Here is a 110,228-nt window from a genome sequence, read left to right as displayed (position 1 = left end):
CCGCAAGGATCTCGACGACACCATCAAGCGGCTGCAGGCGTTCGAGGCGGTTGGCGCGGACGTATTGTATTCGCCCGGCGTGCACGACATCGACACCATCCGCACCGAGGTGTCATCAGTCGGCAAGCCATTCAACCTGGTGATGGGCTTTGCCGACCCGACGCTGACCGTCGATCAGCTCTCAGCCGCAGGCGTCAAGCGTATCAGCGTCGGCGGCGCGATGGAGCGTTATGCGCTGGCGGCGTTCCTAAAGAGCGCCCGTGAGATGAAAGATCACGGCGCATTCACCTTTGTGCGCGAGATGGCGCCGATCAAGGAGGTCAGAGCAGCGTTCGGGTAGCGGGCCTCACCACCGTCATTCCGGGGCGTGCGAAGCACGAACCCGGAATCTCGAGATTCCGGGTTCGCTTCGCGCCCCGGAATGACGGAGGATCAAATCACCCCTCCTTGAACCCATACTCCGGCACGTTCCCACTCGCGCCATAATATTTGTACGGCAGGAATTTTCCGGACATCGTGATCTTGACCCGGTCGCCCTTCGGATTGGCGACGCGATCGATCGCCATGTCGAAGTCGATCGCCGACATGATGCCGTCGCCGAATTCTTCCTCGATCAGCGCCTTCCACGCCGGACCGTTCACCATCACCATTTCGTAGAAGCGATAGATGAGCGGATCGGTCGGCGGCATCGGGGTTCCGGTGCCGCGCATCGGCACCTCGTTGAGCATCGCAGTTTCCGATTTCGACAGCCCGAACAGTTCGCCGGCATTGGCGGCCTGCGGCTTTGTCAATTTCATCTGGCCGAGAATAGCGCCTGTTATCAGCACCTCCGAATAGCCGCCGATCTTTTCGCAGATGTGTTTCCAGCTCCAGCCCTTCTCGCGCTTGATGTCGAGCAGCTTTTCGGTGAGGTCTTCGCGTTTCATATGACTCTCCTTCTAACCGTCATGCCCGGCCTTGTGTCGGGCATCCACGTCTTTGCTGGTCTGTTTAGGAAGACGTGGATGGCCGGGACAAGCCCGGCCATGACGCCTGTTCTGAATCGACAGCCCCCGAAGCAATTACCAATTCCGGCTTCCCGATCCGCACCGTCGGCACGTTGCGCGGATCGTGGTCGGTCACATCAGATGCAAATGTCTTGCTGCGGCTGACCAGGAAATCGACGATGTGGTTGCGCAGCGCATAATAGAGCGGATGGCGGTGCAGATCGATGCGGCCGCGGTCCTTCGGCAGCGGATTTTCCACGATCTCGGCCAGCACGGCGCCCGGGCCGTTGGTCATCAGGAAAATCTTGTCGGCGAGATAGATCGCTTCATCGACGTCATGGGTGATCATGAAGGCGGTCTGTCCGGTCTCCAGGCAGATGCGGCGAACCTCGTCCTGCAGCGTGCCGCGGGTCAGCGCGTCGAGCGCCGAGAACGGCTCGTCCATCAGCATGATCTTTGGCGTGATCGACAGCGCACGCGCAATGCCGACGCGCTGCTTCATGCCGCCGGACAGTTCCGACGGCCGCTTGTGCTCGGAGCCGGTCAACCCGACCAGGTCGATGAAGGTCTGCGCATGCGCCTTCACCTTGGCGCGGTCCCAGTTGCGCCATTTCGAGGTCACGGCATAGGCGACGTTGCCGAGCACGGTGCGCCACGGCAGCAGCGCGTGGCTCTGGAAGATCACGGCGCGGTCGAGGCTGGTGCCTTCAATGGCCTGCCCGTCGACGATGACGGCACCCTCGCTCGGCTCGTCGAGGCCGGCCAGGATGTTCAGCACCGTCGTCTTGCCGCAACCGGAATGGCCGATCACGCAGCCGAATTCGCCCCGCCCCATCGACAGCCAGAGATCTTCGAAAACCGCGGTCTGGCCGCCATCCGCACCGGGATAACGCCGCGCGATGCCCTCGATGGAAATGAATTTGTCGGTCATGGCGCTATTCCGGGAACGTGACCATGCGCGTGAAGCGCGCAAGAATCTGGTCGAGCAGCATGCCGACGATGCCGATCAACAGAATGGCGATGATGACGTTGGTGATCGAAAGGTTGTTCCACTCGTTCCAGACGAAGTAGCCGATGCCGGTGCCGCCGACCAGCATCTCGGCCGCGACGATCACCAGCCAGGCGATGCCGATCGATATCCGCATGCCCGTGAGAATCGTCGGTGCCGCCGCCGGCAGGATCACGGTGAAGGCGCGCCTGATGGTGCCGACCTCCAGTGTCCGCGCGACGTTGATCCATTCCTTGCGCACGGCAGCGACCCCAAACGCCGTGTTCAGCAGCATCGGCCATACCGAGCAGATGAAAATGACAAAAATCGCCGAGATGCTCGAATCCTTGATGGTGTAGAGCGCGAGCGGCATCCAGGCCAGCGGCGAGATCGGCTTAAGGATTTGGATGAACGGGTCGATCGCCCTGCTGATCAGCGGCGACATGCCGATCAGGAAGCCGAGCGGGATCGCGACGATGACCGCGAGCAGATAGCCGAGGCCGACGCGGCCGATCGAATAGCCGAGCTGGATGCCGAGACCCTTGTCGTTCGGCCCCTTGTCGTAGAACGGCTGCTTGAGGTGTTCCCACAATTTCGCGCCGACATCGAGCGGGCCCGGCATCGCCGACTTGCCTTGCGTCGCCGTCAGCCCCATCAGCTTGGCGTATTCCGGCGACATGTGCGTGGTCGCAGCGGTCGAGCGCGTGGCGAGATGCCAGATGCCGAGAAAGGCCGCGAATAACGCGATCGAGACGACGGCTGCGCGGAAGCGAAGGGAGAAGGTCATCGCCGACAATCTCTCAGCACGTCGTCCCCGCGAACGCGGGAACCCATACGCCGTGCCGTCCGTTTGTGGCACGATGTCAAAGACCTTCTTTCGCCACTGCCGCCGCGGTGTATGGGTCCCTGCGTTCGCAGGGACGACGGCGGAGAATGGCGTTGCACTGTACCCCTCACGACGCCTTCCTGATCTTGAAGCTGGCGAGATAGTCGTCCGGCTTTTCCGGATCGAACGTCTTGCCCATCACGGAGAAGGATTTGTACGACGTCGCCGGCGGCGTCAGCCCCATCTCGGCCATCACCTTCTTGGTGTCGGTCGCGAGATAGACCTGCTCGGCCACCGCCTTGTAGTCGACATCGCCCTTGATCTGGCCCCAGCGCTTCATCTGGGTCAGCATCCACACCGCAAAGGACTGCCAGGGGAACGGATCGAAGTCGACGCGCCTGGCGTCCGTCTTCACGCCGCCCAGGCCGTCCGCATAGGTGCCGGTCAGCACCTGCTCCAGCACGGTGACGGGCGCGTTGATGTAGTTGGCCGGCGCGATTGCCTCCGCAATCTGCTTGCGGTTTTCGGCTTTCGACGCGTACGCCGTGGCGTCCACGATCGCCCGCGTCAGCGCAGCAAAGCTGTTCGGCGAGCTGGTGATGAATTCGCGGCTGGCGGCAAAGCTGCAGCAGGGATGGCCGTCCCAGATTTCCTTGGACAGGATGTGCATGAAGCCGACGCCGTCATAGATCGCGCGCTGGCAGATGTTGTCGGGCGCGAGAAAGCCGTCGATGTTGTCGGCGCGGAGGTTCGCGACCATTTCCGGCGGCGGCACCGAGCGGAGCTGCACGTCGGTATCGGGATCGAGGCCGTGCTCGGCGAGGTAATAGCGCAGCAGATAATTGTGCATCGAATAGTCGAACGGAATGGCGAACTTCATGCCCTTCCAGTCCTTAGGGTCGCGCTTGTCCTTGTGCTTCATGGCGAGCGTGATGCCCTGCCCGTTGATGTTCTCGATCGCCGGCACCGTGAACGGTATCGCATTGGCGCCCAATCCCAGCGAGATCGCGATCGGCATCGGCGCCAGCATGTGGGCGGCGTCGTATTCCTTGTTGATGGTCTTGTCGCGGATGACAGCCCAGCCGGCGGTCTTCACCACTTCGACGTTGAGGCCGTGCTTGGAATAAAAGCCGAGCGGCGCGGCCATGATGATCGGGGTCGCGCAGGTGATCGGAATGAAGCCGACCTTGAGGTCCTTCTTCTCGGGCGCGCCGCCTTGCGCGAACAATTCGGTCGCGGTCTGAAGCGGAAAGAATTGCGAGATCGCGGCCAGCGCGGTCGAAGCGCCGACCGATTTCAGGAAGGCGCGCCGCGCGGCATCCCTGGGGAACATCGCCCGCATCACGGCGGAGGCGACGACGCCCTCGTAGCGCTTGTCTTCGGTAGGCTGAGGCTCGCAGCGCAGCGCCAGCGCGGCATGTTCGTGTTCGGCTTCGCTGACATGCTGGCCGCAGCTGCAGCCACCCGCACGAAGGCGGCGGTCGGGATCGAATGGGTTGTCGAAGGTAGACATGAGACCTCCTGCACGTGCATTGCCCCCTAATTAAGCAAGGCACATGCCAGCCTTGTTCTTCAGCAATTGCGCTGATGTCGCAGGGTTTTGCGCTCCTATTGGCGATTACGAGAATTCGTGATAAACGAAAATTCGTAGCGCGATTACGAAATATCGGAGTTTTGGTGTGATGGATCTTGCTCTCGGCTCTGCGGCTGGATCACACGAGATCGATCTCCATGCCGCCGCGTTCGAGTTCGCGGTCGAGCCGACATTGCTGCTCGACCCCCATGCCGACGTGATCCTCGACGCCAATCCCGCCGCCTGCACCCTGCTCGGCTACGACCGCGCGCTGCTGCGGCAGACCAAGGTCAGCACCCTGCACGCTGGCCAGTTCCCCGCGCTGATCGTGTTCACGCAGGCCGTGCTCGACAAGGGTGCGTTCTGGACCAATGCGCTGACGCCGCGTCACGCCACGGGACAAACGCTCAGGCTCGAATATGCCGGCTCGCGTGTGCCGGGTGACGGCCGCGCGCTGGTGCTGCTCGCCATGAGCGACCTCGATGCGCGCCGCCGCCGCTATGTCGATGCGGCGGCCGAGGACCACATGCGTGGCGGGATCGCGACCTGGCAGCGGGTCGAGCGGGTGTTCCAGGACATCGAGCGCGAAAACCAGTTGATCCTGCGCGCCGCCGGCGAAGGCATTTACGGCGTCAACGCCGAGGGCAAGACCACCTTCGTCAATCCCGCCGCCGAGCGCATGCTGGGCTGGGCGGCGGAAGAACTGGTCGGCAAGGAAATCCACCCGATCGTGCATCACACCCATCATGACGGGCGCCACTACCCCGATCATGATTGCCCGATCTATGCGGCGTTTCGCGACGGCGCCGTGCATCAGGTCGACGGCGAGGTGTTCTGGCGCAAGGACGGCACGCCGGTCTGGGTCGAATACACCTCGACGCCGATCCGCGACCGCGGCGTCGTCGTTGGCGCGGTCATCGTGTTCCGCGACGTCAGCCAGCGCCGCGAGGCCGACGAAAAACTGCATGCGGCACTCGCCGAGGTCGATCGCCTGCGCGAACGGCTGGAGCTGGAAAACGCCTATTTGCAGGAAGAAATTCGGATCGAGACCAATCCGCGCGGCATCATCGGCCAGAGCGAGGCGATTCAGACGACGTTGCGGCAGGTCAAGCTGGTGGCCCCGACATCCGCAGCCGTCATGATCACCGGCGAATCCGGCACCGGCAAGGAACTGATCGCGCGCGCCATCCATGAGGCGAGCAGCCGCCGCGACCGGCCGCTGATCCGCGTCAATTGCGCGGCGATCCCGCGCGAACTCTTTGAAAGCGAATTCTTCGGCCATATCAGAGGCGCCTTCACCGGCGCGATGCGCGACCGCATCGGGCGGTTCGAACTCGCCGATGGCGGCACACTGTTTCTCGACGAGGTCGGCGAAATCCCGCTGGAGCTGCAGGGCAAGCTGCTGCGCGTGCTGCAGGAGGGCAATTTCGAACGCGTGGGTGAAGAGCGCACCCGCGCGGTCGACGTCCGCCTGATCGCCGCCACCAACCGCGATCTGAAGCAGGAAGTGCAGCGCGGCCGGTTTCGCGAGGACCTCTATTTCCGGCTCAACGTGTTTCCGGTGGAGTCGGTGCCGCTACGCGAGCGGCGCGAGGACATTCCGCTGCTGGCGCAGCATTTTTTGACCCGCGAAAGCAAGGCGCTGAAATCCGAGCTGCGGTTGTCGGAAGGCGATGCGCGAAAACTTTCGCGCTACGACTGGCCGGGCAATGTCCGCGAACTGCAAAACGTCATCGAGCGCGCGGCGATCCTCGCGCAGAACGGGCGCTTACGCATCGACCTGCCGGATTCATCCGGCGCTCAGCCCGCCCCCGGCTCGTCGCGCGTGACAGCCGATGCCCGCCCGGCTGTTTTGACCGCGTCCGAAATGCGCGCCCACGAGCGCGCCAACATTCTCGCCGCGCTTGCGGCCTGTTCCGGCAAGGTATTCGGACCTGGCGGTGCTGCGGAAATGCTGGATATCAAGCCGACCACACTCGCATCACGCATCAAGGCGCTGGGCATTTCCAATGCCCGTGGCTTGGCTGGCCAATTCGGACTTCAACTCCTGCCGAGATAGGCGACGGCTTCGATCTCCACCAGCACTTCCGGCTTCGCAAGAGACCGCACTTCTACAAGCGTGGAGGCAGGAAAGTCGCCGGTGAAGAACTCGCGGCGCGCTCGCCAGACCTCGGTGTTTTTCTTGATGTCGACTACGTAGATCGTCATCTTTACCAGGTTATCCATTGTTCCGCCGGCCGCCTTGATGATCCGATCAATGCGCGAAAATATTTGCTTTGTCTGTTCGTACTCATCTTTGCCGACCATCCCTGTGCCGCCTTCAAATGGACGTGCTACCTGGCCCGAGATGAACAGCATGTCGCCTGCGCGTATGGCGTTTGACCACAGATCGGGGCCGGCCTCGGCTACATCGGGGACGGACACCTTTGTCCTGGGCATGGCATTCTCCCTATGGGATGCGCTTCGCCATTGGTTTATCACAGATGTCGGCAAGGCCGTCGCGCCGTCTTTTTGGCGCTAAGCTGGGCTCTGTCGAAACCGTCTCGCAAGGGCTGATGAAGCCATCGAATAGACGTCGACTACCGCCGTTGACCCAAAGGCGACATGCATCAATGTTGGCTTGATCATCGCCGTCCGAGAGTAAAGCGGACCTGACTTGACTACGAGTGCATGCCCTAGTAGCGGCGACCGCCGACGGAGAAGGACGAAGCGCCGGGCAGCGAATTGATCTCGCTATCGATCCGCCCCGTCTGCTGGACGACTCCGACCCCGAGCGACAGGCTAAGATTGGACGTCGGTTGGAATTCGACGCCGGCATACGCGCTGGAAACAGGCAGCGTGCCGGATTTGGAGTCGAACGGCGCGAATGCGTTGCTGCCGATGCTGGTATTGTATTTCAGCGTGTCGAAACCGGCAAAGAACGTGACGGGCGGCCCGCCGCCATTCTTAAGGCTGTAGCCGAACTGCACGCCTTCGCTATAGACCGAGCCGAAACCGCCGAAGGCGCTCTGGCTGAGGCCGCTGAAGCCCATGGTGTTGCGCTGGCTGCCGACAAAAAATCCGTTCGAGAAATTGTAGCGCGCGTAGGCGGAGCCAGTTCCGACGTCGCGGAAATCGAAGCTCGGAAAGTTGCCGTAGCCGTTCGCGCCCTCGCCCGCAGCGCCGCTGAAACCCATCGGCCAGCCCGGAATCCAGTAATTTACCGGCGAGGTCTGGGCATGGACGACGGGCGCGCCCAGACACAGCATCGCCACGATCCATGCGAGACCTGATTTGCTTGAGAACTTAGACATTCGAGCCACCACCAAGTGCACTCAAATTATACCCTTCCGATCCCGGGAACGCCAGAGCGACGCTATTGGCGGTTGCACCAGTTCGCGCAGCGGCATCCTGGGTCCGAACGGCTCACTCGCTCGTCGGCAGCCCTTGTCGCAGGTCCAGACCTGCAGCATAGAATGATGGGGCGGCAATCATCACAACATTCAAACTCGCGACTTAAAGGCAACTCGCATGGCTAAGAAATACACGGCTCAATGTGCTTGTGGTGAAGTTCGAGTTCGACACCGACCCGGACTTCATCGCCAACTGCCATTGCCTGGACTGCAAGCGGGCGTCGGGCGGCGAGATGGCCACGTTCTTCGGCGTGCCGCAGGACGATTTCAACGTGGTCAGCGGCAAACCGAAAGCGCATCATTATGTCGCCGAGTCCGGCAAGGGACTGGACCGCAACTTTTGCCCTGATTGCGGCTCTCGATTGTTCACCACCAATCTGGATAGTTTCCCGGGCCTCGTCTTCGTCATGCTTGGCAGCCTGGACCGGCCTGAATTGATTGCGCCAAAGCTCGAAATGTTCACCAAGCGCCGCCTGAACTGGTGCAAACCGCTCGACCTGCCGCAATTCGACAGCATGCCTGGTTGAATCGCGAACGCCAGCAGTCGGCAAATGAGGTTGCAGTCCGATCCGGCTGGATCAGACTGCAACGGTTCTACTGTGTCAGAGCTGCCTAATCCTCATCCTGAGGAGACCGCGGAGGGGTCGTCTCGAAGGATGTAGGCCACAGGCGGGCCTCATGGTTCGAGACGCGCTTCGCGCTCCTCACCATGAGGAACTCCTGCTCGTTACGCCGCCTTGGTGGTGAGCTTGGTCTCCGTCGGCAGCCCCTCCTCAATCGGCAGCGACGGATCGCGCGACCATTCGTTCCAGGAACCGAAATACATCCGCACATCCCTCACGCCGGCGTTCTTCAGCGCCAGGAACGTGTTCGAGGCGCGCGCCCCCTTGAAGCAATAGAGATAGACCGGCGTACTCTCTGTGATGCCGACGGTGGCGCATTCCGCCAAAATTTCGTTTTTCGACTTGAAGCGCGGCCCCTCGGCCGTGGGCTTCATCATGCGGTACCATTCCAGCCAGACGGCGCCGGGGATGCGTCCCTTGCGCGGGCAGAAGTCTTTGCCATACGGAGACGAGCTTTCGCCGATCCACTCGTCGATGTCGCGGACGTCGAGCAGCGCGATGCCGGGCTTGCCGACGGCGGCGAGCATGGTCTTGGCATCGATCAGGATGTCGCCCGCCTCCGATACGATCGAGAACGACGCTTTCACCGGCGACGGAACGTCCGTGGTTACCGGCAGGCCGGCGGCTGCCCAGGCATCGTAGCCGCCATGCAGCACCTTGACCTTGGGATAGCCGAGCATGGTCAGGAGATAATAGCCGCGGCAGGACTGGCCGAAGCCGGAATTCATCGACTGTTCGTAGATGACCGCGGTCTCTTTCCCCGAAAGCCCGGCGGCGCCGAACGCATCGGCGAATTTCGTCTTCAGCTCCTGCATGCCCTCCGGCGTCGAGGTCGCCAGGTACGTGAAGATTTCATGGACATTGACGGCATCAGGGAGATGCCCCGCGCCGTAGGCTTCGGGATTGCGGGTGTCGATGATGACACACGGCTCTTTCTTGAGGAATTCCGCGAGTTCGCCGGCAGTAATCAGAACGTCCGTCATGGCAGGCCTCTCCTGTTTTATGGTTGCTGGTTGGGTCGGTCGGAAATCCCTTTAGTGCTCGTCGCCGGCCAGCATCTTGCGAAGCTGCTTGGTGGCGGGGGTGACGATGGCGACGAAATAGGCTTCGCGAAGCCGGCGCTGGGCGCGATGGCTCTTGAGGTAACCGCGCGCGCCGCAGTGGAGCATCGCTGCATGCGCGGCTGCGACGCTGGCGTCGCCGAGCCGCAGGCGAAGTGCTACGACGCGTCGCCAATAGCTGTCGTCGGAATTATAGGGATCACGCGCCAGCGCCATCGTCTCCTTCTCGAACTCGGCATGGAGTTCGCGAAACTGCAGCGGTTGCTGCGGCAGATAGCGGTTGACGTGGCCGAGCGGCGGCCCGACCTCATCCATGATGCCGATGCAGTCCTTGATCAGGCCGAGCCCCATGCCGGCCTGCAACAGGATGAATCCGGCGCGGATTTTCTTCACGAACTGTCCGGCTTGTTCGGCCAGGATCAATTCATCCGGCACAAACACGTCGCGGAACTGCACGCCATAGGTGCCGGTGCCGTCCATCGCAAGGAACGGCTTGCACGGCTGCAGCGTGATCGCGGGATTGGCGCAATCGGCAAGGAACATGACGATGTCCGGCCCGCTTTTTGCGGTGCCGCCCGGCCCGCCCTTTGCGGTGCCGTCCGGCCCGCCCTTTGCGGCGCCACCGTCCTCGTCCTCGCGCTCGAAGATGGTGCCGAAATAGTGGTTGGGCCCGAGATTGGAGACCCAAGGCAGCGCCCCCTTGACGATATAGCCGCCCTCAACCCTGCGACCCTTCAGTTTTAGCCTCTCAATGCCGAAGAAGCTCTTCATCGGATTGGAAAGGCCGGTACCACCGAGCACCCGTCCACTCGAAAAGCTGTCACCGAAGCGGCTTGCAAGCTTCAGGTTGGTCGAATTCGCGGCGTACCAGACCAGCGTATTCTGGCACCAGGCCATGAAAGCCGTGGCGCCGCAGAACTCCCCGATCACAGCCATCGACTGGATGGCGCAGCGCAGATCCGCAGGTCCCTCCTGCGGGACATGACTGCTCCACGCACCGACCTTGCCGAGATTACGCAGCAACTCACCCGGATAGACCGAGCCTGCATCGATTGCACCTGCAAGCGGTGCAAGCTCCTGACGCGCGATCCTCGCAACTTCGTCAGCAATCGTCGGTGCGGGCCGATCTGCAGCTTCGACCCGAGATAAAGCTAGTGAACCCATGATCGTCTCCCGCACCCCTGTTGCACGCGTCGCGTTCCGTCAGATGCTGACTTCGAGATTGACGGGGCGGGTAAACGTGTTGGCGACCGGCGACCATTGCTTGACGTGGGCGACCAGCGCATCGATCTCGCTCCTCGGAATGCCCTCGCATTCCATGTCGACCTTGACGCGCACATCGGTGAAGCCGACCGGCTTCTCGCTGACGTCACCGGTGCCCCACACCGCGGTGATGTTGAGGTCGCCCTCGAGCTCGAGTTCGAGCTTGTTGACGATCCAGCCGCGGTGAACGGCGTTGGCGTGCAGGCCGACCGCCAGGCACGAGCCGAGCGCGGCGAGCGAAGCTTCCGACGGATTGGGCGCGGTGTCGTCGCCGAGCAGGCCCGGCGGTTCGTCGACGATATAGGGCGCGAGGTTGCGGATGTAGTTGGCGTGGCGGAACTTGCCCTCCGCCACCGTCTTGCACTTCAAGGTCTTGATGACCTTCGGATTGGCCTTGCCGTTGGCGATGAGCTGTTCCAGCCCACCTTTGTCGATTGGCGCCAGGCAGCCTGTGAGCACCGTTTTTTGAGCGACCGCGGTCATCTTTTCTCTCCCTAGGGTAGGATACCGAACGTTCTGTTTCCTGCATGAAGCGTGCCAGACCTGGCCAAAACCAAAAGGCGAAGCGCTCTCGCCGCTTAGCGGGTGCTGCCCGGAAATTGATCAGCGCCGCGCTGCACAGGCGCGAAGCAATTGCCGCGTGCGTGCGATTATTTTCAGCGCAAAGATGCGACTTGATGATTGCGCGGCGCTCCGATTAACTGGCGCACATGGGCAAATCGATTTCCAGGAGAAAGGCTGTCGCGGCACGCGCCGCAGGCGATGAGGAATCCGCGCGCGGGCGCCTGCTCAGCGCGGCGACGCATCTGTTCTGCAAGAACGGCATCAACGCCACCGGGATCGACGCCATCATCGACGAGGCCGGCACCGCCAAGACCACGCTCTATAAACTGTTCGGATCGAAGACCAACCTCGTCAACGCCGTACTGGAGAGCGAAGGCAAGGCATGGCGCGAATGGTTCATCGGCGCGATGGAGGATGGCGGCGGCGACGCGCAGGCGAAATTGACACGGATCTTTCCGGCGCTGAAGCGCTGGTTCGCCGAGGAGCGCTTCTACGGCTGCCCCTTCATCAATGCGGTCGCCGAACACGACAAGGACGCCAAGCAGTTCCGCAACATCGCACTGCGCCACAAGAAGGTGGTGCTGGCGCATATCGAAAAGCTCGCCGCTGAAATGGGCGCGGCCGAACCGCAAATGCTCGCCCATCAACTTGCACTGCTGATCGACGGCGCCATCGTCGCCGCCATGGTCTCGCGCGATCCGGGGGTGGCGGACACTGCAGGCCTTGCCGCAGGCAATCTGTTCGGGCCTTCGAAGGTGAAGAAGCCGAAGCGCAGTCCTGCAGAGCTTGTCGCCGTCTAGGCCGCGACGGCCAGGCCGTGCGCGAGGATGATCCCGCCGGCCACGATCAGGCCCGCGCCGACGGCGCTGCTGAGCCATAGACTGCGCGCGACCATCCTCTCCAACCCGACATAGATCGCAACCGCTGCGACCCAGGCGAGATTCATGACGCCGACGACGAACAGCAGCGCCATCAGGAACCAGCAACAGCCGACGCAATAGCTGCCGTGGCGAAAGCCCATCCGCAGAGCGCCGATGGCATCCGGTTGCCAGTGTCGGCTCAGGAAGAACACCGGGCTCTGGCAGTAGCGCAGACAGGCGCGCTTGATCGGGGTGAGTTGGTAGAGCCCGGCGGCAAGCAGGATGATGCCGGCGAGCAAATTGCTGGTGCTCGCCATCATGCCGGACAGCAACCCGGCCTGATCAAGTCCCCACTGCACCGAGACAGCGACGAGACTAAAGCCTGCCCATATCACGAGATAGCCGGCGAGAAACAGCCAGCTTGAGATGACGGGACTGTCCGCGGTCGCCTGCTTGCGCTTGATGGCGGCGAACAGCAGGACCATGGGGGCTGCGCTGGGCGCCATCATCGCGACCATCATCACCCACCACATCGCGAACATGAGCAATGCCTGGGCCGGCGTCCACGGCTCAGGGTCCATCGGCATGTCGGCCATGCTCATGTCGATACCGGCGCCCGCAAACAGATAGCCCCAGGAGAACGCAACCACTGTGGCTATTCCGATTGCCACGATCAGGCGATCGTGCCGCAAGGTCTGTTCGAGCGCCGAGGTCGCCATCGTAAACCCACCCGCTACTGGGCGCGTTGAGATTAGGCCGCAGCGCTAGGCCGCAACGCCCTCGGGCGTCTGGACGACATTGGCGAGCGAACTATGCGTGCCCTTGGTTTCGAATTTTATGGCGCCGGTCGAGCGGATGTTGGACGAGGCAACCTCGGCCGCCCTGTGCTCGAAGCCCTCGGGCATCACGACCTGGATGCGGTGAGGTTCGCCCGTCACCGGATTCTTGATCGGCTCGACCTCGGTCTCCAGCACGCCCTTGGCCACCATACGCGCAACGCGCCCGTTCTTGTCGAATTCGAACTCGATCGGCACGAACAACGGATCATGCATTTTCGTCACGATCAGGCTGAGGATCTGGAATAGCGTGCCTTCGGCGGAGTTCTTGCCCGACATGATGTTGAACAGCGCTTCGCGCTGCTCGGCCGTGGCGCGCTCGTCGATGATCGGCTGCAGCTGGCCATTGCCCTCATGCAGTGCCCCGGGGAAATGGACGGTAGCCGCGAAGACGAGCCCATCGAGTTTGGTCTTCTCGAAATGTCCCTTGGTAATCCGCATGCCGACCGCGCCCTTGCAATAGCCTTGGGTCGGCAGGGCATTGAAATCGCACGGACAGCCAAACGCGCAGTTGCAGTTCTTGATCCATTCGCCTTCGAGACGCCAGTCGGATGTAGCCATCGCACACCTCCCGTTCGCGTATTCGATTGGACTGCAGGGTAAGCTTATCCCCTTTGTGCTCGCGGGGACAGCGCCGGCCTGCCCGACAGGCCGCCTAGCTGCGCGCGAGCAGCTTCGCCTCGAGCCGCCCAAGTTCCGTCGCCAGATCGCGCTCGACATCGCCGACGCGCATCTCGATGACGCGGTAGTCGCGCGCTTCCAGCCAGGTCTTGCGGCCATCGCGGTCGGCGACGATCGCCTCCGACTCGTTGGCGTTGACCAGCTCGATCGCCAGCCGATGGACGAAGGAGACGAAATCCGGGATGTGACGCCCCACCGGCGTCTGGCGCTTGAATTGCCCGGCGAAGCGGCGGTCGCGGGTCAGCGCCTGCCACAGGATCCGTTCGGCATCGGTCGGATTTCGTCGCAGAAGCCGCGCGAGCCCGCGAACGGTCGAGCTGTCGCCGGGCACCGCCGGCCCCTGCCCGTGCTCGGCCAGCAGCGCGCGGAGCCTTGTGGCCTGTTCGCCGTCGAGCACTCCGCCCTTGGCTGGCCCCTTGCGGCCTTCCGCGATCGCCATCACCACGCCGTGCAGGGTGTGCATGTCCTGCTTGGTCGGATCCATCCGGGTGAAGATGTTGCGCAGGTTGACCAGCATGGTCTCGCGCTTCTCGCGCGGGCGCAGGAATTCGACCTTGTCGAGTTCCCGCACCAGATTGTCGAAGAACGCCTGCATCTGGTGCTGCGAGGCCGGCTCGGAACGCTCGGGCATCGCGAACGGGAGGTCACCGCCGGTCGACAGCTTGAACCATTCGTAGCCGATCAGCAGTACTGCCTGCGCCAGGTTCAGCGAAGCAAAGCCCGGGTTGACCGGGAAGGTGATGATCCGGTTGGCGAGCGCGACCTCCTCGTTCTGAAGGCCGTAGCGCTCGCGGCCAAACAGGATACCGGCCCCGCCACCTCCGCCGACATGGGCCACGATCTCGGCCGCCGCTTCCACCGGGGCGACCACCGGCTTGGCCTGGTCATGGGCACGGGCGGTGGTGGCGAACAGCAAGGTCAGGTCGGCGACCGCCTGCTCGACCGTGTCGAACAACTGGGCCTGTTCCAGAATCTGGTCGGCGCCGGCCGCCGCCCGCTGTGCGGCGATGTTCGGCCAGCCGTCGCGCGGATTGACGATTCTTAGACGGGACAACGCAAAATTGCCCATCGCCCGCGCGGCCATGCCGATATTCTCGCCGAGCTGCGGCTCGACGAGGATCACAACGGGTCCGGCTAAGTCCCAACCAGACTTGGTTTTATCGGTGCCCGAACCGGACATTCGCAAGTTCACTTTCTGCTTCAACTTCTGGAGCTGATTCGACCTCTGAAGATTTGAATCGGCGTGCGAAGCGCGCGGACGATTCAAGATCGCAAGCATCGCCCATTTCGGATGGCGGGTGGAATTCGCAAGCCTGCTGTGCGGCTTAGTATCCTCTCCGAACGCTCGGTCAAAGCCTCAAAGAAGCTTGATCCCGCCCGCCGCTTGCGCGCGTTAGACTTTCGGATAGGCTAACAATCACAAACAAAGCGAAGCTGCAAACCAGCCCGAAAGCCGGTTCAACGGCGAGGGAATCAAAGGGGAGGCGTCCATGCGCGGCAGGTGGTCGTTGGCGATACTGGGCGTGGTCCTGATCTTGGCGGGCGGCCTGCTCGCCCATTTCACCCAGACCGCAGGCGGCATCCGCATCCAGGACGTCCGCTTCCAGGGTGCCAAGGGCAACACGATGAGCGGGCTGCTCTACATCCCGCCGAACGCCACGCCGCAGATTCCCGCCCCCGGCATCCTCGCCGTCCACGGCTACATCAATTCGCGCGAGACCCAGGACGGCTTTGCCATCGAGTTCGGCCGCCGCGGCTATGTGGTCCTCGCCCTCGACCAGACCGGCCACGGCTATAGCGACCCGCCCGCCTTCGCCAACGGCTTCGGCGGCCCCGATGGGCTGGCCTATCTGCGCAGCCTCGAATTCGTCGATAAGACCAATATCGGCCTCGAAGGCCACTCGATGGGCGGCTGGACCGTGCTGGCCGCGGCCACCGCTGCGCCCAACGACTACAAATCGATGGTGCTGGAGGGCTCCTCGACCGGCAAGCCGTTTGCCGCCGAGGGCACGACCAGTTGGCCGCGCAACGTAGCGCTGGTGTTCGCCCAATATGAGGAATTCTCGACCCTGATGTGGGGCGTCGACCTCGCCCGCGACGTCACCCAGAGCCCGAAACTGTGGGCCCTATTCGGCACGCAAGGGCCGGTCGAGCCGGGCAAGGTCTATGGCGACATCGCGCAGGGAACGGCGCGGGTGCTCTACACCCCCGCCATCACCCATCCGGCCGAACACATTTCGCATGAGGCCATCGGCTACAGCCTCGACTGGTTCGCAAAAACCCTGCAGGGCGGCACGCCCCGCCCGGTTGATGACCAGATCTGGTTTCGCAAGGAGATCGGCACGCTGATCGCGCTGCTCGGCTTTGTGGCGCTCTTGATCGGCGCCTTCGACGCGCTGCTGGAGGCGCCGATGTATTCCCGCCTGCGGCTGCCTGAGATTGCCGACGGCACCATGCCGGAGCACACCGCCGCGAGCGGCCGCCGCTGGACCACCGCCTTCATCCTGTCGGCCTTCATCCCGGCGCTGACCTATTATCCGGCGTTTGCGCTGGGCGGCACGTTCGTAAAGCCCTCCGCCTTCCTGCCGCAGGGCATTACCAACCAGATCCTGGTCTGGGCCGTCATCAACGGCCTGATCACGCTGGCCCTGATGCGGTTTGCACCCAAGCGCGCCAGCCGGTCCGGCATCGTCGCCCCATCGGTCGTGATCGCGATCGCGTCCGTCGCGATCGGCTATGCGGCGCTGTGGCTTGCCGATCTCGCCTTCAAGATCGACTTCAGGTTCTGGATCGTCGCGCTCAAATTGATGAGCGCGAAGCAGTTTTTGATCTTCCTGATCTATCTCGTGCCGTTCACGGCTTTTTTCGTGATTGCGCTGCATGTCCTGCACCGCAATTTCTCGACCATGGCCGCGCCCCGCGGGGCGCTCTATCTGACCAATGTCCTCGCACTGACGCTGGGCTTCATCGTGCTGGTGGGCGGGCAATACGCCATCCTCTGGCTCGGCGGAAAGCTGTTCAACCCGCTGCCCGACCCCGGTTTCGTGCCGCTGTCCACCATCGTCGCCATCCAGTTCGTGCCGCTCCTGGCGATCTGCGCCGTGATCGCGACCTTCACCTGGCGAAGGACCGGCTCCAGCCTGCCCGGCGCCCTGATCTGCGGCCTGTTCGTCACCTGGTACGTGGTGGCGGGGACGGCGACCCAGGCGGCGTTCTGACCTTAAGGCGTTCTTACCTAAAAGATGGGCTGAAACTGCATAACGGCTTGGCTTCCGCCAGCCGGTCTGCAGTGCTATAGGCCGCGTATAATCACTCCACGCCGCCCAAACGCGCGGTTTTCCGAGAAAAGGCCCCCTCCATCATGGCAAAAATCAAGGTGACCAACCCCGTCGTCGAACTCGATGGCGACGAGATGACCCGGATCATCTGGCAGTACATCAAGGACAAGCTGATCACCCCGTTCCTGGATGTCGAGCTTTTGTATTTTGACCTCGGAATGGAGTACCGCGACCAGACCAACGACCAGGTCACGGTCGACGCCGCCAACGCCATCAAGAAGGTCGGTGTCGGCGTCAAATGCGCCACCATCACCCCCGATGAAGCCCGGGTGAAGGAATTCGGCCTGAAGGAAATGTGGAAGTCGCCGAACGGCACCATCCGCAACATCCTCGGCGGCGTGATCTTCCGCGAGCCGATCATCTGCAAGAACGTGCCGCGCCTCGTCCCCGGCTGGACCAAGCCGATCATCATCGGCCGTCACGCCTATGGCGACCAGTACCGCGCCACCGACTTCAAGTTCCCCGGCGCAGGCACCCTGTCGATGAAGTTCGTCGGCGCAGACGGCACCGTGATCGAGAGGGAAGTGTTCAAGTCCCCCGATGCCGGCGTCGCAATGGGAATGTACAATCTCGACGATTCCATCATCGACTTCGCCCGCGCCTCGCTGAACTACGGCCTGCTGCGCGGCTATCCGGTCTACCTCTCGACCAAGAACACGATTCTGAAAGTCTATGACGGCCGCTTCAAGGACATCTTCCAGGACATCTACGACCGCGAGTTCAAGAAGGAATTCGAGGCCAAGCGGCTGACCTACGAACATCGTTTGATCGACGACATGGTCGCCTCCGCGCTGAAATGGTCCGGCGGCTACGTCTGGGCCTGCAAGAACTACGACGGTGACGTGCAGTCGGATACGGTCGCTCAGGGCTACGGCTCGCTCGGCCTGATGACCTCGGTGCTGCTGACGCCCGACGGCAAGACGGTGGAAGCCGAAGCCGCCCACGGCACGGTGACCCGCCACTACCGCGAGCACCAGAAGGGCAAGGAGACCTCGACCAATTCGATCGCGTCGATCTTCGCCTGGACCCGTGGCCTCGCGCACCGCGCCAAGCTCGACAACAACCCGCAGCTCGCAAAGTTCGCCGAGACGCTGGAAAAGGTCTGCGTCGCGACCGTCGAGGAAGGCTACATGACCAAGGACCTCGCGCTCCTGGTCGGCGCCGACCAGCGCTGGCTGTCCACGACCGGCTTCCTCGACAAGGTCTCGGACAACCTCGCCAAGGCGATGGCGGCTTAAAGCCGACTTTCGCGAAGACCTACCCTCGTCATTGCGAGCCAACGGGTCGGCGCGAAGCGCCGCCCGATGACAGGCTCCGCGAAGCAATCCATAGACCCCCGAGTCGATGGATTGCGTCGTCGCTTTGCTGCTCGTGACGACGACAATAACAACAACGGAGCTATACCGTGTCGTTCCCCAAGAACGCCGTACTCACTGCCATCTTTCTCATCGGGTCGCTCGTCAACGCGACCGCCCAGACAGCAATTCCCGAGGCTATCGCAGCTCCGGGTGAAACCGCTGTTCTCACGCTGCATGCCGAAGGCGCGCAGGTCTACGAATGCAAGACCGGCGCCGACGGCACGCTCGCCTGGGCGTTTCGCGAACCGATCGCGACGCTTTTGTCGGACGGCAAGACGGTCGGCCGGCATTATGCCGGACCGAACTGGGAGTACAGCGACGGCAGCGCAGTGGTCGGCCAGGTCGTCGGCACCGCCCCAGGCGCGGTCGCGATGGATATTCCCTGGCTGAAGCTCGCAGTGGCTTCCCGGCGCGGCAGCGGTGTTCTCGGTCCGGTGACGACAGTGCAACGGATCAACACGGTCGGTGGAAAGCTCAATGGCGCCTGCTACAAGGCAGGCACCTATGAAAGCGTCCCCTACTCGGCGGATTACGTGTTCCTGCGCAAGGGCTGATACGACGCTGCCATCCGTAGGTTTCGGAGAACCTCGTCAAGGCGACGGCATAATTGGCTGGTAATGGTGTTGGTCTCTCGGGGCCAACACCATGGATTTTATGATGCCGATTGTCCGGAATGCCGCGCTCGCTCTGCTCTTGTCATCGGCGTCAGTTTTGAGCGTCTCCGCACAGACACCGCTTCCCGACGCCATCGCGGCGCCCGGCGAGACGATCGTGCTCACACTCCACGCCGAGGGCGCGCAGGTCTACGAATGCAAGGCTGCCAGCGACGGCAAACTGGCCTGGGCATTCCGCGAGCCGATCGCGACCTTGCTGCTCGATGGCAAGACCGTCGGCCGGCACTATGCGGGGCCGAACTGGGAACACATCGACTCCAGCGCCGTCGTCGGCAAGGCCGTCGGCAACGCACCTGGCGCCACAGCGAACGATATCCCCTGGCTGAAGCTTATGGTAACGTCGGGGCGCGGCACCGGCATCCTCTCCGGCGTCACCACAGTGCAGCGGATCAACACGGCGGGTGGCAAACTCGAGGGCGACTGCGACAAGGCGGGCACCTGGCGCAACGCGCCCTACTCCGCGGACTACGTGTTCCTGCGCAAGGGCTGAACGGCGAGCTCCGTAACTTCACCTCAGCGAAGGGAGACCATCGCAGTCCCGCCGATGCCAAGCGCACGGGCGGCCCCCGTGGATAGGTCGATGCACCGCCCCTTCACGAACGGACCACGATCATTTATCCGAACGGTGACGCTTCGCCCGGTCGAATGCGAAGTGACTGTGACCTGAGAGCCGAATGGTCTGGCGCGATGCGCCGCGGTCATCGCGTTTGGATTCATCCGCTCGCCCGATGCGGTTCGGCCTCCGCCATAGCCATAGTGAGAAGCAACACAGGTTTCGGCGAATGCCTGTGCAGACAGGCAGGTGAGCGCCAAGGCGGCGCATATCGGGCGGATCATCGTTTCCCTCTGGGCATCGAGGCTCAACTGCCAACTTGTCCCGCGCCTCCAGGTTCCCGCAAAAGAGTCAGAAATGACGAAAGCGGCACTGCCCAGATGAGACGCCCGGACAATCGGCGTCCCTACCGCTTGGCCCCAAGATACGTCGTCCATACGGCACTGGCTAACGTCTGGGATGCTTTCCGGGCGCATGCCTTTTCGACTTCCGCCACGATCGACGACATACTGGTCTTCGGCTGTGTTTGGTCGCTCGCTGCGGCAACGTAATTGAGTCCTGTCCAGAAACCGTGAATCCAGACCGTGCCCTCCAGTCGGTGCTCTTCCGTGGACCGCCAGTGAGCGCAACTCATGCTCCCTATTCCGATCATTTCGACTGAAACCTTGGCGTCCTGCGCTGAGGCCAGGCAGACCGAAGCGCCAAAGGCGATCGACGCAAATAGAGATCGCTTCATCATCCACAAGGTCATGCTGTCACCTCTCGCCTGAACGCCAAAAGTCGGCTGTCGTGTAAGTCCAGCGATCGGGTCGTCTACGGGGATGCCGCTACCAAATGATGCCCGCAAGGTCCGCGGCGCCATCGAGCGTTCGATCAACGTGGATTCCCTACAGGAGCACCACGAATTAGGCTGCAGCGTGACGAATGAATGTGGCGTCAGCCATTGCAATCGCGGCAACAGCGCCGGCGATCGCGAAGTCTGTGAGCCACGCGCCGGCCTGTCTACGACGTCGATCCGCTCGCCCAAGCTGTACGTTGACGGCACGACGTGGAGTTTCGGGAAGGCGCGCGCGAGGTAGCGCTGCTTACGTGCGGCAACCTGCCTTGGGAATAGCGAAGGCCTTTCGCAGCTGCGAGCGCGCCGCCGTCAGGCCGTCTGCTCAGGAACGATCAACAGTCTGGGAGGTTATGGTGCATATGCCAGGTTTTCCTGGCACCTCCGTGTGTGAATGGACCGGCGCTTTAGCGCCGGGGGGCTCCCCTGCGTTGCGTTTAGTGAGGGAAGCATGAGCGCCATGGAGCGGACGACACATTGCCCGTCGCAGGGTTCGAATGCCCTGGTGTTCGACGAACCGCGAGGGGATTCGCAGCCCGCATCCTACACGTCCGGGCCGTCAACGGATGATCCCATTCCATTGTTTCTGTCCGGTCTCCAGAGAGAGCCTGCCCCGCAGGAATTTGCGCCTTTTGTGGCAAGCCAACGGACAAGCATCCTGACGCGGGTGGTGGCTGGTGGACTGGCGGTTTTGGCGTTCGTGATCCTGGCCGCGGTAATTAATTCCGATGTCACGCGCGCCCTTGTCTTCAACTCCGATGTCACGCGCTATCTTATCGACAAAGCAAGAGCACCCACGGGCGGCGCGTCCAGGGATCAATCAGCGGATCAATCAGCGACGCAGGGCGCCTCGAACCAGCCCGCTGTGCGCCAAGTACTGCTGGAAGATCCCGCTCGCGTATCAGACCCAGTCCCGCAGGGTCAGGTCGCGGCCGCACGTGCAGGGAATGAAGCCGCCGCGCCGTCGAAAACGCTCGATGCCGAAACATTGGCAGCCCTGATGACACGCGCCAAGAGCATGCTGACGCGCGGCGACATCGCCGCGGCGCGATTGCTGCTTGAACGTGCCGCCAATGCACAGGACGCAACTGCGGCTTTCCTGCTGGCACAGACCTATGATCCGGCTGTGCTCGGCGTGCGCGATACGCGAAGCATCACACCCGACCCCGTGATGGCGCGCGAATGGTACCGCAAGGCCGCCAGCTTTGGCTCGGCCGCCGCGCAACAGCGTCTCACTCAATTTCAGAACTAGTCTCTACTACACATTTGGAGGATACCGTGCCTCAGTACCTTAGAATGTTTGCCGCGATGGTCATGATAGCTTCCGGCGTTGCGGCCCATGCTGAACCGATCGACTATAACCCCGCCAAAGTCAGCGACAGCCTGAAGGCGATCTTCAAATTCGGCTCGGTCTCGACCAAGAAGGCGCTGAACGCCAATACGGTCACGCTGCTTACCGGTACGATCGGCGGCACCTATGTGCAGTTCGGTGCCGACCTCGCTTCCGTGCTCGACGACGACGGTAACCTGCGCGTCCTGCCGATCATCGGTCGAGGTTCGGTGCAGAGCGTCGCCGACATTCTTTTCCTGAAGGGCGTCGATCTCGGCATCGTGCGCGCCGACACGCTCGACTACCTCGAGAAGAAGGGCTTCGCCAACGGCATCAAGAAGCAGTTCACCTATGTGACCAAGCTCTACCATGAGGAGATGCAGGTCATTGCACCAAAGACCATCAAGAGTCTGAACGATCTCGAAGGCAAGACGGTGAGCGTCGACCTGCCCAATGGCGGCACGTTTGTGACGGCACTGACAGTTTTCGAGCGGCTCGGGATCAAGGCGAACTTCGTCTATATCGAGCAGCGGATCGCAATGGAAAAATTGAAGAAGGGCGAGCTCGACGCCGTCATCGTGGTTGGCGGTAAGCCGTATGTGTCTGTCACGACCTTCAACAATGACGGACGCTTTCATCTCGCTGCGGTGGACTATTCCAAGGCCCTGCAGAGCGATTATCTGCCGGCGACGCTGACGTCAAAGGACTATCCGAGCCTGATTCCCGACGGGGAGACGGTGGATACAATCGCAGTGCCGTCGGTGCTTGCAGCGTACAATTGGGCACCCGACACTGAACGCAGTCGCAAGCTTGCTCTGTTTGTTGATGCCTTCTTCACGAAATTCGCCACTTTGCAGAACCCGCCCTTTCATCCCAAGTGGAAGGAGGTTTCCCTGGCGGCACCACTTGCCGGCTGGGATCGCCTGCCGCTCGCGCAGCAATGGCTCGACAAACACGGCGTCGAACCGGTAAAGCGACGCTTTGAGGCATTCCTGCAAGAGAACCCAGCCGCTGCCAACATTCAGTCAGAGGCCGACAAGGAAGCACTATTCCAGCAATTTCACGCTTGGGAGGCGGCAAGGAACGCACGGGCACAGGCTGGCCCGCAGGAAGGCGCCAAGAAGGTTCGAGACCGCGACCAAGCCTCAGCAACGCAAGCTGCCCCTCGCCGCCACTCGCCCCGCCGATCGCAGCCTGCAAGGCGGACAATTGGTACCTTGGCCGAGCGAGGCGAGGTGACAGAATGCGAGCGCCATGGCTACCGCGGCGACCCGGACGCCTGCCACCGAGCAAGCGAGGAAGGTTGGGGGAATTGGTTCTCCGGCCCTACTCCGCCTCCCGGCGCCACTCAAGGCATCTCAACTACCGATCGTCCGTCCAGCGGCTTCTCTGGGAGACAGCCTGACTTCAGATAACGGAAGCGCGCCGACGCCCTGGCTGGTCTGCGCCTAAGCGCCAGCCATCGCCTGTTCGATCGCCGAGAGCGCCGCGCTGGCGTTGGCACCGTCGGGTCCGCCGGCTTGGGCCATGTCGGGCCGGCCGCCGCCGCCCTTGCCGCCGAGCGCTTCCGAGCCCTTGCGCACCAGTTCGACCGCGTTGAAGCGCGCCGTGAGATCGGCGGTGACGCCGACGACGATGCCGGCCTTGCCATCTTCGGTGACGCCGACGATCGCGACCACGCCGGAGCCGATCTGCTTCTTGCCGTCGTCGACCAGGCTCTTGAGGTCCTTGGTCTCGACACCCTCGACCGCACGGGCCAGCAGCTTGACGCCGCCGGCCTCACGCACACCGCCGGCTGCCGCCCCGCCATTGGTCGCGCCGCCGCCCATCGCGAGCTTCTTGCGCGCATCCGACAGATCGCGCTCGAGCTTCTTGCGTTCTTCCATCAAGGCCGCGATGCGTGCCGGCATGTCGTCGACCGTCGTGCGAAGCTCGGATGCCGCGGTCTTCGCGATCGCCATCGTGTCATTGGCGTGCTTGCGCGCATGACGCCCGGTCAGCGCCTCGATGCGCCGCACGCCGGAGGCGACAGCGCTTTCGCCCGTCACGGTAATCAGCCCGATATCGCCGGTGCGGCGCACATGGGTGCCGCCGCACAGTTCGACCGACCAGCCGAGCGCGTTCTGCCCATGCGCGCGGTCCTGCTTGCCCATCGAGACCACGCGGACCTCGTCGCCGTATTTTTCGCCGAACAGCGCACGCGCGCCGGCTTCGCGGGCGTCGTCGACCGCCATCAGCCGCGTCGTCACCTCGTCGTTTTCGAGCACGACCTCGTTGGCGATGTCCTCCACACGAGCCAGTTCTTCCGCCGTGATCGGCTTCGGGTGCACGAAGTCGAAGCGCAGGCGATCCGGCGCCACCAGCGAGCCGCGCTGGGCGATGTGGTCGCCGAGCACCTGCCGCAGCGCCTCATGCAACAAATGCGTCGCCGAGTGATGGGCGCGGATAGATGAACGCCTGCTGTGATCGACTTCGAGCTGCAACGGAGTGCCGATCTTCAGCGTGCCCTGCTCCACCGTGCCGATGTGCACGAAGAGATCGCCGGCCTTCTTCTGCGTGTCCGTGACGCGGAACTTGACGCCCTCGCCGGTCAAGAGGCCGGTATCGCCGACCTGACCGCCGGACTCCGCATAGAACGGCGTCTGGTTCAGCACGATAGAGCCACTCTCGCCCGTCCTCAGGCTGTCGGCTTCCTTGCCGTCCCTGACCAGCGCGGTCACCACGCCTTCGGCGCTCTCGGTGTCATAGCCGAGGAATTCGGTGGCGCCGAGTTTTTCACGCAGCGGGAACCAGATGTTCTCGGTGGCGGCATCGCCGCTTCCCGACCATGACGCGCGCGCCTTGGCTTTCTGCTTTTCCATCGCATCGGTAAACGACGCCTGATCGACGCTGATGCCGCGCGACTTCAGCGCGTCCTGCGTGAGGTCGAGCGGGAAGCCGTAAGTGTCGTACAGCGTGAACGCGGTGTCGCCGTCGAACATGTCGCCTTTCTTCAGGCCAACGCTTTTTTCGTCGAGGATGGCAAGGCCGCGCGACAGCGTTTTGCGGAAGCGGGTTTCTTCCAGCCGCAGCGTTTCCTCGATCAGCTTTTCGGCGCGCATCAAGTCCGGATAGGCCTGGCCCATCTCGCGCACCAGTGCCCAGACCAGACGATGCATCAGCGGCTCGCTGGCGCCGAGCAATTGCGCGTGACGCATCGCGCGGCGCATGATCCGGCGCAGCACATAGCCACGGCCTTCGTTCGACGGCAGCACGCCGTCGGCGACGAGGAAGGCCGAGGAACGCAAATGGTCCGCGATGACGCGGAACGATGCCACGGTCTGCTCCTGCGGTCCGTGTCCGAGCGCGGAAGCGGTAGCGTCGATCAGGTTACGGAAAAGATCGGTTTCGAATACGCTCTCGACGCCCTGCAGGATGCAGGCCATGCGCTCCAGCCCCAGGCCGGTGTCGATCGAGGGGCGCGGCAGCGGCTGGCGCTGCTCCTTCGTCACCTGCTCGAACTGCATGAAGACGAGGTTCCAGAATTCGAGGAAGCGATCACCGTCCTCTTCCGGGCTGCCCGGAGGCCCACCCCAGATGTGCTCGCCGCGGTCGATGAAGATCTCCGAGCACGGGCCGCAGGGGCCTGTGTCCCCCATCGCCCAGAAATTGTCCGAGGTCGCGATGCGGATGATGCGGTCGTCCGAAAAGCCGGCGATCTTCTTCCAGTGGCCGGCCGCCTCATCGTCGTCGTGGTAGACGGTGACGAGCAGCTTGTCCTTCTTGAGCCCGAACTCCTTTGTGATCAGCTTCCAGGCAAGCTCGATCGCACGCTCCTTGAAGTAGTCGCCGAAGGAGAAATTGCCGAGCATCTCGAAGAAGGTGAGATGGCGCGCGGTGTAGCCGACATTGTCGAGGTCGTTATGCTTGCCGCCGGCGCGCACGCATTTCTGCGAGGTGGTGGCGCGCTGGTAGGGCCGCTTCTCGATGCCGGTGAAGACGTTCTTGAACTGCACCATGCCGGCGTTGGTGAACATCAGGGTCGGGTCGTTGCGCGGCACGAGCGGCGACGACGGCACGATCTCGTGGCCGTTCTCCGCAAAGAAATCCAAGAATTTCGACCTGATCTCGTTGACGCCGCTCATGTTCATCCAATCGGAAATGGGGCCGGGTCAGGCGGCAACCAGCCTTCAACCTTCCGGCGCAACGCTTTTAGACAAGGCGGCCTGCGGTGTCCAGAAACTGTGCAGGCGGATCATAGGCTTGCCGCAGCACACAAGATGGGCGCGCACATCCCGTTGATAATGCTGCGGCTGCGTTGACAGGCTTGGCAGGCCTGTGTTTCCCTCTTATCTGTAAGACGTCACGTCGGGAGAGATCGGCTTAAGCGCCGGCGCCGAAGGAGCAACCGCCCCGGAAACTCTCAGGCAAACGGACCGCGTGACGAAATAGCATCTGGAAAGAGACGCCGGGCCGCTTTGGCCCAGGGCGTCCGCCGACGGGATAATACTCTCAGGCACAGCGACAGATGGGGCTTTCTTTGGGTTTTTCGGGGGTGGTCCCCGGAACCCATGAGGGCCTGACGGATGCTGGCACGCGACGAATCTCCCTTAAAACGCACCCCGTTGCACGCGCTCCATGTGGCGCGCGGCGGCAAGATGGTTCCCTTCGCGGGCTACGAGATGCCGGTGCAATACCCGGCGGGCGTCCTCAAGGAGCATCTGCATACGCGCGCGAGCGCCGGGCTGTTCGACGTCTCGCATATGGGCCAGTTCGCGCTGCGTCCCAGATCAGGCCGGGTCGAGGATGCGGCGCTGGCGCTGGAGCGGTTGGTGCCGCAGGACATCGTGGCGGTTGCGCCGGGGCGGCAGCGCTACGCGCAGTTCACCAATAATGACGGCGGCCTCCTCGACGACCTGATGGTGGCGAATTTCGGCGACCATTTGTTTCTGGTCGTCAACGCCGCCTGCAAGGCCGAGGACGAGGCGCATCTGCGGGCGCATCTCGCTGATACCTGCATCATCGATTCGCTGGCTGATCGCGGCCTGATCGCACTGCAGGGGCCGAAAGCGGAATCGGTGCTGGCGAAACTTTGTGCAGACGCCTCAGCAATGCGCTTCATGGATACCGGGCCGCGCAAGGTCGCCGGCTTCGACTGCTTCGTCTCGCGCTCCGGCTATACCGGCGAGGACGGCTTTGAGATTTCGGTTCCGGCCGCTCAGGCCGAGACGCTGGTCGCGGCTCTGCTGGATAATCCCGACGTGCTGCCGATTGGTCTCGGCGCGCGCGACAGCCTGCGGCTGGAGGCCGGGCTCTGCCTCTATGGCCATGACATCGATACCACGACGACGCCGGTCGAGGGCGCGCTGGAATGGTCGGTGCAGAAGAGCCGCCGCACTGGCGGCGCGCGGGCGGGTGGATTCCCCGGTGCTGAAAAAATCCTCTCGCAATTCGAAAAAGGCGCGTCGCGCCGCCGCGTCGGGTTGAGGCCGGAAGGCCGCGCGCCGGTGCGCGAAGGCGCGCCGCTGTTTTCGGATGCGGCCTCAAGCGAGCCGATCGGCAAGGTCACCTCGGGTGGATTCGGCCCAAGCCTCAACGCACCGGTCGCGATGGGCTATCTGCCGACATCGCTGTCCACCAACGGCGCGCAGGTTTTTGCGGAAGTGCGCGGCCAGCGCCTGCCGCTGCAGGTCGCTTCCATGCCCTTCGTTCCCAATACCTATAAACGCTAGATCACCAGAGGACGTTTCATGACGACGTTGTTCACATCAGACCACGAATGGCTCCGCATCGAGGGCGACGTCGCCACCATCGGGGTCACCGACTACGCACAGTCGCAACTCGGCGACGTCGTGTTCGTCGAACTGCCAAAAGTCGGCCGCGCGCTGAAGAAGGCCGAAGCCGCCGCCGTGGTCGAATCGGTGAAGGCCGCCTCCGACGTCTACGCGCCGATCTCGGGCGAGGTGCTCGAAGTCAACGAGGCGCTCGCCGCCGAACCCGCGCTGGTGAATTCCGACGCCGACGGCAAGGCCTGGTTCTTCAAGCTCAGAATCGCGGACAAGAGCGAACTCGGCGGCCTGATGGATGAGGCCGCGTACAAGGCACATACGGCTTAAGGAATGAAGCATTTTGCAACCCCACACTCACTGTCATCGTCCGCGAAGGCGGACGATCCAGTACGCCGCGGCTTCTCGATTCAATCGCTGACGTCACGGCGTACTGGATGCCCCGCCTTCGCGGGGCATGACGAGGAGTGCCGGGCATGACGACGAAATAACGAGGAAAGACCCATGAACGCGCCGCTCAAAACCACCACCGAAGCCGCCACCGATTTCGTGCGCCGGCATATCGGCCCCTCGCCCCGCGACATCAGCGCGATGCTGAACAGCGTCGGCGCAAAAAGCCTCGGCGAGCTGATGAGCCAGACGCTGCCGTCCTCGATCCGGCAGAAGGCGCCGCTCGATCTCGGGCGTGCGTTGAGCGAAACCGAGACGCTGGCGCATATGCGCGAGCTCGCCGCGCAGAACGAAGTGTTCACCTCGCTGATTGGCCAGGGCTATTCCGGCACCATCCTGCCCGCGGTGATCCAGCGCAACCTTCTGGAGAACCCGGCCTGGTACACGGCCTATACGCCGTATCAGCCCGAAATCAGCCAGGGCCGGCTGGAGGCGCTGTTCAATTTCCAGACCATGATCTGCGACCTCACCGGGCTCGACGTCGCCAACGCCTCTCTGCTCGATGAAGCAACCGCCGCGGCCGAGGCGATGGCGCTGGCCGAGCGCGCCGCGCAGGCGAAATCAAAATCGTTCTTCGTCGACGCGGAAGTGCATCCGCAGACGCTCGCGGTGCTGCGCACCCGCGCGGAGCCGCTGGGCTGGAATTTGATCGTCGGCGATCCCCTCACCGATCTCGAGCACGCGGAAATTTTTGGCGGCTTGCTGCAATATCCGGGAACATCGGGCGCGGTGCGCGACCTCAGGCCGGCGATATCGGCGCTGCACGCCAAGGGGGCGCTGGCCGTCATCGCCGCCGACCTGCTGGCGCTGACGCTGATCGCCTCGCCCGGCGAACTCGGCGCTGATATCGCCATCGGTTCGGCGCAGCGTTTTGGCGTGCCGATGGGCTATGGCGGACCGCACGCGGCCTACATGTCGGTGCGTGACGCGCTAAAGCGCTCGCTGCCCGGCCGCATCGTCGGCCTGTCGGTGGATTCGAGGGGACAGCCGGCCTATCGGCTGGCGCTGCAGACCCGCGAGCAGCATATCCGCCGCGAAAAGGCCACTTCCAACATCTGCACCGCACAGGTGCTGCTGGCGGTGATCGCGTCGATGTATGCGGTCTATCACGGCCCCGAAGGGCTGACGCATATCGCGTGCACCGTGCATCGCCGCGCCGCGGTGTTGGCGGCGGGCTTGCGCAAGCTTGGCTTTGCATTGAAGAGCGAGACGTTCTTCGACACCGTAACGGTGGATGTGGGCGCCAGACAGGGCGAGATCGTCGTCCGGGCGCATGCTGAAGCAATCAATCTGCGCATCGGTGAAGGCCGGCTGGGCATCGCGCTGGACGAGACCACGACACAAGCGACCGTCGAAGCGGTGTGGCGCGCGTTCGGCGGCAAACTGTCCTATGCCGCTATCGAGGTCAGCGCGCGCGAGACGCTGCCGGCGGAACTGAAGCGCGACAGCGCCTTCCTCACCCATCCGGTCTTCCACGCGCACCGCTCCGAGACCGAACTGCTGCGCTACATGCGCAAGCTCAGCGATCGCGACCTCGCGCTCGACCGCGCGATGATCCCGCTCGGCTCCTGCACCATGAAGCTGAACGCGACCACGGAGATGATTCCATTGACGTGGCCTGAGTTCGGCAGTCTGCATCCGTTCGCGCCATCCGAGCAGGCCAAGGGCTATCATGTGTTGTTCAGACGGCTTGAGAAAGCGCTGTGCGACATAACAGGCTATGATGCGATCTCGCTGCAGCCGAATTCCGGCGCACAGGGCGAATATGCAGGATTGCTCGCGATCCGCGCCTATCATGCGGCCCGCGGCGAGCCGCACCGCAAGGTGTGCCTGATCCCCTCCTCCGCGCATGGCACCAATCCGGCCTCCGCCAGCATGGTCGGCATGGAGGTGGTGGTGACCGCCTGTGACATCAGAGGCGACGTCGACGTCGACGATCTCCGCGCCAAGGCGGAGAAGCATTCCAAAAACCTCGCCGCCGTGATGATCACCTATCCCTCGACGCATGGCGTGTTCGAGGAGCACATCCGCGACATCTGCGACATCGTTCACAGCCATGGCGGACAGGTCTATCTCGACGGCGCCAACATGAACGCGCAGGTTGGTCTGTCGCGGCCCGGCGATTACGGCGCCGACGTCTCCCACCTCAATCTGCACAAGACCTTCTGCATCCCGCATGGCGGCGGCGGCCCGGGCATGGGGCCGATCGGCGTAAGAGCGCATCTTGCGCCCTATCTCCCCGGACATCCCGCAACCGACGGCGCGGCGCCGGCTTCCGTCGGACCGGTGTCGGCGGCGCCGTTCGGCTCGGCGTCGATCCTGACCATCTCCTACATCTACATCCTGATGATGTCGGGCGAAGGCCTGACGCGCGCCACCGAGATAGCGATCCTCAACGCCAATTACATCGCAAGCCGGCTCGATCCGCATTTCCCTGTACTCTACAAAAACGCAAAAGGCCGCGTCGCGCATGAGTGCATCATCGATCCCCGTCCTTTGAAGGCGACCAGCGGCGTCACCGTCGACGACATCGCAAAACGGCTGATCGACTACGGCTTCCACGCGCCGACCATGAGCTTTCCGGTGCCGGGCACGCTGATGATCGAGCCGACCGAATCGGAATCCAAGACGGAGCTGGATCGCTTCTGTGATGCCATGATCGCGATCCGCAACGAGATCGCCGAGATCGAAAAGGGCCGCTGGAAGGTCGAGGCCTCGCCGCTGCGCCACGCCCCGCACACCGTGCACGACATCGCCGACGATGCGTGGAGCCGCGCCTATAGCCGCGCCGAGGGCTGCTTCCCCGACGGCGTCTCGCGGACCGATAAATATTGGAGCCCGGTCGGGCGCGTCGACAATGTCTATGGCGACCGCAACCTGGTGTGCTCGTGCCCGCCGGTGGCGGACTACGCGCAGGCCGCGGAGTGACGGCCGAAAGGCCGTCGTTCCGGGGCGCGCCTTAGCGCGAACCCGGAATCTCGAGATTCCGGGTTCGCATCTTCGATGCGCCCCGGAATGACAGCGTAAATTTGCGGCGGGCAAAAACAAAACGGGCGCTGAAGACGTCGGCAACTCAACGTCTACAACACCCGTCCGTCACGTTTCAGGCCTTAACCCCTGAAGCGTTTCTGAAGCTTATTCGTCGCCCGCCGGCTCCTCGCCGTCGGCGTCGCGCTCGGCGGGGCCGGCGAGGATCTGTTCGGCGATCAGGCCGGAGTTCTGGCGGATCGCCGTCTCGATCTTGGCGACCATGTCCGGATTGGCCTTGAGGAAGGCTTTTGAGTTCTCGCGGCCCTGGCCCAGCCGCTGGCTGTCATAGGAGAACCAGGCGCCGGACTTTTCGACGATGCCGGCCTTGACGCCGAGGTCGAGGATTTCACCCATCTTGGAAACGCCCTCGCCATACATGATGTCGAACTCGACCTGCTTGAAGGGCGGCGCCAGCTTGTTCTTCACCACCTTGACGCGGGTGGTGTTGCCGACGACTTCGTCGCGCTCCTTGATCGCGCCGATGCGGCGGATGTCGAGGCGGACGGAGGCGTAAAATTTCAGCGCGTTGCCGCCGGTGGTGGTTTCCGGCGAGCCGTACATCACCCCGATCTTCATGCGGATCTGGTTGATGAAGATCACCATGGTGTTGGACTTGTTGATCGAGGCGGTGAGCTTGCGCAGCGCCTGGCTCATCAGCCGCGCCTGCAGGCCGGGCAGCGCATCGCCCATCTCGCCCTCGAGTTCGGCCTTCGGCACCAGCGCTGCAACGGAGTCGACCACCAGCACGTCGACCGCGCCCGAACGCACCAGCGTGTCGCAGATTTCCAGCGCCTGCTCGCCGGTGTCGGGCTGCGAGATCAGGAGCTCGTCGATGTTGACGCCGAGCTTGCGCGCATAGACCGGATCGAGCGCGTGTTCGGCATCGATGAAGGCGCAGATGCCGCCCTTCTTCTGCCCTTCCGCCACCGTGTGCAGCGCCAGCGTGGTCTTGCCCGACGATTCCGGCCCGTAGATTTCGACCACACGTCCCCTCGGCAGGCCGCCGACGCCCAGCGCGATATCGAGTCCGAGCGAGCCCGAGGAAATGGTCTCGATATCCATCGAGCGGTCGTTCTTGCCCAGCTTCATCACCGACCCCTTGCCGAACTGGCGCTCGATCTGGGAGAGCGCGGCGGACAGGGCCTTGGTCTTATCCATGGAGGATCCTTCGACGATACGCAGGGCAGTGGCGGACATAGTACGTGCTCCTTATGGCGGGGATTCGCGAGCGGGACAAACGGGCGGTGGCAGGTTTTGGATTCGATGGCCTATGGCAATCTTGTACCATGTTTGTTCTATGTTCGCAATATGTTCTTTTTGAATTGGGGAATACTGGCCTGATTTAACCTGTGGTGTCCTAAGTTAATTTGGGGAGTGTCCTAGTTAGGCCGCGTTCCCGGAATGTTTCCTTAGCGTCTAAGCACGAAAAAAGTAGAGCCGCTGGCTAGGCCGACCCCCGTTACAAATTTAGCAAAACGCGTGCTTTGACCGAATTGCCGGGCCGTGCAGTCGAAAAGCGAGCACGTCGTACTCGAAATGAAGATTCTGCGATACCGAGGTTCGCCCGGCAGATCGCCACAGAGCCTGATACGGCCCAGGCGTATCAAGGAACTAATTGCCGACATGGAACGGCAGCTCCGAGAGATCGACGAATAAGGCCGCCTCAGTCGCCGTCATAAATCCGTAATTTTACGGCATCGAACCTTTCGCCGATTCCAACAGTTGGATATCGTGTAAGGGCACCGGGCAATCGTAGGGCTGCGTGATGACGGGACACACTCAATTGGCAATCACACCACGCGACCGCTTTCTACAGGCGGCCGAAAAGGAACTCATCGCTTTCGAGCATCGCGAACGGGAATTTCTAAAAAGGGATCGCGAGGAGCGGGCTGCAAAATTGCAGATTCCCCTCGATAAGTTCGCCGCTCCTAATTAGCCAAACGGCCGCCTCCGTTGGCGGCCTCTTTCAAATTCCCCTTCCGCTATCGGTCCGATGCCCGACCTTCAGCGCCTGGCGCGAAACATGACCAACGCCCAATCTCAGCGCTCGCCTTAAGTTCACTTTTGTACGGTTCCCCCGGAACGGAATCCGCTGCGGTGCGTAATTGCATCGGGAGCGATGGAGCGTAACGGGTAGTAACGGGGAACCAGATTGTGCCGGGTAAAAAATATCTGACGGAACAAGCGGCAACCTTTTTGAAGTTTGCAATGGCCACCACGGATCCGGATGTCGCCGCGGGATTTCTCGACAAGGCCGCCGACCTTTCGGCCAGGAGTGAAGAGGCGCCGGACGCCAGCCCCCGGCCGCCTGATGTAGAGCAGCCGGAAAGCTAGCTCTCGCGATGAGGCCGCCGAACCGGCGGCCTCAACGTTTTTTATCGGTCGATCAGCAAAACAAGCCGCGGGCGACGTCGCTTACAATTTTAGGCGTGCTTGCAGTTTCATCTGAACCGACCGTCAAGACGCGCACGCTATGTCTTGCGGCATGCACATACAGAATGCCATGACCCACGAACCCGCCCTGCCGATGCATGGCGCCCGTCTCCTCGCGTGGCTGTTGAGCCTCAGCCGGGCTCCGGAGCCCTCGCGGGTGCCGCAACCGGTCCGGCCGGATGCGCCATCGAGACCCCATATGCCGCCAAGGCAGCCTTATCCAACGCGCCAGGAATAGGCGCCGGCCCCGCGCAGCCAAACGACCCCGCCGCATGGGGCTATGCAGCGAGGTCGCCGACGGCGGGGAAAATCTGGAGGACCACCCCGCCCTCCCGAGCAGATACGTCTGCCGCAAGGCCCCGTTTCAGCATGCAAAATGCGCAAATTCGTCTCGGGGCATTGAACCTTTCTCATACCGTCCAGACAAAATCTTGCCTGGGACATTGCATCACTCGGGGATTAGGCCTGCGCCGCCAAGCGACCATACTCCGCTTGCGCGGCGCAGCGCTTTTCAGCCGGGGCAAAGCGGGGCCGGCGGGGGAATTCAAACGCGCGTGCGGGGTTTGGAACGCCTATACAGCGCGGATAAGCGCGCGCGCCAACTGACGTCCTGATTGAGGTCCGTGCGGGTTATTCCCGGCCCTTTCCGCGCCTTCGCAGGCGTCCAGCCGGCGCCCGATCAAGTCTCATATGGTTGCATTTCCTAGTTGCACTTGTTGCTACCCGCAATTTCAAGCATTAAGTCTGGATTTCAGAGCAGTTGGGGCCTCGGCGGGATTTTTTGTATGATCTACAAGGGTGTTGAATTCACCTTGACGGCAGTCGCTCCGGGCATTTGGAAATGGCAATTCCGCATCGGCGACAAGGTCATCACGGGCAAGACCGAAGCCAGGCTCAATCTGCTTGCGATCCGGCGGGTCCAGCTTCGGATCGATCGGGAGCTGAAAAAGGCTGAACGGGAATAACCCGCTTCGCTGCGAAGCTCCGGCCAACCCCCATCGGAACAATCTCCAACGATTACAAAACCTTGCGACTTTATAATGCGACGCTTTATATGCTTGGCAACGGGCATGGGCCCGTAAAAACCCGGAGTTGATCTTTCCACGCGCCAGGAATCCACTCCGCCGATACTTTAGGCATTCGCAGGGTCAACGGCGGCCCATTTTATCTCTGGTCCATTGCCATGCCGGTCTTCTTCTTCAGCGTTCGACATGGCGAGGATGCATGCGTCAACAATGATGGCGCGGAGTTTGCCGATCATAACGCCGCCTGGAAGGAAATGACCGGCGTTTGCGGGGACATGATCGCGGACATTTCCCGGGGACTCTCCGAAAACGCCAAGTGGCAGATCGAATTGCTGGATGAAGCCAGGAAACCGGTATTCCGGATTCGCCTGGTTGCGGAGACGCTGCAGGACCCCGATCAGGAAGCGCGCTAATTCAGGCGTCCGCCTTTTTGGAAGCGGTACCCGTTTAACCGACCGGAGCAGCGCCCTTTCGCAGCTCCCGGGCGGAGATGAATCGGACGCCGACCATCTCGCCCCTGCGCCAGATCAACGAGCATACCCGGCGCACCTCGCCGCCCGCCGTGAGGGAAAGGCCGAACATCTTGGGAACAGCGAGGTCGCCCACATCCAGGCAGGCGCCGTTCTCGGAAATGTCGAGGATGTAGCACTGGATCCATGGCGCATCCGGCGCTGGAATCAGGAATCCCGGCTTGCGCAAGTCGACCCGGACGAACTTGCGGGCACCAAGGTCTTTGCGGTTTCTCGCCATGATTTCTCCCTGCGCGGGAAATCCTAAGGCGGAATACCTGAATACCGGGTTATCGGAATTCGGCAAAAATCAAACAGTTGATGAATTCGTGGGAGCCCCGCAGCGCTTTCAAGCGAACTGGGTACCGGTTCGCGTCAAGAAAACGCGTCAAACAAGAATCCAGCATCGGTCCTGATTCAGGACCGATGCTGGTCTAGTCCGCACTGGCAAGCCGGCGCATCGTGAATTCGATGTCGCCATCCGGCAGTTCACGCCAGCTCTCGACCGAGCTCATATAGGCCGCCTTGGGATAGCGGTTGAGAAAGTCGCGCGCCCTCGCCCTGGCCTCGTCGCGCGGCAGCGTAAAAGTCTCGCGCAGATAGCCGTCGCCCGGCTTGCGCCGGCCGGCCATCCGGCTCGCGAGATCGCGCGGACGAAAGACCATGTCGTAACTCCAGACACAGGACGACAGGTCGAATATAGGCGTGGCGGCGAACGAATCCCACTCGCCGCTTTGGCGAGAAGCTACTGGCTGTTGCTGCCGGTCTTGCTCTTCTTGGCAGGCGCCGCTGCGGCTTTGGGCGCATCGGTGCTGCGCACGGTGCCCCAGGGGTCGGAAGAGGCCTTGGCGTCGGGAATCTTCCTCAAGGAATCCTTATAGGCTTTGTCCTTGATCGCATCCTGCTCCTTCTCCTCCGGCGTTTTGGACTGGAACTCCGGCATCAGGTTGATATTGGGGGTCTGCGCGTAGGCCGGCGCCGTCAACAACACCACCACCGCGGCCGCGCTCAGCATTCTCATGACGCTCTCCTTATGCGACGCTGACTCTGCGTTTCCGGGAAGGATACCACCGGCTCAAGCGTCTCGCCAAGCAGGACGGCCCCAGCCTTTGGTTCGACGCGGCAAGGCGGCTGAACTGGCAGGCTTTCATGCCGTATTTGTGGCCCGCCGCCAGTGTTCCCTTCGCCGCAAGGGTCACTACAATACGGCCTGCAACAAATGTCAGGCGAGGAAACGGGCGTTCATGCAGCAACAGCCACAAGCGACGGAATTCGGCATCTCGGAAGCCAGGCGGGTGCTCGGCGAGGTCTTTGCGCCCTGGGTGATGGATCTCAATCTCTCGATCGAGCGCTTTGACTTTGCGCCATCCGGAGAAGCCGCCGACTGGCAGCCGGGCGCGATCCTGCGGCTGCCGTTCTCGGAGCGGCTGTGCCGCAATGGCGGCACCGTCTCGGGCCAGGCGCTGATGGCCTTCGCCGATACTTCGATGGTGATCGCCAACCTCGCCGCCAACCGCGGCTATCGTCCGATGACGACGGTCGACCAGACCACGCATTTCATGCGCGCGGTCGCAGGCTCCGACGTGCTGGCCGATGCGCGCGTGGTCCGCCTCGGCCGCACCATGAGTTTTGGCCGCGTCACGCTACTGTCCGCCACCGACAACAAGCCGGTGGCGATGGTCTCGAGCGCGTTCGCGATGCTTTAGGGAATCGCAGGGTGGGCAAAGGCAGGTCGTATCGGGAGAGTTCAGGTGAAAAGGATTTTGATGTCGACCTTGGCAGCATTCGGAGCGCTGAATATGCCGCATCGTTTACGTTCACTTTCGTTGCCGTTCCTTCTGGTGGCGGCTGGATGGGCACCATCGGCATACGCGCAAGGGGCGGTGAGCGCACCGGGTAATGGCGGCGCGGCTGGGCCGGGGCCGGTGTTCTCGGACAGCGGCCCCGATGCGGCCGCCTACGGCGCCGCGGCGGGCTATCCGGTCGGCACACGGGCGACCGCCAGCCAGCTTGAAAACCTTGTCGGGACCTACAGCCATTTCGGCGAAATGTTTCCATCACGCCTGGTACGACGCGCGACAATACCCTGGCAGTTCAAACGGGCCCCGGAGCCATCGATCACCTACAGTTTCGGACCGGAACGGCTCTCGATCGCCGACTATCTCAAACGCAACCCGGTGACGGGGCTCTTGATCGCCAAGGACGACACCATCCTCTACGAGCACTATCAATACGCGCGCAACGACCGCGACCGTTTTCTCTCGCAGTCCATGGCCAAGACGATCACGGCGATGCTGATCGGCATCGCCGTCTCCGAAGGCAAGATCAAGTCGATCGACGACACCGCCTCGACCTATGTTCCCGGCCTCGCTGAGACGGAGTATGGAAAGACGTCTATCCGGGACCTCCTGCACATGGCGTCCGGCGTAGCGTTCTCGGAAGTTTACGATGGGCACGACGATGTGGCGCAGCTCGCGCGCGGCCTGTTCGGTGAGTCCGGAAAGGATCCTGCGGCCAGCGTCGCACAGTTCAATACGCGCGCCGCTCCGCCGGGAACCAAATGGCACTACGCCAGCGTCGAGACCGAGATTCTCGGTCTGGTGTTGCGGTCCGTCACCGGTGTGCCCGTTGCCGACTATCTCCACGACAGGATCTGGGACGCCATCGGCGCCGAAGCCGACGCGTCATGGGCCGTCGATGGCACCGGGCAAGAGATTACCTTCTGCTGCTTCAACGCGACCTTGCGCGACTACGCGCGCCTGGGCCGGCTGCTTGCGCATGACGGCGCGTGGGAAGGACGCCAATTGATTCCGCGGCAGTGGCTGCTGGATGCCACGACGGTGAAGCCGACCGATGGCTATCTCGCTCCGGGAACAGCCACTCCATATTTCGGCTACGGCTATCAAGTGTGGCTCCTCCCCGGCGAGCAGCGGAGATTTCTTCTGATGGGCATCCGCGGCCAGATGATCCTGATCGATCCGGCCTCGAAGCTCGTGATGGTGCACACCGCCGTTCGCCAGAAGCCGTTTGAACCGGGCTCTGCCAAAGAGCCGCTTACGCTCTGGTTCGCAGTGCTCGAACAGCTTGGAAAATGACGATCAGATCCGCTCGCAGGGTAGGCAAAGGCGGGTCTATCGCGCCGTGCCTACCATCTATCACCGAACGCGCTTCCTAGCGTGGGCACGCTTCCGCCTTCGCTCGTTGAGCTACGGCGGACAAGTCGCGTTGCCCACGCTACGAACCTTCCAACAGCCCGCCCCCGTAGTTCTCTGGTCTTGCCGGAACAAGATTCTTCTGGCGTCTTGGCGTTGAAATCTGTCGGGAGCGAAACATGCTCAAAACTGTTCTGGTGATGGCGACCATCACCATCATCGCCTGCGCCGCGGTGATCGCAATGCACGAACTCCTCACCCGTGCGCGCCACCCGCAGGCCGGTCCCCCGCCGCGACGCCGCGCGTTTTAACAAACGAGCGGCCGTAGCGGCGGCCGTTGCCATCAATCGATCGCACAAGAGAACCAGGGCGTGGACTTATTAGTTAGCGCGCAGCCAGCCAAAGCCGGATGGATGCAAGCTGGGCGAAGGCAAGGTAGTTCGCTGCAAGCTTGTCGTAGCGTGTCGCGACCCGGAGTTTGAATCACGGGCGTCCGGCGAAACGCAACGTTCCTAGCTCGGCCCCGGTTCGGCGCTTACGGGCAGAAGCGGACATCACCCTGCCGAAAACCCCCGCCAAATCAGTCGAAAATGACCCACAAGAGACATGCAGCAAACCGCTCTTTCGATCACCTCGTCGGCGTGGGCAACCGCGTTGCTCACTCCGGCAGTCCGGCTTTTCGGAGGCCATCGTCGAAATTCCTCCTGAAGGTTAAAAGACGCGCAAGAGCAAGCGGATTGTACGATGGCAACTGTTTTCCCGACTGTCGAGCATGCCATTGTGACAGGGTCCGGATAGGGGCATTGTCGTTCGCCAAATAGCGCTGCATGGCTGCGCGCGCCTCGTCCTCTTTGCCCGCCAGGGCGAGCAGAGCAGACCGCACAAATCCCATGAGCAGAATATCTGGAGCAGGAGCTTCAGCCCGCTCAATCCATACAAGCGCCTGCTCATAGTCCTGCAGCATGCCGAAGGCGAACGCTTTGGAAAAATAAAATATTGGCCCTGCGCGCAAGGGGACGTGTGGACTGAGCCGCATCGCCTTGTCGGCATAGGCGATGGCCTGTTCCGGCTCACCGACAAAATTGTAGGCAAGAGGCAATCCAGGCAGAATGGTGCTTGGAGCTAAAATCAGGGCGCGTTCATAAGAATCGATTGCGTCCCGATAGCGCCCCGCTACCACTAGAGCATCGCCTTTGGCCGTGTGAGCCGGAGAGTAGTCCGGATCGATCTTTATGGCTAGGGAGGCAAGTTCGTCCGCGCGGCGAAGATCAGCTTTCGCATCAAGACTCGCAAAAAAGCCAACGCGGTTGGAGAATTTTAATGATAGGTGGGCCAGCGCGCGAACATTTTCAGGGTCGATTTCCAACGCTTGCTCGCATAGGCGGAAGGCGGAATCGCGTTCCGACACCCACGGCGCTTGCATGAGCGCCGCGGAGCAGCGCCAAGCAAGGTCATCCGCAGTGGGATTGCCAGCGCGAAGTTGCGCCCGGCGGGCTCTTTCTTCGGTTAGTATGAGACCGACCGACAACGCGATGCGGTGAACAATGGCATCTTGCATCTGTAAGAGGTCGGAGCGGTTCTCGTCAAACCGGTCAGCCCAGAGATGTGCATCGCTCTCGGTATCGATGAGCTGAGCATTCACACGCAGCCGGTCGCCACTCGGCTGTACGCCGCCTTCTAGCACATAGCGCACACCGAGCTCCTTGCCGATCTGCCGAACGTTGATTGGCTTGCCCTTGTAAGTGAAAGCCGTTGATCGGGAGATGACAAAACTGTTCCGAAAACGCGAGAACCCGGTGGTCAATTCGTCGCTGATGACGTCTGCCAGATAATCCTGGCTCGCGTCGCCGGATAGGTTGGCAAAGGGCAACACGACAATGGAGAAGCGCTCAGAGCGTTTTGCTAGCTGGTCCGGCAGCTGTGAAACGACGGGCGCGCGGCCGAGGTGGAAGTACAATACTGCGCCGCCAGCGGCGGCGATCAGCACGACTGCGGCTCCGATCGCAGTGATGCGCGTGCTCCACCCGGCGCGACGCACAGCCGACGCCGCATTGTGCGACCGCCAGATTGGCTTGGCGGGTCCCGCATGATCAAGAGCGACTTGGAAGACCCGCACTGGCCTTGCGATGTTCTTGAGTTGCCGTTCGCCTACATCCTCGAAGGTGACATCGAACTTGCCCCGAACCTGGCGGTGCGCGTCATCGGAGATGCAAATGCCACCGGGCTTCGCCAATCCCTCCAGACGCGCTGCCACATTCACGCCGTCGCCGAAAATGTCACCTCGATCGATGATGATGTCGCCGACATTGATGCCCATGCGGAACTCGATCCGCTTCTCATCCGGCACCTCGGTATTGCGCTCGGACATCCCGCGCTGAATATCAAGAGCGCAGCGCACTGCGTCCACTACGCTGCTAAACTCAGCCAACATTCCGTCTCCGGTGTTCTTGACGACCCGGCCACGGTGTTCGGCAACCTTGGGATCGACAAGAGCGCGCAGATGGGCCTGAAGCCGGACGTGCGTGCCCTCTTCGTCCACACCGGTCAGCCGGCTGTAGCCAGCCACATCGGCTGCCAGTATGGCAGCAAGCCGGCGTTCGATGCGGTCCTGCCCCGACGTAGCCATGGCGCTGAACTCCAGCCTCCTTATACACCTAATTGCGGGCCCGTGGATGGACCTGCCGGTAGGTCGCCCGGTGAGCCAGTACTGCCAAACGTCTGATCGCGGAAATGTCCGGTCAGGTCCTTCGCGACATATTGCGCCGCCGCGCCACCTCAGTCGCTAACGGGGCAAAGCGGACATGGCTTATCGTCGCGTCACGCCGACGGATTTATGGGTGCAAGACCTGGTTACGCGTCGTCGAAAAAGGCTATCGCTGTTTCGGATCACCAGGTGGATCATCGCCCCGATCTTTCCGGCTGACGTGTTGAGCACGCGCTTTGGCCGCTGGCTGTTCCTGTCCCCTCTCGTCCCGAACGATGCCCTGCTGCGCTGAGCTTCGGTCCTCAGGCTTCGGCATGCCCGCCTGGCCGCCATGCTTGCCGCCCATGTCCTGCCGGCCTTCCAAATCGTTTTCTCTTGCCATTTGAGAACTCCGGTTGGCCGCAGATCTTGGAGCTGGTGATCGTTCGGCAATGTGCAGGGATCGCCGCTGGTCGTTCGACTGCGTTACAGCGTGTCAGGGGTTCGCGTCGGCGAACCTTTGTCCTCGTTGCGCAGCTCTTGTTCAGCCAAGTGCCAAAACTCGGCTTCTCGATCTTCGGGCCGACCCGCTTGCTCCCAAAGCCGATACGCTCGCGCGTCGATTTCCTGTTTGCTGGGTTCAGCCATTACGTTTTCTCCGGAGTTGGAGCACGGCCCGACCTTTCAGTCGTGGTGGGGCTTATTGGCGGGACCGTACTGGACCAGCTTGGAAACTGGCCTTTCGGATTCAAGTCCGCATGAAGCCACTGGTTCCTCGCCGAGACTGCCCACAAGACAAAGGCCAGGCGGGCGTTACACCGCATGGCCTCTGCCGGGACTGTCCCGCTCCTCGCGAAGATTCCGTCGCCGGTAACATAACCGCGAACCGGCAGAAACGTTCCGGCCGGTGCGGGAGCCCCTCTACCCAATTCTCATTTGCGCCGCCGGTGTCCGGTCAACCTCGGAAGCAACGTGGGTTATGATCTCGCGCAACCATACCAGTGCGGGATCCATGTGAAACGATGCCGGCCATTGAAGGGCTTCGCGAAATGCCGGGATGCGGACCGGCGCCCGTAGCAGCTTCAGCGGAAAGTTTCTTGCAAAGATCGCAGCGAGGCGATGGTGCATCGTTGCGATGCGGTCCGTACCGATTACCATGGCCGCCATCGCGGTAAAGTTCGGGGCAATGACCTCGATCCGGCGTTTATAACCCAACTGGACGAGCGCTCGTTCATCAAACGATACCCCGCGAATGGGTCCGAGCTGAGCTGTGATATGCCCGAGCTGAAGATAGCGGCTGAGCGAGATTGAGCGTCCGATCTGGCGACTTCCGGTCCAGGCCACGCAGCAGAACTCGTCCGCAAACAGATGCTGGCTGGGATGGCCATCAATGAGGCTGGTATCCGGGATCACGACCAAATCGACCTCGCCTCGCTGAAGCTGTTCGTCGACCCGATCACTGAAAGGAAGAATTTCAAGGCAGACACGCGGTGCAGCTCGATAGACGCGCTTCATCACCGCATGCATCAATACGATGCTCGCATAATCGGAAACGACCAGCCGAAAACGCCGCTCCGAGCTCGCCGGGTCAAATTTCGGAGGGGAAATCAAATTCGCCCGGATACGCAGCAGGATGTCTCGCGTCGGCTTCTCCAGCGATTGCGCCAATGGCGTCGGCACCAGCTTTCGCTGTGAAATCGTGAAAATCTCGTCGTTGAAATACTGACGCAATCTTCCAACGGCGGCGCTCATCGCCGGCTGGCTGAGATGAAGGCGTCGACTGGCCGCCATGACACTGCGTTCTTCAAGGATCGCGTCGAGCGCGATCAGGAGATTGAGGTCCAGGCCTTCGAAACGCATGGGATGACATCCATACTGTAAATATCACGGATCAATATAATCTATTTTTCAAATTTCGAAACGTCATCGAGAATGGGCCGCACGAGAAGCCGCATCAAGAAACGGTCGTGCCCAGGGGGAGGAAGCATCTTGATCAAGCCGTGGATTTTTGAATTCATGCAGGCCCCGACCCCGAACGAGGGGGAGGCCCTGCGCGGCGCCATAACCGCCGCTTTCAACGGATGTTACGCATTTTGGCTCGAAGCCGAACGGCTGGGGTTCGAAGGAATATTCTTCAGCGAACATCACTTCAGTCACTCATTGAGCCCCTCCCCCAATCTCCTGATCGCAGCTATCTCTCGACACACCACCCGGCTACGCCTAGGGACGATGGGAAACGTCGTGCCGCTCTATGAGCCGTGGCGCATCATCGAGGAGCTGACGATGCTCGACCACCTGACCAATGGACGCCTTGAGATCGGCTTTGCGGCCGGCGTGCCCCAGGAACTGCAGCGGATAGGCCTTGGAATGGAGGAGGCCCGCGAGCGGTTCAATGAGGCTTTGGAGATACTCGATGCTGCCCTGGTAAACCCCGTCGTCAGCCACAGCGGAAAGTATTGGAAATTCGAAAATCTCAGCCTGATGCCGGGTGTCTTTCTGCAGCCCTCCCCGCCGAAATGGACAACTGTCGTCAGCACGGGATCCGCGCAAAAGTCGGCTCAAAGGCGGTCCAAGATCTGCACCGGCTTCGAATCCGTCTCCCGCATATCGGAAATCTTCGACGTGTATCGGGGTGAGTGCGACCGGCTCGGACTGCCGGCGGGTCCCGATCAGCTCGCCATCCGGCGCAACATCTCCATTTCACGTGATGCGGCTCAGGCGCGGGAAGAAGCCGGGGTCGCGAAGGCGGCGACCTTGAAAGTCATAGCTGGCGATCCGCGCGCCATCGACCGCGCATCCTCGTTGCTCGATGCGCCGAGGACGGGTGCCGGATTTTCAGTGCATGACGACGACTATATCGCGGGCACGCCGGTGCAAGTCACCGAGCAGGTGATCAATCAATGCCGCAAATGCGGCGCAGGCCATTTTCTTGCGATGCTGGGAAGGAGCATGTCGCCGCGCCGCCGCGAATCGCTCGCTCTCTTTGGCGAGGAAGTCATTCCGCAAATGCGACGCGCGCAGATCAGTCGATGAGCCCGGCCGTATCAGGCGGTCATCTATCGGCTGAGACAATCCAGGGAGAAAGACATGAGGGCCATTGTGATTGCGCTCGCTTTCGCTGCGGGCATGATATCTACATCGCTGGCGCAGACTTGGCCCACTCATCCCATCCGCCTCGTCGTCAACTTTCCGCCGGGAGGGGCCGCCGATCTGCTGGCGCGCCTGATAGGTCAGTCCCTCGGTGAAACCTTGGGTCAACCGGTCGTGATCGAGAACAAGGGCGGTGCAAACGGAAATCTCGGCGGCGAGGCCGTGGCCCGGTCCGCCCCGGATGGTTACAGCTTGCTGATGTCGTCAGGCTCGATGGTAGCGATCAATCCGCATCTGTATGCCAGCATGCCGTTCGACCCGGCAAAAGACCTCATTCCCGTCGCTTCCGTCGCGCGCGTCCCGTTTTATCTCGTCGTTCGGGCAGAAAATCCGGTGCAGGATTTCAAGGCGTTTATCGCCGACCTCAGGGCCAACCCGGGAAAGCGCAATTTCGGATCGCCCGGAATCGGCAGTTCACCGCATCTTGCGGCAGAGTTGCTCAAGAAGATGACCGGCACGGATGCTGTGCATGTGCCCTATCGTGGCGCAGCACCAGCGCTCAACGACCTGCTGGCAGGGCAACTCGACTTCCTGTTCGACCCCGGCATCGCCATCGAGCATGTCAAAGCCGGCAAGCTGCGGGCCATTGCGATCGGCAGTGCGCAGCGCTCGCCTCAACTTCCCGACGTGCCGACGCTCGCGGAGCTCGGTCTTGCCGGTTTTGATGCGGACGCCATTTTTGGTGTCTACGCGCCTGCCGGCACCCCACGCGACATTGTTGCGCGCTTGAATACGGAGATCAATCGGGCGCTCGCGACTGTTGCGTTGAAAGAACGCATCATGGTCGTCGGCAATATCCCTGCGGCAATGTCCCCCGATGAATTCGGAGAAAGAGCCCGCGAGGATTCCAAACGGTTCGGCGCAATCATCCGGGAGCGGGGAATCACGGCTGGTAATAACTAGGGTACGTATTCATAAATCTTCGGCGATGTCCGCTTCGCTCCGATACCGAGTTCCGCTTTCGTGCGCACAAGGGACTCAAGCGGGTTGCACGCTTTTGCCACAAGCCGCCGCCCCCACTCGCATTTTGCGCGACCCGTTGGCTCGCAATGATCGTCGGCAAATCAATTCGGATTTTCCGAAATCGTGTCAAGCCCAGGAATCAAAAATATTCCGCTTTCGTTCTCACCCAAATCAGTCCCATAACTCCGCCCGTCTCACCCGAAGGAGGGGCGCTCGCGAACGTCACGAACGCGCGGTGGGATGCGATGGACGCGAATGGCGCGATAGACGTACGCGCCGGAAGCGTACGGCGAAGTCGTGTGGTTCGGGCGCCGCGGTGCTGGCGTTAAGCTTGCGATAAGAAGCGCGGGCGACGGAGGCAAAAGAGCCGTTCTCCGGGAAGAGCACGAAGTAAGCCGTAAAGCCATTGCGCAGGGAAGGCCGGAATGCTCCCGCTGCCCTGTATGCTCGTGTGCACTTTTGTTTGCGCAAATAGCACGCGAGACCGCGGGTGCAGCAAGCACCCGGTCTTCCCTGCGCCCTCTGACTTTCGGGAGGGCCAACGAAAGATGCAAACCTCGGGCGATCAGCGCCGCGAGATCGCGGATGTGTATTCGGTTTTGAGAATTGAATCCAAAAACTCTTCCGTCGTCCCTGCGAACGCAGGGACCCATAGCCATCGGCCGAAATTGTTTTGGTATGGTCGCAGTTATCTTGTCTTTTCCAGCAATAATTGCCGCGGAGTATGGGTCCCTGCGTTCGCAGGGACGACGATGGAATGGTTGTTGCGGGAACCTACGCCCCCACCCTGCTCCGCCGCCAGCGCCAGACCAACAGCGCCATCAGCAGCACCGTGAACCCAGCCGCGATCGCACCGCTCATGAATCGCCCGCCGGGCCGGTCGATGGTGCGCGACCACAGCGAGGGCGCCTCGCCCGGCCGCGCCAGGCGGAACGCCACCACGCTGTCGCCGATGGTCGTGCCCACCTCCGAATGACCGCCGGCGCCGATCGCGACATATTGCTCGCCCTTCCACAGATAGGTCATGGGATTGGCGACGCCCGGCACCGGCAGCCGGCCCTGCCACAGCTCCTGCCCCGATCGCGCGTCGAAGGCGCGCAGATAAGCATCCGTCGCGCCGGTGAAGGCGAGACCGCCGGCGGTGATCGCGACGCCATTGACGAGCGGCGTTCCCCAATGAAAGGCGATGCCGAGCGGCGCGCGGTCTTCCGTAGTGCCCACGCGCGAGCGCCAGAGAATCTTGCCGGCCTTCAGATCGACCGCGACCATCTCGCCCCAGGGCGGGGTGTTGCACAACAGGCCCAGAGGCGATATCGCGACCGCGCGCGTCATCGCAAACGGCGCGCCCTGCTGCCGTCCGAAATCGTGTCCGGGCGGCGGTTTGAACCCATCGGCCACGGCGGCGCGCGGAAGCAGCTTGATGATGTGAATCGCCCGCGAGGTGTTGGCATAGAGGATCTGGTTGACGGGATCGAAGGCGGCGCCGCCCCAGTTCACGCCGCCGCCGGTCATCGGAAACACCACGGTGCCTTGCGTCGATGGCGGCGTGTAGAGGCCCTCGTTGCGCGCCGCCGCGACCTGCGCGCGGCAGGCACCGCGCTCCCAGAACGGGATCAGGCCGAACACATCGTCGGCCGAAATCTGCTGCTGCAGCAGCGGCGGCACGTGGGTCGGAAACGGCTGCGTCGGCGAGAGCTGCTCGCCTTCGGCGCCGCCTTGCGGCACGGCCCGTTCCTCCACCGGCCATACCGGCTTGCCGGTATCGCGGTCGAGCACGAACACAAATCCCTGCTTGGTCGGCTGGATCACGACATCGCGCGGGCCTTCCCCGGTATCGATGCGCGCCAATGTCGGCTGCGCCGGTAAATCGTAATCCCAGACATCGTGATGCACGGTCTGATACGACCAGACCCGCTCGCCGGTCTCGGCACGCAGCGCCACGACCGAATTGGCGTAGTCGTTGTTGCCGGGCCGCTTGCCGCCCCAGAAGTCCGGGCTCGGCGAGGACGTCGGCAAAAACACCAGGCCGCGCCCCTCGTCCACCGACATCGGCGCCCAGACATTGGCATGGCCGGCCTCGACGCCGCTATGCACCAGCGGATCGAAACTCCAGCGCGAACGCCCGGTTCGCACATCGAAGGCGCGCACCGCGCCGGACGGCGCATCGACGCGGCGGTTGTCCGCGATCGCAGAACCGACGACGAGGGTGTCGCGGGCAATGACCGGGGCCGACGTGATCTGGAATTCGCCTGGCCATTCCAGCGGCATCCCGGTCTCGATCCTGATCTGGCCATTGGTGCCAAAATCGGCGCAGGGAATGCCGGACCTCGCGTCGAGCGCGATCACCCGCGCGTCGTTGGTGCCCATGAAGATTCGCGCGCGGCAGCCGGCGGTCCCGGCGGCCTTTTCGTCGACCCAATAGGCCACGCCGCGGCAATTGTAGCGGTTGGCCGGGCGCTGGCTGGTCGAGATCTTCGGATCGTACCGCCATTTCTGCGCGCCGCTGCCGGGATCGAGCGCAATGACTTCGTTGAACGGCGAGCAGAAGATCAGGCTGTCTTCGACCAGCAGTGGCGTCGCCTGAAACTTGGTCCGCTTCATCACCTCGGGCGCGCGGCGATCGAGATCGCCGGTGCGAAACTCCCAGGCGCGGACGAGATTGCCGACATTCTCGGGGGTGATCTGGTTGAGCCGCGAAAACCGCGATCCGCCGCGATCGCCGCCCCAATGCTCCCAGGCGGAAGCCGGAAACGCGATGCCGGCGCAGAAGATGGCAACGATGAAAGTGAACAGACGAACCGGATTTCGCATCCTGCCCCCGCAAGCGCAACACAACGCTTGCGGGATCGATTACCCTATTGCCACGTCAGTATCTACCCCGGCCAACATAGTTGCCGCCACGGCCGCCGCCAAATCCGCCGAGACCGATGCCGATGCCGATGCTGACCGGCGGCGGCGGTGGCTCGTACACATCGCGCGGGGGCACCCGTCGGACGACGACAACATCGTCATCCGGATCGGGCCGGCGCGGCCGCTTGCGATCGACCCGCTTCTTCGGCGGATCCGGCTCGACACGCCGGACCGGGGCATTGACCTTAAGTGGCTGCGGCTGCTGTTGCGGCGGCTGCACGTTGCAGGGACAGGTCGGCCCGGCCAGCGCAACGTTTTGCGGCAGGGCGGCGTTGGCGGCGGCGACGGCGGGCGTGAACTCGGGACGGTTGCGCAGCCGCAGTTCAAGCTTGCGCGCGGTCGCGGAAAGATCGCTATCCGGGAATTTCTCCAGGAACGAGCGATATCCGGACGCGGTATTGATCAGCACGGCGTCGTTCCACGCCACCATGCGCCGGTGCCGAACCAGCCAGTCGCGCGCCAGCCGCCCGAGCGCCGTCTGCGGGAAGAGGCCGGCAAAGGCCTCATACGCCTCGTCGGTGCCGTCGGCCACGATCAGCTCATTCGCCGCCTCGACCGGCTTGCCCTTGAGATCGCGGGTCCACTCGGCGACCGACTTCTTCGGAGTCGCCGCAGGCTTCGATCCTGCGACCGACGTGCCGGAAAAGCGGAAATCCTCGGTCAGCGAGGAGCTGTCCCACGGGGTCTGCCGCCCGTCGGTGACCTTGTTCACCGCAAGCCGCACCCGCTTGAAGGTCTCCTCGATCGGAATGTTCTGCTCCTTGCCGGCCGCCAGCAGTGCGTTGGTATACGGGCTGTTGGAGCCGGAGCCGTCTTCCGCGACCGCGCCCGGCGACGTCGAGAACGACAGGAAGGTGCCGGGAGCGCCGACCTTGGCATCGACGATGGCAAGCCCGCTGCCGGCGGTCTTGAGTTCCGGAAACGGATTGTTGCGGCAGGCATCGAGCATCAGGATCCGCATCTTGCTTGGCACCGACGTCAGCGTGTTCAGGATGTCGTTGAGGCGCACCGCCTGGATCGGAATGTCGGCTTCGCGCTTCGGATCGATGTCGATCGGAACCAGAAAATTCTCGCCGTCGATCTGCAGCCCATGACCGGCGTAAAACACCAGGGCAACGGTGTCGGCGCCCTTGGCCGCAACCTTGCCCGCGAAGTCGCTGACCGCCTCCCGCATCTGGCCTTGCGAAAGATCGGCCGCGGTCGAGACCTCGAAGCCGGAATCGGTCAGCAATTGCGTGACCGCTCTGGCGTCATTGGCCGGATTGGGCAGCGCCGGCACCGAGCGATACGCAGATTGGCCGATCACCAGCGCGAGGCGGTTTTCGGCGGATGCCGAATGCGCTCCCAGAAGAACCGCAGCGGGAATCATCAATGTGAAAAGTGTGTGACGGAACATGATGCGACCTCCGGGCAATGCAGGCTACGGATTGGTCACAGCCCGAAGCCAAAGGGTTCAAGCCGGCGGCGCCACGAGAGGCGTGACAAAGGCCCGATTCAACGGCGATCTTGTCGCAGACCCAAGCTCTGCGACGTGATGCAAATCACAGTATCGGGATTGCTATCTGGGCCTAATACTCTGTCCGGAGTGGCGTCTCCGGGTTAAAACAACCTCCGATGCGGCGGATCGTGATTCACATAGCGCTGATGGCGGGCGCGGCGCTGATGCTTGCGGGTTGCGGCTTTGGCGACGTCCGCTCGCCACTGCCCGAGTTCATGCGCGCCAAGGTGCCGGAGCCGCCCCCGCTCGAGCCGGCACCCGACGTCAAGCGCATGCTGAAAGAGAAACTGGACTCGGTGTTCACGGCGGCTTCGCAACCGACCAATGTCCGCGTTTCCGTTCCGCACCCAAACCTGCGCGGTCCGGGCTGGAGCGCATGCGTCAAGGCCGAAGTGGTTTCGGTGACCGGAAAACCGCTGGGCACGCAGACCTATCGTGTCGAGATTTCCGGCGGCGTGATCGCCGATCGCCAAAAGGTCGAAGCCGAGGACACCTGCAATGCCGAGAGCTACGAGCCGGTCTAGCGGCTACAGGCAGCGCGTCGTCGCCCGCATTGGACAAAGCTTCAGCGCGCTCGTCAGCGAGAACAGCACCCGCGCGCCGCGGGTGGGATTATCTGGCGCGCGATAGGTGAGCGGCGCGGCGGCGCCGATGTCGGCCTGCAGGCCGTCGGCGAGGAAGAAGCGAACGCCGCCGCCGGCCGAGGTCAGCGAAAGGCCGTCGCTCAGGCGGTAGCCGTCATTCCAGGCCACCCCGCTGTCGACGAATCCGTAGATCTGGTAGCCACTTAGATATCGAAGATTCGTCTTCTGGTCGAAGCGCAGCTCCACCGTGCCCGCCAGACCATTATCGCCGCTGATCTCGGCGCTGCCATAGCCGCGGCCGAACGCGATGCCGCCGAGATAGAATTGCTGCGAGATGAAGAGCGGCCCGGACGCCGTCTGGCCGGCCGCGGCCAGCTTGAGCGACCATGCATCCGTCAGCGTCTGGTAACGCGTGAACCAGAAATTCAGCGCGGAGAATTTGCCGGACGCGCCGTCGCGCGACAGATAGTCGTCGTCGCGGTGCGAAGCGCCGAGAATGTCGAGGCCCTGGCGATAATTCACCGTCAGATAATTGGTGCCGCCGAAACCGTCCTGCAGCCGGTAATCCGACGTCAGGCTCGCGGTGCGGATATGGTCGGCGTAGATCGGGCCGAACACATCGTTTTCGGTGGCATTGGTGAAGCCGGCCGCCGCGGTCAGCGCCAGGCTCGATTTTTGCGATTGCAGCGGCACGACGCTGCCGCGAATTTCGAACGACTCGGTCTTGATGTTGTCGCTGTAGAGATGGCGGTAGTCGCCGGGCCAGACCTCGCTGTAGTAGCCCGACGCGCCGATACGGGCGCCGTCGGTGCCGACAGGCACGTCGTAGGACAGGCGGCCGAACGCGAGTTGGCGCGGATCACCGGGCGTGGTCGACAGGTTCAACACCAGGGAATCGCCGGGCGCGAGATAGGAGTTGAACGCCGCCGTCCCGTAGCTTTGCCACGGTCCGACCGACGACGATCCCAGATTGTCGACGCCGAACGACGTGAAAACGTGCCAGGTTTTCAGCGACACGATCAGGCGAAAATCGCCGCTCGCAGTGCCGATCTCCTCGAGCGCGGTGTCCTCGATCTGTACGCCGGGCCGTCCGTTGATCAGCAGCAACTGCCGTTCGAGCGTCGCAAGCCGCGAGGGCTGTTCGGCCAAGACGGCATCGAGCATCGGCCGGACGCCGAATTGTTCGGCGCCCTCTCCCTTCAGCGCGAGCTCCGTGATGCTGCCTTCGATGACTTGAATATGAAGCCGGCCGCGCTGGATGTCCTGTGGCGGAACGATCGCCCGGCTGAGGTGGAAGCCGGCGGCGCGATAGACGTCACTGACCGCAGCAGCGATCGCCGCAAGATCGGCCTGCGATACCTTTTTCCCGACATAGGGTTGATACGCCGTAACCAGCCGCTCCTGCGGTATCGCGACGGCACCGGTGATGGAGACATGCCGCAGCACGAACAGCGGCTTTGAATCCCCCTGCTCTTTGGGACGCGCGAATTGCGGCATCGGCAACTGCGGCCGCGCGGTTGGCCCCTGAGGCGATTGCTGGTCTTCGAAACGTTTTTCGGTTTGCCGCGGATCATAACCGGGCTGGTTCGCCTGCTGAGCCTGCGCCGGAAAACAGGCGATGATGATCCACAGGCCGAGGCCAACCATCGGGAAGCGGTGCCAGACTACAGATGCAGAAACGCGTTCCAGTAGATATACGGATGCACGCCGCCAATCGCTGGTGGGACCCCTAGCCATATGATTTTTAATAGAATTTTATGGTCAATGAATGGTTAACGCAGTTACCGCAGAAGACCGTTCCTGCCCTCACTCAATCTTGAAACATTTCCGGTAAGCCTCGGGACAAAGCGGCAATCGGAAAGAGTTTTCATGCGTGCAATCCCTCACGTCTCAAGAGCACTCGCGACCGTGTTCATGCTGGCGACGGCTTCCGTCGCTTTCGCCGCTGATGGCGGCGACTGGACGGTCAGCAAGTCCTCGGGCGAGGTATGGCTCACCGGCAGCGGCGTGCAGCAGGCATCGTTGAAGCAGGAAGACGCGTTGAAGCCGGGCGATACGGTCCGCACCGGCCGCACCGGACGTGTCCTCTTGAAGCGCGGCGACGAAACGATCCTGATTTCACCGAATTCCGTGGTCGGCGTCCCCGCCCAGAAAAAGGAAGGACTGTCGACGACGATCATGCAGCAGGCCGGCTCGATCCTGCTCGACGTTGAAAAGCGCAACGTCAAGCATTTCGAGGTCGAGACTCCCTACCTCGCGGCCGTGGTGAAGGGCACGCAATTCCGCGTCACCGTCAACGCGGGGAAGACCACCGTCGATGTGGTCCGCGGTCAGGTTGAAGTCGCAGATTTCAAGTCGGGCCAGATCGCTCAGGTGATGGCGGGCCAACACGCGACGGCGTTCGCGAACGGCAAGGCGGGTCTCTCGCTGGGCGGCTCCGGCGTCCTCGCCCCGATCGAGCAAGGCAGGCCGCGCGCGCCGTCGGTCGAGCGCGTTCCGGTGCCGCGCGGAGGCTTTACGGCGATCCGCCACGCCACGAATGGACTGGGTGTCCAGCAGCTGCGGCATGCCAGCGTGCAGCCCGCAAAGCATGGCGTCACCCGCATCTCGTCATCGATCGGTGAAGTCCACTTGAATGTCCACCGCGTCACGCACGGGCTCGCCCGGGACAAGTCGGCGGTGCACGGGGCTGCGCGGAATGCAGCCAACAAGGACACGATCTGGACCTCATCCGATTCCAACTCGGTCATGGCGAATAACAGCCAGAGCAACAACGGTAGCAACGTTGCTGGCAGCGGCGCCGGCGCGGCAGCAGGCAGCGCGGCGGCATCCGGCGTGAGCGGCACGGTCGCTGCCGTCAGCGGCTCAGGTGGCGGCGGGAACGGCAATGGCAACAATGGTAACCATTACGGCGACGGAAATGGAAACGGCAATGGCGCTAACGGCAACGGGAACGCCTACGGCAACAGCAAGAAATAGCCGCAGCCAATCAGACAGGATTGTCAGCTGGCGAACCTGACGACGACCAAATTCGAACCACCAGAATGGTGATAACGTGAAACGATATCGGCCGCATATTTTCGTGATGATTGCCCTCGCAATCGTCCTGGCGGGCGGCTGGCACAATTCGCTTCGCCATGCGTTGGCCGACCTGCGGTTCGCCTGGCAGTCGCGACAGGTCTCTGGCGATATTGTGGTGATTGCGATCGACGCCTCGTCGATCGACAGGATCGGCGTCTGGCCGTGGCCGCGCCTGCTCCACGCCGAGTTGATCCGGCAGCTTCAGAAGGCGGACGTCCAGGACATCGCGCTCGATGTCGATTTCTCCACGCCCTCCGACGCGTCTTCGGACCGGAACTTTGCAGAAGCGCTCGAGGGCGCCGGCGGGTCGGTCGTGCTGCCTTCCTTCCAGCAGCCGCGCACCGACAGAACGACGCTTCACGTCAATCGCCCGTTGCAGCAATTCGCCGAACATTCCTGGCCGGCGCTCGTCAATGTCGAGGTCGGATCCGACGGCCTTGTCCGCCGTTATCCGTTCGGTGAGAAGCTGGATGGCAAATTCGTACCCGCGATGGCTGCCGTCCTCGCCGGCCAATACGACGAAAAGCGCGCACCCTTTCTGATCGACTTCAGCATCCGAACGGCGGGAATCCCCAAAGTCTCCTTTGCCGACGTGCTGCGCGGCGACCCGGCGACGCTGCAAAAGCTGCAGGGCAAGAAGGTGGTCATCGGCGGCACGGCGCTCGAGCTCGGTGACCGCTTCAGCGTCCCGAACGGCGTCATCGTGTCCGGCCCCGTGCTGCAGACATTGGCCGCGGAATCGCTGCTGCAGAACCGCGCGCTGCAATGGACCTCGCCCGTCGTCACGCTGACCGGCCTCGCCTTGCTCGCCTTGCTCATGCTGTTCTCATGGCGCCGCCTTTCCGCCGGCAAGCGAGTGGCGCTACTCGCTGCAACGGCTTTAGCCCTCGAGGCCAGTGCATTCGCCCTGCAGGCCGCGTTCCCGCTCATTCCCGACACCTCGCTGGTCCAGATCGCCATCATCGTCTACATCGCGGCCATCGCGCTCGACGAAATCGACATCAAGGATCTGCTCGGCAGGGTCGCCGAGAGCCGCTTTCAACGGGTGGCGATGTCGCTCGGCGACGGCCTGATCTGCACCGATTCCAATTACCTGATCACGGTCTGGAATCCCGGCGCGACGGCGATCTTCGGCTACCAGCCCGAGGAGATGATCGGCCGGCCGTTTGAATGGATTTGCGCCCGCGATCCCGATACGCCAGCTTTTTCCGTCAAGGATGCCGCAGAGCTCGCTGCCGGCACGGTGATCGAGTTCGACGCACGCCGCAGCGATGGCGAGGTGTTTCCAGTCGAGGCCAGCTTCTCAGGCTGGCAGGGTACTGACGGATTTCAGTTCGGCGCGATCCTTCGCGACATCTCGGTGCGCAAGCGCGAAGCCGAGAGAATTCGATACCTGGCTGAACACGACACGCTGACCGGCCTCATCAACCGCAACACCCTTCATGCCAAACTTGAAGCAAAGATTGCCAGAGCCGGGCCTGACGGCCGCAAGGTAGCGCTGCTGGTCATCGGGATCGACGGCTTCCAGCAGATTAACGACATGCTCGGCCATGCGATCGGCGATCTCGTGCTTCGCGCCATTTCAGAGCGGCTGACGGCGGCGATGCCTGCGGCCGGCCTGATCGCGCGCCTGAGCGGAGACGAATTCGCCATCGCGGTTCCGACGAACGCTATCGGCCAGGACGTCAGCCGCTTTGCCGAGCAGATCGGTGCAGGCTTCGACGAGCCGCTGCTCGCCGGCACGCGTCACCTCCGCGTCAGGGTCAGCATCGGCGCCGCCGTCTTCCCGTCCGACGGGCGAACGGCGGCTGAACTCCTGAGCAACTCACATCTGGCGCTGAGCCGCGCCAAGGCGACCAGCCGCGGCGGTCACGTGCTGTTCGAGGACTCGATCCGCCGCGAACTGGAAACTCGCCTGACGCTGGAAGCCGAGCTGGTGCTGGCCGCAGAGCGCAATGAATTCGAACTGTTCTACCAGCCGCAAATTCATCTGGCCGACGGCAGCCTGATCGGCGCCGAGGCCCTGATCCGCTGGCGTCATCCCGAGCGGGGCCTGGTTTCGCCGGGAGAATTCATGCCTGTTGTCAACACCTCACCGATTTCCGAACGGATAGCGGAGTGGGTTCTCGAAACCGCCTGCGCCAAGGCAGCCGCCTGGGAGCGCGCAGGACAAAAGCTCCGGATCGGCGTCAACCTTTCGCCCTCCCAGTTGCAGTCGGGTGACCTCGCAAGCTCGGTCGCGCAGGCGCTTGCCCGCACCGGTTTGAGTCCAACCAGCCTCGAGCTCGAAGTCACTGAAGACATCCTGCTGCACGACGAGCAGAGCGCGCTGAACACGTTCCTGAAAATTCAGGCGCTTGGCGTTCGCCTCGTGTTCGACGATTTCGGCACCGGCTTTGCGAGCCTCACCTATCTGAAGAAATTCCCCCTCGACGGACTGAAGATCGACCGCTCCTTCGTGTTTGGATTGCTGGCCAATCCCGACGACGCGGCGATCGTCAGCTCGACTATCGGGCTCTCCAAGCAACTGGGCCTGTCCGTCATCGCCGAAGGCATTGAGGACCGAGCCACGGCCGATTTCCTGGTCAAGATGGGCTGCGGAGAAGGACAGGGCTATTTCTTTGGACGGCCGATGCCGGCAAGCGAGTTCGAGGCCAAATTCCTCAACTCCCCCGCGACCGCCGAGGTCGCGTAAGAGCTGGAGCGGCCTGAAAGGCTGAACGATCCGTTAACGCGACCGCTCAAATCCGAGCTTCGCGACAACGCTATTTTCTACCTCTTTCCATTACCGTCGCCCCGTGAACGCGATGGCCAGGCGGCCCCTCATGGTGCCGTCAGCCACATAAATCGCGAACGGGGATACGGGGAAGTGGCTGACATTGCCGACACATCGACAGCTCGTCGTGCATCGAACAAGGACGCGAACGCACACGCGCCACGCTCCGGCGGAGCGTTGACGCCGCTCGCCGGCATTTCTGTAAGCCAATGGCGCGCGCTCTCGACGCGCACCGCCGAGCCGAACGGCTATTATTTGCCCGAATGGGAATTGGCGGTGAACGCTTCGGCGCCGGGCCGCCTCGATGCCGCCGCGCTCGGCGCGTGGCGTGATGCATCCACCCTGATCGGCCTGATGCCCGTGATCTCGATGTGGCGCGCCTACAAGATCCCGCTGCCCGCTTTGGTCAGCGCCGATCCCTATGGCACGCTTTGCACGCCGATGCTCGATCGCGACATGGCAGAAGATGCCGTTAGCAATATTATGGAGCAGGCCCGCCGGGCCGGCGCGCACGCACTGATCTTCCGCGCCACCTCGCTTGATGGCGCGGCCATGAAGGCCTTTGCCGACGTGCTTGGCCGCGACGGCATCGCGCCGCTGGTGCTGCAATCGCATGTCCGCGCCTGCCTCGACGCGACGTGCGACGCCGACGAAATGCTTCGCGATGCCCTGGGCGCGAAGAAGCTGAAGGAACTGCGACGTCAGCGCAATCGCCTCGCCGAGCACGGAGCCGTCAATTTTGACGTGGCGCACACGCCCGCCGACGTCGCTGCCGCGATTGAAACATTCCTGATGCTGGAAGCCAGCGGCTGGAAGGGGCAGCGCGGCACCGCGCTCAGCCAGGATGATGGCGATGCCGCCTTTGTCCGGCGCGCCACGTCAGCGCTGGCCGAGACCGGCCAGTGCGAGATCGTGACCCTGCGGGCCGGCGAAACGCCGGTGGCGGCCGCCATCGTGCTGCGCCATCAGGACCGCGCCTTCTACTTCAAGCTCGGCGTCGACGAGCGCTTTGCAAAATTTTCACCGGGCGTGCAGCTGACGCTGGAATTGACGCGCTATCTCTGCGCGGATCCGGCCATTCGCCTGGTCGATTCCACCGCCGCCCCCGACCATCCCATGATCAACCCGATCTGGCGCGGACGCCTTGCGATCGGCGACGTCTTGATCCCCCTGCGACGCCGCGATCCGGTCGTGTCGCTGATCCGCGCCGCGCTCGGCTTGCGTGGCAGGATCCGCGAGCCGGCACGCCGTATCGTTCGTTTCCTCCGAGCCCGGCAGGAAAAATCCTGAATGAATACGCTCGCCGCCGTCGCGCCCGTGATTACGGCCGATCATCACGCGCTTCGTCGCGATTTTCCGTTCAAGCCGTTCGCGATCCGTCACAAGCTCGCCGGTCACCCGCTGCTGACGCTGCCGCGTATCGCGCAATTGGCCTCTGAATTGCCGCGCGACCTGATCGAATACAATTCCGGCAAGGTCGCAATCAGCCAGGATCCGGACGCCATTCCCTCCATCGACCTCGACGCGACCGAAGTGGTGAAGAGCATCGAAACCGCCGGCGCCTGGATGGTGCTCAAGCGCGTGGAGAATTCGCCTGAGTATCGTCGGCTGCTGGAGGACACCCTGCTGTCGGTGGCCCGCGCCCGCGGTTTCAGCAGCCTGCTCGATGCCGGCTTCGAGCAGGTCGAGGGTTTTCTGTTCGTGTCCTCGCCGAACTCGACCACGCCGTTCCATCTCGACAGCGAGGACAATTTCTTCGTTCACATCCACGGCGAAAAATTCTTCACGATCTTCGACAATACCGACCACACGATTGTCAGTGATGACGAGATCGAGCGCTCGATGACCAAGCATCGCAACCTGAAATATGACGAGAGCTTTGCGCCGCGGGCTACGGAATTCCATCTGTTCGCGGGCGACGGCTGCTATGTGCCGTATCAATGGCCGCACTGGGTGCGCACCGCAGGGTCGTTCTCGATCTCGATGGCGATCACCTGGAAGACGCGCGAAGTGCGGCGGCTTAACGATCTGCACTTCTTCAATTCGATGCTGCGCGGCATCGGCCTGCCGCAGCAGCCGCCGGGCAACCGGCCGGCGCTCGATGCGCTGAAACTCGCGTTCTATCGCACGGTAACGACGGCACTCAAGCCGCTGCGCGCCTCGATGGCGATGCGCCGCTTGCTGCGGCGGATCGCGCTCGGCAAGCGGGCGAATTATTATTTGAAGGGCGTGTAGTAGCAGTCGTAGCCCGGGTGAAGCGGAGCGCAACCCGGGGACCGGTGCAGCTGGATGCGATAACCCGGATTGCGCTACGCTCCATCCGGGCTACGTCAGTACCTCACTGCAGCGGCGAATGCGGTGCCGGCAGCATGATGGTCGAGTGCATCTCCTCGAGAAATCCAGGGCCCTTGCCGAGGAATTCCTGCCAGGCCGGATCCTTCATCGCGTTGCCGCGGGCTTCGGCGCGGGCGTTCAGGCTGGGATAGGCCCAGATGTGGCAGGCCTCGTTCGGCTGCCCTGCTTCGGTCGTCCACAGGCCTACGATCTTTGAATATTTCTCACGCTCCGGCAGCACCGCGGTGAACGCATCGATCCACTGCTTCAGGCCACCGGCAGGCTTGCCCCGATAGTTGCGGAGTTCGTAGACATTGCCCGTCGACGCCGGCGCAACCGGCGGCCTCACCGCGTTCATCAGGCGGACGTCCTGACGCACCAGCAGGGGCCGGATCAACGGCACATACTCGCCGGTCCAGCGCGGGTTCTTAGCAAGTTCGGCCCGCATCCGCGCGCGCTCCTCGAAATCCTTGTAGCTCCACATATGCAGGACCTGATTGAGCGGCCCGATCTCGGTCGACCAATAACCTTCGAGTTTGCCGTAATCGTCCTTGCGGATATCGCGCGACACCGTGCTCGCGGCCTTGATCATGTCGCCGAGCGTGCCCGGCTTTACGGTGTAGGTTCGCAGTTCGTAGATCATGATGCCTCCCCTAGGTTTTTGTTGTTGATTCTGTAGGGGCAACACACGTCAAACGCTACTGCGCTTGCAGAAGGAGGCCCCTCACCCGATACGCCGCTGCTACTCCGCCGCCTGCGCGTTGATTTCGCCGGACACCTGACGGATCGCACGGGCGAGCTGGTCGGCGGGCTGGGCGCCGGAGACCGCGTATTTCTGTGCGAACACAAAGGTCGGCACACCGGAGATACCCTTGTCGGAAGCTTCCTGCGCCTGGCTGGAGATCAGCGCGACATCCTGGTCGGTGGCAAGGCGCTTGCGGACGTCGTCGGCATCGAGGCCGACATCGGCGGCCGCCTGTACCAGCACGTTGACATCCGTCAGGTCACCGCCGTCGCGAAAATACAATTCCATCAGGCGCTGCTTCATCTCGGCTGATTTGCCCTGCGCATCCGCCCAGTGGATCAGGCGATGGCAATCGATGGTGTTCGGCTGACGTTTCACGAGCTCGGGCCGATAGGTCAGGCCCTCCTCGCCCGCCGCCGCCACCACGCGGCCGGCGATGCCCTTGTAGGCTTCGACCGAGCCGAATTTGGCGGTGAGATATTCGTCGCGGCTGATGCCCTCGCGCGGCACCCAGGAATTGAGGAAGAACGGCCGCCAGCGCACTTCGACGGGAACATCAGGCACCAGCGCCAGGGCATTCTCGATCCGGCGTTTTCCGATATAGCACCACGGGCAGACCACGTCGGAGACGATGTCGATCTTCAGGGGTTTTTGGGTGCTCATCGGGGTCTCCTCGCAGAATGGTGCCCGGAAGGTAATCCGATCGGACCGGGAGACAAGGGCAATAGCCGCATGTCTCGTATCACTTCACCTCCGCGGTTATTGTGGCGGGCGGGCGGCCGGCGTTTCTAGAACGCCACGTATCGATTTGAACCGTCGAGCCCTGCAATGACCGCCATTTTCAGGCTGGAAGGCCCCCCCGTTTCGCGCTACCGAGCACGCGGGCGGCCCCTGGTCGCCGGAGATGCTGCAGGGCAGCGCGACCACCGCGCTGATGACGCGCGAGCTTTTGCCGAGGTGCTGCAGGCGATGACCTTCGAGCGGCGCGCTGCGCAGGTTCAGGCGTCATGAGCCTGCGAACCCGCAAATAAGAAGCCATCGACGGAGGTCCGCCTCGGTGCGCATTCCGGAATCACGTCGGCCTCGCTACCGGGCAGGTTTTGGTAAACCGCCTCCGAACACCTGACTACCGCCGGCCCGCGCGCGGCGTATGTCCGCGGTCGCGGGGGCTCGTTGGCGGTTCCAGAATTAACCCGCACCGCGGACGTAAAGCTTAACTAACAAGCTTACCAAGGAGATCCTGTTGCTCGATTCCCCAGAGCAACTAACCGTTTTGGCTGCATTCTAAAAGTTTTTGGAGCATTGCCATGGCGCAGTCGCAGTCAACAAAACCGCCGATTTTTGATGTGATCGATATCGAGCGCGAGATCGAGGAAGAATTTCGAAAACTGCCCTCGACTCGCGAATCCCAGCCGGCCGATTTCGCGCCGCCTTCCGTAAGTGCGCCGGAGTTGTCGATGCCCGACTATGTCGAGCATCGCGCCGGAGCCACGGAGATCGGCAAGCTTTCGGCGGAAGCGGTTGTCCGCGAATATGAAGCGGCGGCGAAAGACATCGAGGACCTGGGCGTTGAACTGGTCGGGCACGTCAAACAATGTGAGGCCATGAGCCGCGATGCGCTCAACGTGATCGAGGAGCTGAAGGAAACCGCAGCGCGATACCGCGAGGAGGCCAAGCGCGTCTTCCTTCATATTGAGAACTGCTCGTTGGTGACCGCACAGGTACGCAGAACCTGCGCCGAAATGAAGGAAAAGATCGCAGTTTCGGCCAGGATTGAAACCAAAGCCAAAGAGAAGTGAACGCGCGCCTATCCGGGCACGGTCCGGTTGGCGGGTAACCTCGGAAGCGCCCTTTGTCCGGGTACCGCGCGCGCCAGTTTTGCAAGTAATGCTTCCGATCCTTCGTCGGCTGGCACGAACATTTCCACGCGCAATTCCTGCAGCGTGACGCCTTGCGGTGTGCCGAGCGATGGCGAAAATCCATCAATACCGGTTATGACGCTGATGGGCTTCGCTGCGCTCTACCCATACTGCGCATCAGGTGAGACTAGCCGCGATCTGCCGCATCCGCTCGGCGGTCAGATCGTCGGCGGGGAAGAAGGTTTCCAGCGCCAGCTCCTGCAGCGTGATGTCGACTGGTGTGCCGAACACCATAGTGGTGGAGATGAAGCTCAGCACCTCGCCGCCCGCGCTCCGCAGCTTGAAGGGGATCGCGACATTGTCGGCCGAGACCGGGCCCGAACGCGCCGGCATCCTGTAGGCTTTCAATTCCTGGTACAGCTTCAGCAGTTCGGGATCGGCCGTCGCCTCGCATTGCCGGTGCAATCGCTCCAAAAGATGCGCGCTCCATTCGGCGAGATTGACCGTACGCGGCGCTAGGCCCTCGGGATGAAAGGCCAGCCGCAGGATGTTGAAGGGCTGCCCGAGCAGCCGCGCCGGGACGCCTTCGAGCAGCGGCGCCACCATGCGGTTGGCTGTCACCAGATTCCAGTGCCGGTCATAGGCCAGCGCCGGATTCGGTTCGTGGGCTTTCAAGACAAGGTCGATCGCCTGCCGCGCCGATTTGAGCGCGGGATCGTCGAGCGAGCGCTGCGGAAAGGCCGGCGCAAACCCCGCCGCGACCAGGAGCACGTTGCGTTCACGCAAGGGAACCTCCAATCGCTCGGCGAGCTTCAGCACCATTTCGCGCGACGGCGCGGCGCGGCCGGTTTCGACGAAACTGAGGTGACGCGCCGAGATTTCTGCATCCCCGGCCAGATCGAGCTGGCTTAAGTGACGTCGCTGGCGCCATTCGCGCAGGTGATCGCCGATATGGACGGGCTGGGTTCGTTCGGCTCGCGCCGTGGCAGCGTGTGCGTTCATGGTGGAAAACCTATCATGCGAATTTCACCCATTCCATTACGTCCGAGGTAATCGAAACAGATCACGGGCTGGATCATCTTAGGCGGCACAGGAGATGACCCATGCTGATGCTTTCCCTCTTCCGCCTCGTCACCGCCGTGATCCCCTGGGTGGTCAATCTGGCCACCTGGTTGCTGGCGCGTTCGCTGAACATGCCGCAACCTTTGGTGCGCGACACCGGCGTCTTCGTGTTCGTGCAGGTGCAGACGATCGAAAACAGGGTCGGCAAGGCGCTCTGCCCGATGCGGCTGATGCGTCAGCTCCGGTCGCTACTGCAGCGCTGATCCCTTCCCCGCCCAAAGTCCCCCAAGCAAAGGAGAACTGCCATGATCCATCCGTCCACGTTCCTGAGCCGCGCCCTGCTCGCCGACGCCATCTTCAGCGGCGTATCAGCCGTCGGGCTTGCGCTCGGCGCCGGCATGCTGGCCCCCTTCCTCAACCTGCCGGAAGCGTTGCTGCGGGAGACCGGGCTATTCCTGATCGCCTATACCGCGCTGGTCGGCTGGCTCGCTTCACGGTCATCGGTGCCGAAGGCGCTGGTGCTGCTTGTCATCGTAGGCAACGCGGCCTGGACGCTCGGCAGCTTCGCGCTGCTGTTCTCGGGCGCAGTTTCGCCGAACCTGCTCGGGCAACTCGTTACCGTCGCACAGGCGATCGCCACCGGCGTATTTGCCGAGCTGCAATATGTCGGGCTGCGCAGGAGCGACGGCGTGGTGACGGCCTGAGCTTGCCGATCCTCGCCTTTCCGCCGCCGCGAAGCCTAACTTTGCGGCGGCCGACGCGCGATCATTTCATCCCTTTGGCGTAAAGAAATCGAGCATCGCCTGCGGGGCATTGGCTTCAAACGCGAGTTCGAGACCGGCTGCGGATTCCGCAGCCGCCTCCCGCGCCCGCGGGAACATCGTGGCTTCGTAGGCGGCAAAAGCGCGTTCGATGTCGTTGGGATGCGCGATGATGGCCCTGGCGAGGTCCGCCCCGTCGATCATGGCCAGATTTGCCCCTTCTCCGGCGAAGGGCGACATCAGGTGAGCGGCATCCCCGAGCAGCGTCACACCTGATGTACGCGGCCAGCTATGCCCTTCCGGCAACATCCAGATTGATCGCGGCACCAAGTCACCATCGCTGTTGGCCAGCACCTCGTGAAAATCAGCGTGCCAGCCGTGAAAATGCTGGTGCAACAGGTCGCGGGAAATTGGCTGCCTCGACCAATCGGCCGGAACCTTGAGCGCGGCATAGACGCACAATTCGTTGTTGGGCTCGCGATGCCCGAAGATGCCTCGTTCGTCCGAGAGCGCGAACATCAATCCCTTGCCAACGAGGGCGGCCGCTGTCAGGTGCTTCCGGTCGGCGTCCAGATAACGCAGTTCGACGAAGCTGATGCCGGAATAGAACGGGCTCGCTTCCGATACCAGCGGGCGGACCCTCGACCACGCCCCGTCAGCGCCGATCAGGATTTCCGTCGTCGCGACGCGGCCATCAGCGAACGATAATTTGAACCCGCTTGCCTCCCTGCTGATTCCGGTCACCTGCGCATTCCAGCGAACAAGGTCCGGACGCAGAGAAGAAAGAAGCAGATTGCGCAACGCGCCGCGGTCGATTTCCGGTCGCAACCCATCGCCGTCATGCGTCATTCGCACGGCGCCGGTCTTGTCAAGAATGCGCATGGCATCGCCATGTTCCAAGGTGAGCTTGCCAAAAGCCTCAAGCAGACCGGCGGCCTGCAGCGCCGCCTGTCCGGTCTCCTGATGAATATCGAGCATGCCGCCCTGTGGTCGGGAAGCGGCCGAGATATCCGCGTCATAGACGACTGCCGTGATCCCGTTCCTATGCAGCACGTTCGCCAGCGTGAGGCCGCCCAATCCGGCGCCCACAATCGTGATCATGGTTGTTGCTTTCGTGTTGGAAGAGCCAATCGTTTGGCGCCGCAACTGACGTTGGCCCCACGATCTCTCTTTGAGCGAGCCTATCCTTCAGGGTTCAATCGGGCTATATATAGGAGCCTATCGATTTTGTATAGGACCCTATGCAAGAGAATATGATGCGAAAATGGGCGCAACACGAACGGCCGGGATATCTCATCAACAGAGCGGCGCGACTGATGCTCCGGCTCGCGGACATCAAATTCCGGCCGCTAGGGCTCGGCGTCGCCAGCTTCCCCGTTCTCAGCATGTTGAGGACGGGACAAAAGCTTGCCCAGAAGGAGCTGGCGCTGTGCGCCCGGATCGAGCAGCCGAGCATGGCTCAATTGCTGTCGCGACTTGAGCGTGACGGCATGATCAAGCGCAGTCCCGATCCCGCTGACGGTCGCAGCAGCCTGATCTCAATCACCCGCAAAGCGCTGGGAATACTTCCGGAAGTCGATGCGGCCGTTGATGCCGGCAATGAAATGGCGCTTGCAGGCATGAGCGACGACGAGGTCAAGACGCTGATCGATTTGCTTCAGCGCTTGATTGGCAATCTGGAGCGGACCGCGCAGCACGAACAAGTGGCGATCGATCGCGCCGAGGAGCCATAGAACGCGCGCATCCTTAGCTCAACAGCACGGCGGCGATCATCCCGGCAAAAGTCAGCACCAACCCAATGACGAGCATCGGCACCAGGCTGCTGCCGGCGTAAGGATCGGCCTGCTCCTTGCTGGTCGCGACATGCGCACGATTAGCCATCACACTGCTCCTGCCTGATTGCGCCGAAATCTTTGCCCGTTGCCGAGCATGACGCCCTGCCCGCCTGCGATGCCGAGTTCGAGGCTCGCCGCGATCCGCCGCGCCCGTTCCACGAAATGCGCTTCCGCCTCGGGCGGACAGATCTCGCGGGCAGTCGTCTCGAACAGCTCGAGCCAGCGGTCGAAATGATCGGCGTCGACCGGCAGCGGCAGATGCTTGGCCATCGGCGTGCCGTGGTAGCGGCTCGTCATCAAAGCGACCGATGACCAGAACGCGCACATCTGCGCCAGATGCGGCTCCCAATCCTTGATCCTGACATCGAAGATCGGCCCCAGCACCGCATCGGCGCGGACCTTGGCGTAGAAGCCGTGCACCAGACGCTCGATCATCGGCCCGTCAATGCCCGTCCGTTCCATGATCCCGGCCGTGATCCGCTCACGCCGCTCCGGCCCTGTCACGATCGCTTCCATCTCGCCGCTCCTAAATAGGTATTTCAAATACCTATTTATCCGGCTATAGTCGATTTGCAAGCAGAACTTTTCGAGGATCTCCCATGCGCCTGACGTCATTCACGGATTTTGCCTTGCGCGCGCTGATGCGGTTGGCGGGCGAACCGGGCCGGTCGTTCGCCACCAACGAGATCGCGGCCGAGTTCGGCATTTCCCGCAACCATCTGGCCAAGGTGGTGCGCGACCTCGCGGATAGCGGTTTCATCTCGACCCAGCGCGGCGTCGGCGGCGGCTTCACGCTGGCCCGCCCCGCCCAGTCGATCACCATCGGCGAAGTGGTGCGCGCCCTGGAAGGGCCGCCGCTGGTCGAATGTTTTCGCGAGGATGGCGGCAATTGCGTGCTGAAGCCGCGCTGCCGGTTGAAAGCAAAACTCGCTGCCGCCCGCGAAGCCTTCATGCGCGAGCTCGACGCCACGACGCTGGCGGAGTGCGCCTATCCCGCGCCGGCCATGCGGAGCCCGGCGCACGCATGACCGCCGCAACGAAGACTCAGGTGCAACTCATGAAACCGATCGAGTTCGAAGATGGCACTGTGCAGATCGACGCCTCCATCGTCGCGGAAGGTCTCGGCCTGGCGCCGTCTTTGCTGCAGGAAGAGATGCGCGCGGGCAGGATCACGAGCCTTGCCGAGCGTGGGGTCGATGCCGACTCCGGCCGGCACCGCCTCACCTTCTTCTCCGAACACCGGCGGTTTCGCGTCGTGGTCGATGAAACAGGCGCGATCATTCAACGCTCGGCGGTCGACTTCGGCGATTCGTTGCTGCCGAAATCGGTGCACAAGACCGGCGGATGAGACTTCAGATGGCGGTGGGCTGAGCCTCAAAGGCGATAGCAGCGGGCTGAGCCTCAAGGACCGAAGCAGGCGCGGAAGCCGGCTGCTTGCTGCCGACGGATTTCTTGCCGGCAACCCTGACGCGGCTGTTGCCGTTCAGACGTTTGCCGTTGAGCGACCTGCCGTTGAGCGACTTGCCATTGAGCGAATGGCCCTTCAGCTTGAGCGTCACCTTCGCCTTCCGCTCAGCCTTTTCCTTCAGCTTCGCTTTAGCCTTCTCCTTGGCCTTGGCCAGCTTTTCCGCCTTCTTCAGCGCTTTCCGCTCGGCCTTCGCCTTCAGCCGGGCCTTCTCCGCCCGCGCCTCGGCGCGCTGTTTCTTGCGCTTCTTTTCGCAGGCCGCGCATTTGCAGCCGATCGGCTTCAGATAGGCTTTGAAATAATCGGTGCCGTAATCGTAATTGATCTCCTCGCCCGGCTCGATGCTCTTGATGGCGCGGATGAACACCTTGCGCTTGCGTGGGCGAACGTCGGATTCCGCGTTGGGCTTGCAGGCGTGGTTGATGTAACGGGCGATGTTCTTGCGCACCGAGCCGTCGATGGTCCAACGGTCGTTCAGCTCGAACAGGTATTTGTTCTCGATCGCGTCGTCTTTTTTCTTCTTCGAATCCAGCAGCGGCCCAAAATAGCGGATGATTTTGGTGCCCTTCTTGATCGGTTTGGTGGCGAAAAGGCCAAGTCCGGTAGGGGAGCGGCCGACGCGATAAGGCTTATTCGAAGGTATGGAGGGCATGACGACTGATTGACTGCACGCTCGGGACGACGGAATTGCGAGCCGCTCTTCTAGAACGATTCCGCGGCAATGTCAGGTGTTTCGCACCTTTGCCATGAACCTTCCCCAGATTGCGCACGTCTGATCCTGGAGGTTCCATGCGAGAAGTGCAGATGAAACGTGTTTCCCATCGGCAAGCCATCGTGCCGGCCGCCACGGCACTATTCGCGGCTGCATTTGGCCTGATTTCACCGGCCAGCGCCCAAACATTCAGCAGCAGCTACACATCATCAGAGGCGAAGGACTGCCGCACCATCGGCAAGCCCGGGGACAACGGCAGCACGACCCAGGTGTGCCCCGGCAAATCGGGGCTGGTGGTGGTGATCAGCGAGGACGATCTGCGCCAAACCGTCTCGGTCGGACCCGACCGCATAGCCGCCAGCAAGGAGCCGGCCGCGGAGGCCTGGTTTGCCCCCTTCAATTCCACCGCTCCCACCGTCGAATGGCGGGCGGTGGATGGCAAGCCGTTCGCGATCATTCAGCGCTGGCTGATCGCCGACAACAACGACCCGGACAAGGCGGGAAGCCCGACCTCAAAACCGATGCTAGCCGTGACGCGGCTGCCGCCGGGGCCGGTCTGCCATGTCGCCTATATCGACGGCCAGGCCAAACGCAATGCCAACGAGCTCGCGCGCCAGGCGGCGGACGAATTTGCCCGTGATTTCAAGTGCGGGAAGGACGAAGTGAAGGTGATCGGTGAAAAGGGCTCCGCCGTCAGCCTTGCAAAGCGCTAATGCAGCCCGCGGCCGGCGTGTTTTCGCCGTAATAACGTCAAAGCTACAGCCTTCAGTGCCTGATATTCTCACGTCACGGGTTTTAACGTCGGCCACACCGGAGCAACGATGCTAACGAGATTCATGGTTCTGCTGGTTGCCGGCGCCGCCCTCTCCGGCTGCTGCGCGTCCGGCACCGGCTGCGCCACCTCGACGACCCCGGGCGCGCCGATCGCCTGGGACGGGTTGGGCGATGCGCCGACGGCAAACGACGAACCGGGCCAGGAAAAACGGCCGCAAAAGCGAAAGACAGCCCGCAATCGCGAGATCATTCTCGGCCCGCTGAATGGCGCCCCGCCCAGGGAAGCCTCAGCCGGGTCAGACGTCAAAGCGCGCTACGACGAGTGGACGCGGCAGCCCAACGAAGACGCCGAGGCCGACGCCAGGCTCGCGCGACAAACCAAGATTTGCAGGGGTTGCTGAGCGGCACACCATCGGCATCGTCGCCGCGCAGGTCCATCCCGACGCCGACGAACATGCCCGTAAAACCACGGACGAATTCGCGCGTGATTCCACCGCGTTTCCCAACTTCTGGGTGCTTGAGGCTGTGCTGCGCGTGGAATAGGCTTTCCTATTGGAAATGGAGAAGTGTTAGTCCGGTATTACTTCAGAAAATAGTACCATCAGAGTAGGCGTTTTTATGCGCCAAACGATCGAGAGCGCACCCAAGGGCCAAGAGGCCATCATCCTTGAGGATGATGTGTGTGGGATTTTTGATGTCGCGCACTGGTCGCCTGAGGCGGGCGAATGGATCAGTGAAAACGGCGAGCCAAGCAAGATCACGCCGACGCATTGGCAGCCGCTGCCGCACGATCGATATCTTCAACCATCGCACCCCTCCTCTCACGCCGGCCGTGCGCGTCGACGATTTGCAGCTTTCTCCATCACCGCAGCGTTCATTGCGGCGGCGCTGACCGGCCTGTATTTCCGCGCCGAGGTCGCCACCTGGGTGGCGGGAAACGCCGGTCAGCAGGATATCGTCGGCGCGATCGGCGGGCAGACCGTTGAGCAAGCGACCCGGTTGGCGGGTCCGGAGCCGCGGAAGACCGACCTATTTGGGCAACAACAGCAGACCAAAGCCGATCACGGAGCGCAGAAAACTCCGCAGCTCAAGCAGGCGGTGAAGGCGGCCGCGCCGGAGGCGGGACAATTTTTGGAGAAGGAGCCGCGTCCAGAAATTCTGGCGAATGAAGCTGCCGAGGCTCGCAACGCGATCGACGGATCCAATCTGCAACTGCGGACGCCTTCCGCTGTGAAGTCCGCACAATCGCTCGAACACGAGCGCGAAAAAACAACGGGTCTCGCACTGGAGGCCACCGCCGCACGACAGGAACAGCCGGCAAGCACCGAGCAACAACGCCAGGCGCTTCAAGAGGAACGCGCTCGCGGAGCCGCGCTGGCGAACGAGCTGGCGGCGACGCGCCGCGAAATCGAGGCCAACGCGGCGATGCTGACCAAGGCGCGCGATGATGCGGCGCAGTTCAGGCAGACTGCGGAAAGGATGGCGGCGGAACAGCAGAAAGAGCACGACAGTGCCGAGGCTCTGTCGCGCGAACTCGCGATGGCGCGCCGCGAAATCGAGACCAACGCGGCGCAGCTGACCACGGCGCGCGATGATGCGGCGCAGTTCAAGCAGACTGCGGAAAGGACGACGGCGGAGCTGCAGCAAGAGCGCGACTGGGCCAAGGTACTGTCGCGCGCACACGCGATGGCGCGCCGCGAAATCGAGGCCAACGCAGCGCAGTTGACCACGGCGCGCGACGATGCGGCGAAGTTCAAGCAGACTGCGGAAAGGACGACGACGGAACAGCAGAAAGAGCACGACAGTGCCGAGGCTCTGTCGCGCGAACTCGCGATGGCGCGCCGCGAAATCGAGGCCAACGCAGCGCAGCTGATCAAGGCGCGCGATGATGCGGCGCAGTTCAAGCAGACTGCGGAACGAACCGCGGCCGAACAGCAGAAAGAGCGCGAAAGCGCCGAGGCGCTGTCGCGCGAACTCGCGATCGCTCGCCGCGAAATCCAGGCGAACGCAGCGCAGCTGACCAAGGCGCGCGATGATGCGGCGAAGTTCAAGCAGACTGCGGAACAGATGACGGCAGAGCTGCAGCACGAGCGCGACAGGACCAAGACAATATCGCGCGGACCGACAATGAAGCAGCGCGCGATCGATGCGCGCGCTGCGCCTGGGCCGATTGCAAACAGCTCAATCGCCCAGGCGACGCTCGCTGCCGAGACAACCGCTTCAGTACAGGCAGTGTCCTCAGACGCGCAACGTAATCCGGAAGCGGCCAGGTTGATGGCGCGCGCCAGCACGCTGCTTGCGCAGGGCAATGTCGGTGCGGCACGGATCGTACTCGAACGCGCTGCTGAGACGGGCAGCGCACAGGCGAGCTTCATGCTCGCGGAGACGTATGATCCGGTCATTCTGTCCGTATGGGGGACATACGGAACGCGCGGCGAAGTGACGAAAGCGCGCGAACTCTATGCCAAGGCTCATGCCGGCGGAATTCAGGAGGCCAAGAATCGATTCGACGCGCTGTCTCGGTGAGATGATTTACATCTTCATCGGGCAGCTGGGGTATGGCAGTTGAAAGCCGAGTTTGACGCAAGAGGAGTTTGTAGATGAGTACTTTTTTTAGATCACACTTATTGCTCGTGCTCAGCATTTTGGCGCCAGTCATGCTGGCACCTCAGCTTGCCGATGGCGACGCACAGGCACAGAGCGCCCGCCCGCTGCGAAGTGGCTCACCGTACGAGACACAAAAAGAGCGGATGAATGCCTGGACGGTCGGCATCGCCGGCGGCCTGTTGGAGGGCGCCCCCATCCGTCTTGCTACCGAAATCGCCCGCGTCGTCGACGACGGGCCGAACATGCTTGTGCTGCCAATCGTGACCCGAGGGGCCACGGAAAATATGAATGCGCTGCTCTATCTGCGTGGCGTCGACATGGCGATCATCAATTCCGACGCGCTCGAAGAGTACAAAGTTCAGGCGCCTGAGCTTCAGCACCGGATCGTCTACCTTCTCAACCTCTTCCCGTCGGAACTTCATATCTTCGTTCGGCCGGAGATTGCCAGCCTGCAGGATCTCGCCGGCAAGAAAGTGAATTTCAACACCCTGGGCACGGCCGCCGCCTATTCGGGACCGCTGATCTTCAGCCGCCTCGGCATCAACGTCGAAAAGACCTTCATTCCGCATCAGGTCGCGCTGGAGCAGATGCGCAAGGGTGAAATGGCCGCCGTCGTTTTCATCACCTCGAAGCCGGTTGACGCTTTTCTGCGTGGGCGCTGGGAGCCCGGCTTCAAGTTCCTTCCGGTCGCTTACGAGAGCAAGTTCGAGGATTACTATCTTCCCGCAGTGCTGGAGCCGACCGAATATCCCAATCTGATCAAGCAGGGCGAACGCGTGTCGACGATCGCGGTGCCGACCGTTCTGGTCGCCTTCAATTGGCCGGCGCAGTCGAATCGCTATCAGCGCGTCGCGCGCTTTGTCGATTACCTCTTTTCCCGGATCGACAGGCTGCAGGCGCCTGGCTTCGACCCGAAATGGAAATCGATCAACCTTGCTGCGACGGTCCCCGGATTAGCCCGCTCCTCATCGGCGCAGGCATGGCTGGATCGTCAGGCGCGTGGAAAGCAGGCATCGCAATGAGGACCGCTGCGATCCCCCTGTTTGTCGCCTTCGAGCTGGCGAGTGGAATTGCTCTCGCACAAGGCACGAGCGATCCATTGGCGCAACTTCGCGACTGTTCCCTGATGGAGCGCGCAGAGCGGCTGAAATGCCTGGACCGGCTGTCGCGCAGCATAGGACCCCCGGCGCAGCCGGCGCATCCCGCGCAGCCGGCGCGCCCGGCGCCGGCGGTCGGCAACTGGACTATTAGCGAGACGACATCGCCTGTGGACTATATGCCGCTCGTCGTGGCCGTCACACCGTCTCGTGGCGGCACGGAAGGCTCCGCGATGCAGCTCTCCATTTACTGTCGCAATGGCCGCACTGAACTTGTGGTCGCCGGACCGGCCATCTCTGGCCGCGGCGGAGATTACACCATGTTCTATCGCGTCAATGGCGATCAGCCGGTGCAAGCTGCGGCAGGCGCGCCATCGTTTGGAACCGGCGTCGCATTCAAGGGCGATGTCGTGCGCTTGTTGCAGTCGCTCCCCGAGGAGGGCGAGGTCACCGTTCGCCTTTCTCCCCGAACGGGTGTCGCCCGCGAGGGGAATTTTTCGATCGGCGGATTGAAGATGGTGCGAGAAAAGCTGGCTGCGGCATGCAGATGGCCGCAAGCCATTGCCGCGCCACGCAACTAAGGGGCAACGAACAGGGAACCGTTCAAGGGAGATGCGTGATGATCAAATTTGAAAATGCTGTCAGAGCGGCGATGGGAGTCGTAATGGTGCTCATCCTCGCGCCGTCATCGGCGGCGGAGCCGGCGAAGAAACCAACAAGGCCGCAGATCGTCGCGGCGCGATCAACGGCGGCGCCGACGACGAAGCAAGCGACAGCGCAGAAGCAGGCCGTTGCTGACAAGAAGTTGCACAACCTTGTCCTGCAGGTAAACACCAACGAACCAGCGATGATGAATCTCGCACTCAACAATGCGACGAACGTCGCGCAATACTACAAGGGCCTCGGCGAGAAGGTGTCGATCGAGGTCGTCACTTTCGGCCCTGGCTTGCACATGCTGCGTGACGACACCTCGCCGGTGAAGGCGCGGATCGAGGTGCTCGCGTTGAGCACGCCGGAAATCTCCTTCAAAGCCTGCGGCAATACCCAGGAAAACATGCGCAAGGCGGAGGGCAAGGACATTCCAATCATTCCGCAGGCGCAAATCGTGCAGTCCGGCGTTGTGCGCGTGATGGAATTGCAGGAGAAGGGCTGGTCGTATGTAAAGCCCTGACGCACGGTCGCAAGCGGACCATTGTGGGCCGGCGCCGCGCCATCGTTTGCAAGCGCCACTGCTGCGGGCCCTGGCATTTCGGCGCAATGTAGCGCGAGAACTGCGCGCCCTGCCCGCTTGCTAACCCAAGCTCCGGCAGGGAGTATCAAGCCCCCGGCGGCCGGGCGACGGTCGAGAGCAGCATCGCATGTAGCAGTTGATCGACGCCGGTGCCTTCCGGCAGCCGGTGCAGGATGTCCTTCAGCCGCCCGTCGAGCAGCAGCGAGGCGAAGCCGTGCACCAGCGACCACGCGCGCGCGATCGCCGCGGCCTGGTCGAGCGAGATTGCCTCCAGCGCCTCGCCAGCGAGTCTTTCGTTGCGGCCGGCACCGACCGCACTCGCCAGGCCCTCGAAGGAGGCGGTCGCCGCCTCGTGCAGCGATGGCCGCGTCATGTCGATCCGTTCGTTGCGGAACATCAGACTGAACATGCCGGGACTCGCCTGGGCGTAGGCGACATAGGCCTTCGCGTTGGCCATCCCCTTCATCAGCGGATGGGTTTCACTATTGCGAGCTGCAATCATGGCCTCGTTGAAGCGGCGGAAGCCGATGGCCGCGAGCTCGCTGAGCAACCCGGTGAGATCGCCGAAATGATGGGTCGGCGCGGCATGCGACACGCCGGCCTCGCGCGCCACGGCCCGCAAGGTCAGGCCCGGCAACCCGTCGCGTTCCAGCACCCGCTCGGCGGCGGCGAGCAAGGCGTCGTGCAGATCGCCGTGATGATAAGGCGTCTCGCCGGCTGCCCGGCGACGCTGACTGGCTGCCCTTTCCGCCACGGGTTTTGCCGGCCTGCGCCGCGCAGTGGGACGGATCGTTCTGGTTTCTCGAGATGTTCTTGCCATACGACTCCTTATAGCCGCAATTTTTACACTGTAAAGATTTTGCTTGACGGCGGGCCGCAACATCCTTACTGATATCTTTACGATGTAAAGATTTAACCGGAGGGAACGTAAGATGCTCGACCAGGTGAAGACCGAGGCAGCGCGGACCAATCTGGCGCCGATCCCGATGGAATGCGACGCGCCGCATCTCAAGGTGACCGGCGAATTGCCGCGCGAACTCAACGGCACGCTCTACCGCAACGGCCCCAACCCGCAATTCGACGCGCCTGGCGCCCACTGGTTCGTCGGCGACGGCATGCTGCACGCCTTCCATCTGGAGAACGGCCGCGCCAGCTACCGCAACCGCTGGGTCCGGACCCCGAAATGGCTGGCCGAGCACGACGCCGGCCGCGCCCTGTTCGGCGGCTTCGGCCGCAAGCTGCCGGGGGCGCCGGCCGGAATCACCGACGATGGCGGCGTCGCCAATACCAACATCATCTTCCACGGCGGCAAGCTGCTGGCGCTGGAGGAAGGCCATCTGCCGACCGAGATCGAGCCCGGCACACTCAATCGCCTCGGCTATTGCGACTACAAGGGCGCCATCAAGGGCCCCTTCACCGCGCATCCCAAGATCGACCCCGTGACCGGCGAGATGGTGTTCTTCGGCTACAACGCCGCGGGCCCGCTTACCCCCGCCCTCTCCTTCGGATCGGTCAACGCCGCGGGCGTGGTGACGCGGTTCGATCGCTTCGACGCGCCCTATGCCAGCATGGTGCACGACTTCATCGTCACCGAAAATCATATGCTGTTTCCGATCCTGCCCATCACCGGCAGCATGGAACGCGCGATGCGCGGCAAGCCGCCTTACGCCTGGGAGCCGGAGAAAGGCGCGTATGTCGGCATTATGAAGCGCAACGGCACGCCTGCGGATCTGGTCTGGTTCCGCGCCGAGAACTGCTACGTCTTCCACGTCATGAACGCGTGGGAGGAAGGCAACCGCATCATCGCCGACGTGATGCAGTTCGAGGAGGCGCCGCTGTTTCCCCATCCCGACGGCTCGAAGACCGATCCGGAGAAATCCCGCGCGCGGTACTGTCGCTGGACCTTCGACCTCGCAGGCAATACCGACCGCTTCACGCAAACCTATCTCGACGATCTCACCGGCGAATTCCCGCGCATCGACGACCGCCGCGCGGGACAGACGAACAGCCATGGCTGGTACGCCTGCGCCAATCCCGATCTGCCGATGTTCGGCGCGCTCTCCGGCATCGTGCATGTCGACGGCAAGGGCAAGCGGCTCGGGCATTATCTGCTGCCCGCCGGCGACACGATTTCCGAGCCGGTGTTCGTCGAACGCGGCGCTGACGCCGCCGAAGGCGACGGCTGGCTGCTATCGGCGGTCTGGCGCGCGCGGGAGAATCGCAGCGATCTCGCGGTGTTCAACGCGCAGGATGTCGAGTCGGGGCCCGTCGCGCTGGTGCATCTCGGCCATCGCGTGCCCGACGGCTTTCACGGCAATTGGGTCGGCGCGGCGTAAGCGTAGCCTTTGTCGCCGTCATTCTACGATGTGCAATTGCACACCGTAGGCTTCGCGCAGCGATGAACCCGGAATCCCTCTCCATCATGGATTCCGGGATCGATGCCACCCATCGCCCGGAATGACAGCATCAATAGACAGCCCGCGAGGAGACGCACATGCACCTGCCCTCGATCACCGCGACCTATCTCGCCGTTCTCGCCCTGCTCTACACCGTGCTCGCCGTTCAAGTCGGCCGGCTGCGCCAGCGCGACCGGGCCACCTTCGGTGACAATGGAAGCCTGCAACTGCGCAGCGCGATCCGCGCGCATGCCAACTTCATCGAATATGTCCCAATCATCACGCTGATGGTGGCGATGCTGGAAATGTCCGGCCTGGCCGCGACATGGGTCCATCTGTTGATGGGCGCGCTGCTGCTTTCCCGGCTTCTGCACCCGCTCGGCATGTACGCGGCGCCCAACACGCTGCAATTCCGCATCGGCCGGGTCGGCGGCATCACGATCACGTTCATCTTACTGATCGCCTCCGCCCTGATGATCCTGTCGCGGTCTACCGGGATGACGGGTTAATTGCCAGGCGAGCAAAACGAGAAATTCAAACCCGACCAGGGCAGTGACGACCAGCAGGCCCGAAAAAGCCGCGTCGGCGCTTCTCTCACGCAGGACATATCCGAGCGTTAGAAGAGGCCCGCTCCATATGATGCTTCCGATCAGCGTTGCCCCCGCGAAGTTCAAGATCGCCAGATTGAGCACGCCGGCCGGAATGGAGAGATAGACCCGCACCGCCGGAATGGTCTGTCCCACAACGGTGACCCAGAAGTGATTGCGCCTGTAAGAACCTGCCATCCGATGATACAGGGCGGGCTTCAGGAATATGAACCGCCCGAACCGTTCAATCAGCGCTTCGATTCGCTTCGCCCCCAGGGCAAGGCCGAGCCCGTACCACGCAAGTGCGCCGATCGTTGAACCGGTCGCAGTTGCCGCAACGGTGACGACCAGTTCGCTCTCGCCTGACGCGGCCATCATGCCGAGCACCACAAACACGACGTAGGACGGCACCACTGGAAAGAATTTTCGGCCAGCGCGACAGCGGCAATTCCGATCGGCCCGGATTCGGCGAGCACGGTGACGAAGTCGGGTATGTCCATGCTAGACGGCATCGGGTTCGACCTGATCCGCGAGCCTGGCGGGCTTGATGCGCGTAATGCGGTAGACCGACGCGGGTGGGATGTTCAGCAGCACGCGGCCCATGCAATTCGCCTTCAGTCCGAGTTCATCGAGTTGCGCCTTCGAAACCGGGCACTGCATTCCATAGGTGAACTGATAGAACGAGCCACCGTTGCGCAGCTTGCTGAAGGCGGCGGTGAGAATTGCGGCGACTTTCTTTGGCGCAAAATTGAGCAGCGGCAGCCCGCTGACCACGGCACCCAACGGATGCTCGAACAGATCGTGGGAAGCCATCCAGGCTGCATCCATCCAGAGCACGCGCGCCCTGGGAAATCGCGCCTGCAGCAGCCGCATGAAATCCGAGCCATATTCGATCAGCGTGAGGTCGCTCTCGCGCACACCACGCTCCAGCATCGCTTCGGTAAAGACGCCGGTACCGGGGCCCAATTCGAGCACCGGGCCGGAGGCGGCGGTGATCTCACTGGTAATCAGACTTGCAAGGTTCGCGCCCGATGGCGCGATGGCGCCAACCGCGCGAGGGCTGGATGCGAGCGCGCGAAAGAACAACAAGAGATTTTGTGCTGTCATGAAAGTAAGTCACCCATTCCATCAAGCCGCACCACCCGTTGATGTCGGCGTTGACGCGATATGACGGGTGGATGTTGCGCGAACATTGCGCGCCGTCGAAGCCGCAGAAGAAAATGAGCGCGGCAGCGATAAATGCAGGGCGCGATTCTACGGCGTGCCGTGCGCCGGCTTGAACGTCATCCTGACGCATGTGCCGCCGGTGGGTCCTTCCGATATCGCGACCGTTCCATCATGCCGCCGAACTATCTCCTGGACGAGATGGAGACCCAATCCTGCGCCGCGGCCGTGGCCTTGCGACCGATAGAACGGTTCAAATACGCGCTCACGATCGCAAGCCTGGATGCCGGGACCGTCGTCGGTCACCGATATCGTGGCGGGCGGCTCCACCCGCACCACGATGCCCCCTTTGCGACCGCCATGCTGGATCGCATTCTGAATCAAATTGGTCAGCGCCCGCTCCAGGGCTCCCTGATCGCCTCGCACCGCGATGTGCCCTGCAGCGCTGTCGAAAGATATTTCGTAACCGGCGGCGATCGCCAGCGGAGCAAGTTCGGCGGTCATTTTCTGGCTGATGGCGACGATATCGACGGAAGAAAACCAGTCGGCCTGCTGGTTGACGCGCTGCAGGTCCAGAAGCTGATCGGCCAGCGTCGACAAACGCGCAACGTCCTCAAGCACGCGCCGCGCGTCAGGGCCGAGGGACAACGATTCCAGTCGCGTTTGAAGAATCGCGATCGGCGTGCGGAGCTCGTGCGCCGCATCGACAAGAAACCGCTGGTGTCGCTCGTAGCCCTCATCAAGGCGGCGTAGCGCATCATTAACCGCCGTTACCAGCGGAACGATTTCGGAAGGCACGTCTTGCAGCGGCAGCCGCGCGCCACGTCCGTCGATATCGATTTTCCCGGCGTGCGCAGCAGCGCGATCAAGGCCGGCAAGGGTTCGGCGAACCACCATGGGCGTTGCGACAAGCGTTGCCAGCGTCATCAGCGCAATGATGGGCAGGACGAGACCCAGGAACAGCGTCAGAGCCGCATGGCCGATCCGTTGCCAGGACACTGCTCCGCCCTGACCCGTCAAAATCTGGATGTTGCCGGCAGGCGTGTCGATCCACTTCATGCGCGCCGTGGGGCGCATCCCGTCAAGGATGTTCCAGCCGAGCCGCGCCTGGCCGATGCCATCGAGCGCATCGCCTATGCTCGCATATTCCAGCGGCACCCTGCCTTGTGAAACCGAATGTCCTTCGCGGTCCCTGATCAGAAACCAGAAATTGGGAGCCTGCGCCCTCCGCTTCGCAAGCGTGGGCGTGTTGCGCACCGCGATGTCTCCGTTGCTCTCGCGGACAACTGCGTCACGCAGTGCATCGATCGTGTCGTCTTCGGACTCCAGTGAAACCAGATGACCGGCGCCCCAAAGCGCCGCGATGACAAGCAGTACCAGGAGTGCCAGCATCGCCGCCTGCAAGCCGACCAGCCGGCACATCAGCCGCCAACGCAGGGAATGCGGTTGAGCTGTTGTCATGTCGAACGCTTCAACAGATAGCCGACGCCGCGAATGCCGTGGATTTCAACTTCCGCTTCGGCCTCGGACAATTTCCGGCGCAGCCGCGAAACATGGGTGTCCAGTGCGTTCGACTGGATCTCGTCGTCGAAGCTGTAGACCGCCTCCTCCAGCGACGCGCGCGCGACCGTGCGCCCCATCCGGCGCAGCAGGGCTTCCAGCACCAGAAGTTCGCGGCGCGGCAGATCGAGCGGCTGGCCGGCGACGCTGGCTTCGCGGTTGCCGAGGTCGAACGACAGCCGGCCAAGCCGCATGGTTTCCGGCGGCACGTCCGCCGGCCGGCGCAACACCGCACGCAGCCGCGCCAGCAACTCTTCGACGGCAAACGGCTTGCCGAGATAATCGTCCGCGCCGGTGTCCAGCCCCGTAATGCGATCGGCCAGTTCGCCCCGTGCCGTGAGCACGATGACGGGAACGCCTGCTCCCTTGGCCCGCAGCTTGGGAATGAGCGTGAGCCCATCACCATCAGGCAATTGGCGATCGAGCAGGATCGCGCCATAGTCATTGACGAAAACGGCTTCCTCGGCATCCGCCAGCGTCGAGATATGGTCAACGACCATATCGTAGCTTTTCAGAGCGACGATGAGCGCCGCAGCCATCTCCGGCTCGTCCTCCACCAGCAGCACGCGCAATATGCCAACCTCGACGTTACGTCACTCGGGCGCACCCTATTGTTGGAACATTGCGGCAAGGTTGCGGGGCATAGCTTGAGCGGTACGAATTCGCGGCACCCCGGGAGTCCATCTCAGCCGGACCTAAATAGCTGAAATCAATGCTAAATAATCGTCATTCGGACTATTTTGACACTGTAAAGATTTTGCTTGACGACTCCGGCCCCTGCCTTTAAGGTATCTTTACGGTGTAAAGATTAGCGCGAGAGGCCGCCATGACAATCTTCCTGATCCTCGCCCCGTTCGGCGCCTTCGCGCTGCTGATGCTGGTGACCTCGGCCCAAATCAGCCTGTTCGCATCGGCTGCGATCTGTCTCGCCGTCATCGGCATTGACGTTTATCGCAGCCGTTCGATCAAGGTGCTTGGCGCAGGCTGCGTCGTCCTGTTCGCCGGGCTCGGCGCCTATGTCACGCTGGTCGATCCCAACCTGAGCCATTCGGCCGTCAAGCTGACGATCGATGTCGGCGTGCTCGCGATCTCGCTGGTCTCGCTGATCATCGGCAAGCCGTTCATCCTGCAGTATGCGCTCGAGGAGGTCGATGCCGAGACGGCAAAGCTGCCCGGCTTCAAGAAGGCGGTCTATCTCATCGCCTGGGCCTGGAATGCCGCCTTCGTCCTGATGATCATCGGCAACGTGCTGACGATCTATGTGCCGGGCCTGCCGCTCTGGTCTAGCCTTGTGATCGCCTTCGCCGCCCGCAACAGCGCCGCCTTCTTCACGACATGGTATCCACAATACCGCAAGGCGAAGTATGGTGCGCCGCCGGCGAACGCCCTGCCCGGCACCAACTGAAATTATCTTTCGACCGCAACACCCTCCAGCAGAGAGCATCACGATGAAGGACGTATTCGCCAGACTGGGCGCCGATTTTTTCTCCACCATCCTGTTCATCGCGATCTATCTCGCGACTGACAACGTGTTGCTGGCGACGGGCGTGGCGATCGCCGGCGCCATCGCCCAGGTGATCTACTCGCGCGTCAAGGGCAAGGAGCTCGGCTACATGACCTGGGCGAGCCTCGCGCTCGTCATCGTGCTCGGCAGCGCGACGCTGTTGACCCACGACCCGCGCTTCGTGCTGGCGAAGCCCGCGATCGGACATTTCGCGATCGGCGTCATCATGCTCAAGCGCGGCTGGATGCTGCGCTATATGCCGCCGATCGTGTCGCAGACCATTCCCGAATACGTCACCTTGGCGGGCTATGCTTGGGCCGCACTGTGTTTCGCGCTCGCCGCCGGCACCATCGGTGTCGCCATGACCGGCGACATGAAGCTGTGGACGTTCTACGTGACCGTCGTACTGGTCGGCGCCAAGATTGCCGCCTTCGCAATTCAATACATCGCGTTTCGTGTTCTGGTCGGCAGCCGGATCCGCGCGGCCGCCCAGCGCGCCTGAACAAATACGCGTCAAAAGGACGCTTGAGACGGTTGGGCTTGTATGGCGAGATAGGCTATACCGCCGATCGAGTTTAGCGGATCTCGCAAGCCATTCCGGTTTGCCGGGGAAATGTCGGGGAGACAAAAATGGCCGTGGACGGAAACTGGAACCTCACCATGAGCACGCCGATGGGCGAGCGTAAGGCTACGCTGACCCTGTTGGCCTCCGGCGGTTCGCTGACGGGCACGCAGGGCGCCGATGGCAATTCCACCGAAATCTTCGACGGCGCCATCAGCGGCGACGCGGTCAACTGGAAGGTATCGATCACCAACCCGATGCCGTTGACCCTCGAGTTCATCGGCAAGGTTTCCGGTGACAGCATAAGCGGCGAGATGGGCATCGGCCCGATGGGCAGCTTCCCGTTCACCGGGACGCGGGCCTGACCGCAATGGCGAGGAGGCCGCAACGCCTCCTCGTTCTTTCATCCATGCGCAAGGTGGATGTCGGCAGAGCGCCTGCCATTATCGCCTACAACCATATCTGCATCGCCAGGCCGTAAGCATCGCGCGGCGGCGTCCCTTCAGGAACAGAGCCGACGGCGTCGCGGGCGGCGATCGCCACGGCGCAGGCGTCAAGCACGTCGTCAGATTTGGCTCCGGTACCGATGCGTTCGTGGGTCAGCCACCTGCCGATGTGCCTGATGCCTTCCCGTCTGAGGAGCTTGCGACGAAGGTCGATTCCAGCCTCTGACTTCTTCGAAGGCAGCGGCCTGCCTGCGTTCAAGCGCAGGAAAACCAGCTCGGGATGCGCCTCCCGGATGTCGCGCGAGCAACTGGCGCGGACGAACGTATCCACCTCGATGATCTTCGGCCCGAGATGCCAGAGCTGGCGCGACACCCGCTTCTGACCACGGCGCAACGCATCCCGATTGGCGGCGTCGGGGTCGGAGAATTCCGTCCACAGCCAGCGCCGCGCGCCGGTGAACACACGTGACGAGTGTGGCCGTAACCTCTCGCGGGCGAGCAGATCGCAGGCTCGCTCGCCGTCATCGGTCATGCCGATGGGAATGTCGATCGCAACGCGATCGAAGAGCGTGGACAGTGCGGCGGCAATGTCGCGGCAGAACCTGATCTCGTGACGGTCGCCGTCAAGACATACGGCGACCCAGCCCTTGCTGAACCCGTCGAGGCCGAGCGCCCTCACCCCAGATTCAATTCCTTGAAGAAGTCGTTGCCCTTGTCGTCGATGATGATGAAGGCCGGGAAGTCCACCACCTCGATACGCCAGATCGCTTCCATGCCGAGTTCGGGATATTCCACCACCTCGACCTTCTTGATGCAGTGCTCGGCGAGGTTTGCCGCCGCACCGCCGATCGAGCCGAGATAGAAGCCGCCGTGCTTCTTGCAGGCCTCGCGCACCGCAACCGCGCGGTTGCCCTTGGCCACCATCACCATCGATCCGCCCGCCGCCTGGAACTGGTCGACGAAGGAATCCATTCGCCCCGCGGTGGTCGGACCGAACGCGCCGGAGGCGTAGCCGTCGGGCGTCTTGGCGGGACCGGCGTAATATACCGGATGGTTCTTGAAGTAATCCGGCAGCGGCTCGCCCTTCTCCAGCCGCTCGCGCAATTTGGCGTGGGCGGAGTCGCGCGCCACGATCATCGTGCCGGTCATCGAGACCCGCGTCTTGATCGGATATTGCGACAGCGTCGCCAGAATCTCCTTCATCGGCTGGTTGAGGTTGATCTTGACGACCTCACCGCCGAGCGACTGTTCGACCGCCGGCAGATACTGCGCCGGATTGTGCTCGAGCTCCTCGAGATAGACGCCGTCTTTTGTAATTTTGCCGAGCACCTGCCGGTCCGCGGAGCATGACACCCCGAGCCCGATCGGCAGTGATGCGCCGTGCCGCGGCATCCGGATCACGCGCACGTCGTGGCAGAAGTATTTTCCACCGAACTGCGCGCCGACGCCGAGCGACTGCGTCATCTTCAAAATTTCCTGCTCCATCTCCAGGTCGCGGAACGCATTACCATCCGCCGAGCCTTGGGTCGGCAGCGCATCGAGATAGCGCGCCGACGCAAGTTTTACGGTCTTCATGCAAAGTTCGGCCGAGGTGCCGCCGATCACGATGGCGAGGTGATAAGGTGGGCACGCCGCGGTGCCGAGCGTGAGCACCTTCTCCTTCAAAAACGCCAGCAGGCGATCCTTGGTCAGAACGGACGGCGTTGCCTGGAACAGAAAGCTCTTGTTGGCGGAACCGCCGCCCTTGGCCATGAACATGAATTTGTAGGCGTCATCACCTTCGGCGTAGATCTCGCACTGCGCCGGCATGTTGTTGGCGGTGTTTTTCTCTTCATACATCGTCAAGGGAGCGACCTGCGAATAGCGCAGGTTACGGCGCAAGTATGCGTCGCGCGCGCCTTCCGAGAGCGCGGCCTCGTCGTCGCCGTCGGTGATAACGTTGCAGCCCTTCTTGCCCATGATGATCGCGGTGCCGGTGTCCTGGCACATCGGCAGCACGCCGCCGGCGGCGATGTTGGCGTTCTTCAGGAAGTCGAAGGCGACGAACTTGTCGTTGTCGCTGGCTTCCTTGTCCTCCAGGATCGAGCGGAGCTGCTTCAGGTGCCCGGGCCGCAGGTAGTGATTGATGTCACCGAAGGCCGCCTCCGACAGCGCCCGCAACGCCTCGCGCGACACGACAAGCATGTCCTTGCCCAAAACCTTCTCGACCCGAACGCCCTCGGCCGTGATCTTCTTGTAGGGCGTGGTGTCCGCACCGAGCGGAAACAGCGGCGTATGCTTGTACGGCGGAACGGGCTTCTGGTCGGGAAAGGCGGTCGGGGCGTTCATGTCGATATCTCGGGTTGGAGCCGGCGGCGGCCAAAACGGCACCGAGGCGATAGACCCGTTCTAAGCATTTTTCGACCAAAAGGAAGGTTTTGCTTGACCGAACGAAGGGGCCGGAACAGGCGGTAACCGTAGCAGTACGGGCCGTTGAACCGTTCCGGCCCCCTTTCAGACAAAACGGGAAATTTCAGATATTCCGCCAACCGATTGCGATCAGAAATGACCTCCGCCACAACGTTGAATAATGATGCGCCGGTCCGCGCTCCGCGCCTGCTCGGCCTTTATCTGCTTCTGATCATCATTGCCGCTATCGAATCTTTCGACGGGCTGTCGAACGCGTCGATATTGTTCGGCGACATGTCGCAAATTCCGGGCCCCCGCGTCGGCGGCGCGATCATCAAGGCCTATATTGCAAGTCACCCGGTGCTGGCGCTGGCGGCGCTGGGGTTCGCAACCATCGGCAGGCTGCGTTACGCGATCATCGCGCTCGCCGCGCGTAATCAGCGGCTGGGACTTGCCGCCATGCTGGTTAGCATTCCCACGCTGTACAGCGTGGCCGCAGTGATCGCCTTCGGGATCGGCATCTTCCTCTATGGGTTCTGACAATCATCAAGATCAAGTTGACTTCTGCACGCGGCCCTTGCAGGAAATCCGCGCGCGGGGTTCAATGGCGCAAAGGGGCATTCACAATGGCTTTGGGACCACAATTTCGCCGACCGACCTTGCTCGCCGCCGCGCTGGCGCTGGTCGCCGTGATCGGCGCGTCGCCGGCGCGGGCCGACCGCTGCGACGATATCGCCAAGGAATTGAAGAACCAGATCGATGGCCTCAAGGTCAGCATCAACACCGGCAACATGATCTATCTGACGCATCCGGCAGCAAAGGAGTTGTCGCTCGGGTGCCGCGGCCGCAACTATTCCATCGAGCTCTACGCCAAGGGCGAGCGCAAGCCCAAGCCGGAATTCCTCGCTCTGGTCGGCTCCATGGCGGCGATCGTTTTCACGGTGACAAAGGACGACACGACGACCGGCTCCACGCGCTGCCTCAAGCGGTTAGGCATTTTGCGTGGTGACAAGATCGTCATGCGCTATCGGCGCCTCAACATGGAGTGCGCGCGCACCAAGACCGAGGCTTCGATCGCGATGACCCGCGGCAAGGACGAGTAGGTGCTATGGCGTTTTCGAGCGAAGCGGACGCCGGTTCGCGTCAAGAAAACGCGTCAAAACAAGAATCCAGAGCTCCCGATCCGTCGCATTCTAACAATTCCGCGAGCCGTCCGTTCACCATTGGACGGAATTGACGGCGGCGGCGCGGGATTGCCGCGCGGAATTCACCAATCGTTCGTTTCAACCCGGCCAGTGTCCGAGGCACCCAAAAAGGATGCTTCCGAATGAATGTCTCTTCTGCCCCCGCAACGGTGGTCGTCAAACCGCCTGAAGCCCCGGTGTTCAAGGCTCCCGACAAGACCCCCGACATCCAGAACGGTGCGGCCGCCGACGGCACCCGCACGCCACAACCGACGCTGGTCGCTCCCCTGCCGCCGGGTCAGGGAACGCGGATCGACCAGCTGGCGTAGCGGTTGGCGTCCCGGCCGGACGAAACCAACGCCGCAAGATTGCCGAAAAACCGCGCGATAATATCGCCACGGGGGAATGGAACCGGTGGCATGATCGCAAAATTGCTGCTGCAAAATACCATCTTCGTCGTCGCGCTCGGCGCCTTGTTGTTCGCATCCGCAGGTACGCTGGACTGGCCGGCGGCGTGGGTGTTCCTGGTCGTCAGCGCGACCCTCGGCCCCGCCTGCGGATTGTGGCTCGCGAAGACCGATCCCGCCCTGCTCGCCGAGCGCATGCGGCCGACCTTTCAGGCCGACCAGCCTGCGGCCGACAAGAAGTTCATGCTGACCTTCGTTGTCGTCATGCTGCTCTGGCTCATCGCCATCGGCCTGGACCGCCGCGCGCATGCTTCCCACATTCCGCTCGTGCTGCAGGCGCTCGGGCTTGCGATGTATCTGCTCTCGACCGCCTTCATCATGTGGGTGTTTCGCGAAAATTCCTTTGCAGCGCCGGTCGTGAAGGTGCAGGCCGCGCGTCATCATCGCGTCATCTCGAGCGGGCCCTACGCCTTCGTCCGACATCCCATGTACAGCGGCATCATGCTGTTCTTTTTCGGAGTGCCGCTGCTGCTGGGATCATGGTGGGGCGTGGCGATCGCGCCGGTGTTCGCCGCTCTGTTCGCCATTCGCGCCCGCATCGAGGAGCGCGCGCTGGTCGAGGGACTGCCTGATTATGCTGACTACGCCGAGCGGGTGCGCTATCGTCTGGTGCCCGGAGTTTGGTGAAACATAGCGATGGCGGACAAGAATGCCCGATAGCAAGACTTACACCGGCGGCTGCCATTGCGGCCAGGTGCGCTTCGAATGCACCAGCGACCTTTCAATGGTCACCGCCTGCAACTGCTCGATCTGCACCAAGAAGGGGCTGCATTTCACTTTCCTCGACCCGAAGAGCTTTCAGCTCCGCGCCGGGGACGAGAATTTAAAGGAATATCTCTTCAACAAGCATGCGATCCATCACCAGCTCTGCGTCGATTGCGGCGTCGACGTCTTCGCGCGCGGCAAGAAGCCCGACGGCAGCGACGTGGTGGCGCTGAATGTGAGCTGCATCGACGGCATCGAACTGTCAAAGCTGAAGATGACCCCGGTAGATGGCCGGAACATGTAGGCACACACCGGCCGTCATAATCGGGCATGATGCGGATAGAACGCGGCTCGCACCTCAAGCATCCAGCGCCTTGTACCGCCGGAAGATCCCTTCCTCGTTGAACGCAATCCTTCGGTCGCTCGCCAGATAGGCCTTGATGTTCGGCCGCGCCGCCACGCGGTCGTGCAGACCGACGAGCCCGGGGATATCCCCTTCGAACGCCTTCATGCGGTTCGGAAACGCATAGCGCAGGCCTTCCACGATCTGGAACAGCGAGAGGTCGACGTAGGTCAGGCGGCGGCCGGTAACGTAAGCCCCGCCATTGGCCGCCAGCAGGTCCTCGAAATAGCCGAGATATTTCGGCAGGCGTTCCTTCCAGAACTCATCGCTGCGTTTCTTCGCTGGCGCCTTCTGATCCTCATAGTACAGCGAGGGCCCGAGCGGGTGATGGGTGTCGTGAACTTCCAGCACCAGATCGGTGATGGTGAGCTGCAACTGGTGCACCCAGAGTCTGCCGGCTTCCGCCTTCGGCGCCAGCCCATGGCGCGATCCCAGATAAAGCAGGATGTTGGCGGTCTGCCCGATCACGAGCTTGCCGGCTTTCAGGAACGGCGGCGCGAACGGCGGCGTTCCTTTCCCCGCTTCCATCATGCGCGTCATTGCCGACATGCCGTTGCCGCGGCGCGCCACGTCGACATAGCCGGCGCCGGCCTCCTCCAGAGCAAGGCGGACATATTCGCCGCGACCTTGAATCATTGGCCAATAATAGAGCTCGTAACGCATCGATGGCACCTCCGTTGCCGGTTTGACCGACATAACAAATCATCCCGCGGTTCGTTCGTCACGCCAAACGCGGCATCCCACGCGACCGCTGCAGCGTGAACGCGGTGCGCAGATCTCCATAAGGTGCCGAATCTGTCCGAATGCGAACAGTCGTGGTACGTTGCCTCCTGTTTGAAGCGTCGATTTTCTCAACACGACAGGAGAACAGGGATGGCGGACAACAAGAAGAAGCGCGGCGGAGCGGATCGCGGGCTGATCGCGTTGAGCGAGCCTTACGAGGTCGCCTATTGGTCGAAGAAGTTCAAGGTCACGCCCGCGAAACTGAAAGCCGCCGTCGGCAAGGCAGGACGCTCCGCAAAGAACGTCGAGGCTTACTTCAAGCTACAGAAGCACAAGGCCGCCGACAGGGCACGGATCGCGATGAGCCAGCCCTATGAGGTCAGCTACTGGTCGAAGAAGTTCAAGGTCACGCCGGCCCGGCTGAAGTCGGCGGTAGCCGCCGTGGGCCATTCGTCGAAGAAGGTCGGCGAATATCTCACTGGCAAGAAGGCGGCCAAGAAAGCGAAAAAGACCGTCAAGAAGGCCACGAAAAAGAAACGCGCCAAGAAAAAGGCCGCCTAGACGGCGGCCCCATTGCGAGACTTGAATTCGTAGCCCGGGTGGAGCGAAGCGCAACCCCGGATTCTTCCGCGCGGCCCGGATTGCGCGGAGCCTGTCATCGGGCGCGCATTCGCGCGACCCGTTGGCTCCTCCGGGCTACGGCGTCATATCTACGCCACTCAATTCGCCGCGAAGCAATACAACAGTCCGTCGCCGCCGGTGCTCTTCAGGTCGGCCTGCGAGCAGCCGCCGTCCGGGCCGCGCGAGGGGTGCGAGGAGTTCCAGGATTTCGACGCATCGTCGTCGCGCAAGCCGATGCGATCGGAATGTCCGACCATTGCCGCGCCTTGCGTCGAACTCGTCCAGTTCTTGCAGGTGCGATCCTCGCCGGCCGCAAACGCTGAGCCGTCGGGCTGCGATCCCGTCAGCACGTCGTGACGGTTGGGCGTATCGCCGCGGCCATTGATGACCTCGCCTTTCTCGCTGAGCGCGGTCTGCTTGGTAAGGCCGTTGGCGCCGTGCAAATCGGCGACGTCCTTGGCGACCACTGCGCCCTTGGCATTCTTCCACGGGCCCTTGCCGATGCGATCGCGCGCATTGACGGCAGGCTGACCGTCGGCAGCTTGCGTCGACAGGTACGCGCGCCAGGTCTTGCCGCCGGCTCCGGCCGCCAGCGCCAATGTCTGGCAATGATTGTCGGCACCGGCGAGCCCGCCGAGATTGCCGCCATTGCCGATGCCGTTGCTGGTCAGGAAGAAACTGGTATCGGCGGATTGCGCCTGTGCGGGCGCGCTGGCGAGAGCCGATATGGCCGCAACGGCAACGCATGCCGGCAAAATGATTCGAGCAAGGCTGTTCATCGAAGTCCTCCCTGTTGTTTTTTATGGATCGTTTGTCATCAACCCACCGTGGCAGGCATTATTCCCGTGCAGGATGAAGAACATCGCGCCGCATTCGGAACAAACGGATCATGCCGAAGACAAACAACACGACAAAGAAAAAGGCGCCGCGGAACGAACCGCAGCGCCTTGATCGTCACGTTGTGGCGATCAGCTGGTCTGCTGGATCGCCGAGAGTTCCCAATCGGCGCCGCGCCGGCGGGCGAAGGTCCACACTTCAGTGGCTTCGATCGGCGTTTCGCTGCCCGAGACCAGACGGCCGGTGGTGCGCTCCAGGGTCTTGTCGACCAGCGAGAACCGCATCGCCACGCTGGCGAAATCGGTTTCGCCTTCCCGCCAGGCTTCGGCGAGGTCGCCCTGCAGCAGCTTGACGTCTGTCACCTTGTTGACGTCGTTGTTGGCCTTGTTCGCCTCGAGATCCTTGGAGAAATAGGACACCATCTCGGGGGTCGCCAGCGTATGCAGTTTGGCGATGTCCTCGTTCGACCACGCGGCCTGAATCTCGCCGAGCAGGCGTTCGAACGCTTCATAGTCGGCCGGCTGGATTTCCAGCGCCGGCTGGTTCGATCCCAGACCAAAGCCACTCAGGCCGGAGCGGAAGCTGGGCTGGGCGCCGGGGCCTTCTGCAGGCGCGCCGGCATAGGCGGAGGCCGGCGTGTGGCGGCGCTGCCACCACGACATCGCCAGCCGCACCACGATAACGATCAGAGCGACCTGCAGCAGCAGGCCGATGATCGAGGACAGGCCGCCGAGGCCGGAGAACAAGCCGCCGCCGAACAGCATGCCGAGCAGGCCGGCGCCGAGGAAGCCCGCGGCGAGACCGCCGAGCATGCCCATGCCGGGCCGGTTGAAGAAGCCGCCCTTGTTCGCCGCACCGGCAGCTGCCGGTGCGCCCATTCCGGGGTTGCCCGGCTGGGTGAAGGTACGGTTCATGGGCTGGGCCGTGCCCGGCGCGGTGGTGGTGCTGGGGGGCGCCGAAAAGGTTCGCGATCCCCGCGAACCGGAACTGCCGCCACCGCCGACGCGGGCGTCAGCCGCCGAGACCGCGACCGCCAGCGGGAGCGCTACGGACAGAACAATTGCCAGTGCCCGAACAATTCCACGCGTGCCTTGCGAGAAATTCATGTGTTTTTCCTCAGTCCCCAGGATGGGGAAGCGCCCCTAAGATGGGCACAGATGCCTAAAAGTGAAGCCAATATCGGGAACCGCGGCTGCGGCCCTCAGTCGCGGGGATGTGACGATATGGCAGGGGGTTAGCAGCAATTACGAGGTGTGGCGAGCGCCCTTACTCGCCGCCCCGGCAGAACATCTGCCGTTCCACAAGGCGCGAGCGCGACGAGGTTCCGGGACGAGGTTTTCATGTCGGCCCTGCCCGGCCCAAGCTCACGATGCCGTCATGGTCTCCTTCACCTTCTCGACCAGCGCGGAAAGCGCGAACGGCTTCGGCAGGAAGGCGAATTGTTCGTTTTCCGGCAGGCTCTTGTCGAAGGCTTCTTCGGCATAACCTGAGACGAAGATGATCTTGAGATTCGGATTGCGCTTGCGCATTTCGCGCAACAGCGTCGGGCCGTCCATTTCCGGCATCACGACGTCGGAGACGACAAGATCGACCGCGCCGTCCTTTTCGTCGAGCGCCTCCATCGCCTCGATGCCATTGGAGGCCTCGATCACGCTGTAGCCGCGCGAACGAAGGCCGCGCGCATTCAGGGAGCGCAGGCCGTCCTCGTCTTCCACCAGGAGGATGGTGCCCTGCCCGGTCAGGTCGGGCCGCGGCTTCGACGGCTCGGCTGCCCCTTCCCTGGCCGCACCATTGGTGGCCTGCGCCTCCGGCTGCGCTTCCAGTTCGGGCCGGTGACGCGGCAGGAAGATGCGGAACGTGGTGCCCTCGCCGGGCGTGGAGTCGACGTAGACGAAGCCGCCGGTTTGCTTGACGATGCCATAGACCGTGGAGAGACCAAGCCCGGTGCCCTTGCCGACCTCCTTGGTCGAGAAGAACGGCTCGAAGATCTTGTCGACGATGTCGGCCGGGATGCCGGTGCCGGTATCGGAAATGTCGATCCGCACGTAATCGGCGGCCGGCATGCCCTTGTGCGAAAGCTGCGCGGCTTCATCCACCGTTACATTGCCGGTCCTCACCGTCAGCTTGCCGCCATCGGGCATCGCGTCGCGCGCGTTGACCGCGAGATTGACGACCACCTGTTCGAACTGCGAGACGTCGACCTTGACCGGCCAGAGGTCGCGGCCATGCACGAGGTCGAGCTTGACCTTCTCCCCGATCAGGCGCCGCAGCAGCATGGTGAGGTCGGACAGCGCATCCCCGAGGTCGAGCACCTGCGGCCGCAGCGTCTGGCGGCGCGAGAACGCAAGCAGTTGCCGCACCAGCGTCGCGGCGCGGGTGGCGTTCTGCTTGATCTGCATGATGTCCTGGAACGACGGATCGGTCGGCTTGTGCGCGTTCAGCAGGAAGTCGTTGGCCATCATGATGGCTGAGAGCACGTTGTTGAAGTCGTGCGCGATGCCGCCGGCCAGCTGGCCGACCATGTCCATCTTCTGCGACTGGTTGATCTGGTTTTCCAGCGTGCGCCGCTCGGTGGTCTCCAGGAGATAGACGATGGCGGCTTCGGTGTCGCGCTCGTCCTCCTCGACCGCGGTGACGAAGAACTGCCCCCAGCGCTCCTTGGCGCCGTCGAGCATGGCCTCGACCGGCGCGATGTCGCCCTGCCCTTCCGCCGCCTGGTTGATCGCCGCGATCAGAAGGCTGCGATCGCGTGCGTTGACGGTGCGGAAGATCGACTTGTTGGCCGCGCCATCCGGGCTGAGGCTCTGCGCCAGCTTGGCGAAGCGGGCGTTGGCGCGGACGACGGCGCCGCCGCGGTCCACCGTCGCAATCGCCATCGGCGTATGGTCGAAGAACCGCATGAAGCGGACTTCGGCGGCGCGTTCGGGGTCGGAATGCTCGTCGCGCGTGCGGCTGATCACGAGCGTGCGCGACGAACCCGGCGCGCCATCGGCGCCGAAGGCGAGCTTGTGATAGAGCCGCACCGGCATGGTCCTGCCGCCGCGCATGCGCAGGTCGATGTCGAACACTTCGGTCTTGACCTCGCCGGGCACCGCCACGATCGAGGTCAATAGCGCGGCGCCGTCGCCGGAGACGACATCGGTGAGCTTCAGCCCGCCCGAACCGATCTCGGCGAGATCGTAATCGAGCCAGTTCGCCAGCGTGGCGTTGACATAGATGACGTCGCCGGCCGGACTGACCGAGAAAAAGCCGCACGGCGCGTGGTCGAGATATTCGATCGCGTGCTGCAGCTCCCGGAACACATCTTCCTGGCGCTCGCGATCCCGCGTGATGTCGGCGATCGACCACACGGCGTATTTTGCTTCGCGCTTGCCCTGGCCGAGCGGACGAACCCGCATCCGCAGCCAGCGCCCCTGTGCACCGTCAGAGCCGGCGATGCGGACCTCCTCCTGCTGCCGCTTGCTTTCGCGGGCGGCCTTGAGCAGGCGGAACACGGCCTCGGAGACGTCCCGGGTTACCGATGAAGACGCGTTCGATGGGGCGCACGTCCTGCGGGCTCGCGGCGCCCGTCAGAACCAGATAGGCCGCGTTCGAATAGACGACATGGCCCTTCGGGTCGGTCACGGCCAAACCGTCATGGGCGTGATCGGCGATGCGGCCCATCACGGGGTCGTCGGCGGCACGGTCGGTGAAGCGGATAATACCGGCGGCGAAGGCGAACAGATTGAACAGGCCAACCATGGCAAGCAGCGCCAGCACGCCGAGGATATAGGGCTGGGCCTGGGCGCGACCGATCGTCATCAGCACCACCGCCACCGCCACGATGCCGGCAGCGACCAGCAGCACCAGCACGATGCTGCCGCCCCGCCGCGCCGGCTCATTGGCCGCAAAGGGCTCGGTCGGCGGATGGCTGTCAGTTTCGACGGTCATATGAAGCGGCGTTGCCTATCGGCGAGGAGCTCACGCGCCGTTCGAAATCGGCCGGCCGCAGGTAACCCTACGTTCGGCTGGCGCACCCCTCCTGAGTGCCTGAATCGGCCCCGCGAGCGCAAGCCCATCAGGCAGCTATTTGACAGATTGAAGGCATTTCAAGGCGTTTTCCAGCGGTTCCTCTCACATTCTCCGGGCGGCAAGCCCCCTCTTCAGACCCATGACGTAGCCGATGATCTCGGCGACCGCCTGATAGTGCTCGACCGGAATCTCCTCGTCGATATCGACGGTGGCATAAAGCGCGCGCGCCAGCGGCACGTTCTCCACGATCGGAATGTCGTGCTTCCTGGCTATTTCCCTGATCTTCAAGGCAATGTTGTCGGCGCCCTTGGCGACGCAGACCGGCGCCGACATGCCGCGATCGTAGGACAGCGCCACCGAATAGTGGGTCGGGTTGGTGATGATCACGCTGGCCTTGGGCACGGCGGCCATCATGCGCTTCTTCATGCGCTGCTGGCGCAACTGCCGGATCTTGCCCTTGATGTGGGGGTCGCCTTCGGACTGCTTGAACTCGTCCTTGATCTCCTGCAGCGACATCCTTTGCCGCTGGTACCATTGCCGGTACTGGAAGAAGTAATCGGCGATCGCGACCGCGGCCAGCATCGCCACTACCGCGCCCATCAATTGCAGCGTCAGGCTGATGGTGACGCCGAGGATCGCCGAAGGATCGAACATCAGGAACGATTCCAGGCGATGGCGCTCGGGCCACAGCACCGCCATCATGACAGCGCCGAGCGCGATCAGCTTGAACAGGCCCTTGGCGAAATTCGCCACCGCCTGCTTGCCGAAGATGCGCTTCAGTCCGGCGCCGGGCGATACCTTGCTGAATTTCGGCTTCAGCGATTCCGAAGACCATACCAGGCGGTGCTGGATCATGTTGCCGGCGATCGCGGCGAGCGCCAGCATCAACAGCGGCACGCCGATGGCGCCGAGCACAGCATAGCTCAGCGTGTTGCCGAGCGCGAGCAGCGCTGTGCCGTCGGTACGAAGCTGGCCCGCATTGGCGATCAGGGCGCGCATCGGCGTCAGGATGCCGCTGCCGACCGATCCCGAAAAGGTCGATAATATCAGCGTGCCGCCCGCGATGATGAACCAGGTATTGACCTCCTGGCTCTTGGCGACGTCCCCTCTTTCAAGCGCCTCGTCGAGACGTTTTTGCGTAGGGTCTTCTGTTTTGTCGTCGGTATCGTCGGCCATCGCGGCGTCCTAGCACCTTGTTTGAACATGATCTCCGCGCAAACGCGTTCCGCGTTTGTCGCGAAGAAAAACCGGCACCCGCTTTTCCCTCGGGACAAACGCGGAGCGTTTGCCCGGAGATCACGCTCTATTTCAGCGGCGTCAGCTCGTGCATCACGCCGATGAAGTAGTTGAGATAGGTCGCCATCATTCCGGTGAGGACGAAGGCGAAGATCAGGAAGCCAATCATGATCGACAGCGGCACGCCGACGAAATAAACCTGCATCGCCGGCATCAGCCGCGCCAGCACGCCAAGGCCGATATTGAAAACGAGGCCGAACACCAGAAACGGCGCCGAAAGCTGCATGCCGATCTTGAAGGCCGCGGCAAACGCCCGCGTCGCCAGCGCCGCAACGTCGCCGCTCGGCAGCGACTCGCCCGGCGAGAAAATCCGGTAGCTCTCGTTCAGCGCCGCGATGACGAGGTAATGGCTGTCGGTGGCGAACAGCAGCGTCACGCCCAGGACGGTGAGGAAGTTGCCGATCAGCAGACCCTGTTGCCCCTGGGTCGGGTCGACGGCGGTGACGAAGCCGAGGCCGAGCTGCTGGGCGATCACCGAACCCGCGACCGCCAGCGCCGACAGCGTGACGCGCGCGGTCGCGCCGAGCACGATGCCGATGACGATCTCGTGCACCATCAATACGCCGAGCGCGGCCATCGAGGTCAGGTCGACGTGATAGGCGGCGCGGTGCAGCGGCAGGATGATCAGCGTCAGCAGGAGCGCGATCGCAAGCTTGACGCGCACCGGGATGTTGCTCTCGCCGAATCCCGGCAACAGCATCACCATGGCGCCCACGCGGGCAAACACCAGCATGAAGGTGGCGGCAAGGGCCGGCAGCAGCGATATGTCGACGCGCATTCATTCACAATGCATCAACCGCCTATGATTCGCGACGATATCCGCATCATGTGACTGTGCAGCGAATCCGCCATGAACGGCAAGGCGAGCAATAGCGTGACGAAGATCGCGAGAATCTTCGGCACGAAGATCAGCGTCTGTTCCTGGATCTGGGTCAGCGCCTGGAACAGCGAGACCACGACGCCGACCACGAGCCCAATCACCATCAGGGGTGACGACACCACCACGATGGTCCAGATCGCATCGCGCGCCACGTCGAGGGTTTCAGCACCGGTCATTTCAAGTCTCTCAGTTTCAATTGTTCATTCAGTCCGCGAATGGCGAGTGGCGAATAGCGAATGGGGCTAGGAAATGCGGTCGCGCCTTCCCTACTCGCCATTCCCTATTCGCCATTCGCCTCCTCAGATCGGCATCTTCATGATATCTTCATAGGACTGGATCACCCGGTCGCGCACCGACACCAGCGTCGAGACCGCGACGTCGGTCTCCGCGACCGCCGTCACCACGTCCATGACGTTGGCCTTGCCTGAAGTCATCGCCATGGTCTGGGCATCGGATTTCTTGCCGGCATCCAGCACACTTCCCACGGCGTCCTTGAGCAGCGCGCTGAAGGATGGGCCGCCGGCGGCGGCTTGGCCGCCCTTTTCGGCGCCGCCGGATTCCATGATGCGCGAAAGCGCGGCGTAGGCATTTGCTGCAACGGTCGGTGAAGCCATTTTCTACGGTTCCTGTTCAGGCCTTGAGGATGTCGAGCGTGCGTTGGATCATGCGGCGCGTGGCGCTGATGATGTTGAGGTTGGCTTCATAGGACCGCTGTGCCTCGCGCATGTCGGTCATTTCGACCAGCGGATTGACGTTCGGATATTTGACGTTGCCGGCCGCGTCCGCCGCCGGATTGCTCGGCTCATGCTTGACGCGAAACTCCGACTGGTCGGTCCTGACCTTGCCGAGCGTCACCACCCTTGCGTCCAGCGTGCGGTCGAGCGCCGACGAAAATGTCGGCACCTTGCGGCGATAGGGATTGCCGGCGGCGGTCGGCGCAGTGGAATCCGCATTCGCGATGTTTTCCGAGATCACCCGCATCCGCCCCGCCTGCGCGCGCAAGCCAGAGGTCGCGATGCTCATCGAGCGGGCGAAATCGCTTCCATCATCTGCCATGATCCGGTTCTCCTAATCGCGGCGCGTCAGCGTTTTCCGATGGCGGTTTTGAGCAGCCCGAGGCTGCGGGTGTAGAGCGAAGTGGCGGCCGCATAGTCCATCTGGTTGGCCGAGACCTTCAGCATCTGGTCTTCTAGATTGACCGAATTGCCGGCAGGCTTGGTCAGGAAGCGGTTCTTGCCGCCATCGTCCCTGAAATTCTGCCCGCCGCCGGAGACGCTGATATGGGTGGCGCTGGTGCGCATCATGCCGAGCGAGCCCATCGCGCCGCCGAGGTTCGCGCCTTTGCTATCGAACTTCGGCTCGACCAGATCGCTCGGCCTGAAATTCGGGGTGTTGGCGTTGGACACGTTTTCGGCGAGCACGCGCTGGCGTTCCTGATGCCACTGCATCTTGGTGCGCAGCGCCGACAGGATCGGAAGGTCGTTGATGGCCATCGAGCCGTTCCCCGTTAACCTCTGGCAGACGCCGCGAGGTAGGCAGAATTTGCCCGGTGTATGGTTAACGGCCGGTTAAAATTGCGTTCGAGCACCGCCGACATCGGCCAAATGCCGCCGACAACGACAAAACGAGCGCATTTTCGCCACGAAAACTGCGTTAACCAGCAGCCGCCAATGCGGCTTGGGGCGCTCAGAAGTCGTTTTGGCTCAAGCGATTCTTGGTCTATTAATTAACCGGACGGCGGCGTTCGCCGTGGGGAATTAAGGATTAAGGCTGATCTCGGGCGCGATTCGCCGTCTCGCCGATCGCTTCGGGGCATGGTCAGGATGGCCGGAATTGTGTTCCCGGGGAACATGCTCGGACAGCCAGACCTAAGACCGCACTCGTCGAAGCCAGCAATCCAAGAGAACGGCCCGTGGCCGGGGACTAAAGCATGCAGACACTGACATTCCTCTTCGCATTCATCGCCGTTCTGGCGCTGATCGGCGTGGCCGCATGGCTGGTTCGTCGTTTCGCCAATAACCGCCTCGGCGCCAACACGCAGCGCGGGCGGATGCCGCGACTCGCCGTGATCGACGCCGCCGCCGTGGACGGCCGCCGGCGCCTGGTGCTGGTACGGCGCGACAATGTCGAGCATCTCCTGATGATCGGCGGCCCGAGCGACATCGTGGTGGAACCCAATATCGTGCGCGCGATGCCCAACCGCGATCAGATGGCGCCACGCCCGGCCGTCGGCGAGCAGCCGCCGCGCATCGCGCCGCTGCCTGATGCCGCCTGGAACGAAGAGGTGGCAAGAGCCGATTCGCGATCGACCGACGATCATGTCGAACCGCAAATGCCGGAGCCGCCGCCGCGCCCCGCACCACGACCCTCCTTTGCCGACGAACTCCGCCGCCCCGCGCCGCCACCGATGCCGGAACGCCGCAGCGATCCATTGACGGGCTTTGCGCCGGAATCGATCAGCGGTCGCCCCGAACCTGCCCCGCCGCGTCTCGGCCGCAACGAGCCACTGATGCCACGGCCGCAGCGCGACTTGCCCAAGGCACCGCCAATCCGCGAGGCACCGCCCGTCCGAGAGGCACCGCCAGTACGTGAGGCGTCGTCAGGCCGCGAGGCACCGCCAATCCGTGAGGCGCTGTCTGCCCGTGACACTCCGCCGGTTCGAGAGACGCCCGCCCGGGCGCCTGAACGCGCGGCGGCGGCGCCGCCACCTCCTCCGCCTCCTCCAGCCCCTGCGCCACCGAGTGCCGACCAGAATCTCGCCGAGATGGCGCAGCGGCTGGAAGCCGCCCTGCGCCGGCCGGCCGAACCGGTGGCGCCGCCGGTTGCACCGGAAACGCCGCCCGCCCGGACCGCCCGCAGCGAGCCTCCCGTTCCCGCACCCGCTCCACAGAAGAGCGGCTTCGAAAATCTCGAAGACGAGATGGCGTCCTTGCTGGGCCGTCCGAAGAACCCTTCGTGAGGCCGGCGACTTCTCCGCGTAGAGTTTTATTTTTCTTAATCCTGACCGCCGCCGGATCGCTCGCCGATCCGGCGCTGGCGCAGGACATCAGCATCAATCTCGGCCAGGGCGGTGGCGGGGTCACCGAGCGCGCGATCCAGTTGATCGCGCTGTTGACGGTGCTGTCGATCGCGCCATCGATCCTGATCATGATGACGTCGTTCACGCGGATCGTCGTCGTGCTGTCGCTGCTGCGCACCGCCTTGGGCACCGCGACCGCCCCACCCAACTCGGTGATCATTGCGCTCGCGATGTTCCTGACCGCGTTCGTGATGGGCCCCGTCCTGCAGAAGTCCTATGACGACGGCATCAAGCCCCTGGTCGCCAACCAGATCGGGGTCGAGGAAGCGCTGCAAAAGGCCTCGGTGCCGCTGCGCGGCTTCATGCAGAAGAACGTTCGCGACAAGGATCTGAAGCTGTTCGTCGATCTCTCCGGCGAGGCGCCGCCGGCGACGCCGGAGGACCTGTCGCTGCGGATCCTGGTCCCTGCCTTCATGATCTCCGAACTGAAACGTGCCTTCGAGATTGGCTTCCTGCTATTCCTCCCCTTCCTGATCATCGATCTCGTCGTCGCATCGGTCCTGATGTCGATGGGTATGATGATGCTGCCACCGGTCGTGGTGTCGCTGCCGTTCAAGTTGATCTTTTTCGTGCTGGTCGACGGCTGGTCGCTGGTGGCGGGGAGCCTGGTGCAGAGCTACGGCGGCAGCTAGCGGCCAGTTCGCGTGGGCTCCAGGCCAAATAGGTCAGTATTAGTTACGTATTTGCAGCGGAGTTTCCGAGCGAATTTAAGGTCAGATTAGTTCCTTCCGTGCACAAATGGGTGCCAGGGAACCGAATTTTCGTAGCAAACGCATCACCAGGTCAAACGATGGTAGGCCAGTCTATCGGCGATATGGACGCCGAGTACGCCACGACGATTGCCGACCGGGCTATGCGGTTGATGGCGCAGCAGTCGGTTCCTCCCACCCCAACCAATTTTGCGGTCTGGTTCGAGTATTCCCTCGGCAATTCGCTGGCGCTGCGAAAGACGATCGACATCCTGATCGCCGGCAAGCGCAAATTCGACCCGGCGATCAATCACGAGCTCTACATTACCTATGTGACGCCACACTCCGGCGTCGATCCGCTCAGCGACCTTCCCGATCAATTGAGCGGCCTGATCGCCACCGCCCAGCAGTTCCTGAATACCGCCGTCACCGACCATCAAACCCACATCAAGGCACTCGGCGAAGTGTCGTCCGAGGCCGCTGGAACCAGCGATCCCAGGACGATCATTTCGAAACTGGTTGATGAATTGTCAAAGGCGACGTCGCGAGCCGCAACGCTGGAGGCCAATTTCGCGGCCACCTCGGAGGAACTGGACAGCATCCGCGACTCGCTGAAGGCGGCCGAGCAGCGCTCCAATACCGATGCCCTGACCGGGCTCGCCAACCGCCACTCGATGGATGAATTCCTCCGCCTCGCCCAGATCGCCGCGATGGAAAAGGACGAGGCGCTCAGTGTCTTCCTGATCGACATCGATCATTTCAAGAAATTCAACGACGATTACGGCCATCAGGTCGGCGATCAGGTGCTTCGACTGGTGGCCAAGGTCCTGCAGGAAGGTGTTCGCGAAGTCGATCTCGCAGCCCGCTACGGCGGCGAGGAATTGATCGCGGTGCTTCCGGGCGCCGATCTCGAGGCGTGTACGTCGGTCGCCGAGCGCATTCGCCGCCGCATTGCCGAAGCCAAGCTGACCCGCCGCGCAACCGGCAAGGAAATCGGCAGCATCACGGTGTCGATCGGGGTGGCGCAATTCCGCCTCGCCGAATCCGCGGACGCCATGATCGAGCGCTGCGACCGCGGGCTCTATCAAGCCAAGCGGCTCGGCCGTAACCGCACCGTGACGGAAACCGAACTCGAGCCCGAAGCCAGCGTGGCCTAGCGGGATCGTCCCAACCTCAATACGCCCATTGAATCCGGTCCGATTCACCTCCAGACCTGCCCTGTTTGGTAAAGAAGAAATTACCGCCCCCCACTTCGGCGCGGAACTATTGCCGCAATCCCGGCTTATCGCAGACGCCCTACAGCCGGGAGTATTCCATGAAAATCGCAGGGATGATTATGGCCGCCACCGCGGCCCTCAGCATCGCCGCTACATCGGCGCTTGCTCAGCAAACGCGAACCGGAATGGTGACCAGAATAGATCGGATCAGCGGCACCATCTCGATCAAGGATATGCCTGATGGCACAACCGGTGCGAACGACGGCGCCGCAACCGAGGAATTCAAGGTCCAGGACGGCGCGCGGCTGAACGCCCTGCACGCGGGCGACAGGGTGAGCTTTGCCGTGAGCGACGCAGCAGGGACCAAGACCATCACGAAGATCGACAGGGCGGACGCGGTCACGAAGATCGACAAGAAGTGAGATATTGCCGAAGCGACATCCATCTCGTGATGTGCCGCTTCGCCAAGAGAGTAGCAGGGCCCGGAGTGCCCTGAGCAAGATGTCGTTTCTTCAAAACGCCATCTTGCTTCGGGAGTCCGGGCCTCGCAACCTGAACCGGCCTTTCCAGATAGAGCCGCTCGGTACGGACTGCACTGTGAGGTAATCCCGCCGACTTGCCTTGATCTGCAGCAAGTCTCATTCCCGGAAAAATCCGGCGCCGGTTTCCTTTGGACTAGCGCGGCGGCGCCCGTTCGAGCGAAGCGCGAAGTTCGGCGACCGTCTCGTCGCAATATTCGTTCAACTTCTGGAATCGTTGCTGCAGCGCCCGAAGTGTCCGGGCGCGTTTCGCCGGCCCTTCCCGGTCAATGTTGAACCTGTTGGCGGGCGATGGACGGGACACCGCGGCCTCCACGAGGGCCAGCGCTGCTTGCAGTGATGTGTCGTAACCGTTGCTGGAAGACATTTTGCACGCCTCACAGAGGTTGAATCCAGCCGATTCGATCCGGTGGAATTTTTCGTGTGGTAGCGCGCTGGGCTTCCGACCTTGCACCGTGCAGTGTGTTGTTTGGATGCCCGGCCGGGGTCGATTTGGTGGCAAAAGATGGACGCTGGCCGCGAATACGCCGGCTTCCTCGTAGTCTTACGGACCTCCATTTCCACGATTAAGATGCAATCTACGGCCAATCTAGGCCGTGCTTTCCTTTGTTGTTTAGTGATTGTTCGATATGTCCGTACCGCATTCAGAGATCTGTCTGCCGCCGCGCTGCGAGAGTTGCGGCGTGGGCACGGTCAGGATCGGAAAGCTGCCCCGGATCGGATTGCGCCCACTCGTCTACGTCTACAAGTGCGACGCCTGCAACCGGATCACGTCGGTCGAGCCGGAGCGGCAGGAAGAAGCGGCCCGTCGCCGCCCAGTGTCGGCGCGCCGGCCGCGGCGCTAGCCGAGATGGATCGCATTTAAAATCGCGATTCCCCGACCCCGGGCCGGGTTTCCTCCCGGCGATGCCGCATGTAAAGCTTCGGCCGAACTTCTCATCAAGAAGAGGCTGGGGCATGTCCGAGGACTTCATTGGCGAACTGCGCAACGCGCTCGATAACGGCGTGGTGCTGTCAGGCGGCGACATCGACGCGCGCTATCATCACGATCTCGCCGGCAATCCGGCGCCGAGACCGCGCGCGGTCGTCCGCCCGAGAACGACGGCGGATGTCTCCGCGTTGCTGCGGCTCTGTCACCGCGAAGGGGTTCCCGTTACGACACAGGGCGGCATGACCGGGCTGGTGCGCGCCGCGTTGCCGAATGCCAACGAAATCGTGCTGTCGATGGAGCGCATGAACAGCGTCGAAGAGGTCGATGCTTCCGCCGGCGTCGCCATCGCGCAGGCCGGCACGCCGCTGCAAAAGCTGCAGGAGCGGGTCGAGCGGGACGGACTGATGTTTCCGCTCGACCTCGGCTCGCGCGGCAGCTGCACCATCGGCGGCAACATTTCAACCAATGCCGGCGGCAACCGCGTCATCCGTTACGGCATGACGCGTGACCTGATCCTCGGCCTCGAAGTCGTCACGGCCGACGGCACCGTGCTCAAGGGCCTGCGCAAATACATCAAGAACAATACCGGCATCGACCTGAAGCAGTTGTTCATTGGCAGCGAAGGCATCCTCGGCGTGGTGACGCGTGCCGCGCTGCGCGTCTTTCCCGCACCGGCCGAGCGGCAGGTGGCGCTGTGCGCCCTGCCCTCGTTCGGGCAGGTGACGGCATTCCTGCGGATGGCGCGGCAATGTCTCGGCGGCGAGTTGACCGCCTTCGAGGCGATGTGGAATGCCTACTACCGCCTCACCGTCGAACGCATCAAGGGCGTGGCCGGGCCGCTGCCGACCCACCATCCGTTCTATGTCCTGCTGGAAGCCTCCGGCAGCGATCCCGAGCGTATCCATGCCGACATCGAGAAACTGCTCGAGACGGCGATGGACGACAATCTGATCCTCGACGCCACGCTCTCGACCTCGAATGCATCCGCCGCCGCGATCTGGCGCATCCGCGATTCCAGCGTCGAGCTGGGCCGCAGCTTTCCCTACGCCGCGCGGATGGGCTTCGATGTCAGTCTCGCCATCGACCGGATGGAGGAATATGCGGATACGCTCGATGCACGCGTCAAGGCGATCGATCCGCAAGCCTTCACCATCGTGATGGGACACGTCGGCGACGGCAATTTGCATCCCAGCGTCCATCACGAACATACGCCCGAGAAGCACGATGAATTCGAAAAGCTGGTCTACGACCTCACCGGCGAGTTCGGTGGCTCGATCTCGGCCGAACACGGCATCGGCATCCTGAAGCGGCCCTATCTGAAAATGAGCCGGACCGAGGAGGAAATCGAAACGATGCGCACGCTCAAGCGCGCGCTCGACCCGAAGAACATTCTGAACCCCGGGCGAATTTTTACGTTGTGACGAGGTTTTGGGCGGTCACGCCAAACCGGAAGCGCGGCAACTGCCCCTCACCCCTTGAAATCATACTGCTTGCAGAGGTGGTCGCCGATCTGGACCAGCATGGCGACGCATTCGGGATAACCCGGTTTGGCGATCGTGGCCTCGTCGGCCTTGGCGCGAAATTCCCAGCTATCGCCGTCAGGGATCACCGAGATCGTGATGCCGTCGGGACAATCGACGTGGACTTTCAACTCGGCTCGCGCCATCGCAATGAGTTCGGCTTCGGTTTTGGCGGGCTTGCTCATCGTGACGGCGTCCTCCGGCAGGTTTGTTACCTGCAGGTTGCCGCTTTGACGCGCATCTGTCGAGGGGTGACGGACCGACGCGCCATCTCGTCGCGCTCGACGGCCGGCCCGCCATCAGGATTGCGGGCGCCGTCGGGGCGACCGCAGCGCGGTACGTTATTGCGCCGCGCTTGCCGGCCTCGTTTCGGCGATGACCCGCAGCGAAGCGGTTTTTTCCGTGTCCAGCTCCGAGCCGGTCGCGATCGGGTCGGCCGGAGACGACGGTAACTTCGGAATGTGCTTGGTGAATATCCTGATGACCCGGCCTTTGATCACAGGCACCCTGTCGAACATATCGGATGCGATGCCTTCGACGGCATCCCGCAACGCCAAAAATTGCGCCTGCCTGGCGATGCTTTCCGTACCCTTCACGCCTCCAAGTTCGTCCAATGCGGCGTCGCTGATCTGGCACTCGACCGTATCGGCGGCGTTCAGCATGGTGAACCTGAACGCCAGGCGTTCATTGTCGTGCCCAATAATTCGGTCCCGGGTCAGCGGCATCGGACGGCCAGTTTTGGACGGTTAGCTAGGGACGATTGCGGAGAGCGCCAAGGCGACGCCGACGTCTTGCCTAATTCGTCAACTGGTCAAAAATTGGCCGAACCTGCGGCCAAATCCGCTACTTCCCCGGCTTCCTCAACTCGATCCGCCTGATGCCTGAAATCGCGGGCAAGGCGCCGGTATGGACCGGCTCGGCCCCGGACGTTTCCGGCGATAGCGGCGCGCGGGCGGTGGCATCCGGGAAGCGGATCTTCATTTCGCGGATGAAGCCGTCGAGCGTGTCGACACTGGCGGCCATCTTGGCGATCAGGGCGAACTCGGCGCTGTTGGAGGCGGCCGGCTTGCTCGCCGTATCGAAAGCAGACCGGTCGGCCTCACCGTTCATCAGGGGCGCGTATTTTTCGCGGAAACGGGCCAGGCCGATCGCGTCGCCTGCCAGCGCATAGCCGACCACGGCCCGGATCACGTCGCTCTTCTCGGCGGCGTCCAGCGGCTTGAAATCCCGCCAGCGGTCGCCGCAATACAGTTCGATCTGTTCGGAAGCCTCCCGCCACTGCCGCGACGCCCAATAGATGTCGGAGCGCAGCCGGATCGCTTCGCGGCCGGTGATGTTGGAGATGATGTCGAGCGCGAGATCATGGCGACCGATGTCGCTCTGGGCCCGTGACTCGAGGAGCAGCCGCTGCTGCCGCAGTTCGCCGGAGAGATCGGAGATCCGGGTCAGGCGCAGTGCCGCAATCGCCCGGTCCGGCTTGCGGTTCGTCAGGTAGACCATGGCAAGGCGCGCCGCCACCTGCGCGCGCGCGGCTCCCTCAAGCCGCTTGTCGACCTGATACTGCAGCAGTTCGGCGGCCTGGTCGAGCAGATCGACCGTCGCAAGCCGGTCGGCGAGGCGGCGGATCATTTCGTCGCCGCGCCGGCCGATCGGCGTCAATTCGCGAAACTCATAGAACATCGCGAGCGCGTCGACCGGCTTCATGTCGTCGCCCTTCGAGCCGAGATAGATATCCGCGAACAATGCGGACGCCGCATCCTGGCCCTGCCGCGACAGTTCGGAATTGGGCTGCAGCCTCGTCGCGGTCTTGGCGGCGGCGAGCGAGTCGGCATAGCGGCCGCTTTCGGCGTAGATCTGGGCCATCTTGTTCAACGCCTTCAACTCGACCGCGTCGCCGCGCCAGATGACCGACAACGTCTCCAGCTCGCGCAGCAACTCGGCCTGGCCAAGTTCGCCGCGCCTGTGCCGCAGCAGGGCCTCCAGCAGCCTCGCCTCCGCCGACGCCTCCCGGTCGGGGGACTGCGCCGCGTACCTGTAGGCGTCGAGCGCGTCCTTGTCGTGCCCCAGCGCCTCGGCGAGCCGCCCGCGCAGCACCGCGATCTCGGGCTTCGCCTCGGTGGGAATACCGATCACCTCGAGTTCGCTGCGCCGCCGCGACGCCCCGGCATAGTCCTTCACCTCAAGCGAGGCCCGCATCGCATCCGTGGTGACGATACGCTGCAGTTCCAGCGGCAGCGCCGCGATCGAGAATTCGGCGTTCTTGAACTTTTCGCGCGCGTCCGCCCATTTTTCCTGACGGGCGAACGCAAACCCTTTCCACAACTGGGAATCGTAACCGTTGCCGATCGCAGGACTTGCGAGATCCTTCAGCGCCCGTTCGGGATGGCCGATCAGGATGCTGGCGACCGCACGCACCATCAGCACGGCGGCATCCTCGTTCCCCTGATTGGTGTCGGAGATGATGAGGTTGGTCACCCCCCTCGCTTCCTGATACATCCCGCGCGACATGTAGAAATTGGCAAGCTCGAGGCGGGCTTGCGCCTTTTGCTCAGGTCCCGCGGCGCCCGCGGCCTTGCTCAACGCATCCAGCCTGGGAAGAAATTTCTCGTCTCGGTTCTTGCGCCATTCGTTGGCGTCGAACAGCGGCCTCACCGCCGCGGTGGCACGTTCGGCCGCGACGTCGGCGGACGACAGCGTCAATCCGCCGGGCCGTCCAAGCATCACCTTGTCGCCGCCGACCTCGGCGTTGATGTCGTCGGAGTTCGGACGCACGACCACGCCATGCACGGATTCCAGCAGTGATAGTTCGACGAAGTCCTGCCGCTTGATGAGGCCGCGGGTCGGCGGTGGCGCAGTGACGACGAGCAGCGTATCGCCGGCGTCGGGATCGACCAGCCGGTGCATCGCACCAGCATTGGCCAGCGGCACGGTAACATTGGCGAGCGCGGGATCGGTGATGTTCCGCAGCACCATCAGCGGCAGCGGTGTCGTCTGGCCGCGGTCGGCGAAGGTCAGCGTCCACTCGGCGCCGTTGGCGCGGCCTTCGCTTTCGAGTGAAGGAATCTGCGGCCGGTTAAGGCGGATGCGGATGGCCTGGCCCTTTTCGAGCGGCAGCCGGCTGACATCGCCGATGACGGCACCGCCTTTGGCGCGGATCGGTTCGATATCGATCGGTTTGGCATGGTCGAACACCAGCCACACCGTATCGGCACGGCGGAACAGCGCAGCCGGGGTCGGCGCGGCAAAGGAAAACGTCACGCGCAGGCCGTCGCTGTCACGCTTTGCCTCGACGGTGACGGCCTTGTCCCTGGCGCCGCTTTCCGGCGGCGGACTGGATGCCGCCGGTGCGGCCTGCTTCGGCGGCTCCGCAGGCGGTGGAGCCTGCTTGGGCGCCACGGCCTTCGGCGCTTCCGCGGCGGCGGCCTGGACCTGTTCGGCGGGCTGCGCCACCTTCGCGGCTTCCGCCGGCGGCGATGTTGTTTCCGGTGCGGCTGCCATCTTCTCGGTCGCGGAAGGCACGTTGTCCTTGGCCGGCGTCACTTTTTCGACGGCAGGCGTTGCAGCCTCGGCCACGGCCGGCGCTTCGGTCGCCTGGGCGGGCTTGATCTCGATCCTGGCCTGCTCGGCAATCGTCTCCGAAGTAGCAGGCGGAATCTCCGCCGGCTGTTGCAGCGGCGGCGATTCCTTCAGGGCCTTGTCGCGCGAAATCCGCAAGGCAGGGCCAGGTTTGGCCGGTACGTCCGGCTTGACCTCGGCTTGCGGCACGGCCAACGCAGGCTTTTCCGCCTGCTGGAAGGCGACATCGATCACATAATTCTTTTCCTCGCGGAAGGAATGCACGTCGACCTCGCCGATCAGCACGATGTCGACTGCGGAAGAGTCGACGTCGGCCCGCTGGTTGATCGAGGCGATGTTCGGCGGCGCCGCCACCTTCGCATCCGCCAGGTCGAAATTGAGCACGCTGTTGAACTGCAGCGTCAGCTTCTGATCGTTCAGCACCGACGACACGTTGACGCCGTCGGGCATCTCGAACACGAAGCGGACGAAGGTTGGCTGCACCGAGGCGCGGACCCGCACCGGCGGCTTCTTCTTCGCGGCGTTGACCGCCATCTGCGCGCGCAGCGCGCGTTCGGCGGCCCGCGCCCGTCCCGCCAGTTCGCGAATGACTTCGGCAGGAAGCGAGGGCGGCGGGCCGGTCCAGCTATCGGGCAGGAAATCGACGAAGATCCGCTCCCCCGCCGTCATGGTGTTGACGGTGGCCCGCCGTGACAGCGACAGCCGGATCGCCGTGCCGTCGGGATCGCGCCGCGCCGAGCCGACGTAATCGGGAACGGCATCCGACAATTTGTCGACGGCAATATCCACCGGGCGCTTGAAGTGGATGATGATGATCGAACCCGCGGTCGAAACGTCGGATTCGACGTCCTCCGCCAGCTTCAGCACCAGTCGGGCGAAGCCGCCGCCGGACGTGAACGTCGCCTCACCCCGGACCGGGTCGTCGGCCCGGCAGGCTGGTGAAAACGTCAGGCTGGCGAATAGCAGAGCAAGAGCAAGCGGTTGGTGCCAATCGTGAAGGCAACGCCTCACCGCCCGCGCCAATGCGCGGCCCGGCGACCCAGTTCCAGCGGCAGCCCTTCGCCCCATCCAGAAGATCTCGTGCCTCAATGAATTCAGCGGGCGAAGCGCTCTCGCCTGCACGTTGAATCTTGGATTGGCCGGCTTAAGGCTTTGTTAACGTCAACTTATTGATTTCGTTGAAGGGGCGATCCTGACGACCGGCTGCGTCGTAATCGGGCTCTTTTCGCGACGGGTCCGGCACGCCGGAAGGCCCCCGGACTGCGGCTATTGCCACCGCGCCGACGCGCGCATTGATCTACATCATAATCTCACGAGCGGATGGAACCAACATCAGCCATCCCGTCTTAGGGAAACAATGGACCCGGGATGCAGGGCCGGTAGTCAATCAACCAACGCGCCCGGGTCGCCAAACCTGCCTCAGGCAGCCAATCGGAGTGCGTGAAATGGCAACCCAGATCGTGATGGATCGTACTGGCGACACCCGGCATACATTCGACATCCAGGATCGCGCGGAGGTCGAAAAGGCCGAGCGGCGTTTCAGGGATTTGACCGGCGCAGGCTTTACGGCGGCCGTTCGATCGGGGCCCGGCGAGCAACGGGTTATCCGCTCGTTCGATCCGACCGCGGAGGAAACACTGTTTTATCCGCGTCTTGTTGGTGGCTGACGGCGGTGACCCAGCAGATCGTCCTTGCGATATGCTCGTTCGCCCTGGCCTTGCTTGGCACGCTGCTGCTTTCGGCGCTTTCACTGGTCGTGGCGCGATCTGGTTCCTGCAGCAGATCGTTCCGCTTCGAAACTGAGGCACGGGCGCTGACCCTGTTGAAGGGTTGGCTCTCGCCGAAGCAGCGTGCCTGCTACGAGCGATTCCGGTATTTCGACGTCACCGGCAGCGATACCGGGACGCGCTATCGGATCCATCATGGCACGCAGACCAACATCGAGGAACTCAGCAGCACGGGCCACCATGTCTGCAAATGGTGCTTCGTTCCGGATGGCGACCTCGTCGCGGGCGATGTCATGCTGGCGCAGAAGATCGCCCTTGAAACCAACGAGCGCGGGGCGCTCAGCGTAGCGCATCGCTCGTTTGTTTCGAATGGGCCACGGAGATTCTGAGCAGGTCTGACCGCTGGTGCCTGGCGCCCTTTTGCCCGGCTGCCCGCGTTAGTTGGGCCGTTGCTGCAGGATCTTGCCTTCGATTTTCGGCAGCTCGGCCGTGGACGTGGATTTATCGGTGCCGGCGCGGCGGGCCAGTTCGACCGTCAGCCGCTCGGCCGCTTCTGGCTGCATCAATCCTAGAATGTCCGACATCTTGCGCGGCGCGATCTGCGATGCGATGTCGTAGAGCACGGACATTTCCAGCCGGTCGAACACCTTGGCGGCGTCCTTTGGCTTCATGCCCTCATACATCGTGATGATGCCCTTGAAGCGGGCGGCGTCCTGCTCCGCCTTTTGGCCCGTCGCGGTCGATATCTTTGCTTCGGTGGCCTTCATTTCCTCGACGCGGCCCTCGATGCGCTTCTCGGCGGATTTCAAAAGGCTTTCGCGAATTTCGATTTCACGCGCCCGCTGCTCCAGTTCCTGGCGCCGCGCCTGCAGCCGCTCCAGGATGGCGCGCTCCGACGGCGACACCGATTGCGGGTTCTGGTCGGGAAACACCACGACGCCATCGGGCTTCGGTGCCTCGGTCGCGGGAGCGGCCGGCTTCGGCGCCTCTTCCTTCTTGACCGAACCGGTGATGTCGGCGGTATCGGCCTTGGCGCCGTTCGGATAACCCAGATTATCCTGCGCCCATGAACGCTTGGCCGGCTGGCTGACCTGATAGTCGAACACATATCCGCCGTCGATCACGAGACCCGCGATCTTCAGCACGGCAAGGCCGAAGATCGCGACCAGCACGACCGGAATGACGCGGATGTCGCGAAAGGGCTTCATGCGGCGAGGCCACTGGCCCTTCTGCGTTCGGAGAATGCTTCAGCCGCCGCGGCAACCGCCCTGGCGGTAGAGACCTTGGGTGCCGCCGGTGCTGCGGGTTCGGCCTCCTGCGAGGGCCGTGCCGCGATCGCGATCTTGGACAGCCGGCGAATGATGCCGTCGCCTTCGGCGAGCATGTTCTTCAAATTCCCCGCCATCTGCGTCGCCGCCGTAAGCTGGCTGCCGAGATTTTCGTTGACATCCCGCACGGTGTGCTTGAGGCCGCCGATCGCCCGCTCGGCAATTTCGGTCGCGGTGATCAATTCGGCGATCGTGGCCTTCAGCGAATGCTCGTCCGCCTTGAGCCGCTTCAGCCGCTTGTTGAGCAGCATGCAGTAGCCGATCGTGAGCATCAGCAGCACCGCCACCAGACTCTCGATCACAATGCCAAGGGAATGACTCATTGTGCCTCCATCAACTTGGTTTGTTCGTCGGCCTTCTCGAACATCGCGAAGGTGGTATTGGGTTTACGCAACTGCTTGGTGACGCGAATGGCGACGCGGTCGCCGACCCGGCCCATGCGCCCTTCGGTCAAAAGAACGTTGCCGCAGCGGACCTGCACCAGCGCTTCGGGGCGCATCTCCAGCGGCAGGGTGTCGCCGACCTTCAGCTTCATCAGCTGCTTCAGCGGAATGTCGGCTTCATACAGCACGGCATCGACCGATATCTCGGCCTGCGCCACTTCGGTCGCGAAATGGCCTTCCCAGATCGGATCACGGCCGAACTTTTCGCCCATGAACATCTGAAGCAGAACCGGGCGGATCGGCTCGATGGTCGCATAAGGCAGCAGCAATTCGACATTGCCGCCGCGGTCTTCCATGTCGATGCGCAGCCGCACCAGGATCGCGGCGTTGGCGGGCCGACTGATCGCGGCGAAGCGCGGATTGGTTTCCAGCCGGTCGATCGAGAACGTCACCGGCGACAGCGGCCGGAACGCCTGCTCGGCATCGGCCAGCACCACCTCGACCAGCCGCTTGACCAGGTTGGTTTCGATCGTGGTGTAGGGCCGGCCCTCGATGCGCAGCGAGGTCTGGCCGCGCCGGCCGCCGAGCAGCACGTCGATGATCGAATAGATCAGGCTGGAATCGACCGTCGCAAGGCCGAAATTTTCCCACTCCTCGGCCTTGAAGACGCTGAGCACGGCCGGCAAGGGAATTGAATTCATGTAGTCGCCGAAGCGGACCGAGGTGATACGGTCCAGCGAGACTTCGACGTTGTCCGAGGTGAAGTTGCGCAGGCTCGTCGTCATCAGCCGTACCAGGCGGTCGAACACGATTTCGAGCATCGGCAGACGCTCGTAGGACACCATCGCGGAATCGATGATGGCGCGAATGCCGGAATGGTCGTCGAGATTGACGTCACCGACGGTGAAACCGAGCAGGTTGTCGATTTCTTCCTGCGACAGAACCCGTTCGCCGGAATTCTTGTTGCCGAACTCGCGGCCGCCATCCTCGACCATCGCCGCCCATTGCAGCGCCATGCTCTCGGAGAGTTCATTGGCGGCGGCTTCTTCCGCGGCCGCCGATGGATCTTCGGAGTCCAGGGAGGCTTCCCATTGCGCGGCAATGGCGTCCTGGTCCATCTGGTCTTGGTTGCCGGCCATGATGCTAGATCCGTCCCATCACTGCACGACGATTTCCTTGAACAACACGGCGCTCACCTGCTGCGGCGCCACCGCGTTGTTGACCCGCTTGGTCAGTTCTTCCTTGAGGCGAAACAGCCCGGCCGAACCGTTGA

General features: G+C 62.8%; 114 protein-coding genes, 5 pseudogenes and 2 riboswitches (2 of these 121 running past the window's edge). Of the genes and pseudogenes, 60 read left to right on the top strand and 59 right to left on the bottom strand.

The features are described from left to right. A protein-coding gene (locus tag V1283_RS05755; RefSeq protein WP_334385480.1) for an isocitrate lyase/PEP mutase family protein crosses the window boundary here: on the top strand, window positions 1–340 show its 3' end. 473 nt of this gene lie to the left of the window's left edge; 340 of the gene's 813 nt are visible here — the last part of the coding sequence; its start codon lies off the left edge, out of view; the stop codon is at window positions 338–340. 97 nt (window positions 341–437) lie between these two features. Here the strand turns inward: V1283_RS05755 and cynS are convergent, their stop codons facing one another. The 4 genes from cynS to V1283_RS05735 form a co-directional block, all read right to left on the bottom strand. Next, window positions 438–926 carry a cyanase gene (cynS, locus tag V1283_RS05750; RefSeq protein WP_334385479.1) on the bottom strand — a complete coding sequence of 163 codons (489 nt, stop codon included), beginning with the start codon at window positions 924–926 and terminating at the stop codon, window positions 438–440. 64 nt (window positions 927–990) lie between these two features. Next, on the bottom strand, window positions 991–1,917 hold the full coding sequence (locus V1283_RS05745) for an ABC transporter ATP-binding protein (RefSeq protein ID WP_334385478.1): 927 nt from the start codon (window positions 1,915–1,917) through the stop codon (window positions 991–993). A gap of 4 nt (window positions 1,918–1,921) precedes the next feature. Then, the gene (gene ntrB, locus V1283_RS05740) at window positions 1,922–2,761 is read right to left on the bottom strand and encodes a nitrate ABC transporter permease (RefSeq protein WP_334385477.1); all 840 of its coding nucleotides are present in this window, start codon (window positions 2,759–2,761) and stop codon (window positions 1,922–1,924) included. Between the two features lie 166 nt (window positions 2,762–2,927). Continuing rightward, window positions 2,928–4,313, bottom strand: coding sequence for a CmpA/NrtA family ABC transporter substrate-binding protein (locus V1283_RS05735; protein ID WP_334385476.1), 1,386 nt, complete (start codon window positions 4,311–4,313; stop codon window positions 2,928–2,930). 169 nt (window positions 4,314–4,482) lie between these two features. Here V1283_RS05735 and V1283_RS05730 point away from each other — a divergent pair, with 169 nt between their 5' ends. Beyond that, window positions 4,483–6,432 carry a sigma 54-interacting transcriptional regulator gene (locus V1283_RS05730; protein ID WP_334392963.1) on the top strand — a complete coding sequence of 650 codons (1,950 nt, stop codon included), beginning with the start codon at window positions 4,483–4,485 and terminating at the stop codon, window positions 6,430–6,432. Here the strand turns inward: V1283_RS05730 and V1283_RS05725 are convergent. Both V1283_RS05725 and V1283_RS05720 read right to left on the bottom strand, forming a co-directional pair. Next, window positions 6,414–6,812 (bottom strand): RidA family protein, encoded by a 399-nt coding sequence (locus V1283_RS05725; RefSeq protein ID WP_334385475.1) that lies wholly within the window; start codon window positions 6,810–6,812, stop codon window positions 6,414–6,416. The genes V1283_RS05730 and V1283_RS05725 overlap by 19 nt on opposite strands. A 236-nt stretch (window positions 6,813–7,048) precedes the next feature. After that, window positions 7,049–7,666, bottom strand: coding sequence for a hypothetical protein (locus V1283_RS05720; protein ID WP_334385474.1), 618 nt, complete (start codon window positions 7,664–7,666; stop codon window positions 7,049–7,051). A gap of 217 nt (window positions 7,667–7,883) precedes the next feature. On the opposite strand from V1283_RS05720, the pseudogene V1283_RS05715 reads away from it, so the two are divergent. Beyond that, window positions 7,884–8,292, top strand: a pseudogene (locus V1283_RS05715) (GFA family protein). A 200-nt stretch (window positions 8,293–8,492) separates the two neighbouring features. Here V1283_RS05715 and V1283_RS05710 read toward each other — a convergent pair. The 3 genes from V1283_RS05710 to V1283_RS05700 are packed head-to-tail and all read right to left on the bottom strand — an operon-like array spanning window position 8,493 to window position 11,195. Next, window positions 8,493–9,371, bottom strand: a complete 879-nt coding sequence (locus V1283_RS05710) for a sulfurtransferase (RefSeq protein WP_334385473.1) — start codon at window positions 9,369–9,371, stop codon at window positions 8,493–8,495. A 51-nt stretch (window positions 9,372–9,422) separates the two neighbouring features. Beyond that, window positions 9,423–10,613: an acyl-CoA dehydrogenase family protein gene (locus V1283_RS05705; RefSeq protein WP_334385472.1), complete on the bottom strand. Its 1,191-nt coding sequence runs from the start codon at window positions 10,611–10,613 to the stop codon at window positions 9,423–9,425. Between the two features lie 39 nt (window positions 10,614–10,652). Next, complete coding sequence (locus V1283_RS05700; RefSeq protein ID WP_334385471.1) at window positions 10,653–11,195, bottom strand: OsmC family protein; 543 nt, start codon at window positions 11,193–11,195, stop codon at window positions 10,653–10,655. Window positions 11,196–11,422: 227 nt separating this feature from the next. Here V1283_RS05700 and V1283_RS05695 point away from each other — a divergent pair, with 227 nt between their 5' ends. After that, a complete protein-coding gene (locus tag V1283_RS05695) occupies window positions 11,423–12,076 on the top strand; it encodes a TetR/AcrR family transcriptional regulator (protein ID WP_334385470.1) in 654 nt (217 codons plus the stop codon). Here the strand turns inward: V1283_RS05695 and V1283_RS05690 are convergent. The 3 genes from V1283_RS05690 to V1283_RS05680 all read right to left on the bottom strand — a co-directional run bounded on the left by V1283_RS05690 (window position 12,073) and on the right by V1283_RS05680 (window position 14,833). Then, window positions 12,073–12,855, bottom strand: a complete 783-nt coding sequence (locus tag V1283_RS05690) for a DUF2182 domain-containing protein (protein ID WP_334385469.1) — start codon at window positions 12,853–12,855, stop codon at window positions 12,073–12,075. The two genes, V1283_RS05695 and V1283_RS05690, sit on opposite strands and share 4 nt — an antisense overlap. Window positions 12,856–12,900: 45 nt before the next feature. Next, window positions 12,901–13,533, bottom strand: a complete 633-nt coding sequence (locus V1283_RS05685) for a DUF1326 domain-containing protein (protein WP_334385468.1) — start codon at window positions 13,531–13,533, stop codon at window positions 12,901–12,903. A gap of 94 nt (window positions 13,534–13,627) precedes the next feature. Then, complete coding sequence (locus V1283_RS05680) at window positions 13,628–14,833, bottom strand: TrmJ/YjtD family RNA methyltransferase (RefSeq protein WP_334392962.1); 1,206 nt, start codon at window positions 14,831–14,833, stop codon at window positions 13,628–13,630. A gap of 310 nt (window positions 14,834–15,143) precedes the next feature. Here V1283_RS05680 and V1283_RS05675 point away from each other — a divergent pair, with 310 nt between their 5' ends. The 4 genes from V1283_RS05675 to V1283_RS05660 all read left to right on the top strand — a co-directional run bounded on the left by V1283_RS05675 (window position 15,144) and on the right by V1283_RS05660 (window position 19,513). After that, entirely contained in the window at window positions 15,144–16,871 is a 1,728-nt protein-coding gene (locus V1283_RS05675; RefSeq protein WP_334385467.1) for an alpha/beta hydrolase family protein, read from the top strand. A gap of 143 nt (window positions 16,872–17,014) precedes the next feature. Further along, a complete protein-coding gene (locus V1283_RS05670) occupies window positions 17,015–18,229 on the top strand; it encodes an NADP-dependent isocitrate dehydrogenase (protein WP_334385466.1) in 1,215 nt (404 codons plus the stop codon). A 200-nt stretch (window positions 18,230–18,429) separates the two neighbouring features. Beyond that, window positions 18,430–18,903: a DUF3455 domain-containing protein gene (locus tag V1283_RS05665; RefSeq protein ID WP_334392961.1), complete on the top strand. Its 474-nt coding sequence runs from the start codon at window positions 18,430–18,432 to the stop codon at window positions 18,901–18,903. 103 nt (window positions 18,904–19,006) lie between these two features. Then, entirely contained in the window at window positions 19,007–19,513 is a 507-nt protein-coding gene (locus tag V1283_RS05660; protein ID WP_334385465.1) for a DUF3455 domain-containing protein, read from the top strand. Window positions 19,514–19,536: 23 nt separating this feature from the next. On the opposite strand, the gene V1283_RS05655 is transcribed toward V1283_RS05660, so the two are convergent. Continuing rightward, entirely contained in the window at window positions 19,537–19,860 is a 324-nt protein-coding gene (locus tag V1283_RS05655) for a septal ring lytic transglycosylase RlpA family protein (RefSeq protein WP_334392960.1), read from the bottom strand. 122 nt (window positions 19,861–19,982) lie between these two features. After that, on the bottom strand, window positions 19,983–20,453 hold the full coding sequence (locus tag V1283_RS05650; protein WP_334385464.1) for a hypothetical protein: 471 nt from the start codon (window positions 20,451–20,453) through the stop codon (window positions 19,983–19,985). A gap of 409 nt (window positions 20,454–20,862) precedes the next feature. Here V1283_RS05650 and V1283_RS05645 point away from each other — a divergent pair, with 409 nt between their 5' ends. Together V1283_RS05645 and V1283_RS05640 are read left to right on the top strand one after the other, a co-directional pair. Continuing rightward, complete coding sequence (locus V1283_RS05645) at window positions 20,863–21,663, top strand: hypothetical protein (RefSeq protein WP_334385463.1); 801 nt, start codon at window positions 20,863–20,865, stop codon at window positions 21,661–21,663. A gap of 44 nt (window positions 21,664–21,707) precedes the next feature. Next, window positions 21,708–22,844, top strand: a pseudogene (locus tag V1283_RS05640) (TAXI family TRAP transporter solute-binding subunit); the annotation flags it as partial. Window positions 22,845–23,189: 345 nt separating this feature from the next. On the opposite strand, the gene alaS reads toward V1283_RS05640, so the two are convergent. Next, window positions 23,190–25,865, bottom strand: coding sequence for an alanine--tRNA ligase (alaS, locus tag V1283_RS05635; protein WP_334385462.1), 2,676 nt, complete (start codon window positions 25,863–25,865; stop codon window positions 23,190–23,192). A gap of 213 nt (window positions 25,866–26,078) precedes the next feature. Further along, window positions 26,079–26,169, top strand: a riboswitch (glycine riboswitch). Between the two features lie 3 nt (window positions 26,170–26,172). Then, a riboswitch (glycine riboswitch) is annotated at window positions 26,173–26,251 on the top strand. Between the two features lie 55 nt (window positions 26,252–26,306). Between alaS and gcvT the strand changes: the two genes are divergently transcribed. The 3 genes from gcvT to gcvP all read left to right on the top strand — a co-directional run bounded on the left by gcvT (window position 26,307) and on the right by gcvP (window position 30,884). Further along, entirely contained in the window at window positions 26,307–27,452 is a 1,146-nt protein-coding gene (gene gcvT / locus V1283_RS05630; RefSeq protein ID WP_334385461.1) for a glycine cleavage system aminomethyltransferase GcvT, read from the top strand. A gap of 18 nt (window positions 27,453–27,470) precedes the next feature. Next, entirely contained in the window at window positions 27,471–27,836 is a 366-nt protein-coding gene (gene gcvH / locus V1283_RS05625) for a glycine cleavage system protein GcvH (protein ID WP_334385460.1), read from the top strand. Between the two features lie 174 nt (window positions 27,837–28,010). Beyond that, window positions 28,011–30,884, top strand: coding sequence for an aminomethyl-transferring glycine dehydrogenase (gcvP, locus tag V1283_RS05620; RefSeq protein ID WP_334385459.1), 2,874 nt, complete (start codon window positions 28,011–28,013; stop codon window positions 30,882–30,884). 207 nt (window positions 30,885–31,091) lie between these two features. On the opposite strand, the gene recA is transcribed toward gcvP, so the two are convergent. Then, window positions 31,092–32,183 (bottom strand): recombinase RecA, encoded by a 1,092-nt coding sequence (gene recA / locus V1283_RS05615; RefSeq protein ID WP_334385458.1) that lies wholly within the window; start codon window positions 32,181–32,183, stop codon window positions 31,092–31,094. A 568-nt stretch (window positions 32,184–32,751) separates the two neighbouring features. Between recA and V1283_RS05610 the strand changes: the two genes are divergently transcribed. The 4 genes from V1283_RS05610 to V1283_RS05595 all read left to right on the top strand — a co-directional run bounded on the left by V1283_RS05610 (window position 32,752) and on the right by V1283_RS05595 (window position 34,857). Next, window positions 32,752–32,922: a hypothetical protein gene (locus V1283_RS05610; RefSeq protein WP_334385457.1), complete on the top strand. Its 171-nt coding sequence runs from the start codon at window positions 32,752–32,754 to the stop codon at window positions 32,920–32,922. A gap of 272 nt (window positions 32,923–33,194) precedes the next feature. After that, entirely contained in the window at window positions 33,195–33,320 is a 126-nt protein-coding gene (locus V1283_RS05605; RefSeq protein WP_334385456.1) for a hypothetical protein, read from the top strand. Window positions 33,321–34,204: 884 nt separating this feature from the next. Then, window positions 34,205–34,384: a hypothetical protein gene (locus V1283_RS05600; protein WP_334385455.1), complete on the top strand. Its 180-nt coding sequence runs from the start codon at window positions 34,205–34,207 to the stop codon at window positions 34,382–34,384. Between the two features lie 218 nt (window positions 34,385–34,602). Next, on the top strand, window positions 34,603–34,857 hold the full coding sequence (locus V1283_RS05595) for a DUF6894 family protein (protein WP_334385454.1): 255 nt from the start codon (window positions 34,603–34,605) through the stop codon (window positions 34,855–34,857). A 34-nt stretch (window positions 34,858–34,891) separates the two neighbouring features. On the opposite strand, the gene V1283_RS05590 is transcribed toward V1283_RS05595, so the two are convergent. The 3 genes from V1283_RS05590 to V1283_RS05580 form a co-directional block, all read right to left on the bottom strand. Further along, window positions 34,892–35,194: a PilZ domain-containing protein gene (locus V1283_RS05590; protein WP_334385453.1), complete on the bottom strand. Its 303-nt coding sequence runs from the start codon at window positions 35,192–35,194 to the stop codon at window positions 34,892–34,894. Between the two features lie 193 nt (window positions 35,195–35,387). Further along, window positions 35,388–35,618, bottom strand: a complete 231-nt coding sequence (locus V1283_RS05585; RefSeq protein ID WP_334385452.1) for a hypothetical protein — start codon at window positions 35,616–35,618, stop codon at window positions 35,388–35,390. 80 nt (window positions 35,619–35,698) lie between these two features. Further along, window positions 35,699–35,974 (bottom strand): hypothetical protein, encoded by a 276-nt coding sequence (locus V1283_RS05580; protein ID WP_334385451.1) that lies wholly within the window; start codon window positions 35,972–35,974, stop codon window positions 35,699–35,701. Between the two features lie 223 nt (window positions 35,975–36,197). Here V1283_RS05580 and V1283_RS05575 point away from each other — a divergent pair, with 223 nt between their 5' ends. The 3 genes from V1283_RS05575 (at window position 36,198) to V1283_RS05565 (ending at window position 38,416) form a co-directional block, all read left to right on the top strand. Then, complete coding sequence (locus V1283_RS05575) at window positions 36,198–36,659, top strand: PaaI family thioesterase (protein ID WP_334385450.1); 462 nt, start codon at window positions 36,198–36,200, stop codon at window positions 36,657–36,659. Between the two features lie 177 nt (window positions 36,660–36,836). After that, window positions 36,837–38,048: a serine hydrolase domain-containing protein gene (locus V1283_RS05570; RefSeq protein WP_334385449.1), complete on the top strand. Its 1,212-nt coding sequence runs from the start codon at window positions 36,837–36,839 to the stop codon at window positions 38,046–38,048. Between the two features lie 236 nt (window positions 38,049–38,284). After that, window positions 38,285–38,416, top strand: a complete 132-nt coding sequence (locus V1283_RS05565) for a hypothetical protein (RefSeq protein WP_334385448.1) — start codon at window positions 38,285–38,287, stop codon at window positions 38,414–38,416. Window positions 38,417–38,489: 73 nt separating this feature from the next. Here V1283_RS05565 and V1283_RS05560 read toward each other — a convergent pair. Continuing rightward, a pseudogene (locus V1283_RS05560) lies at window positions 38,490–38,579 on the bottom strand (IS5/IS1182 family transposase); the annotation flags it as partial. Window positions 38,580–38,763: 184 nt separating this feature from the next. Then, the gene (locus tag V1283_RS05555; RefSeq protein ID WP_334385447.1) at window positions 38,764–40,731 is read right to left on the bottom strand and encodes an adenylate/guanylate cyclase domain-containing protein; all 1,968 of its coding nucleotides are present in this window, start codon (window positions 40,729–40,731) and stop codon (window positions 38,764–38,766) included. Between the two features lie 175 nt (window positions 40,732–40,906). Between V1283_RS05555 and V1283_RS05550 the strand changes: the two genes are divergently transcribed. Next, entirely contained in the window at window positions 40,907–41,101 is a 195-nt protein-coding gene (locus V1283_RS05550; protein WP_334385446.1) for a hypothetical protein, read from the top strand. Window positions 41,102–41,274: 173 nt separating this feature from the next. On the opposite strand, the gene V1283_RS05545 is transcribed toward V1283_RS05550, so the two are convergent. The 3 genes and pseudogenes from V1283_RS05545 to V1283_RS44565 all read right to left on the bottom strand — a co-directional run. Then, on the bottom strand, window positions 41,275–41,436 hold the full coding sequence (locus tag V1283_RS05545) for a DUF2934 domain-containing protein (protein ID WP_334385445.1): 162 nt from the start codon (window positions 41,434–41,436) through the stop codon (window positions 41,275–41,277). A 273-nt stretch (window positions 41,437–41,709) separates the two neighbouring features. Continuing rightward, window positions 41,710–42,456: a LysR substrate-binding domain-containing protein gene (locus tag V1283_RS05540; RefSeq protein WP_334385444.1), complete on the bottom strand. Its 747-nt coding sequence runs from the start codon at window positions 42,454–42,456 to the stop codon at window positions 41,710–41,712. Window positions 42,457–42,462: 6 nt separating this feature from the next. After that, window positions 42,463–42,648 (bottom strand): annotated as a pseudogene (locus V1283_RS44565) (LysR family transcriptional regulator); the annotation flags it as partial. Between the two features lie 129 nt (window positions 42,649–42,777). On the opposite strand from V1283_RS44565, the gene V1283_RS05535 reads away from it, so the two are divergent. Together V1283_RS05535 and V1283_RS05530 are read left to right on the top strand one after the other, a co-directional pair. Continuing rightward, window positions 42,778–43,821 (top strand): LLM class flavin-dependent oxidoreductase, encoded by a 1,044-nt coding sequence (locus tag V1283_RS05535; RefSeq protein WP_334385443.1) that lies wholly within the window; start codon window positions 42,778–42,780, stop codon window positions 43,819–43,821. Window positions 43,822–43,875: 54 nt separating this feature from the next. After that, the gene (locus V1283_RS05530) at window positions 43,876–44,841 is read left to right on the top strand and encodes a Bug family tripartite tricarboxylate transporter substrate binding protein (RefSeq protein ID WP_334385442.1); all 966 of its coding nucleotides are present in this window, start codon (window positions 43,876–43,878) and stop codon (window positions 44,839–44,841) included. An 834-nt stretch (window positions 44,842–45,675) separates the two neighbouring features. Here V1283_RS05530 and V1283_RS05525 read toward each other — a convergent pair. Both V1283_RS05525 and V1283_RS05520 read right to left on the bottom strand, forming a co-directional pair. Beyond that, window positions 45,676–47,712 carry a pyrroloquinoline quinone-dependent dehydrogenase gene (locus tag V1283_RS05525; RefSeq protein ID WP_334385441.1) on the bottom strand — a complete coding sequence of 679 codons (2,037 nt, stop codon included), beginning with the start codon at window positions 47,710–47,712 and terminating at the stop codon, window positions 45,676–45,678. Window positions 47,713–47,767: 55 nt separating this feature from the next. Continuing rightward, complete coding sequence (locus V1283_RS05520) at window positions 47,768–49,207, bottom strand: caspase family protein (RefSeq protein WP_334385440.1); 1,440 nt, start codon at window positions 49,205–49,207, stop codon at window positions 47,768–47,770. 230 nt (window positions 49,208–49,437) lie between these two features. On the opposite strand from V1283_RS05520, the gene V1283_RS05515 reads away from it, so the two are divergent. Then, entirely contained in the window at window positions 49,438–49,833 is a 396-nt protein-coding gene (locus V1283_RS05515; protein WP_334385439.1) for a hypothetical protein, read from the top strand. A gap of 3 nt (window positions 49,834–49,836) precedes the next feature. Here V1283_RS05515 and V1283_RS05510 read toward each other — a convergent pair whose 3' ends face one another. Beyond that, window positions 49,837–51,540, bottom strand: a complete 1,704-nt coding sequence (locus V1283_RS05510) for a ShlB/FhaC/HecB family hemolysin secretion/activation protein (protein WP_334385438.1) — start codon at window positions 51,538–51,540, stop codon at window positions 49,837–49,839. A gap of 222 nt (window positions 51,541–51,762) precedes the next feature. Here V1283_RS05510 and V1283_RS05505 point away from each other — a divergent pair, with 222 nt between their 5' ends. From V1283_RS05505 to V1283_RS05490, 4 genes are all read left to right on the top strand, one after another. After that, window positions 51,763–52,872, top strand: coding sequence for a FecR family protein (locus V1283_RS05505; protein WP_334385437.1), 1,110 nt, complete (start codon window positions 51,763–51,765; stop codon window positions 52,870–52,872). 76 nt (window positions 52,873–52,948) lie between these two features. After that, window positions 52,949–55,669, top strand: a complete 2,721-nt coding sequence (locus V1283_RS05500; protein ID WP_334385435.1) for an EAL domain-containing protein — start codon at window positions 52,949–52,951, stop codon at window positions 55,667–55,669. Between the two features lie 174 nt (window positions 55,670–55,843). Next, on the top strand, window positions 55,844–57,040 hold the full coding sequence (locus V1283_RS05495; RefSeq protein WP_334385434.1) for a GNAT family N-acetyltransferase: 1,197 nt from the start codon (window positions 55,844–55,846) through the stop codon (window positions 57,038–57,040). After that, window positions 57,041–57,985, top strand: coding sequence for a cupin-like domain-containing protein (locus V1283_RS05490; RefSeq protein WP_334385433.1), 945 nt, complete (start codon window positions 57,041–57,043; stop codon window positions 57,983–57,985). A 103-nt stretch (window positions 57,986–58,088) separates the two neighbouring features. On the opposite strand, the gene V1283_RS05485 is transcribed toward V1283_RS05490, so the two are convergent. Continuing rightward, a complete protein-coding gene (locus V1283_RS05485; RefSeq protein ID WP_334385432.1) occupies window positions 58,089–58,727 on the bottom strand; it encodes an NIPSNAP family protein in 639 nt (212 codons plus the stop codon). A gap of 99 nt (window positions 58,728–58,826) precedes the next feature. Continuing rightward, a complete protein-coding gene (locus V1283_RS05480) occupies window positions 58,827–59,492 on the bottom strand; it encodes a DsbA family oxidoreductase (RefSeq protein WP_334385431.1) in 666 nt (221 codons plus the stop codon). A gap of 165 nt (window positions 59,493–59,657) precedes the next feature. Here V1283_RS05480 and V1283_RS05475 point away from each other — a divergent pair, with 165 nt between their 5' ends. Both V1283_RS05475 and V1283_RS05470 read left to right on the top strand, forming a co-directional pair. Then, window positions 59,658–59,840 (top strand): hypothetical protein, encoded by a 183-nt coding sequence (locus V1283_RS05475; RefSeq protein ID WP_334385430.1) that lies wholly within the window; start codon window positions 59,658–59,660, stop codon window positions 59,838–59,840. A 335-nt stretch (window positions 59,841–60,175) separates the two neighbouring features. Further along, window positions 60,176–60,628, top strand: a complete 453-nt coding sequence (locus V1283_RS05470; protein WP_334385429.1) for a hypothetical protein — start codon at window positions 60,176–60,178, stop codon at window positions 60,626–60,628. 237 nt (window positions 60,629–60,865) lie between these two features. Here the strand turns inward: V1283_RS05470 and V1283_RS05465 are convergent, their stop codons facing one another. After that, entirely contained in the window at window positions 60,866–61,690 is an 825-nt protein-coding gene (locus tag V1283_RS05465) for a helix-turn-helix domain-containing protein (protein WP_334385428.1), read from the bottom strand. Window positions 61,691–61,791: 101 nt separating this feature from the next. Between V1283_RS05465 and V1283_RS05460 the strand changes: the two genes are divergently transcribed. Both V1283_RS05460 and V1283_RS05455 read left to right on the top strand, forming a co-directional pair. After that, window positions 61,792–62,013, top strand: a complete 222-nt coding sequence (locus V1283_RS05460; protein ID WP_334385427.1) for a hypothetical protein — start codon at window positions 61,792–61,794, stop codon at window positions 62,011–62,013. Window positions 62,014–62,055: 42 nt separating this feature from the next. Then, the gene (locus tag V1283_RS05455; protein WP_334385426.1) at window positions 62,056–62,454 is read left to right on the top strand and encodes a hypothetical protein; all 399 of its coding nucleotides are present in this window, start codon (window positions 62,056–62,058) and stop codon (window positions 62,452–62,454) included. A gap of 66 nt (window positions 62,455–62,520) precedes the next feature. Here V1283_RS05455 and V1283_RS05450 read toward each other — a convergent pair whose 3' ends face one another. Beyond that, window positions 62,521–63,612, bottom strand: coding sequence for an FAD-dependent oxidoreductase (locus tag V1283_RS05450; protein ID WP_334385425.1), 1,092 nt, complete (start codon window positions 63,610–63,612; stop codon window positions 62,521–62,523). Window positions 63,613–63,767: 155 nt separating this feature from the next. On the opposite strand from V1283_RS05450, the gene V1283_RS05445 reads away from it, so the two are divergent. Next, window positions 63,768–64,244: a MarR family winged helix-turn-helix transcriptional regulator gene (locus V1283_RS05445; protein ID WP_334385424.1), complete on the top strand. Its 477-nt coding sequence runs from the start codon at window positions 63,768–63,770 to the stop codon at window positions 64,242–64,244. A 13-nt stretch (window positions 64,245–64,257) separates the two neighbouring features. Here the strand turns inward: V1283_RS05445 and V1283_RS05440 are convergent, their stop codons facing one another. After that, the gene (locus V1283_RS05440) at window positions 64,258–64,392 is read right to left on the bottom strand and encodes a hypothetical protein (protein WP_334385423.1); all 135 of its coding nucleotides are present in this window, start codon (window positions 64,390–64,392) and stop codon (window positions 64,258–64,260) included. Next, window positions 64,392–64,862, bottom strand: coding sequence for a group III truncated hemoglobin (locus V1283_RS05435; protein WP_334385422.1), 471 nt, complete (start codon window positions 64,860–64,862; stop codon window positions 64,392–64,394). The genes V1283_RS05440 and V1283_RS05435 overlap by 1 nt, the downstream gene beginning before the upstream one ends. 83 nt (window positions 64,863–64,945) lie before the next feature. Here V1283_RS05435 and V1283_RS05430 point away from each other — a divergent pair, with 83 nt between their 5' ends. Together V1283_RS05430 and V1283_RS05425 are read left to right on the top strand one after the other, a co-directional pair. Beyond that, on the top strand, window positions 64,946–65,374 hold the full coding sequence (locus V1283_RS05430) for an RrF2 family transcriptional regulator (protein ID WP_334385421.1): 429 nt from the start codon (window positions 64,946–64,948) through the stop codon (window positions 65,372–65,374). Continuing rightward, complete coding sequence (locus V1283_RS05425) at window positions 65,371–65,694, top strand: DUF6522 family protein (protein ID WP_334385420.1); 324 nt, start codon at window positions 65,371–65,373, stop codon at window positions 65,692–65,694. The genes V1283_RS05430 and V1283_RS05425 overlap by 4 nt, the downstream gene beginning before the upstream one ends. Window positions 65,695–65,698: 4 nt before the next feature. On the opposite strand, the gene V1283_RS05420 is transcribed toward V1283_RS05425, so the two are convergent. After that, entirely contained in the window at window positions 65,699–66,463 is a 765-nt protein-coding gene (locus tag V1283_RS05420; protein ID WP_334385419.1) for an SET domain-containing protein, read from the bottom strand. 152 nt (window positions 66,464–66,615) lie between these two features. Between V1283_RS05420 and V1283_RS05415 the strand changes: the two genes are divergently transcribed. The 6 genes from V1283_RS05415 (at window position 66,616) to V1283_RS05390 (ending at window position 72,172) form a co-directional block, all read left to right on the top strand. Next, the gene (locus V1283_RS05415) at window positions 66,616–67,236 is read left to right on the top strand and encodes a hypothetical protein (RefSeq protein ID WP_334385418.1); all 621 of its coding nucleotides are present in this window, start codon (window positions 66,616–66,618) and stop codon (window positions 67,234–67,236) included. 108 nt (window positions 67,237–67,344) lie between these two features. Next, window positions 67,345–67,698, top strand: a complete 354-nt coding sequence (locus V1283_RS05410) for a hypothetical protein (protein WP_334385417.1) — start codon at window positions 67,345–67,347, stop codon at window positions 67,696–67,698. 217 nt (window positions 67,699–67,915) lie between these two features. Further along, window positions 67,916–69,823 carry a hypothetical protein gene (locus V1283_RS05405; protein ID WP_334385416.1) on the top strand — a complete coding sequence of 636 codons (1,908 nt, stop codon included), beginning with the start codon at window positions 67,916–67,918 and terminating at the stop codon, window positions 69,821–69,823. Between the two features lie 131 nt (window positions 69,824–69,954). Then, complete coding sequence (locus tag V1283_RS05400) at window positions 69,955–70,926, top strand: TAXI family TRAP transporter solute-binding subunit (RefSeq protein WP_334385415.1); 972 nt, start codon at window positions 69,955–69,957, stop codon at window positions 70,924–70,926. After that, a complete protein-coding gene (locus V1283_RS05395; protein ID WP_334385414.1) occupies window positions 70,923–71,582 on the top strand; it encodes a hypothetical protein in 660 nt (219 codons plus the stop codon). Before V1283_RS05400 ends, V1283_RS05395 begins: the two co-directional genes overlap by 4 nt. 38 nt (window positions 71,583–71,620) lie before the next feature. Beyond that, window positions 71,621–72,172, top strand: a complete 552-nt coding sequence (locus tag V1283_RS05390; RefSeq protein WP_334385413.1) for a DsrE family protein — start codon at window positions 71,621–71,623, stop codon at window positions 72,170–72,172. A 145-nt stretch (window positions 72,173–72,317) separates the two neighbouring features. Here the strand turns inward: V1283_RS05390 and V1283_RS05385 are convergent, their stop codons facing one another. Further along, window positions 72,318–73,052 carry a TetR/AcrR family transcriptional regulator gene (locus V1283_RS05385; RefSeq protein ID WP_334385412.1) on the bottom strand — a complete coding sequence of 245 codons (735 nt, stop codon included), beginning with the start codon at window positions 73,050–73,052 and terminating at the stop codon, window positions 72,318–72,320. Window positions 73,053–73,164: 112 nt separating this feature from the next. On the opposite strand from V1283_RS05385, the gene V1283_RS05380 reads away from it, so the two are divergent. Together V1283_RS05380 and V1283_RS05375 are read left to right on the top strand one after the other, a co-directional pair. Continuing rightward, the gene (locus tag V1283_RS05380; RefSeq protein ID WP_334385411.1) at window positions 73,165–74,568 is read left to right on the top strand and encodes a carotenoid oxygenase family protein; all 1,404 of its coding nucleotides are present in this window, start codon (window positions 73,165–73,167) and stop codon (window positions 74,566–74,568) included. A gap of 158 nt (window positions 74,569–74,726) precedes the next feature. Next, entirely contained in the window at window positions 74,727–75,137 is a 411-nt protein-coding gene (locus tag V1283_RS05375; RefSeq protein ID WP_334385410.1) for an MAPEG family protein, read from the top strand. Here V1283_RS05375 and V1283_RS05370 read toward each other — a convergent pair. The 4 genes from V1283_RS05370 to V1283_RS05355 all read right to left on the bottom strand — a co-directional run bounded on the left by V1283_RS05370 (window position 75,081) and on the right by V1283_RS05355 (window position 78,511). Beyond that, a complete protein-coding gene (locus V1283_RS05370; RefSeq protein ID WP_334392959.1) occupies window positions 75,081–75,626 on the bottom strand; it encodes a DedA family protein in 546 nt (181 codons plus the stop codon). The two genes, V1283_RS05375 and V1283_RS05370, sit on opposite strands and share 57 nt — an antisense overlap. A gap of 90 nt (window positions 75,627–75,716) precedes the next feature. Next, the gene (locus tag V1283_RS05365) at window positions 75,717–76,322 is read right to left on the bottom strand and encodes a class I SAM-dependent methyltransferase (protein WP_334385409.1); all 606 of its coding nucleotides are present in this window, start codon (window positions 76,320–76,322) and stop codon (window positions 75,717–75,719) included. A 147-nt stretch (window positions 76,323–76,469) separates the two neighbouring features. Continuing rightward, window positions 76,470–77,840, bottom strand: coding sequence for a sensor histidine kinase (locus tag V1283_RS05360; RefSeq protein WP_334385408.1), 1,371 nt, complete (start codon window positions 77,838–77,840; stop codon window positions 76,470–76,472). After that, the gene (locus V1283_RS05355; RefSeq protein ID WP_334385407.1) at window positions 77,837–78,511 is read right to left on the bottom strand and encodes a response regulator transcription factor; all 675 of its coding nucleotides are present in this window, start codon (window positions 78,509–78,511) and stop codon (window positions 77,837–77,839) included. The genes V1283_RS05360 and V1283_RS05355 overlap by 4 nt, the downstream gene beginning before the upstream one ends. A gap of 254 nt (window positions 78,512–78,765) precedes the next feature. Here V1283_RS05355 and V1283_RS05350 point away from each other — a divergent pair, with 254 nt between their 5' ends. The 3 genes from V1283_RS05350 (at window position 78,766) to V1283_RS05340 (ending at window position 80,370) form a co-directional block, all read left to right on the top strand. Continuing rightward, window positions 78,766–79,344: a hypothetical protein gene (locus tag V1283_RS05350; protein WP_334385406.1), complete on the top strand. Its 579-nt coding sequence runs from the start codon at window positions 78,766–78,768 to the stop codon at window positions 79,342–79,344. A gap of 43 nt (window positions 79,345–79,387) precedes the next feature. Next, window positions 79,388–79,945 carry an inner membrane-spanning protein YciB gene (locus V1283_RS05345; protein WP_334385405.1) on the top strand — a complete coding sequence of 186 codons (558 nt, stop codon included), beginning with the start codon at window positions 79,388–79,390 and terminating at the stop codon, window positions 79,943–79,945. 128 nt (window positions 79,946–80,073) lie between these two features. Beyond that, window positions 80,074–80,370, top strand: a complete 297-nt coding sequence (locus V1283_RS05340) for a hypothetical protein (RefSeq protein ID WP_334385404.1) — start codon at window positions 80,074–80,076, stop codon at window positions 80,368–80,370. Window positions 80,371–80,455: 85 nt separating this feature from the next. Here the strand turns inward: V1283_RS05340 and V1283_RS05335 are convergent, their stop codons facing one another. Together V1283_RS05335 and V1283_RS05330 are read right to left on the bottom strand one after the other, a co-directional pair. Continuing rightward, window positions 80,456–81,130 (bottom strand): DUF429 domain-containing protein, encoded by a 675-nt coding sequence (locus tag V1283_RS05335; protein WP_334385403.1) that lies wholly within the window; start codon window positions 81,128–81,130, stop codon window positions 80,456–80,458. Continuing rightward, the gene (locus V1283_RS05330; protein WP_334385402.1) at window positions 81,127–82,779 is read right to left on the bottom strand and encodes a fumarate hydratase; all 1,653 of its coding nucleotides are present in this window, start codon (window positions 82,777–82,779) and stop codon (window positions 81,127–81,129) included. Before V1283_RS05330 ends, V1283_RS05335 begins: the two co-directional genes overlap by 4 nt. Before the next feature lie 216 nt (window positions 82,780–82,995). Between V1283_RS05330 and V1283_RS05325 the strand changes: the two genes are divergently transcribed. The 5 genes from V1283_RS05325 to V1283_RS05305 all read left to right on the top strand — a co-directional run bounded on the left by V1283_RS05325 (window position 82,996) and on the right by V1283_RS05305 (window position 85,499). Beyond that, a complete protein-coding gene (locus V1283_RS05325; RefSeq protein WP_334385401.1) occupies window positions 82,996–83,379 on the top strand; it encodes a hypothetical protein in 384 nt (127 codons plus the stop codon). Between the two features lie 86 nt (window positions 83,380–83,465). Further along, window positions 83,466–83,942 (top strand): hypothetical protein, encoded by a 477-nt coding sequence (locus tag V1283_RS05320; protein WP_334385400.1) that lies wholly within the window; start codon window positions 83,466–83,468, stop codon window positions 83,940–83,942. Window positions 83,943–84,166: 224 nt separating this feature from the next. Then, entirely contained in the window at window positions 84,167–84,352 is a 186-nt protein-coding gene (locus V1283_RS05315; RefSeq protein ID WP_334385399.1) for a hypothetical protein, read from the top strand. Window positions 84,353–84,442: 90 nt separating this feature from the next. Further along, the gene (locus tag V1283_RS05310; protein ID WP_334385398.1) at window positions 84,443–85,117 is read left to right on the top strand and encodes a methyltransferase family protein; all 675 of its coding nucleotides are present in this window, start codon (window positions 84,443–84,445) and stop codon (window positions 85,115–85,117) included. Window positions 85,118–85,139: 22 nt separating this feature from the next. Next, window positions 85,140–85,499: a GFA family protein gene (locus V1283_RS05305; protein WP_334385397.1), complete on the top strand. Its 360-nt coding sequence runs from the start codon at window positions 85,140–85,142 to the stop codon at window positions 85,497–85,499. A 54-nt stretch (window positions 85,500–85,553) separates the two neighbouring features. On the opposite strand, the gene V1283_RS05300 is transcribed toward V1283_RS05305, so the two are convergent. Beyond that, window positions 85,554–86,261, bottom strand: coding sequence for a glutathione S-transferase (locus V1283_RS05300; RefSeq protein WP_334392957.1), 708 nt, complete (start codon window positions 86,259–86,261; stop codon window positions 85,554–85,556). Window positions 86,262–86,471: 210 nt separating this feature from the next. Between V1283_RS05300 and V1283_RS05295 the strand changes: the two genes are divergently transcribed. Beyond that, complete coding sequence (locus V1283_RS05295; protein ID WP_334385396.1) at window positions 86,472–86,882, top strand: DUF3606 domain-containing protein; 411 nt, start codon at window positions 86,472–86,474, stop codon at window positions 86,880–86,882. 158 nt (window positions 86,883–87,040) lie between these two features. Here the strand turns inward: V1283_RS05295 and V1283_RS05290 are convergent, their stop codons facing one another. The 9 genes and pseudogenes from V1283_RS05290 to flgB form a co-directional block, all read right to left on the bottom strand. Then, window positions 87,041–87,721 carry a lectin gene (locus V1283_RS05290; RefSeq protein ID WP_334385395.1) on the bottom strand — a complete coding sequence of 227 codons (681 nt, stop codon included), beginning with the start codon at window positions 87,719–87,721 and terminating at the stop codon, window positions 87,041–87,043. A 189-nt stretch (window positions 87,722–87,910) separates the two neighbouring features. Beyond that, a complete protein-coding gene (locus V1283_RS05285; protein WP_334385394.1) occupies window positions 87,911–88,885 on the bottom strand; it encodes a Tim44 domain-containing protein in 975 nt (324 codons plus the stop codon). A 258-nt stretch (window positions 88,886–89,143) separates the two neighbouring features. Next, window positions 89,144–91,709, bottom strand: a pseudogene (cckA, locus tag V1283_RS05280) (cell cycle histidine kinase CckA). Window positions 91,710–91,892: 183 nt separating this feature from the next. After that, window positions 91,893–92,966 (bottom strand): flagellar biosynthesis protein FlhB, encoded by a 1,074-nt coding sequence (gene flhB, locus V1283_RS05275; RefSeq protein WP_334385393.1) that lies wholly within the window; start codon window positions 92,964–92,966, stop codon window positions 91,893–91,895. Between the two features lie 127 nt (window positions 92,967–93,093). Beyond that, window positions 93,094–93,864, bottom strand: a complete 771-nt coding sequence (gene fliR / locus V1283_RS05270; protein ID WP_334385392.1) for a flagellar biosynthetic protein FliR — start codon at window positions 93,862–93,864, stop codon at window positions 93,094–93,096. A gap of 14 nt (window positions 93,865–93,878) precedes the next feature. Continuing rightward, window positions 93,879–94,142, bottom strand: coding sequence for a flagellar biosynthesis protein FliQ (gene fliQ / locus V1283_RS05265; protein ID WP_025588824.1), 264 nt, complete (start codon window positions 94,140–94,142; stop codon window positions 93,879–93,881). A 123-nt stretch (window positions 94,143–94,265) separates the two neighbouring features. Beyond that, window positions 94,266–94,580, bottom strand: coding sequence for a flagellar hook-basal body complex protein FliE (gene fliE, locus V1283_RS05260; protein WP_334385391.1), 315 nt, complete (start codon window positions 94,578–94,580; stop codon window positions 94,266–94,268). A 16-nt stretch (window positions 94,581–94,596) separates the two neighbouring features. Continuing rightward, a complete protein-coding gene (gene flgC / locus V1283_RS05255) occupies window positions 94,597–95,022 on the bottom strand; it encodes a flagellar basal body rod protein FlgC (RefSeq protein WP_334385390.1) in 426 nt (141 codons plus the stop codon). A gap of 26 nt (window positions 95,023–95,048) precedes the next feature. Then, on the bottom strand, window positions 95,049–95,459 hold the full coding sequence (flgB, locus tag V1283_RS05250; protein WP_334385389.1) for a flagellar basal body rod protein FlgB: 411 nt from the start codon (window positions 95,457–95,459) through the stop codon (window positions 95,049–95,051). 437 nt (window positions 95,460–95,896) lie between these two features. Here flgB and V1283_RS05245 point away from each other — a divergent pair, with 437 nt between their 5' ends. From V1283_RS05245 to V1283_RS05230, 4 genes are all read left to right on the top strand, one after another. Beyond that, a complete protein-coding gene (locus tag V1283_RS05245) occupies window positions 95,897–96,925 on the top strand; it encodes a flagellar biosynthetic protein FliO (protein ID WP_334385388.1) in 1,029 nt (342 codons plus the stop codon). Next, a complete protein-coding gene (gene fliP, locus V1283_RS05240) occupies window positions 96,922–97,677 on the top strand; it encodes a flagellar type III secretion system pore protein FliP (protein ID WP_334385387.1) in 756 nt (251 codons plus the stop codon). The genes V1283_RS05245 and fliP overlap by 4 nt, the downstream gene beginning before the upstream one ends. A gap of 230 nt (window positions 97,678–97,907) precedes the next feature. Then, window positions 97,908–98,891 (top strand): GGDEF domain-containing protein, encoded by a 984-nt coding sequence (locus tag V1283_RS05235; RefSeq protein ID WP_334392956.1) that lies wholly within the window; start codon window positions 97,908–97,910, stop codon window positions 98,889–98,891. Between the two features lie 158 nt (window positions 98,892–99,049). Next, window positions 99,050–99,373 carry a copper-binding protein gene (locus V1283_RS05230; protein ID WP_334385386.1) on the top strand — a complete coding sequence of 108 codons (324 nt, stop codon included), beginning with the start codon at window positions 99,050–99,052 and terminating at the stop codon, window positions 99,371–99,373. Between the two features lie 253 nt (window positions 99,374–99,626). On the opposite strand, the gene V1283_RS05225 is transcribed toward V1283_RS05230, so the two are convergent. Then, complete coding sequence (locus V1283_RS05225) at window positions 99,627–99,857, bottom strand: hypothetical protein (RefSeq protein WP_334385385.1); 231 nt, start codon at window positions 99,855–99,857, stop codon at window positions 99,627–99,629. A 262-nt stretch (window positions 99,858–100,119) separates the two neighbouring features. Here V1283_RS05225 and V1283_RS05220 point away from each other — a divergent pair, with 262 nt between their 5' ends. Both V1283_RS05220 and V1283_RS05215 read left to right on the top strand, forming a co-directional pair. After that, on the top strand, window positions 100,120–100,335 hold the full coding sequence (locus tag V1283_RS05220; RefSeq protein WP_334385384.1) for a hypothetical protein: 216 nt from the start codon (window positions 100,120–100,122) through the stop codon (window positions 100,333–100,335). Window positions 100,336–100,447: 112 nt separating this feature from the next. Continuing rightward, window positions 100,448–101,842, top strand: coding sequence for an FAD-binding oxidoreductase (locus tag V1283_RS05215; RefSeq protein WP_334385383.1), 1,395 nt, complete (start codon window positions 100,448–100,450; stop codon window positions 101,840–101,842). Window positions 101,843–101,889: 47 nt separating this feature from the next. Here the strand turns inward: V1283_RS05215 and V1283_RS05210 are convergent, their stop codons facing one another. The 3 genes from V1283_RS05210 to V1283_RS05200 form a co-directional block, all read right to left on the bottom strand. Beyond that, window positions 101,890–102,126, bottom strand: coding sequence for a hypothetical protein (locus V1283_RS05210; RefSeq protein ID WP_334385382.1), 237 nt, complete (start codon window positions 102,124–102,126; stop codon window positions 101,890–101,892). Window positions 102,127–102,282: 156 nt separating this feature from the next. Next, window positions 102,283–102,666 (bottom strand): DUF1488 family protein, encoded by a 384-nt coding sequence (locus V1283_RS05205; RefSeq protein ID WP_334385381.1) that lies wholly within the window; start codon window positions 102,664–102,666, stop codon window positions 102,283–102,285. 118 nt (window positions 102,667–102,784) lie between these two features. After that, window positions 102,785–106,585, bottom strand: a complete 3,801-nt coding sequence (locus V1283_RS05200; protein ID WP_334385380.1) for a tetratricopeptide repeat protein — start codon at window positions 106,583–106,585, stop codon at window positions 102,785–102,787. A 377-nt stretch (window positions 106,586–106,962) separates the two neighbouring features. On the opposite strand from V1283_RS05200, the gene V1283_RS05195 reads away from it, so the two are divergent. After that, the gene (locus V1283_RS05195) at window positions 106,963–107,184 is read left to right on the top strand and encodes a hypothetical protein (protein ID WP_334385379.1); all 222 of its coding nucleotides are present in this window, start codon (window positions 106,963–106,965) and stop codon (window positions 107,182–107,184) included. An 83-nt stretch (window positions 107,185–107,267) separates the two neighbouring features. Next, the gene (locus V1283_RS05190) at window positions 107,268–107,633 is read left to right on the top strand and encodes a hypothetical protein (RefSeq protein WP_334392955.1); all 366 of its coding nucleotides are present in this window, start codon (window positions 107,268–107,270) and stop codon (window positions 107,631–107,633) included. A gap of 48 nt (window positions 107,634–107,681) precedes the next feature. On the opposite strand, the gene V1283_RS05185 is transcribed toward V1283_RS05190, so the two are convergent. The 4 genes in view from V1283_RS05185 to fliL are tightly spaced (at most 18 nt apart) and all read right to left on the bottom strand, a layout consistent with a single transcriptional unit that may run on beyond the window. Continuing rightward, window positions 107,682–108,452 carry a MotE family protein gene (locus V1283_RS05185; protein ID WP_334385378.1) on the bottom strand — a complete coding sequence of 257 codons (771 nt, stop codon included), beginning with the start codon at window positions 108,450–108,452 and terminating at the stop codon, window positions 107,682–107,684. Then, window positions 108,449–108,895 (bottom strand): DUF6468 domain-containing protein, encoded by a 447-nt coding sequence (locus V1283_RS05180; protein ID WP_334385377.1) that lies wholly within the window; start codon window positions 108,893–108,895, stop codon window positions 108,449–108,451. Before V1283_RS05180 ends, V1283_RS05185 begins: the two co-directional genes overlap by 4 nt. Beyond that, complete coding sequence (gene fliM, locus V1283_RS05175) at window positions 108,892–110,094, bottom strand: flagellar motor switch protein FliM (protein ID WP_334385376.1); 1,203 nt, start codon at window positions 110,092–110,094, stop codon at window positions 108,892–108,894. Before fliM ends, V1283_RS05180 begins: the two co-directional genes overlap by 4 nt. Before the next feature lie 18 nt (window positions 110,095–110,112). Continuing rightward, window positions 110,113–110,228, bottom strand: partial view of a flagellar basal body-associated protein FliL gene (gene fliL, locus V1283_RS05170; RefSeq protein WP_334385375.1) — the final stretch only. It continues 376 nt past the right edge of the window; the window shows 116 of its 492 coding nt (coding positions 377–492); its start codon lies beyond the right edge, outside the window; it ends in the stop codon at window positions 110,113–110,115.

Source organism: Bradyrhizobium sp. AZCC 2262 (assembly GCF_036924535.1).
Taxonomy (GTDB): domain Bacteria; phylum Pseudomonadota; class Alphaproteobacteria; order Rhizobiales; family Xanthobacteraceae; genus Bradyrhizobium.
This window is presented reverse-complemented; position numbering and strand designations above follow the sequence as displayed.

What these genes read in the sequence shown, in the direction of transcription:
- cynS (WP_334385479.1), bottom strand. Translation starts at nt 926, where the DNA reads ATGAAACGCGAAGACCTCACCGAAAAGCTGCTCGACATCAAGCGCGAG.
- V1283_RS05745 (WP_334385478.1), bottom strand. Translation starts at nt 1,917, where the DNA reads ATGACCGACAAATTCATTTCCATCGAGGGCATCGCGCGGCGTTATCCC.
- ntrB (WP_334385477.1), bottom strand. Translation starts at nt 2,761, where the DNA reads ATGACCTTCTCCCTTCGCTTCCGCGCAGCCGTCGTCTCGATCGCGTTA.
- V1283_RS05735 (WP_334385476.1), bottom strand. Translation starts at nt 4,313, where the DNA reads ATGTCTACCTTCGACAACCCATTCGATCCCGACCGCCGCCTTCGTGCG.
- V1283_RS05730 (WP_334392963.1), top strand. Translation starts at nt 4,483, where the DNA reads ATGGATCTTGCTCTCGGCTCTGCGGCTGGATCACACGAGATCGATCTC.
- V1283_RS05725 (WP_334385475.1), bottom strand. Translation starts at nt 6,812, where the DNA reads ATGCCCAGGACAAAGGTGTCCGTCCCCGATGTAGCCGAGGCCGGCCCC.
- V1283_RS05720 (WP_334385474.1), bottom strand. Translation starts at nt 7,666, where the DNA reads ATGTCTAAGTTCTCAAGCAAATCAGGTCTCGCATGGATCGTGGCGATG.
- V1283_RS05710 (WP_334385473.1), bottom strand. Translation starts at nt 9,371, where the DNA reads ATGACGGACGTTCTGATTACTGCCGGCGAACTCGCGGAATTCCTCAAG.
- V1283_RS05705 (WP_334385472.1), bottom strand. Translation starts at nt 10,613, where the DNA reads ATGGGTTCACTAGCTTTATCTCGGGTCGAAGCTGCAGATCGGCCCGCA.
- V1283_RS05700 (WP_334385471.1), bottom strand. Translation starts at nt 11,195, where the DNA reads ATGACCGCGGTCGCTCAAAAAACGGTGCTCACAGGCTGCCTGGCGCCA.
- V1283_RS05695 (WP_334385470.1), top strand. Translation starts at nt 11,423, where the DNA reads ATGGGCAAATCGATTTCCAGGAGAAAGGCTGTCGCGGCACGCGCCGCA.
- V1283_RS05690 (WP_334385469.1), bottom strand. Translation starts at nt 12,855, where the DNA reads ATGGCGACCTCGGCGCTCGAACAGACCTTGCGGCACGATCGCCTGATC.
- V1283_RS05685 (WP_334385468.1), bottom strand. Translation starts at nt 13,533, where the DNA reads ATGGCTACATCCGACTGGCGTCTCGAAGGCGAATGGATCAAGAACTGC.
- V1283_RS05680 (WP_334392962.1), bottom strand. Translation starts at nt 14,833, where the DNA reads ATGTCCGGTTCGGGCACCGATAAAACCAAGTCTGGTTGGGACTTAGCC.
- V1283_RS05675 (WP_334385467.1), top strand. Translation starts at nt 15,144, where the DNA reads ATGCGCGGCAGGTGGTCGTTGGCGATACTGGGCGTGGTCCTGATCTTG.
- V1283_RS05670 (WP_334385466.1), top strand. Translation starts at nt 17,015, where the DNA reads ATGGCAAAAATCAAGGTGACCAACCCCGTCGTCGAACTCGATGGCGAC.
- V1283_RS05660 (WP_334385465.1), top strand. Translation starts at nt 19,007, where the DNA reads ATGCCGATTGTCCGGAATGCCGCGCTCGCTCTGCTCTTGTCATCGGCG.
- V1283_RS05655 (WP_334392960.1), bottom strand. Translation starts at nt 19,860, where the DNA reads ATGATCCGCCCGATATGCGCCGCCTTGGCGCTCACCTGCCTGTCTGCA.
- V1283_RS05645 (WP_334385463.1), top strand. Translation starts at nt 20,863, where the DNA reads ATGAGCGCCATGGAGCGGACGACACATTGCCCGTCGCAGGGTTCGAAT.
- alaS (WP_334385462.1), bottom strand. Translation starts at nt 25,865, where the DNA reads ATGAGCGGCGTCAACGAGATCAGGTCGAAATTCTTGGATTTCTTTGCG.
- gcvT (WP_334385461.1), top strand. Translation starts at nt 26,307, where the DNA reads ATGCTGGCACGCGACGAATCTCCCTTAAAACGCACCCCGTTGCACGCG.
- gcvH (WP_334385460.1), top strand. Translation starts at nt 27,471, where the DNA reads ATGACGACGTTGTTCACATCAGACCACGAATGGCTCCGCATCGAGGGC.
- gcvP (WP_334385459.1), top strand. Translation starts at nt 28,011, where the DNA reads ATGAACGCGCCGCTCAAAACCACCACCGAAGCCGCCACCGATTTCGTG.
- recA (WP_334385458.1), bottom strand. Translation starts at nt 32,183, where the DNA reads ATGTCCGCCACTGCCCTGCGTATCGTCGAAGGATCCTCCATGGATAAG.
- V1283_RS05610 (WP_334385457.1), top strand. Translation starts at nt 32,752, where the DNA reads ATGACGGGACACACTCAATTGGCAATCACACCACGCGACCGCTTTCTA.
- V1283_RS05605 (WP_334385456.1), top strand. Translation starts at nt 33,195, where the DNA reads ATGGCCACCACGGATCCGGATGTCGCCGCGGGATTTCTCGACAAGGCC.
- V1283_RS05600 (WP_334385455.1), top strand. Translation starts at nt 34,205, where the DNA reads ATGATCTACAAGGGTGTTGAATTCACCTTGACGGCAGTCGCTCCGGGC.
- V1283_RS05595 (WP_334385454.1), top strand. Translation starts at nt 34,603, where the DNA reads ATGCCGGTCTTCTTCTTCAGCGTTCGACATGGCGAGGATGCATGCGTC.
- V1283_RS05590 (WP_334385453.1), bottom strand. Translation starts at nt 35,194, where the DNA reads ATGGCGAGAAACCGCAAAGACCTTGGTGCCCGCAAGTTCGTCCGGGTC.
- V1283_RS05585 (WP_334385452.1), bottom strand. Translation starts at nt 35,618, where the DNA reads ATGGTCTTTCGTCCGCGCGATCTCGCGAGCCGGATGGCCGGCCGGCGC.
- V1283_RS05580 (WP_334385451.1), bottom strand. Translation starts at nt 35,974, where the DNA reads ATGAGAATGCTGAGCGCGGCCGCGGTGGTGGTGTTGTTGACGGCGCCG.
- V1283_RS05575 (WP_334385450.1), top strand. Translation starts at nt 36,198, where the DNA reads ATGCAGCAACAGCCACAAGCGACGGAATTCGGCATCTCGGAAGCCAGG.
- V1283_RS05565 (WP_334385448.1), top strand. Translation starts at nt 38,285, where the DNA reads ATGCTCAAAACTGTTCTGGTGATGGCGACCATCACCATCATCGCCTGC.
- V1283_RS05555 (WP_334385447.1), bottom strand. Translation starts at nt 40,731, where the DNA reads ATGGCTACGTCGGGGCAGGACCGCATCGAACGCCGGCTTGCTGCCATA.
- V1283_RS05550 (WP_334385446.1), top strand. Translation starts at nt 40,907, where the DNA reads ATGGCTTATCGTCGCGTCACGCCGACGGATTTATGGGTGCAAGACCTG.
- V1283_RS05545 (WP_334385445.1), bottom strand. Translation starts at nt 41,436, where the DNA reads ATGGCTGAACCCAGCAAACAGGAAATCGACGCGCGAGCGTATCGGCTT.
- V1283_RS05530 (WP_334385442.1), top strand. Translation starts at nt 43,876, where the DNA reads ATGAGGGCCATTGTGATTGCGCTCGCTTTCGCTGCGGGCATGATATCT.
- V1283_RS05525 (WP_334385441.1), bottom strand. Translation starts at nt 47,712, where the DNA reads ATGCGAAATCCGGTTCGTCTGTTCACTTTCATCGTTGCCATCTTCTGC.
- V1283_RS05520 (WP_334385440.1), bottom strand. Translation starts at nt 49,207, where the DNA reads ATGTTCCGTCACACACTTTTCACATTGATGATTCCCGCTGCGGTTCTT.
- V1283_RS05510 (WP_334385438.1), bottom strand. Translation starts at nt 51,540, where the DNA reads ATGGTTGGCCTCGGCCTGTGGATCATCATCGCCTGTTTTCCGGCGCAG.
- V1283_RS05505 (WP_334385437.1), top strand. Translation starts at nt 51,763, where the DNA reads ATGCGTGCAATCCCTCACGTCTCAAGAGCACTCGCGACCGTGTTCATG.
- V1283_RS05490 (WP_334385433.1), top strand. Translation starts at nt 57,041, where the DNA reads ATGAATACGCTCGCCGCCGTCGCGCCCGTGATTACGGCCGATCATCAC.
- V1283_RS05485 (WP_334385432.1), bottom strand. Translation starts at nt 58,727, where the DNA reads ATGATCTACGAACTGCGAACCTACACCGTAAAGCCGGGCACGCTCGGC.
- V1283_RS05480 (WP_334385431.1), bottom strand. Translation starts at nt 59,492, where the DNA reads ATGAGCACCCAAAAACCCCTGAAGATCGACATCGTCTCCGACGTGGTC.
- V1283_RS05475 (WP_334385430.1), top strand. Translation starts at nt 59,658, where the DNA reads ATGACCGCCATTTTCAGGCTGGAAGGCCCCCCCGTTTCGCGCTACCGA.
- V1283_RS05465 (WP_334385428.1), bottom strand. Translation starts at nt 61,690, where the DNA reads ATGAACGCACACGCTGCCACGGCGCGAGCCGAACGAACCCAGCCCGTC.
- V1283_RS05460 (WP_334385427.1), top strand. Translation starts at nt 61,792, where the DNA reads ATGCTGATGCTTTCCCTCTTCCGCCTCGTCACCGCCGTGATCCCCTGG.
- V1283_RS05455 (WP_334385426.1), top strand. Translation starts at nt 62,056, where the DNA reads ATGATCCATCCGTCCACGTTCCTGAGCCGCGCCCTGCTCGCCGACGCC.
- V1283_RS05450 (WP_334385425.1), bottom strand. Translation starts at nt 63,612, where the DNA reads ATGATCACGATTGTGGGCGCCGGATTGGGCGGCCTCACGCTGGCGAAC.
- V1283_RS05445 (WP_334385424.1), top strand. Translation starts at nt 63,768, where the DNA reads ATGCGAAAATGGGCGCAACACGAACGGCCGGGATATCTCATCAACAGA.
- V1283_RS05440 (WP_334385423.1), bottom strand. Translation starts at nt 64,392, where the DNA reads ATGGCTAATCGTGCGCATGTCGCGACCAGCAAGGAGCAGGCCGATCCT.
- V1283_RS05435 (WP_334385422.1), bottom strand. Translation starts at nt 64,862, where the DNA reads ATGGAAGCGATCGTGACAGGGCCGGAGCGGCGTGAGCGGATCACGGCC.
- V1283_RS05430 (WP_334385421.1), top strand. Translation starts at nt 64,946, where the DNA reads ATGCGCCTGACGTCATTCACGGATTTTGCCTTGCGCGCGCTGATGCGG.
- V1283_RS05425 (WP_334385420.1), top strand. Translation starts at nt 65,371, where the DNA reads ATGACCGCCGCAACGAAGACTCAGGTGCAACTCATGAAACCGATCGAG.
- V1283_RS05420 (WP_334385419.1), bottom strand. Translation starts at nt 66,463, where the DNA reads ATGCCCTCCATACCTTCGAATAAGCCTTATCGCGTCGGCCGCTCCCCT.
- V1283_RS05415 (WP_334385418.1), top strand. Translation starts at nt 66,616, where the DNA reads ATGAAACGTGTTTCCCATCGGCAAGCCATCGTGCCGGCCGCCACGGCA.
- V1283_RS05410 (WP_334385417.1), top strand. Translation starts at nt 67,345, where the DNA reads ATGCTAACGAGATTCATGGTTCTGCTGGTTGCCGGCGCCGCCCTCTCC.
- V1283_RS05405 (WP_334385416.1), top strand. Translation starts at nt 67,916, where the DNA reads ATGCGCCAAACGATCGAGAGCGCACCCAAGGGCCAAGAGGCCATCATC.
- V1283_RS05400 (WP_334385415.1), top strand. Translation starts at nt 69,955, where the DNA reads ATGCTGGCACCTCAGCTTGCCGATGGCGACGCACAGGCACAGAGCGCC.
- V1283_RS05395 (WP_334385414.1), top strand. Translation starts at nt 70,923, where the DNA reads ATGAGGACCGCTGCGATCCCCCTGTTTGTCGCCTTCGAGCTGGCGAGT.
- V1283_RS05390 (WP_334385413.1), top strand. Translation starts at nt 71,621, where the DNA reads ATGATCAAATTTGAAAATGCTGTCAGAGCGGCGATGGGAGTCGTAATG.
- V1283_RS05385 (WP_334385412.1), bottom strand. Translation starts at nt 73,052, where the DNA reads ATGGCAAGAACATCTCGAGAAACCAGAACGATCCGTCCCACTGCGCGG.
- V1283_RS05380 (WP_334385411.1), top strand. Translation starts at nt 73,165, where the DNA reads ATGCTCGACCAGGTGAAGACCGAGGCAGCGCGGACCAATCTGGCGCCG.
- V1283_RS05375 (WP_334385410.1), top strand. Translation starts at nt 74,727, where the DNA reads ATGCACCTGCCCTCGATCACCGCGACCTATCTCGCCGTTCTCGCCCTG.
- V1283_RS05365 (WP_334385409.1), bottom strand. Translation starts at nt 76,322, where the DNA reads ATGACAGCACAAAATCTCTTGTTGTTCTTTCGCGCGCTCGCATCCAGC.
- V1283_RS05360 (WP_334385408.1), bottom strand. Translation starts at nt 77,840, where the DNA reads ATGACAACAGCTCAACCGCATTCCCTGCGTTGGCGGCTGATGTGCCGG.
- V1283_RS05350 (WP_334385406.1), top strand. Translation starts at nt 78,766, where the DNA reads ATGACAATCTTCCTGATCCTCGCCCCGTTCGGCGCCTTCGCGCTGCTG.
- V1283_RS05345 (WP_334385405.1), top strand. Translation starts at nt 79,388, where the DNA reads ATGAAGGACGTATTCGCCAGACTGGGCGCCGATTTTTTCTCCACCATC.
- V1283_RS05340 (WP_334385404.1), top strand. Translation starts at nt 80,074, where the DNA reads ATGGCCGTGGACGGAAACTGGAACCTCACCATGAGCACGCCGATGGGC.
- V1283_RS05330 (WP_334385402.1), bottom strand. Translation starts at nt 82,779, where the DNA reads ATGAACGCCCCGACCGCCTTTCCCGACCAGAAGCCCGTTCCGCCGTAC.
- V1283_RS05325 (WP_334385401.1), top strand. Translation starts at nt 82,996, where the DNA reads ATGACCTCCGCCACAACGTTGAATAATGATGCGCCGGTCCGCGCTCCG.
- V1283_RS05320 (WP_334385400.1), top strand. Translation starts at nt 83,466, where the DNA reads ATGGCTTTGGGACCACAATTTCGCCGACCGACCTTGCTCGCCGCCGCG.
- V1283_RS05315 (WP_334385399.1), top strand. Translation starts at nt 84,167, where the DNA reads ATGAATGTCTCTTCTGCCCCCGCAACGGTGGTCGTCAAACCGCCTGAA.
- V1283_RS05310 (WP_334385398.1), top strand. Translation starts at nt 84,443, where the DNA reads ATGATCGCAAAATTGCTGCTGCAAAATACCATCTTCGTCGTCGCGCTC.
- V1283_RS05305 (WP_334385397.1), top strand. Translation starts at nt 85,140, where the DNA reads ATGCCCGATAGCAAGACTTACACCGGCGGCTGCCATTGCGGCCAGGTG.
- V1283_RS05300 (WP_334392957.1), bottom strand. Translation starts at nt 86,261, where the DNA reads ATGCGTTACGAGCTCTATTATTGGCCAATGATTCAAGGTCGCGGCGAA.
- V1283_RS05295 (WP_334385396.1), top strand. Translation starts at nt 86,472, where the DNA reads ATGGCGGACAACAAGAAGAAGCGCGGCGGAGCGGATCGCGGGCTGATC.
- V1283_RS05290 (WP_334385395.1), bottom strand. Translation starts at nt 87,721, where the DNA reads ATGAACAGCCTTGCTCGAATCATTTTGCCGGCATGCGTTGCCGTTGCG.
- V1283_RS05285 (WP_334385394.1), bottom strand. Translation starts at nt 88,885, where the DNA reads ATGAATTTCTCGCAAGGCACGCGTGGAATTGTTCGGGCACTGGCAATT.
- flhB (WP_334385393.1), bottom strand. Translation starts at nt 92,966, where the DNA reads ATGGCCGACGATACCGACGACAAAACAGAAGACCCTACGCAAAAACGT.
- fliR (WP_334385392.1), bottom strand. Translation starts at nt 93,864, where the DNA reads ATGCGCGTCGACATATCGCTGCTGCCGGCCCTTGCCGCCACCTTCATG.
- fliQ (WP_025588824.1), bottom strand. Translation starts at nt 94,142, where the DNA reads ATGACCGGTGCTGAAACCCTCGACGTGGCGCGCGATGCGATCTGGACC.
- fliE (WP_334385391.1), bottom strand. Translation starts at nt 94,580, where the DNA reads ATGGCTTCACCGACCGTTGCAGCAAATGCCTACGCCGCGCTTTCGCGC.
- flgC (WP_334385390.1), bottom strand. Translation starts at nt 95,022, where the DNA reads ATGGCAGATGATGGAAGCGATTTCGCCCGCTCGATGAGCATCGCGACC.
- flgB (WP_334385389.1), bottom strand. Translation starts at nt 95,459, where the DNA reads ATGGCCATCAACGACCTTCCGATCCTGTCGGCGCTGCGCACCAAGATG.
- V1283_RS05245 (WP_334385388.1), top strand. Translation starts at nt 95,897, where the DNA reads ATGCAGACACTGACATTCCTCTTCGCATTCATCGCCGTTCTGGCGCTG.
- V1283_RS05235 (WP_334392956.1), top strand. Translation starts at nt 97,908, where the DNA reads ATGGCGCAGCAGTCGGTTCCTCCCACCCCAACCAATTTTGCGGTCTGG.
- V1283_RS05230 (WP_334385386.1), top strand. Translation starts at nt 99,050, where the DNA reads ATGAAAATCGCAGGGATGATTATGGCCGCCACCGCGGCCCTCAGCATC.
- V1283_RS05225 (WP_334385385.1), bottom strand. Translation starts at nt 99,857, where the DNA reads ATGTCTTCCAGCAACGGTTACGACACATCACTGCAAGCAGCGCTGGCC.
- V1283_RS05220 (WP_334385384.1), top strand. Translation starts at nt 100,120, where the DNA reads ATGTCCGTACCGCATTCAGAGATCTGTCTGCCGCCGCGCTGCGAGAGT.
- V1283_RS05215 (WP_334385383.1), top strand. Translation starts at nt 100,448, where the DNA reads ATGTCCGAGGACTTCATTGGCGAACTGCGCAACGCGCTCGATAACGGC.
- V1283_RS05210 (WP_334385382.1), bottom strand. Translation starts at nt 102,126, where the DNA reads ATGAGCAAGCCCGCCAAAACCGAAGCCGAACTCATTGCGATGGCGCGA.
- V1283_RS05205 (WP_334385381.1), bottom strand. Translation starts at nt 102,666, where the DNA reads ATGCCGCTGACCCGGGACCGAATTATTGGGCACGACAATGAACGCCTG.
- V1283_RS05200 (WP_334385380.1), bottom strand. Translation starts at nt 106,585, where the DNA reads ATGGGGCGAAGGGCTGCCGCTGGAACTGGGTCGCCGGGCCGCGCATTG.
- V1283_RS05195 (WP_334385379.1), top strand. Translation starts at nt 106,963, where the DNA reads ATGGCAACCCAGATCGTGATGGATCGTACTGGCGACACCCGGCATACA.
- V1283_RS05185 (WP_334385378.1), bottom strand. Translation starts at nt 108,452, where the DNA reads ATGAAGCCCTTTCGCGACATCCGCGTCATTCCGGTCGTGCTGGTCGCG.
- V1283_RS05180 (WP_334385377.1), bottom strand. Translation starts at nt 108,895, where the DNA reads ATGAGTCATTCCCTTGGCATTGTGATCGAGAGTCTGGTGGCGGTGCTG.
- fliM (WP_334385376.1), bottom strand. Translation starts at nt 110,094, where the DNA reads ATGGCCGGCAACCAAGACCAGATGGACCAGGACGCCATTGCCGCGCAA.